Origin of the sequence: Castellaniella denitrificans (genome assembly GCF_027214045.1) — a bacterium.
GTDB lineage: Bacteria > Pseudomonadota > Gammaproteobacteria > Burkholderiales > Burkholderiaceae_B > Castellaniella > Castellaniella denitrificans_A.
The window spans coordinates 542946-656593 of record NZ_JAPWHE010000001.1 but is presented as its reverse complement, the minus strand read 5'-3'; the positions used below and the strand labels follow the sequence as shown (position 1 = coordinate 656593).

Here is a 113648-nt window from a genome sequence, read left to right as displayed (position 1 = left end):
GCGCTGGGCGGCATGACGCCCTATCCCGTGCTGTCCGCCCTGCGCCATTTCCCCGAAGACTTCGGTCTCGCCGCCGAACAGCCCCTGCACACCGCCTAAGGAGCCCGCCATGCTGGAAACCGTCCTCAAGCGCGACCGCGACCTGGGCACGCCCGAGTCCCCGTCCACCGAAACCGTCACCCTGACCATCGACGGCCAGGCTGTCACCGTCCCGGCCGGCACCTCGATCATGCGCGCCGCCGCCGAGACCGGCATCCAGATCCCCAGGCTCTGCGCCTCGGACAACCTCGAGGCCTTCGGCTCCTGCCGCCTGTGCCTGGTGGAAATCGAGGGCCGCCGGGGCCACCCGGCATCCTGTACCACGCCCGTCGAGGACGGCATGGTGGTCCGCACCGAAACCGGCAAGCTCCACGCACTGCGGCGCAACGTGATGGAACTCTACATCTCGGACCATCCGCTGGACTGCCTGACCTGTCCGGCCAACGGCGACTGCGAGCTGCAGGACATGGCCGGCGTGGTGGGGCTGCGCAACGTGCGCTACGGCCTCGAAGGCGCCAACCACCTCGACGACGCCATCGACGCGTCCAACCCCTATTTCACCTACGATCCGTCCAAGTGCATCGTGTGCAGCCGCTGCGTGCGGGCCTGCGACGACGTCCAGGGCACCTACGCCCTCACGGTCCAGGCGCGCGGTTTCGATTCGCGCATCATCGCCGGCCAGGACGACGGCTTTCTGGCGAGCGACTGCGTATCCTGCGGCGCCTGCGTCCAGACCTGTCCGACCTCGGCGCTGATCGAGAACACCGTGATCGACCAGGGTCAGGCCGATCACGCGGTCATCACCACCTGCGCCTACTGCGGCGTCGGTTGCGGTTTCAAGGCCGAGATGAAGGGCGATCAGGTGATCCGCATGACGCCCTGGAAGGACGGCAAGGCCAATCGCGGCCATTCCTGCGTCAAGGGCCGCTTCGCCTGGGGCTACGCCACCCATGCCGACCGCCTGACCAAGCCCATGATCCGCGCGAAGATCACCGACCCCTGGCGCGAGGTTTCCTGGGAAGAGGCGCTTGCCCACGCCGCGTCCGAACTGCGCAGGATCCAGGCACGGTATGGCGTGGACTCGATCGGCGGCATCACCTCGTCGCGCTGCACCAACGAGGAAACCTACCTCGTGCAGAAACTGGTGCGCGCGGCCATGGGCAACAACAACGTCGACACCTGCGGCCGGGTCTGCCATTCCCCCACCGGCTACGGGCTGAAGACCACCATCGGCGAATCGGCCGGCACCCAGACCTTCGACTCGGTCATGCACGTGGACGTGGCCGTGGTGCTGGGCGCCAACCCCAGCGCCGCCCATCCGGTCTTCGCCTCGCGCCTGAAACGCCGGCTGCGCCAGGGCGCGCGCCTGATCGTGATCGACCCGCGCCGCATCGAGCTGGTGGACGCGCCGCACGTGAAGGCCGACTACCATCTCCCGGTGCGCCCGGGCACCAACGTCGCCGTGCTCAACGCCATGGCCCACGTCATCGTCACCGAGGGCCTCGTCAACGACGATTTCGTCCGCGCCCGCTGCGAGGATCGGGCCTTCGATGAATGGATGCAATTCATCCGCCGTCCGGAACACGCGCCCGAAGCCACCGAATCGATCACCGGCGTGCCGGCGGCCGACCTGCGCGGCGCAGCCCGTCTATACGCCACCGGCGGCAACGCCGCCATCTATTACGGCCTGGGCGTCACCGAGCACAGCCAGGGCTCCACGGCCATCATGTGCATCGCCAACCTGGCCATGGTCACCGGCAACATCGGCCGCGAAGGCGTGGGCATCAACCCCCTGCGCGGCCAAAACAATGTCCAGGGCTCCTGCGACATGGGTTCGTTCCCGCACGAGTTCCCCGGCTACCGTCATGTGTCCGACGACAAGGTGCGCGCCGAGTTCGAGCGCGCCTGGGGCGTCCCGCTGCAATCCGAGCCGGGCCTGCGGCTGCCCAACATGTTCGACGCGGCCCATGGCGGCTCGTTCAAGGGCCTGTATTGCCAGGGCGAGGACATCGCCCAGTCCGACCCCAACACCCGCCATGTGGTGGCGGCCCTGGAAGCCATGGAATGCGTGATCGTCCAGGACATGTTCCTGAACGAGACCGCCAAATACGCGCATGTCTTCCTGCCGGGTTCGTCCTTCCTCGAAAAGGACGGCACCTTCACCAACGCCGAACGCCGGATCTCGCGGGTGCGCCAGGTCATGGCGCCCAAGGCCGGCCTGGCCGACTGGGAGGTCACCTGCGCCCTGTCCAACGCCATGGGCTACCCCATGCGCTACGCCCATCCCGGCGAGATCCTGGACGAGATCGCCCGGCTGACGCCGACCTTCGCCGGCGTGTCCTTCGGCCGCATCGCCGCCCTGGGCGGCAGCGTCCAGTGGCCCTGCAACGACGCGGCCCCCGAAGGCACGCCCATCATGCACGTGGACGAATTCGTGCGCGGCAAGGGCCGCTTCATGATCACGCAATACGTCCCGACCGACGAACGCTCCACGCGCCGCTTCCCGCTGCTGATGACCACGGGCCGGATCCTGTCGCAATACAACGCCGGGGTGCAGACCCGGCGCACCGCCAACAATACCTGGCACAGCGAGGACATCCTCGAGATCCACCCCCACGACGCGGAGGACCGGGGCATCGTCGAGGGCGACCGCGTCGCCATCGAAAGCCGGGCGGGGGAAACCGTGCTGCGCGCCACCGTCACCGACCGGATCCAGCCCGGCGTGGTGTACACCACCTTCCACTTCCCGGAGTGCGGATCGAACGTCCTGACCACCGACAACACCGACTGGGCCACGGACTGCCCCGAATACAAGGTGACGGCCGTCCAGGTGCGCAAAGTCACCGGGCCGTCGGCCTGGCAACGGGACTGGGAGACCTTCGAGCGGCGCCAGGACGAACTGCTGAACACCCGCCTGCCCCAGGCCGCGTCCACCGGCGCCTGAGGAGACCCGCATGCACCCCGCAGACTTCGATCCCCTGTCCGACTTCCCCGACCCATCCGCCGGCCTCGCGATGGGCGACATCGTGCGCGTCGGCGATCGCCGGGCCACGGCCACGCAGGACGCCATCGCCTGCGAACAGGCGGTCGCCCTGGAATACAACGGCATCGCGCACGCGGCCCTGCTGGCCTCGCCGCTGCACATCCCCGAGCTGGCCCTGGGTTTTTCCTACACCGAAGGCATCATCCGGTCCCCGGCCGACGTGCTGGACCTGGAGGTCGAGTCCGTCTCCGATGGCCTGGTGGTCCGCCTGAGTATCGTCAACGCCCGGCTGCACGCGCTCAAGCTGCGCCGGCGCAGCCTGGCGGGCAGCACCAGCTGCGGCCTGTGCGGCGTGCAGAGCCTGGCGCAGATCCGCCGCGACCTGCCGCCCCTGGACGCCCCGGAACACCCCTGGTCGGCCCGGGCCATCCAGTCCGCGCTGGAGCAGTTGCGCCAGCGCCAGCCGCTGCACAACCTGACCGGCGCCACCCACGCGGCCGCCTGGGCCGACGCCGAAGGCCGCCTGGCCTGGACCTATGAAGACGTCGGGCGGCACAACGCGCTCGACAAGCTCATCGGCCGCCTGCTGCGCGAACCGGTGGACCGCGGCCGGGGATTCGTCGTGATTTCCAGCCGGGCCAGCTTCGAGATGGTGCAGAAGGCCCATGCCGCCGGCATCCGGGCGCTGATCGCCGTCTCCGCCCCCACCACCCTGGCCGTGCGACTGGCCCAGGAAGCCCCCATGATGCTGGCCGGCTTCGCGCGCGACGGCCGCTGCACGATCTACAGCCGGCCCGATGACCTGAACATGGACCTGGACGGGAGCCGCACGTGACCAACATCGAACACCTGATCCGCCTGGCCAACCGCATCGGCTTGTTCTTCGAGGCCATGCCCGACCGTGCCGCCGGCATCGACAGCATCGCCGACCACATCCGGCGTTTCTGGGATCCGCGCATGCGGCGGGCGCTGCTGGACTATCTCGGCGCGCACCCGGACGGGCAATGGGGCAATACCGCCCTGTCGCCCATCTGTCTGGAAGCCATCGCCCGGCACCGTGAGCATCTCTATCCCAGGCAAGGCGCCAGCCCCGCCTGACATTCCGCAGCCCCCTGCTTTTTCCGACCTCGGCAGCACACACACACACCGGGCATTCGACCCAGGAGGAGACACCATGAGTACGGAAGCAACCCAGAACGGATTTTTCAGCAAGGAACGCATCACCGCTCCGCCCGGCTTCAATCGCTGGATGATCCCGCCCGCCGCCCTGGCGGTCCACCTGTGCATCGGCCAGGCCTACGCCTTCTCGGTGTTCAACGGTCCGATGACGAGACTCATCGGCATCCAGCAGCCCGCGCCGGACGACTGGGGCCTGCCCGCCCTGGGCTGGATCTTCAGTCTCGCCATCCTGTTCCTCGGCCTCTCGGCCGCCTTCGCCGGCAAATGGCTCGAAGAGGTCGGACCGCGCAAAGCCATGTTCGTGGCGGCCTGCTGTTTCGGCGGCGGGTTCATCGTGTCCTCGATCGGGATCTCGACCCATCAGCTGTGGCTGCTGTATCTGGGCTACGGCGTCCTGGGCGGCATCGGCCTGGGCATCGGCTACGTCTCGCCCGTCTCGACCCTGATCAAGTGGTTCCCGGACAAGCGCGGCATGGCCACCGGCATGGCCATCATGGGCTTCGGCGGCGGAGCCTTCATCGCCTCGCCGATGTCGGTGGCGCTGATGGAGCACTTCCGCACGCCGGACTCCATGGGCGTGGCCCCGACCTTCATGGTGATGGGCGTGCTGTACTTCATTTCCATGCTGATCGGCGCCTGCGCCATCCGCATCCCGGCGCCTGGCTGGAAGCCCGAGGGCTGGACACCGCCGGCCACACAGAAGGCCATGATCTCGCGCAACCACGTTCACATCGACCAGGCCCTGAAAACACCGCAGTTCTGGCTGCTGTGGTGGGCGCTGACCCTGAACGTGACGGCCGGCATCGGTGTGCTGGGCCAGGCCTCGGTGATGATCCAGGAAAGCTTCCGCGGCGCCATCACGCCGGCCGCGGCGGCCGGTTTCGTCGGCCTGCTGTCGCTGGCCAACATGCTGGGGCGCTTTTTCTGGTCCAGCACGTCGGACTACCTGGGACGCAAGACCACCTATGGCATCTTCTTCGTGCTGGGCGCCGTGCTTTATTTCCTGGTGCCCGGCATGGGCGCCTCGGGCAACGTCGCCCTGTTCGTGCTGTTCTACGCGATCATCATCTCGATGTACGGCGGCGGCTTCTCCACCGTCCCGGCCTACCTGGCCGACCTGTTCGGCACCCGCTACGTCGGCGGCATCCATGGCCGTCTGCTGACCGCCTGGGCGGCCGCCGGGGTGCTGGGCCCCGTGCTGGTGAACTACATCCGCCAGTACCAGGTCGACCACGGCGTCCCGCCGGGCCAGTCCTACACCGTCACGATGTACCTGATGGCCGGCCTGCTGGTCGTCGGCTTCATCTGCAACCTGCTGGTCCGTCCGGTCGCCGCGCACCACCACATGAGCGCCGAGAGCGACCACACGCCCCTGGGCGCCAGCCTGGCCCACCAGAAATAGGAGACCGCCATGTCCACGACGACGACCCGCTCCCCCTCGCCCGCCCTGATCATCCTGTTCTGGCTCTACGTCGGCGTCCCGCTGGCGCTGGGCATCTGGGAAACCCTGCTCAAGGCCAGCGCCTTGTTCCACTAGCCGGGAAACGCGGGAAGCCGGCGCTCTCCGGCGGTTTCCCGCGCCGGTCCACTACAGCCACTTGATCCGGCGGAATTTCCAGTACAACAGCCCGCAGACCGCGCCCGTCCCGGCCAGCATCGCCGGATAGCCGTAGGTCCAGCCCAGTTCCGGCATATCGTGGAAATTCATGCCGTAGATGCCCGCCACCGCCGTGGGCACGGCCAGGATGGCCGCCCAGGCGGCGAGCTTGCGGGTGATGTCGGTCTGTTGCATCTGGCTGATCATCATGCTGGCCTCGAAGGCGAAGGCCAGCGCCTCGCGCAGCCCGGCGATCGACTCGACGATGCGCTGGATCCGGTCCGCCACCTCGTTGAAATACCCCCGGCTGTCGGCGCCGATGTTGCGCATGTCCACGCGTGCCAGCCGGCGGCAGATTTCCACCAGGGGCGCGATCGCCGTCTGCATGCGCAGCAGGTCGCGACGCAGGCGGTACAGGCGGCGGATGTCCATTTCGCGGAACCCGCGCAGGAGGAACTGGTGCTCGACGCCCTCGACCTTCGCCTCCATATGGTCCAGCGCCTCGACGGCGCGGTCCGCCAGGAGGTCCAGCAGCGTGGAGGCGACATAATCGCTGCCCCGGCTCAGGAACTCCGGCGACTCGGCCAGTTGATCGCGCAAGGCCCGGTACGATCCTTCCGCGTGGCGCCGGATCGTCAGCAGATAACCCGGCCCGATCAGCAATTGGGTGTCCCCGAAGCCCGGCCGGTCCTGGACGATCTCGACCGTCACCACGACCACCAGCGTCAACTGGTCGTATTCAATGATTTTCGGGCGCCGGTGCGGCGCGATGATCTCCTCGATGGCGCGCCTGGGCAGGCCAAGCCGCCGGCCCACGTCGTTCACCAAGTCCTCGTCCGGGTCCTTGAGGCCGACCCAGAGCAGGCCAGATGCCGTCGCGGCCGGGCCCAGGTCCGCCAGACCGATGTCACGGCCTGGCTGCCCCGCCGCATACAAGACGGAAGCCACGGCGGACCGCCGGAAAGCCTCATCCAGGGACATATCGTCGGCGGACGTCATGATCTTTTCCCGTGCTCAATCCTGCCAGGCGCGCAGGAACGCCAGCAGCACCTGCGCGGCGTTGTCCGCCGCGATGTGCAGGAAGGCGTTCATCTCGTTTTCGCCCGGCCCGCCGCCCGCCAGGTCGCTGAGCGAGCGGAAGGCGATGAAGGGCACGCCCGCGCGCCAGGCGACCTGGGCGCAGGCCGCGCTTTCCATGTCCAGCACGTTGGCCTGGAACGTACGGAAAGCGTAGCGGCGGAAATCCGCATTGTCCACGAAGGCCTGGCCGGACACGCCATTGCCGCCGACCACCAGGCGGGGGCGCTCGTTCAGGCAGCGGTTCTGATGGTCGCAGCCGCGCAGCGGCACGGACTGGATGCCGCGCGCCACGGCCAGCATGCGCGGATCGGCCTCGAACCAGAATTTATCCTGGATGCCCTCCCCGTCGGCGGGCCGCACGCGCACTGCGCGCGGCTGCATCATGCCGTAGGGCGCAAACTCGAATGCGCCCTTGGCGGCCGGCGCGCGGTACCTTCCCGGCGCGATTTCCCGCATCATCACCACTTCGAGATACTGCCCCCAGCGCTCCGGGACGCTGACATCGCCGATGCGCAGCCCGGGGTTCACACCGCCCGCGATTCCGCTGAAGACGAGGTGTGTGACATGGAAGCGGTCGAACAGGAGCTGGGTGTTCATGGCGGCGTTGACCATGCTGATGCCGCTGAGCGCCAGCACGACGGGCCGGCCTTCCAGCAGCCCGGTGGTGAACTCGACCCCCTGGATGGTGAAGGCGCGCGGATCCCGCAAGCGGGCGCGCAACAGATCCAGTTCCGGCGCGAAGGCGGACAGGATGGCCATGCGCGGAGTTTCGTCCACCCGCCCGGCCGGCTGCCCAGCCACGGGCGCGGGTACCGCATCGGAGACCACCGGGCCGGACGCGGCCAGGACCGGCGCCGGCGTGCCCGTCCACACGCCGGTCCAGAGCAGCGCGGCGGAGGCCAGGATGGCGGCGATTCGCCGCGCGGAATGACAGGTCATGGATTCGGCTCCCGGGAGGAAACGGAGGGATCGTTCTCGGACTCGACGCCATCCAGCCGCCGGACTTCGAAATCCGCATGCAAGGGCTCAAGCGGCGGCAGCGGCCGGCCCGCCTTGGCCGACAGTTCGGCGAAGCGGCCGACCTTGCCGTACAGGCCCCGTTGCCCCGTCACGGCCGTGACGACGCTGTTGTAATGCGTGGCCGCCGCCCCCAGGACATGGCCCAGCTTGCGCAAGCGGTCGGCCACCACTTCGACCTGCCGGTACAAGCCGCCCGCCTGGTCGCTCAGCGCCCGGGCCTGTTCGTTGCCCCGCGCCAGCATCCACAGCGTCGCCACCGTGCGCAGGACCGGCATCAGCGTGGTGTGGGACACCAGGACGACGTTGTGGCGGTAGCCATGGTCGAACAGTTCCCGGTCGTGCCGCATGGCCTCGATGTAGGCCGGCTCGATCGGCATGTACATCAGCACGAAGCCGGGACTTTTCATGCCGATCAGGCCGCTGTAGTCCTTTCGGGCCAGGTCGTCGATGTGATGGCGCACGGCGCGCGCGTGCGCGGCCAGCGCGGCCTCGCGATCCTCGGGCGTGGCCGCCGCCACGGCCCGGTCATAGTCCACCAGCGAGACCTTGCTGTCGAGGATCAAGTGCTTGCCGTCCGGCAGACGGACGACGAAATCCGGTTGCCGCCGGTTGCCGGCCTCGTCGCGGAAGGGCGCCTGGGCCTGGTAGTGATCACCCGCGATCAGCCCCGCCAGTTGCAGGCTGCGTTCGAGGAGGACCTCGCCCCAGTTGCCGGTGGCTTTCTTGTCGCCCTTCAGGGCCGTGGCCAGGGACTGGGCCTCGTCGCTCATTTTCAGGCCGACGTCCAGCACGCGGCGGATCTCAGCGTCCAGCCGGGCCTGGCCGCGCACCGAGGCGTCGTGGATTTCATTGACGCGCCGCTGGAAACCTTCGATCTGTTCGCGGAAAGGCCGCAACAGGCCATCGAGCGTGTCCTGGCTGGCGCGGGAAAAACCCTGACTCTTTTCTTCCAGCACCTGGCTGGCCAGATGCTGGAATTCCGTCCGCATGGACGCCCGCGATTGCTCGTAGGCCTGGCGCAGATCATCGAGGGCGGCGAGCTTTTCCTGGTGGGCCGCCTGCAGCCGGGCCAGCTCCAGCCGGCCTTCCTGCGCCCGGGCACGCCAGTCTTCCAATGCCTGCGCACTGGCGGCCGCATCCCGGTCAAGCTGCGCGATCCGGTCCTGGAGCTGGTCGGCGCGTTCCGTCTGGCGGGCCGTCTCGGCCGCCTGGGCCAGCAGGCGCCGCCTCGCGGGCCAGGCGCCGGCCACGGCCCCGACCAACAGGGCCAGCGCCAGCGCCGCCAGGATTTCCGGAGAAAACGGGATCACGATGCCGTCCTATGCCGCATGAAGAATAGCCGCCATCATCGCACAGGCGCGGGTGCGCCGACGGGCTTCAGGCCGAGCGCAGCACCTCGGTCTTGCGGGACACGCCCTGGCGCAGACCGCTGGGATCGGTGTCCACATAATGGGGAATGCTGCTCTGGACATGCAGATGCAGCCCCTGGATCAGGCGCAGGGCGCCCTCCGGCAATTCGTGCGTCGCCTGCGAAACGGCGCCGATCATGTAGGCGATATCGGTCTGGAGGGGCCGCAGCACGACGCCATCGAGCTGGGCGCCCCGGATCGAGAACGGATCGATGAGCGCCACGCCCAGCCCGAGCCGCACCATGGACAGGGCCGTCTGCTGGCTGCCGACTTCGACATGGCGCCGGTTTTCGTCCGCCGTGGCCTGCGCCAGGCTGCTGGTCAGGTGGTAGCGCATGCGATAGCGGTTGAGCAGCGTGATGACATCGGTGTTGCGGATGTCATCGAACTGGATCACATCCCGGGACACCAGTGGATGCGAGGCGGGCAGCGCCAGCAGGCAGGGCGCCTGGCCGCACCAGTGCACACGCACGGCCTCGACGTCGATCGGCAGGCTGAGGAGCGCGAAATCGGCACGTCCCTCGGAAAGGGCGCTGGCCGGCGCCTCGTGGACGACTTCCTCGATGATGAGCTTCTGGCGGAACACGGGACTGAAGCGGTCCATCCGGGCCAGGGCCTCGGGCAGCAGGCCGCGGGCAAGATCGACGGACGCCAGGATCCGCAAGGGACGGACCTGGCCGCTGCGCATGCCCTGCACCCGCGATTCCAGCTGGTGCAGATCGGCCAGGATGCCGCGCACTTCCTGGTAGAACTCGCCACCCTGTTCGGTCAGCGTGATGGCGGGCCGGGTGCGGGCGAACAGCATGAAGCCCAGCTCGGACTCCAGATCGCTGATCTGGCGGCTGACGACGGGCTGCGAGCGGCCCAGCATGCGGCCTGCGGCCGTGACGCTACCGCTGGTCACGATGGCGTTCAGGGCCTCGAGTTGGCGTATTTCCATGGCATCCGATGCGGATGGTCCTACCGCATCAAAGAGTCGCCTGGATCAGCCGGTCACGGCCCAGGCGAAATATCTAGCAAAAAAATGTTATACGAATATTACCGCCCGGACCGGACGCCAAAGCAATGAGCAAGCGTCGGAAAGGTCTCCTCCCGCACGGATTGGGCATAGTCCCGGGCCGCCTGCCGGATCACCTGCCCGGCATCGGCGAAACGCTGGGCGAATTTCGGAATCCGGTCGCCGCTCAGGCCCAGGATGTCCTCGGTCACCAGGATCTGGCCGTCGCACGCGGGCGAAGCCCCGATACCGATGGTGGGGACCGGCAGCGCCGCCGTGATTGCCCGCCCCAGGGGCTCGCTGATGCCCTCCAGCACCACACCGAACGCCCCGGCCTGCGCATGGGCCCGCGCGTCTTCCAGGATGCGGCGGGCGGCGGCATCGGTCATGCCCTGGGCCTTGAAACCGCCCATGGTGTTGACGTACTGGGGCATGAGCCCGACATGGGCCAGCACCGGAATGCCGCGCTCCACCAGGAACCGCGTCGTCTCTGCCAGGGGCTGGCCGCCCTCGAGCTTGACGCCGGACACGCCGCTGGCCGCCAGCAGGGACGCGGCATTGGCGAACGCCTGGGCCGGGGACTGCTGGTAGCTGCCGAACGGCATGTCCACGATCACGCAGGCGTGTTCCGTGGCCCGGACCACGGCGGCGGCGTGCGCGGCCATGGTCTCGACCGTGATCGACAACGTATCGGGCAGTGCGTAGCCGACCATGGCCGTGGAATCGCCCACCAGCAGCATGTCCACGGCTTCGTCCAGCAGACGGGCGATCGGCGCGATATAGGCGGTCAGCGCCGCGATCTTGCGCTCGCCCTTGAAAGAGACGAGCTGGGGCACCGTGACGCGTTGCGCCTGACTATGTACACTCATTCGACTGACTCCAAAGATTCGTTCATCGCCCGTGGCGGGCCGACCGTCGGCCAGCCGTGCGCCGCATTCACCGGAGACCCGCATGTCCACCAATCAACCATACATCACGCTTCATGATGGCCGCCGCGCGCCCCAACTGGGCCTGGGCACCTGGAAACTGACCGGCGACGCGGTCGTCCCGTCGATCCAGGCCGCCGTCGAGGCCGGCTACCGTTCCATCGACACCGCCGCCATCTACGGCAACGAGGCCGAGGTCGGACGAGGCATCGCCCGGTGCGGCATCCCGCGCGAGAACCTGTTCGTGGCCACCAAGGTCTGGAACGACCGGCATGGTCACGATAGTACCAAGACCGCGTTCCAGGAAAGTCTGGACCGGCTGGGGCTCGACTATGTCGATCTGTACCTCATCCACTGGCCGGTGCCCAGGGAAAAGCGTTATCTGGAAACCTGGGAGGCCCTGATCCAGTTGCGCGACGAGGGGCGCGCCCGCTCGATCGGCGTCTGCAACTTCCAGCCGGGCCATCTGCAAAGGCTGCTGGACAGCACCGGCGTGCTGCCGGTGGTCAACCAGATCGAACTGCATCCCCATTTCCAGCAAGCCGAGCTGCGCGCCTACCACGAGGATCACGACATCCGCACCGAAGCCTGGAGCCCGCTCGGCCAGGGCCAGGCGCTGCGGGATCCCGCGATCCTGGAGCTGGCCCATCAACTGCGGGCCACCCCCGCCCAGGTGATCCTGCGCTGGCACATCCAGATGGGACACATGGTGATTCCGAAATCCTCGCACCCGGAACGGCTCCAGGAAAACTTCAATTTATGGAACTTGCACCTGGATGAGGCCGCCATGGCGCGGATCGCCGCCCTGGACCGCGCCGACGGACGCCTCGGCCCCGATCCCGAGACGTTCCACCTGCTGAAGTAGGCCCCGGCGCGACGCGCGGGCCCGGAGACCCCGCTAGGCGCCGTCGCGTCCGGCCCGCCACCCCAGGCGGATCGCCAGGGCCGGCGCGAAGGCGAACACGCCGTACACCGCCCAGGCGGCCTGCCGCGCACCTTGCCCCCCCCCCGGATCCGTGAAACCCGCCGCATTGGCGACCACGCCCGCCAGGCCGGCGCCCAGGGCGATCGCATATAGCTGCAGGGTCGTGATCGCCGCCGAAGCGATGTTCTGCTGGTCCGGCGGCGCGGCCCGGAACACGCCGGTCAACAGGTGCGGCCAGCATAGGCCGACGCCGATCCCCACCCCCAGCAGCAACGCGGCCAGCAGCGCCGCAGGTGAGCCTGGATCGGGCATGAAGACATACAGCCCCGCCAGGGACGCGGCCGACAGGATCGGCCCCAGCGCCAGCATGCGGCCGACGCTGGCGGACCCGCGCCCGGAGCTGGCCAGGGTGCCCAGCGACCAGCCGGCCGACATCAGCGCCGACAGATAGCCCGCATGCAGCGGCGACTGCCCATGCAGGACCTGCAGAAAATAAGGGACGAAGACTTCCGTCGTCACGCCGATGCTCAGCAGACCGATCATGGCGTAGCGGCGTCCCAGCGGGTGGCCCAGAGACCAGGCGCCCGCGGGCAGGAAACGCTGGCGGGCCCGGCCGTCCATGCGCGCCAGCCAGAGGATCAGCAGCAGGCCACCCGTCACGCCGGCGAGCTGGACTGTCCAGGACGCGGACAGGCTGGCCGCCGACACCACCAGCACGGATGCGACCAGCAGCCCCATACGCAACAAGGGCGCTTCCAGCCGGCCGCGCCGGTCCCGGCCCGTCGGACCGAGTTGCGTGACCAGCAGCGCGCCCAGCAGGACACACACCGGCAACACGGCCCAGAACGCCCAGCGCCAGTGCCCGGATTCGGCGAACAGGCCGCCGATGGCGGGCCCCGACAGCGTGGCCACGCCCCACATCCCGGAAATCAGGGCCATGGCCCGCGCCCACAGGGTCTGATCGAACACCAAGGGCACAGTGGCATAGCTCAGGCTGAGCAACATGCCGCCGCCCAGGCCCTGTCCCACCCTGCCGCACAGCAGCCAGGGCATGCTGGGCGCCAGCCCGCAGACCACGGTCCCCCCCATGAACACCAGCAAGGCCAGCAGGAATGTACGCCGCAGGCCGTGCCAGCGGATGCCCAGGGGCGCGCACGAGGATCCCATGATCGAGGCCGCCACGAACAGCGTGGTGTTCCAGGCGTACCAGGGCAACCCGCCGATGTCCCGGACGACCGAGGGCAGGATGGTGGTGGCGATGAACATGTTGATCGCATGCACGGCCACGCCGCCCGCCAGGGCGAGGGACCGCAGGCCGTTGCGGCCCCTCAGCAGGGCGCCCCATGAGGCGGAAGAGGATGACGTCATCCGCCCATGATAACCGCCCGCCTCAATCCAGCAGTTGCCGCAGGGCGTACTGCAGGATGCCGCCATGGCGGTAATAGGCGGCTTCGGTCGGGGTGTCGATGCGCACCAGGGCGTCGAATTCGATGTCGCCCGCCCGGACGCGCACGGTCTTGGGCGTGACGCCGTCGTTGAAGGCCTCGACCCCGGTGATCTCGAAGGTTTCCTCGCCCCGGATCCCCAGGGAGGCCGCGTTGCTGCCCGCCGGGAACTGCAGCGGCAGTACACCCATGCCGATCAGGTTCGACCGGTGGATCCGTTCATACGATTCGGCGATCACCGCGCGCACGCCCAGCAACACCGTGCCCTTGGCGGCCCAGTCGCGCGAGGAACCGGAACCGTATTCCTTGCCGGCCAGGATCACCAGCGGCGTCCCCGCCTTCAGGTAGTTCCGGGAAGCCTCGAAGATCGTCGCGACCGGCGCGCCGTCACGGGTGAAATCGCGCGTCCAGCCACCTTCGGTGCCCGGGGCGATCTGGTTGCGCAGACGCACGTTGGCGAAAGTGCCGCGGATCATGACCTCGTGGTTGCCGCGCCGCGACCCCAGAGAATTGAAATCCTGGGGGTCGACACCTTGCGCGCGCAGGTACTGCCCGGCGGGCGTGTCCTTGCCGATGGAGCCGGCCGGACTGATGTGGTCGGTGGTGACCGAATCCCCCAGCAGCGCCAGCACCCGCGCACCGCGGATGTCGCCCACCGGCCGGGGCTGCCGGGGCATGCCCTGGAAATAGGGTGGATTGCGCACGTAGGTGGAATCGTCCTGCCAGTCGAACAGGCTGCCCTCCGGGGTGTCCAGACCGCGCCAGATGTCGCCGCCGTCGAACACGCCGGCATAGCCGCGCGTATACATGTCTGACGAGATGCAGGACCGGATCACGTCCTGGACCTCTTCGGAACTCGGCCAGATATCGCGCAATCGCACGTCCCGGCCCTCGGCATCCCGGCCCAGCGGATCGTTGAGCAGATCGATGTCCATGGTGCCGGCCAGCGCGTAGGCCACTACCAGCGGCGGGGACATCAGGTAGTTGAGCTTGACCTCGGCATGAATGCGGCCTTCGAAGTTGCGGTTGCCCGACAGCACCGAGACGACCGCCAGATCGTTGGCGCGCACGGCCTCGGAGACCTCGGGGATGAGGGGGCCCGAATTGCCGATGCAGGTGGTGCAGCCGTAGCCCACCAGGTTGAAGCCCAACTGGTCCAGATAAGTCGCCAGTCCGGCTTTTTCATAGTAGTCGGTGACCACGCGGGATCCCGGCGCGAGACTGGTCTTGACCCAGGGCTTGCGGCGCAGTCCGCGTTCCACCGCTTTCTTTGCCAGCAATCCGGCCGCCATCATGACGGCCGGATTGCTGGTGTTGGTGCACGAGGTGATGGCCGCGATGACCACGGCGCCATGGTCGATCACGCATTCGCCGGCGTCGGGCAGCCGCACGGTCGCCGGGTTGGGTTTCGGCGCGCCCGGCAGCGCGGCCAGGGACTTGGCCAGCGCGGGCTGGGCGGCGGTGAGCGCGATCCGGTCCTGGGGCCGCTTGGGGCCCGCGATCGACGGCACCACGGTGCCCAGGTCCAGCTCCAGTCGTTCGGAATAGCGCGGTTCGTGCGCAGGGTCGTGCCACAGGCCCTGGGCCTTGGCGTAGGCTTCGACCAGGGCGACCTGCTCGGCCGAGCGACCGGTGAAGCGCAGGTAGGCGAGGGTTTCCTCGTCGATCGGGAAGATGGAGATGGTGGAGCCGTACTCCGGGCTCATGTTGCCGATGGTGGCGCGGTTGGCCAGCGGCACGGCGGCCACGCCGGGGCCGTAGAATTCGACGAACTTGCCCACCACGCCATGCTTGCGCAGCATGTCGGTGATGGTCAGCACCAGATCGGTGGCGGTGGTGCCTTCGGGCAGGGCGCCGGACAGCTTGAAGCCGACCACGCGGGGGATCAGCATCGAGATGGGCTGACCCAGCATGGCGGCCTCGGCCTCGATCCCGCCGACCCCCCAGGCGACGACACCCAGGCCGTTGACCATGGGCGTGTGCGAATCCGTCCCCACACAGGTGTCGGGATAGGCCTCGGTCACGCCGTCGACCTGGCGCGTGAACACGCCGCGCGCCAGATGTTCGAGGTTGACCTGGTGGACGATGCCGGTGTCCGGCGGCACGACGCGGAAATTGTCGAAGGCCGTCTGGCCCCAGCGCAGGAATTTGTAGCGTTCGACGTTGCGCCGGTATTCGATTTCCTGGTTGCGGCGGAACGACTGGTTGTGGCCGAAGTCATCCACGATCACCGAGTGGTCGATGACCAGTTCCACCGGCGCCAGGGGATTGATGCGGTCGGGCTGGCCGCCCAGTGCCCGCATGGCGTCGCGCATGGCGGCCAGATCCACCAGCGCGGGCACCCCGGTGAAGTCCTGCAGCACGACCCGCGCCGGTGTGAAGGCGATTTCACGGCTGGGTTCGGCATCGGGATCCCAGCCGGCCAGGGCGCGGATCTCGTCGGCACGCACGGCGACACCGTCCTCGGTGCGCAGCAGGTTTTCCAGCAGGATCTTCAGGCCGTAGGGCAGGCGGCCCGGATCGAGCCCGTGGTCCTTCAGGGCGTCCAGCCGCCAGATGCGATAGGAATTGCCTCCCACATCCAGGGTTGCGCGCGCGCCGAAACTGTTGGGATGTGCCATGACGTGTCCTCCTGTCGGTTCGAGCCCGGGCCACCGGAGCGTCTGCGCCACGGGGCCGCTGATCCGGTCCATCTTACACCGCATCGCGCCCGCGCTCGCCGGCCATCCGCGTCGCGGCGCGGAACCGTGCGCCAACGACCGGACGCCGTCCAGGGTTAAGCCCGGTTTTCTCCGCAAGCCGGCCTACACTGGAACGAGTCCCGTTTCTCCGGAGCCCTTCCATGGCATTTCCCGCATTCTTCGCCCAGGCCCCCCGCATCGCGCTGCATGATCCGCTGGCCCGCCTGCTGGGCGCGTCCGATGACGGCCTGATCGAATACGGCTATGAAGACGCCGTGCGTCTGGCCGGCCATTCCTGCCCCACCGTGGCCGGCGCCTGGCTGATGACGGTGCGCGCGCTGCGTGCCCTTTACCCCGATACCCCGCCGCAACGCGGCGACATCGACGTCACCTTTGCAGACGATGCGACCAGCGGCGTCACCGGCGTCATCGCCAACGTGGTCGGACTGGTCACCGGCGCCACCACCGACACGGGCTTCAAGGGGCTGGCCGGCCAGCACGACCGGCGCGATCTGATGCATTTCCAGGGCGACATCCCGGGCGAGATCGTCTTCGCCCGCCGCGATACGGGCGAGCGGGTGGCGGTGTCCTTCAGCGCCCAGGGCGTGCCGGGCTCGCCAGCCGCCATGCCGATGCTGCAGAAGATCCTGACGGGCAGCGCCAGCGATGCGGAAAAACAGGAATTCGGGCATTTGTGGCAAGACCGTGTCCACCGCATCCTGGAAGCCATCGACCAGCCCGGCCTGGTGACGGTCAGCCCGCTGACGCGCGCCGCCTGATCGTTTCATCCGGAACCGCCTCAGCGGCGGCGTTCGTGGGTGCTGTAATAGTGCCGCTTGTCCGCGTAAAGCGACTGATCGGCGTCTTTCAGGGCCTGCTCCAGCGCGTCGGGATTGCGGCAGGTGACCTCACCGGCCGAGACGCTCAGCGGGATGCCGCCGTAATACTGGTTGTTCAGCTCGATCAGGGATTGAATGTTGTCCCGCACCAAGCGGGTCGCCGCCTCGTCGAGGCCGGGCAGCAACACCACGAACTCGTCGCCGCCGATGCGCGCCGCCTGGCCGGGGCGATCGACCGCCTTGTTCAGCACTTCGCCGAAGCGGCGCAGCAGATCGTCGCCCGCCGCGTGGCCGCCCTCGTCGTTGGCCTGCTTGAGATTGTTCAGGTCCAGGGCGATGAAGGACACCAGCGGCGTGCGTTTACGCTGCAGGCGGCCCAGCTCGTCGACGAAATAGGACCGGTTCTTCAACTGGGTCAGCACATCGTGCTTGCCCAGGTATTCCAGATAGGCCTCGGCTTTCTTGCGGGCGGTGATGTCGGTCAGGGATACCAGCACCAGGCCCCAGTCCTCTTCGTGCCCCTGGAACACCGACAGCTGCAAATGGATGTGCAGGGCGTCGCCCGCCAGCGTGTGATTCCGGACCTCTTTCTGGTGGAACAGGCGGCCATGCCACAGCTCGATCAGCTGCTCGGCGAAGGTATCGCGCGACTCCTCGCGAAAAACGTCGCTCATCCGCTCGATCAGTTGATCCCGGGAATCGGCCTTGAACAGTTCCAGGGTGTAATCATTCACATCAATGACGCGGATTTCCTGGAGGCAGCGGTCGATGAAGTCGGGATGCACGTCCAGGAAAGTGCGGAAGTCGCTGATGTCCTGACCGCGCAGTTCGTCGAACAGGCGCTTGATGGCGCTGAAGTCCTCGACCCACAGGGAAACCGGTGCCTGCTGGAAGAATTCGCGGGCATCGCGCGCGCTGGCCTGCGCCTGGCGCCGGGCCTCCTGGAGCGGCGTGACGTCTTCCATGGCCACCAGGATCCGGTCCCAGGGCTGCTTGTCGTCGGCCAGTGCCACAGCCTTGAGCGAAAGATCCAGACGGCGGCCGTCCAGCGTATAGTTCACCGTCTGGCTGTGAAAGCCCCCGTGGCCGCGCCAGAGCTGGTCGAGTTCTCCGGCCAGGCCCTCGAAGGTATCGTCGCGCAGGACGTCCGCCAGCCGATCCATCAGTTCGGACTGGGTCCGGGCGCCGAACAAGGACAGCGCCTGGCGGTTGACGCGCAAGATGCGGATCAGGCCGGCGCAATGCCGCAACCGGTCGCGATCCTGGAGCAGCCAGGATCTCAGGTCCGTGACGCCCTCGGCCCGCCAGCGATCGAACTGAGCGTACAGGGCGCTGTAGTCCTCCAGCCACAAAGCCATGGGGGTGGCCTCGAAGAAGTCCGGCATGCCGGACTCCGGTGCCCGCGATTCGGTCACCGCCGCCTGCCTCTCATCCATCCTGATGTCCTGCCTGGCTGATTCGGATTTTCATCGTCGGCGCCCGTGCCCGCATATGGAAAGCAGGGATTCTAAATGATATCCCCGGGAAAAAGACCCCATTCCCGTCATGGTCGAAGGTCATTGCCCAACCACCCCGGCCTGGCATCTAGAGAAAACACCAATGGACAAGAAATCAAATAAACACATGAAGATGAACAATATGAAAGGGCCGCGACCCGGAACCCGGACCCGAGGTTCACAATAAAGCCATCAACCCTCATGCCTGAATGCCCGCCCCGGCACCCGCCGGAGGCCGCGCCGCCGGATCCGCACGCCCCACGGCCCGCGCCACATCCGGTCCACGACGAACGACGAGGATGGAGACTGCCTTGAACACACCCGCCCGCACCGCGCCTCCGCGCCCCGAAGATGAAGCCCTGGGCCTGGCGGCGAACCTGATGTATGGATTCCAGCACGTCCTGACCATGTACGGCGGCATCATCGCCGTGCCACTGATCGTCGGCCAGGCGGCCGGCCTGGGCGGCGCGGAAATCGGCGTGCTGATCGCCTCCTGCCTGTTCATGGGCGGCCTGGCCACCCTGCTGCAGACGCTGGGCATCCCGTTCTTCGGCTGCCAGCTGCCGCTGGTCCAGGGCGTATCCTTCGCCAGCGTGGCCACCATCGTCGCCATCCTGACGTCCGGCGGCGGCCTGCCCTCGGTCTTCGGTGCCGTCATGGCGGCCGCCCTGATCGGTCTGCTGATCACCCCGGTCTTTTCCCGCGTCATCCGATTCTTTCCACCCCTGGTGACGGGCTCGGTGATCACCACCATCGGCCTGTCGCTGATGCCGGTGGCGGCCCACTGGTCCATGGGCGGCAACCCCAAGGCGGCCGATTTCGGCAGCATGGCCAACATCGGCCTGGCCGCCGCCACCCTGCTGATCGTGCTGCTGCTCAGCAAGCTCGGCAACGCGGCCATCTCGCGCCTGTCGATCCTGCTGGCCATGGTACTGGGCACACTCATCGCCTGGGCCGCCGGCATGACCGACTTTTCACGGGCGATCGACGGGCCGGCCTTCGCCTTGCCGACGCTGTTCCATTTCGGCTGGCCCGAATTCCATCCCGCCGCGATCGTGTCGATGTTCATCGTGATCCTGGTGGTACTGGTGGAAACATCGGCCGACATCCTGGCGGTCGGCGACATCATCGACACACGGATCGACTCGCACCGCCTGGGCGACGGACTGCGCGCCGACATGGTCTCCAGCATGGTGGCGCCCATCTTCGGTTCCTTCACGCAAAGCGCTTTCGCCCAGAACGTGGGCCTGGTCGCTGTCACCGGCGTGAAAAGCCGCTATGTGGTCGCCACCAGCGGCCTCATCCTGCTGGCGCTGGGCCTGCTGCCGGTCATCGGCCGCTTCATCGCGGCCGTCCCCACCGCCGTGCTGGGCGGCGCCGGCCTGGTGCTGTTCGGCACCGTGGCCGCCAGCGGCATCCGCACCCTGGCGCGGGTCGATTACGAAAACAACATGAACCTGATCATCGTGGCGACCTCCGTCGGCTTCGGCATGATCCCCATCGCGGCACCTCATTTCTACGCCCACTTCCCGGCCTGGGTGGCGACCATCTTCCACTCCGGCATCAGCTCGGCCGCCATCATGGCCATCACGCTGAACCTGATGTTCAACCACCTGACTGTCGGCAACTCCGACCGTCAATCCGTCTTCGTCGCCGGCACGGGCCATGCGTCCGGCGACCACTGAGCCCCGGACGGCGCCTCAGAGCGGACTGAGGACGCCGGCCGCCAGCAGCGCCAGCACCAGCGCGCCCAGCGCGACGCGGTAGAGCACGAACGGCAGGTAGCTGTGGGTGGAAATGAACCGCAGGAAGACGACGATGACGCCATACCCCACGCCGAAGGCGACCAGCGTGGCCCAGGCCGTCGGGCCGGCCGCGATCGGTCCGGCCTGCCCCCAGCTGCGGAAAAGCTGGTAGAAACCGGCGGCGAACACCGCCGGCAGCGCCAGCAGGAATGAGTAGCGCGCCGCAGCCTCGCGGGTATAGCCCAGCAGCAGCCCCGCCGTGATCGTTCCGCCCGAACGCGACACGCCCGGAATCAGCGCCAGCGCCTGCGCGAAGCCGAACAGCAGTCCATGGCCCCAGCCCAGTTCCTTCAGTTCTCGCCGCTTGCCGCCGATCCGGTCGGCCGCGCCCAGGATGAGCGCGAACAGCGCCAATACCGTCCCCGTGATGTACAGATTGCGCAAACCGCCCTCGATCGCGTCCTTGAACAACAGGCCCAGCACCGCGATGGGCAGCGTGCCAATGAGGATCAGCCAGCCCATGCGGGCGTCCGGGTCGGCGCGGCGCGCGGGCGTGACGAGCGCGGCCAGCCAGGCACGCAGAATACGCAGGATGTCGCGGCGGAAATACAGCAGCACGGCGGTCTCGGTGCCGATCTGGGTGATCGCCGTGAAAGCCGCCCCCGGATCTCCTCCCGAGGGCAGCAGCGGCCCCAGGATACGCAGGTGGGCGCTGGAGGAAATCGGCAGGAATTCGGTCAGTCCCTGGACCAGGCCCAGGATCGTGGCATCCAGCCACATGTTCGCGCTGTTCATGACAGGGTATCTTTCATGCAAGGGTGAGGAAGCGGTGTTATAGCAGCCCCGAGCCGCCGATCCGGGCCATGCGTCCCGCATCATCTCGATACGCTGGCCGGACCGGGCCGATGCTATGCTACCCGCCCGGCATGACACTATTGTTACCGTCCGCATGGAAGCCCTGAACGACACCCTGTTCCTGTGGATCAACGCCAGCGACCCTTCGGCCGCCGCCCTGCTGCTGGGTCGCGTCCTGTCCAACGGCCTGATCTATCTGTTTCCCCTCTACCTGGCACTGAGCTGGCTGCGGTCCGACGCCGCCGGGCGTGAAGCCCTGCTGCAGGCGACCGTCAGCGCGGCCATCGCCATGCTGCTGTCCTGGGCGATCTCCAAGGCCTGGTTCCACCCGCGCCCGTTCGTCGTCGGATTGGGGCACCAGTACATTCCCCACGCGCCGACCGCCTCGTTTCCCAGCAACCACCTGAGCTTCGCCTGGGCGGTCTGCGCCGGCCTGGCCCTGCATCCGGCCCGCCGCAAGGCCGCCTGGATCCTGGCGCTGGCCGCGCTGCCGATCGCCTGGGCGCGCATCTACATGGGCATCCATTTCCCGCTGGACATGGCCGGCGCCCTGCTGACGGGCCTGGTGGCCGCGGGGATCGGCCTGCCGCTGCGTGGCACGCTGATCCCGGTGTTGCGACGCGGCATCGAGCCCGCCTACCGCCTCGTCTTCGCCTGGCCGATCCGCCTGGGCTGGGCTCGCGCCTGAGACGACGCGCCCGCGCGGCCCGGGCCGCGCCTCCGTCCTCGTTCATCTTCGGTTCATGCGGCGCGGGCGATCATGTCGCCGTTGCAAATCGCCCCACGGAATCCGCGCCATGTCCGCACCCGCCCGCTACAACCGCCTGTCCATCAGCCTGCACTGGATCACCCTGCTCCTGATCATCGTGGTCTACGCCATGATGGAATTCAAGGACTTTTTCCCCAAGGACAGCCCCGAACGCGCCTTCATGAAAATGATGCACTTCTCGTTCGGCCTGACCATCCTGGCGCTGACCCTGGTCCGCCTGGCGACGCGCCTGTTCCAGCGCAGCCCCGCCATCACACCCGAGCCCGCCGCCTGGGAACGCATCGTCGCCCGGCTGACGCATGTGGCGCTGTATGCGATGCTGATCGCCCTGCCCCTGCTGGCCTGGTTCGGCATCAATGCCTACGGCGGCACGGTCCATGTCTGGGGCATCGCGCTGCCAGCCCTGACCGGGGTGGACAAGGCGCTGGGCGAGACCGTGCTCGACACCCACGAACTGATCGCCAACGCCGGCTATGCCTTGATCGGCCTGCATGCCCTGGCCGCGCTGAAGCATCACTACATCAGCCGGGACGACACCCTGCGCCGGATGCTGCCGTTGCGCACCTGAGGGTGCGGACCGCCGCCGGGGGCTAGCCCCCCAGCACCGAGGACACCCGCCGACCGGCCGCGCGCAGCGCCTCGGCGGCCGAGCCGTCGAGATCGGCCGGCAGGGAGGCGGCGTATCCCACCAGCGTCAGTGCCAGCAGCAGGTGGCCCTGCGCGTCGAACACCGGCACGCTGATCGCGTTGATGCCCGGCACATGTTCGCCTTCCACCATCGCCAGGCCGCGCGAGCGGATCCCGCGCCGCACAGCGGCGGGAAGCCGCCGCGACGGCGGATCCTGCCAGGCGGCGAAGACGCGCCCCGTGGCCGAAGACTCCAGATCGAAGAGAGCGCCTTCGGCCACGCCGACGGACACCCCCTGGCCAGGCTGGCAGACCCGGACGGCGGTCACCCCGCCCTGACCGCACAGCGCGACGAAGCAGGTTATCCCCAGCGCCTGCGCCAGCGCGCGCGCCTCTTCCCCCGCCAACCGCAGCGGATCCTGGCGTGACAGCCAGGACAGCGCCAGATCGCGCACGGCGGGACCGACGTCGTATTGGCCCGTGCGCGCGTCCTGGCTGACCCAGCCTGCGCGCGCCAGGCTGACCAGATAGCGGTAAGCCTTGGCCCGATGCATCCCCGCCCGCCGGGCCAGGTCCGACAAGCCGCACGGCGCGCCCCCGTCCACCAGTCGCCGAAACAAGTCCAGGCCCACCTCCACCGACTGGATGCCCTGGACCTCGCCGGGCCATCCGCCCGCGTCGGCAGAAGCCGGGCCGATCGATTCATGGGGAAAAACTGTTGGACGCATCATTCGTCAGGCCTTAGATTGACGTTGTTGTTTAAATAATAACATTGTTAACTAATTCATAACACTATCGGAGACCCTGATGAAGAACCCGATCACCTTCCCCAAGGCCGAAGGCATCCATACCCGCCAGGCCCACTGCGACATCCCCGACGGCCTGTACGAACGCGAACATGGCCGCAACGGCTTCTTCGGCCCGGCCAGCCACATCCTGCACACGCACAAGCCCACCGGCTGGACAAAATGGGAAGGCCCCCTGGAGCTCACCCTGCTGGACCTGAACCGCCTGGACGACAGCGCCCCATGCCCCTGGAAGGCGCGGCGCTTCATGCACAACGGCCAGACCCAGGTCTGTTTCTGGAAATTCGACGTCTCCATGCCGGACCTGGCGCGCAACGGCGACGGCGACATGATCCTGTTCTTCCACCGGGGCGCAGGCGAATTCTTCTGCGACTACGGCCACATGAGCTACCGGGAGGGCGACTACATCAACATCCCGCGCGGCACGACCTGGCGCCTGGAAACCTCGGTGCGCAACGAAGTCCTGACGATCGAGGCCACCGAGGACCTGTTCCAGTTGCCGGAACGCGGCATCACCGGCCGCCACGCGCAGTTCGACCTGGCCGTGCTGGACACGCCGAAGATCGACGAGGCCTACAAGGCCCAATACGGCGAACATGAAACCCGGGTGCGCGCCAAGCGCCGCCAGCAGGTCACGACGGTGACCTTCCCCTACAACTTCCTGGACACGGCCGGCTGGCACGGCGATTGCGTGCCGGTGAAGCTGAACTGGCGCGACATCCGCGAACTGCTGTCGGACCGCTATCACCTGCCGCCGACAGTGCATGCGACCTTCCTCTCGAACACCATCATCGTCTGCACGTTCGCCCCGCGCCCCATCGAAAGCGATCCGGGCGCGCTGAAGGTGCCCTTCTATCACAACAACGACGAGTTCGACGAATCGATCTTCTACCACCAGGGGAATTTCTTCAGCCGCGACAACATCAAGCCGGGCATGTTCACGCTGCACCCCTCGGGCTTCCACCACGGTCCGCACCCCAAGGCCTTCGCGGCCGCGGCGGCCAACAACAAGGGTGAGCGCAAATACACCGACGAGGTCGCGGTGATGATCGATTCGCGCTATCCGCTGGAACTGGATACGTTCCCCGAAGGCGTGAAGGTGCCGGGGTACCTGGATTCGTGGAAAGAGTGAGCCTGGGTTCGTAAGGGAGTCCCCCCTCCCGCTCCCGTCGCTCGAAATAGATCGAGGGAAGTCGAGTGGGGGGCGTGGCGCGACCGTATGAGGCGCCGGCGGCTTCCGAAGGGAGAGCGGGGAACAAGGCGGGCACTGTCTGAGGCCGCAGGCCGAGTTTGCCCGCCGCCCGCTCGGACGAGGAAGGGCCGGGCAGTCCGACCGCAGGGAGGACCGCCGAGTCGGGCGGCGTCATGCCCCCCATTCGGCTTCCCGTCTTAGGAACCCAAGCCTACCGCTTTGCCGGATCGAAGTGCTTCTTCAGCCCCTGCCAGCAGCGGTAGTATTCCCGCTGCCGCTGCGGCGATTCCAGGGCCTGGCGCGTGGCCTGGATCGCCACCGGCGTTTCGAACATGAACGCCATGGTGTCGGCGATATAGTCGGCCCGGGACGTGTCCGCCGCGCTGGCCTTGGCAAAGGTCTCGGCGTCCGGGCCATGGCCCGTCATGGTGTTGTGCAAGGACGCGCCGCCGGGCTGGAAGCCTTCGGCCTTGGCATCGTAGCGGCCATGCACCAGCCCCATGAACTCGCCCGCCAGGTTGCGGTGGAACCAGGGCGGCCGGAACGTGTCCCGCATCGCCAGGATGCGCGGGGCGAAGGCGACGAAATCGATGGTGTCCACGCCCGGCACGGCGCCGGGCGCGTGCAGCACCAGGAAGATCGACGGATCCGGATGGTCGTACGTGATCGAGCCGATCGCGTTGAAGCGGCGCAGGTCGTACTTGTACGGCGTGTCGTTGCCGTGCCAGGCCACCACATCCAGGGGTGAATGGTCCATCCGGGCGCGCCAGAAACGTCCCTGGAACTTCGCCAGCAATTCGAAGTCGCCCTCGAGGTCCTCGTAGGCGGCCACGGGCGCCAGGAAATCGCGCGGGTTGGCCAGTCCGTTCGAACCGATCACGCCCAGGTCGGGCAGCCGGAAATGCGCGCCGGGGTTCTCGCACACATACCCCCGCGCCGCGCCGTCGGGCAGGCGGACCTGGAAGCGCACACCGCGCGGGATGACCGCGATTTCCTGCGGTTCGATCCACAGCACGCCCAGTTCGGTCGCCAGTTCGAGGCGCCCCATCTGCGGCACGATCAGCAATTCGCCGTCGGCATTGTAGAAATACCGGTCCCGCATCGAGCGGTTGGCGGCGTACAGGTGGATGCCGCAGCCGGCGTTGCCGCCCATGGTCACCATGCCGTCCACGAAATCCGTGGCCGTGCCGTCTTCGGGCATGGGCAGGGGATCCCAGCGCAGCGGGTCCGGCGGCGTGGGGACCTCGTCGTAGCGGCTCAGCCAGCGCGCTCCCGCCGAGGACGGCTCGAACGGCCCGTGCGTGGCCGCCGGCCGGATGCGGTACAGCCAGGACCGCCGGTTGGCGTGGCGCGGCGCCGTGAACGCCGTGCCCGACAACTGTTCGGCATACAGGCCGTAGGGAGCCCGCTGGGGGGAATTGCGTCCCGCCGGCAACGCGCCGGGCAGGGCCTCGGTGGCGAACTCGTTGCCGAATCCGCTCTGATAGTCCAGGGTGGGTGTCGTGCTCATGATGATTTCCTGAAAAACACGGCCGGCCGCCTCACGCGCGCCGGGCCGGCGGGTCCGCGTCCCGCATCCGCGGGCGGCGTCCCGTCATTCGGCGTCCGGCTGCGCGTCCGGACGCGCGGCCTGGAAGGCCGGCAGCGATTCGCAATGCGCCGCGATCCGTTCGATGGTTGGAAAGGCCGACAGATCCACATCATAGCGGCGCGCGTTGTAGACCTGGGGCACCAGGCAGCAATCGGCCAGGCCCGGTGCGTCGCCATGGCAGCAGCGCCCCGTCGCGGGCGATTGCAACTGGGCCTCCAGCGAGCGAAAACCCAGTTCCACCCAATGCCGGTACCAGTCGTCGCGCGCGGAGGGCTCGACCTTCAGTTCGTGCGCCAACCAGCGCAGGACGCGCAGGTTGTTCAGCGGATGAATGTCGCAGGCGACATGCAGCGCCAGGGCGCGCACGCGGGCGCGGCCCGGCGCGTCGGCCGGCAGCAGGGTGGCGGGACCATGCGTTTCGTCCAGGTATTCCATGATCGCCAGGGACTGGGTCAGGATCCGGCCGTCCTCGTCCAGCGCCGGCACCAGGCCTTCAGGGTTGCGGCGCCGGTAGTCGTCACCCAGTTGCTCGCCGCCATGGCGCAGCAGATGCACGGGCACGATCCGGTAGTCCAGGCCTTTCAGGCACAGCGCGATGCGGACACGGTAGGCCGCCGAACTGCGGAAATAGGAATAGAGTTCCAGCATGGGTCCGGCTCCCTTCACGCGCCCGGTCGGCGCTCGACCGTCTGCTCGATGACGCCGAAGATGTCCTCGCCCCGGACGTCGCTCATGTGGATGCGCACGCGGTCACCGAAGCGCATGAAGGGCGTGGTCGGGGCGCCGCCCTCGATGGTCTCGTACATGCGGACCTCGGCGATGCAGCAATAGCCCACGCCGCCATTGCGGATGCTGGAACCGTGCAGTCCGCCCTGCTTGTTGGACACCGTTCCCGAACCGATGATCGTCCCGGCCGCCAGCCGCCGCGTGCGGGCGGCGTGCGCGATCAATTGCGGGAAGTCGAAGCTCATGTCCTGGCCGGCGTCCGGACAGCCGAAGGGCTCGTCGTTCAGCTCGACCCGCAGCGGCAGGTGGACCTTGCCGTCGCGCCAGGCCGGCCCCAGCTCGTCGGGCGTGACGGCGACCGGGGAAAACGCGCTGGCCGGCTTGGACTGGAAGAAACCGAAGCCCTTGGCCAGTTCACCCGGGATCAGGCCGCGCAGGGACACATCATTGACCAGCATCAACAGGCGGATCGCGCCGGCTGCGTCCGCCGGGCGCGCCCCCATGGGCACGTCGCCCGTGACGACGGCGACCTCGGCCTCCATGTCGATCCCCCAGTCCTCCGTGTCGGCGACGATGGGATCGCGCGGGCCGATGAAACTGTCCGAACCGCCCTGGTACATCAAGGGATCGGTGAAGAAGGATTCCGGCACCTGGCTGTTGCGGGCGCGGCGCACCAGCTCCACGTGGTTCAGATAGGCCGATCCGTCCGCCCACTGGTAGGCGCGCGGCAGCGGCGAATGGCAGGCCGCCTGATCGAAGGGGCGGGCCGCACCGTCCTGGCCCGAATTGAGCCGGTCGTAGGCGGCGCGCAGGCCCGGCAGGCAGGCATCCCATTCGTCCAGCGCCGCCTGCAGGGTGGGCGCGATCTCGGGCACGGCGACGCAGCGCGTCAGATCCCGGGAGACGACGACCAGGCGGCCGTCGCGCGACTCGTTTTTCAAGGTGGCAAGCTTCATGGGGACTCCACCGGCTTACTTCAGTTCGGCCTGGACCTGGTCGAACAGATCCTGGCCCACGCTGGGGATGAACATCTGCCACACCGGCTGGACGCGTTCACGCATGCGGTCGTGCTCGGCGTCGCTGACCTCGTTGATCTCCATGCCGTGCTTGGCCATGGTTTCCTTGGCCGACTGCGCCTGGGCGCGTGCCACCTGGCGCTGATAAGTCCGGGCCTCGACGGCGGAGTCCTTCAGGATCTTCTGCTGCTCGGGAGTCAGCTTGTCCCAGAAGACCTTGGACACCAGCGGGATGAACGCGCCATAGCTGTGACGCGTAATGGACAGGTATTTCTGCACTTCATAGAGCTTGAGCGCGGCGATCACGGCGTTGGGCGTGCCCTGGCCGTCGATGGTGCGGGTCTCCAGCGCGGTGTAGAGCTCGGGCACCGCCAGCGGCACCGGATTGGCGCCCAGGGCCTTGATGGTTTCCTGGGTGATCTTCGCCTGGATCGAACGGAACTTCAGACCCTCGAAGTCCTCGGCCTTGGCGATCGGATGCTTGCTGTTGGTGGCGTTGAAAAAACCGTTTTCCCAATAAGCCAGGCCCACCAGGCCGTGCGCGGGCAGGGTCTCCAGCAGTTTCTGCCCCACCGGGCCGTCCAGCACCTTTTCCGCCTGTTCGCTGTTCTTGAACAGGAAGGGGAAATCCAGGATCTCGTAGGCCTTGACCATGCCGGTCAGGGTGGTGGTCTGGGGCACGGTGAACTCGATCGTGCCGCCCTGCAGGGCGGAGGTCACCTGCACGTCGTTGCCCAACGCGCCACTGTAATAGGGCTTGATGTCGATCTCGCCGTGGCTCTTGGCCTTGACCAGTTCGACGAACTTGGCCACGCCCTGACCCTGATGGGATTTCTCCGGCAAGGTCACGGCGAATTTCGCGGTGACGGCCGCCCAGGCGGAACCGGACAGCGTCGCGGCCAGCAGGCCGACGAGCAAGGGGGTGCGGATTTTCATGGAGTGTCTCCTTGGGGGGAATCGGATGGGGCGCCGGCCGCTATCGCCACCATTGGGCGGGCACGGTCACCAGTTCGGGGAACAGGATCAGGGCGATCAGCAACGAAACCAGCGCCAACAGGAACGGCGCAATGCCGCGCGTGGCCTGGGCCATGGACACTTTGCCCACGGTCCCGACGACGTTCAGCACCACGCCCACGGGCGGGGTGATCATGCCGATCGAGCAGTTCATGATGAAGATCACGCCGAAATACACGGGATCGATGTCGGCCGCCTGCACGATCGGCAGGAAGACCGGCGTGAAGATCAGCACGATGGGAATGAAGTCCAGCACCATGCCGGCGAAGAACACCACCACCATCATGGCGGCCACCAGGACAGTCGGATGATCCGACAAGCCCTGCAGCCAGACGCCCACCTGGCCGGAGATGTCGGTGATGGTGATCATGTAGGACGCGACCATCGCCAGCGCGGCCAGCAGCAGCACGACCGAAGTCGTCTGCGCCGTGGACAGCAGGCATTCGTAGATCTTGCGCCGGTCGAGCTCCCGATACACCACCAGGCCGACGAACAGCGCGTAGGCGGCCGCCACCACGGCGGACTCGGTCGGCGTGAAGATCCCGAACCGCAGGCCGCCGATGATGATGACCGGCAACATCAGCGCCCAGCCGCCCCGCCCCAGCAGCCGCAGCCGCTGCCGCCAGGGCACCCGGGGCGTCAGGGACGCCTTTTGCCGCCGGGCGACGAACCACCAGGCGGTAGTCAGGAAAAGCCCCATCAGGACGCCGGGCACGATGCCGGCCAGGAACAGGCGTGTGATCGACACGTTGGCCACCACGCCGAAGATCAGGAAACCGATCGAGGGCGGGATGACCGGCGCAATGATGCCGCTGGCGGCCATCAGGCCGCAGGCACGCGCGGGATCGTAGCCGGCCTGGCGCATCATGGGCACCAGGATCGCCGCCAGCGCCGCCGTATCCGCCACGGCGGACCCCGACAGGCTGGCGAGCAGGATGCCGGCGCAGATCGCCACATAGCCCAGACCGCCGCGCAAATGCCCGACAAACGCGCTGGCCATGTCGACGATGCGCCTGGACAGCCCGCCCGCGTTCATGAGTTCGCCCGCCAGGATGAAGAACGGCACGGCCATCAGCACGAAATTGTCGGCCCCGGAGATGGCGTTCTGCACCACGATCTGGGCGTCGAACTGCCCGGTCAGCAGCATCAGCGCCACACCGGCGAACATCAGGGCGAAAGCGATCGGCAGTCCCAGCGCGATCAGGCTCAGCAACGAGCCGAGGAAGACCAAAGCGCTCATTTGATCTCCTTCGTGGATCCGTCGCGGCCCGCAGTGACTGCGCGAGGTCCGGACTCATCCTCGATCCGACCGGCCAGTCCTTCGATCCGGTCGGCCAGGTCCTCCGTCAGCCCATCGTCGATGCCGCGCAGCGCCCGGTGGATGTTGTTGCAGACCGGGAAGACGAGCGCCACGCCGAACACCAGCGCCGCCCCGTAGAGCCAGGCATAGGAAATGCCCAGGACCGGGTAGGTGTTGCCCAGGTTGATCAGGGTCTGGCGCCAGCCGCCGACGATGAAGATCCCGCAGCCGGCCAGGATCAGCGCGCCGGTGAAGACCACCAACGCACGGCGCGCGCGGGGACCGACGGCCCGCTGCAGCGTGTCGAAACCGATATGGATGCGCCGCGCCGAGGCCAGGACCGCACCCATGAAGATCAGCCAGACGAACAGCAGGCGCGCCAGTTCTTCGGAAATGGCGATGCCCGAGTTGAAGGCATAGCGCAGCACCACATTGCCGAAGACCAGGATGCCCATGATCGCCAGGCAGGCGACGATCAGGATCTCGAATCCCCGGACGATCAGGCGGGAAGCATGATGGATCATCGGCGCTCACCGCGCGAGGGAATGGACATGGCCTTGTCTCCGGTCCGGATGCGGGTGCCGGCGCGGCGTCGCCGGCGCATCCTTATGATTGATGTCCCATTAGACGCAGTTTCCAGCTATCATTCAAACAGTTTTTATTCATCGATTCATAGGCTGATCCGATGGAAGTCACACTGCGCCAGTTACGCGCCTTCACGGCGCTGGCCCGCACCGGGGGCTTCACCCGGGCGGCGGAATCCCTGCACATCACCCAGTCGGCCCTGAGCGGCCTGATCAAGGAACTGGAATCCCAGTTGGGCGTGCGTCTGGTGGACCGCAACACCCGGCGCATCCAGCTGTCCGAGGTCGGGCGCGAATTCCATTCCGTCGCCACCCGCATCCTGCGCGACCTGGACGGCGCGCTGGAAAACATCGACAACCTCAAGCGCCTGCGGCGCGGCATCGTGCGCATCGCCGCCCCCCAATTGATGGCCAGCACCCTGATCCCGGAAGTCATCGCCAGTTTCCGCCGGGAACACCCCGACATCCAGGTGCATCTGCTGGACTGCGCCGTGGAAAATGCCATCACCCAGGCCGTGCGCGGCGAAGTGGACATCAGCATCGGCCCTCACCGCGAAGGACTGACCGAACTGTCGGCCGACCCGCTGTTCGACCTGCCCTTCATGGCCGTGTTCCCGCCCGGCCATCCGCTGGAGTCGCTCAAGCGCATCCACTGGACCGACCTGGTGCGCTACCCTTTGATCGCCCTGCAAGGCCAGTTCACCGACCGGCTGGCGCTGGACCTGTACCGGATGGCCGACATTCCCGCCATCCACCCCAGCCACGAGGTCGCCTTCATGAGCACCGCCTTGAGCATGGTCAGCGCGGGGCTGGGCGTGACGGCCGGGCTGCCCTATGCGCGGACCCTGGTGGACCTGTACGGCCTGCGCATGCGCCCGCTGCTGGACCCGGTGATCCGCCGCCAGTTCTTCATCTACAGCCGCCTGCACGCCAGCCCGCCTCCGGCCACCCAGGCTTTCGTGCGGCATCTGCACGAGCACGTGGGCGAGCGGGACTGGGGAACGCCTGGATGAGCCGCGGTTTCTTCCGCGAAACCACAGGATCGGAGTTGCCGGACGTCCTATAATCAAATCTCGGTCGATCGGCATGACCGGAAACGCCGATGAAAAAACTGCTCCGTTCCTTCCGCGCGCGCGTCTGCCTGTTCTTGTTCCTGGGATCGGCCGGCCTCTCCCCGCACGCCTCCCGGGCGGTCACACTGACGATCGGCATCAGCGACATGGGCCCGCTGTTGTCGGCCGCCCCCAACGGGCAGCCGGCCGGCGTCCTGGGCAACATCCTGACCGAGATCGCACGCCAGGAAAAATGGACGCTGAAGACCGAGCTCTGTGAATGGCGGGACTGCATGCGCAAGCTCCGCAACGGCGACATCGACCTGCTGCCCGCCACTTCACTGACGCCCGAACGCACGACTTTCCTGGACTATCACCAGACTCCCGCGCTGCAAACCTGGACCCAGGTCTACGTCCGCCCGGACGAACGCATCCGGACCATCGAAGACCTGGACGGTCGGCGGCTGGTCACACTGGCCGGTTCGATCGAATACAACTATCTCGAAACCCTGCTGCCCGGCCTCGGCGTACGGACCCGCCTGATTCCAGCGGATACGCTGGTCCAGGGCTTCCAGCAGGTGCAGGCGGGCCAGGCCGACGCCGTCGCCGCCGACTTTTTCTTCGGCAACATCACGGCGCCGCAATACGGCCTGACGGGCACGCCCGTCATCCTCCTGCCCTCCGGACTCTATTACGCCACGCCGAAAGGTCGCCACGCCGCCGTCCTGCGGGCGATCGATCGCCACCTGGGCGCCTGGAAGGCCGATCCGGACTCCGTCTATTACCGTATCCTGACCCAATGGGACAATCCCAGGATGCGTCCGGCCGATCCGCCCCGGACACTCGAATACGAACCGGCGGCCCTGGCGGCGGCCTTCCTGGCGACACTGATCGCGCTGGCCTGCGCCGGATACGCGCGACATCAGACACGGCGCCTGCGAACGGTCGAGCACCGCCTGACCACCGTGCTCGACCATCTCGACGATCTGATCTGCATCGAAGATGACGACGGCCGCCGCCGCTACGCCAACCGGCCGTTTCGCGAACTCTTCGATCCGCCCGGGCCGGAGGCGGATCGCGCACTCATCGACGCCCATGACATCCCGGCCGCCGGCCTCCCGGCCCCGAAGCGGGGCGAATGCGTCATCACCCAGGAGCAACGGCCGTCCCCGCGCACGGGCCGCGTCCACACGTTCCAGTCTCTCAAGCTGCCGCTGCGCGAACCGGACGGCTCAGCCGGGATGTTCTGCACCATCCTGACTGACATCACCGCCCGCGTGCAGGCCGAGGATCTGGCCCGCCACAACGCTTTCCACGATCCGCTGACCGGCCTGCCCAACCGCATCCTGCTGCTGGACCGTCTGGAACAGACGCTGCCCGGCGGGCGGCTGGAAGCGGGCTGCGCCGCCGTGCTGATCCTGGACCTGGACGACTTCAAAAAACTCAACGACAGCCGCAGCCACACCATCGGCGACCAGGTGCTGCGGGAGGTGGCGCGCCGGCTGCGGGAACACACGCTCGACCGGGACATGGTTTCGCGCGCCAGCGGCGACGAATTCATGGTACTGCTCACGCAATTGGGACCGGATCCGGAGACCGGCGCCCAACGGGCGCTGAAGATCGCGGAAAGGCTCCGGCTCGTCCTGGCCTCGACGCCGCTGGAACTTGGCGAGCAGGCCTGCGTGTTCACCGCCAGCATCGGCCTGACTCTGCTGCATGCCGGCAGCACCACGGCCAGCGACGCCATCCGCGAGGCCGACCTGGCCATGCAGCGCGCCAAGCGGCTGGGCGGCAACCGGACCGTCTTCTACGACCACACGCTGCAGACAGAATTCGAGCAACGCCTGTGGATGGAAAAGGATCTGACCCTGGCGCTGAACACCAGCCAGCTGGCCATGCACATCCAGCCTCAATATGCGCGGGACGGCCGGATCACGGGCGCGGAACTGCTGGCGCGTTGGACGCATCCCGACCAGGGCCCGGTCTCGCCCGCCCTGTTCGTGCCCCTGGCCGAGGAAACCAGCCTCATCAACCACCTGACCTACTGGTCACTGGGCGTAGCCTGCCAAGCCTTGCTGGATCTTCAGGGGCTGGACGAAACCTACCCGATTTCAGTCAACATCAGCCCCAAAGTCCTGATGGACCCAGGATTCGGCGAGGCCGTGCGCGGTTTGCTGAAACGCAGCGGCGCGCCCGGCAACCGGCTGATCTTCGAGATCACCGAAGGCGTCTGGATCCAGGACGTCGAGGCCACGGCGCGGCGCATGCGCGAACTCAACCGCCTGGGCATCCGCTTTTCCATCGACGACTTCGGCACCGGCTATTCCAACCTGTCGAGCCTGATGCGCCTGCCGATCTTCGAGCTCAAGATCGACCAGAGCCTCATCCGCAACCTGCCCGGCGATCCCGACAGCATCGCCATCGCACGGCTGATCCTGGCCATGGCCGGACAATTGGATTTCTGGGTGGTCGCCGAGGGCGTGGAGGATGAACCGCAAGCCGACTTCCTGGCCCGGCATGGCTGCGATGCGATGCAGGGATATCTGTTCGCGCGCCCCATGCCGATCGACGACTGGCTGGGCTCCGTGCGTCAGCGACGGGGACCGTCCGGCCACTGAGCCGTCATCGGCATGCGCGGCGCGCGCGGACGGGACACGGTCCCGCCGCCGTTCACTCGACCGTCACGCTCTTGGCCAGGTTGCGCGGCTTGTCCACGTCCGTGCCCCGCGCGCAGGCGGTGTGATAAGCCAGCAATTGCAGCGGCACGGTGTGCAGGATGGGCGAGAGCTTGCCGTAGTGTTCCGGCATGCGGATGACATGCATGCCCTCGGCGCTGGCGATCTGGGAATCCGCGTCGGCGAAGACATACAGTTCGCCGCCGCGCGCGCGCACTTCCTGCATGTTGGACTTCAGCTTTTCCAGCAGTTCGTCATGCGGCGCGATGGTGATGACGGGCATGGCGTCGGTCACCAGGGCCAGCGGGCCATGTTTGAGTTCCCCGGCGGGATAGGCCTCGGCATGGATGTAGCTGATTTCCTTCAGTTTCAGCGCGCCTTCGAGGGCGATCGGGTAGTGCATGCCGCGCCCCAGGAACAAGGCGTTTTCCTTGCTGGCGAACCGTTCTGCCCAGGCGATGATCTGCGGTTCCAGCGCCAGAACGGCGGACACGGCGACCGGCAGGTGGCGCAGCGATTTCACGGCCTGTTCCTCGGCGGCGGCGTCCAGGCGTCCGCGCGTCTGGGCCAGCGCCAGCGTCAGCAGATACAGGGCGGTCAGCTGGGTGGTGAAGGCCTTGGTCGAGGCCACGCCGATCTCCACACCCGCGCGCGTGATGAAGGCCAGCTTGCATTCGCGCACCATGGCGCTGGTGGCCACGTTGCAGATAGTCAGGGTCTGGTCCATGCCCAGGCCGCGCGCGTGCTTGAGCGCCGCCAGGGTATCGGCCGTCTCGCCGGACTGGGAGATGGTGACGACCAGGGTGCGCGGATCGGGCACGCTGGTGCGATAGCGGTATTCGCTGGCGATCTCTACGTTCACGGGGATGCCCGCCACGGACTCGATCCAGTAGCGCGCCGTCAGGCCGGCGTAATAACTGGTGCCGCAGGCCAGGATCAGCACCCCGTCGATCGCCTGGAACACGGCGTGCGCGCCATCGCCGAACAGTTCCGGCATGATGGCGTCGATGTCCTGCAAGGTGTCGCCCACGGCGCGCGGCTGCTCGAAGATTTCCTTTTGCATGAAATGCCGGTAGGGGCCAAGCTCGGCCTCGCCGGTATGGACCTGGACGGTGTGGATGGCACGCTCCACGGCATCGCCCTGGGCGTCCGTCACCCAGACCCGCGCCAGTTGCAGGTCCACCACGTCGCCGTCCTCCAGATACATGATCTGGTCGGTGGTACCGGCCAGCGCCAGCGCATCGGACGCGAGATAGTTGCCATCGGCGCCCCGCCCGACGACCAGCGGCGAGCCCTGGCGCGCCCCGACCACGCGGTGCGGCTCCTCGGCGCAGAACACGGCGATGGCGTAGGCGCCTTCCAGGCGGCGCACGGCCTGCTGCACGGCGGCATACAGGTCGCCGTCGTACAGGTGGTCCACCAGATGGGCGATGACCTCGGTGTCGGTCTGGCTCTGGAACGCATAACCGGCGGCCTGCAGTTCCGCGCGCAGGTCGTCGTGGTTCTCGATGATGCCGTTGTGCACCAGCGCGATGCGTGGCGCGCTCTGGTCAGGACCGGAGAAATGGGGATGCGCGTTGTGCGTCAGTGGCGCGCCGTGCGTGGCCCAGCGGGTGTGGGCGATGCCGGTCAGGCCCTGGACGCCATCCTGCGCGGCCTGCGCCGCGAGTTCGGCGACCCGCTGGGTGCTGCGCACCCGCTGCAACCCGGTGCCCGTGTGCACAGCCACGCCGCAGGAGTCATAGCCACGGTATTCCAGCCGGCGCAGGCCTTCGAGCAGGACGGGAACGATGTTGTGCTGCGCCACGGCGCCGACGATGCCACACATGGGGAATGCTCCTGGTTCGGAATGAGGGGCCGGGTACCGGCCTGGTGTTGCGCTATTTTGGACCGAGACAATAGAAATCGGATTTCTATTTTCCAGGTTTTGTGGAATAAAATTTCATCATTCACAATGAATGAAATTTAATTTCATAAAATATCAGCATACACATCGATCACAAACAAAACAGGGCGCTGTCGTTTGCCCGCTCTCATACTTCTTGCGCCTCGAAACATGACCATGCCCACGACCGGACTCGATGACCTGGACCGCCGCATTCTGGACATCCTGCAGCGGGACGGCGCCCTCAGCAACCAGGACCTGGCCGCGCGCGTGCATGCCTCGCCACCGACCTGCCTGCGGCGGGTGCGTCGCCTGACGCAGGCAGGGATCATCCAGCGCCGGGTGGCGATCCTGGATCCCGCCCTCATGGGAGCGACGCTGACGGTCCTGATCGAGGTCACACTGGACGCCCAGGCGGCCGCGCAAGCCGATGCCTTCGAAGCCCAACTGCTGACCGAGCCGGCCATCCAGCAATGTTACCGGGTCAGCAGTGGCCCGGATTTCGTGCTGGTCGCCCTGGTCGCGGACATGGCGGCCTACCAGGCCCTGGCGCTGCGCTGCCTGACGGGCGATCCGCGTGTGCGCAACGTGCGCAGCTTCTTCGCCACGCGGCGCAGCAAGTTCGACACCCGGATTCCGCTGGTCCCCTGACTCAGCGGACCCGACACGATCCAGCGAACAAGACCGCCTGTCGATCGGCTCATTGACTTAGGGGAATCCCTATGTCATACTGACTGATTGCTTGTTTTCTGACCTTCTGACCTCGGTTTCACGCCTGTCGTGCCGTTTGGGTTGATTCGGTCGGCACATGCGACTGATCTTGTCCGGCAGACATCCGCGACAACAACCCGGCGGGGACATCCATCCGATCCCCGCAGCACGCCGCCCGCCCTCGCGGGCGCAAGGAAACCTATGTCCTTCGACTCCCTGGGGCTCGGCCCCCAGCTCGTGGCCGCCCTGCGCGACCTCGGCATCGACACGCCCACCTCCGTCCAGTCCGCCGCCATTCCGCAGGCGCTGGCAGGTCATGACCTGATGGTGTCTTCGCAGACCGGCAGCGGAAAGACCGCCGCCTTCATGCTGCCCGCCCTGCAACGCCTGAGCCACCGCGCCGGCGCGGGCGGACGCGGCGTCCAGATCCTGGTGCTGGCGCCCACGCGCGAGCTCGCCATGCAGGTCGCCGACGCCGCGCGCGCTTATGGCAAACAGATCGACGGCCTGCGGGTCGCCACCGTGGTCGGCGGCATGCCCTATGGCGCACAGATCAAGTCCCTGTCGCGCCGCGTCGATGTGCTGGTCGCCACGCCGGGCCGCCTGATCGACCACCTGCAGGCGCGCCGCGTGAACCTGTCCACCGTTCAGACCCTGGTGCTGGACGAGGCCGACCGGATGCTGGACATGGGCTTCATCGAAGACATCGAGACCATCGTCCGCAGCACGCCGGACGACCGCCAGACGCTGCTCTTCTCGGCCACGCTGGACGGCACCGTCGCCCACCTGGCGGCAAATCTGATGCACGATCCCAAGCGCGTCGAGATCACCACCCATCGCCAGAAGCACACGAACATCACCCAGCATCTGCTGTACGCGGACGACAAGGCCCACAAGCTGCGCCTGCTGGACCACCTGCTGCGCGACGCCAGCCTGGACCAGGCCATCGTCTTCACCGCCACCAAACGCGGCGCGGACGACCTGGCCGACCACCTGTCGGAAGAGGGCTTCGCCGCCGCCGCCCTGCACGGCGACATGAACCAGCGCCAGCGCACCCGCACCCTGGGCCTGATGCAAAAAGGCCAGGTTCGCGTCCTGGTCGCCACCGACGTGGCCGCGCGCGGCATCGACGTGCAGACCATCAGCCATGCCGTGAACTACGATCTGCCCCTGCAGGCCGAGGACTACGTGCATCGCATCGGCCGTACCGGACGCGCCGGACGCGACGGCCAGGCCATCACCCTGGCCGTGCACGCCGAGCGCCACAAGGTCCGCCGCATCGAACACTTCATCGGCCAGGCCATCCCCATGGAAACCATCCCCGGCCTGGAACCGCAGCGGTCCGTGCGTCCCACCTACAAGGACAAGCCCGCCCGCGGCGCCCGGCCGCAAGGCGGCAAGCCCCACGGCAAACCGTGGCACAAGGACGGCCCCGCCAGCGGCGCCGCGCCGCGCGCGCGCAAGCCCTGGCAGCAGGACGCCCGGGCGGGCGACGACACACGCCCGGCGCGCGCCTCCAAGCCTTCCTGGCAACAGGACACCCACACCGCCGACGGCGCCCGTCCGGCGCGCGCACGCAAGCCCTGGGAACAGGACAAACCGGCGTTCACGCGTCCCGAGCGTGGCGAGGGCCGTCCCGCCTACCACCCCAAGGCCGACCGCGCGCCGCGCCAGGCCCGCGACGGCGATGCGCCGCGCACCGCCCGGCCCGCCGCCGGCAAGACCGGCGCCAAACCGTCCTTCAAACGGCAGGATCGCCAGGATCAGCCCCGCGCGCAGCGTCCCCGCTTCGCCTGATTTTTTTGGTCCGCTGACCCGCAGCCCTGGCCTCGTGCCAGGGCTTTTGTTTTACAGTCGTCGTTACCCCTACACGTCGCCGCTTGCACGCGGCTCCGACCCGTCTGGCATAGGACAGTCCGTAGGGGACTGTCCTATGCCTCGTCTCGTCTTCGGCCATGATCGAACTACCCACCGTCCACACGCCCTCCGGCCTGCCGGAACCCGACGCCGACGCGCGCGCCCACGGCGCGCGCGTCCAGGCCATGCTCGCGGAACGCATCCGTGACGCCGGAGGCTGGCTGCCGTTCGAGCGTTGGATGGAAGCCGCCCTGTACGCGCCCGGCCTGGGCTACTACAGCGCCGGCAGCGCCAAATTCCACCGCGAGGGCGACTTCACCACCGCCCCGGAAACCAGCCCCCTGTTCGGCCGGGCGCTCGCGCGCCAGGTCGCACAGGTGCTCGAGGCCAGCGGATCCAACCGCATCCTGGAGTTCGGCGCAGGCTCGGGCGCCCTGGCCGCCGCGCTGATCCCGGCGCTTGAGGATCAGGGCATGGAGGTCGAATACGAGATCCTGGAACTGTCCGCCGACCTGCGTGCCCGCCAGCAGGACCGCCTGTCGGCCTGGGCCGGCCGGGTACGCTGGCTGGACGCGCTGCCGTCTGCCTTCAACGGCTGCGTCGTTGCCAATGAAGTCCTGGACGCCATGCCCGCCGTCCTGTTCCGCTGGAACGCCGCGGGCGTGCCGGAACTGCTGGGCGTCGCCCTGGACGCACGGCCCGAGGCCGCCGCGCCCTTCCGCTGGGCGACGCGCGAGGCGCCGCCGCCCACAGCGGCCACGCTGGCCGCCCGCATGCCGCCCCTGGCAGGCTATCAGTCCGAAATGAATCCGCAGGCCGAGGCCTGGGTCCGGGACCTGGGCCGCTGGCTGCAGCGAGGCGCCGCCCTGCTGATCGACTACGGTTTCCCCAGGGCCGAGTACTACCACCCCCAGCGTCTGCGCGGCACGCTGATGTGCCATTTCCGTCACCATGCCCACGACCAGGCGCTGATCCTGGCGGGCCTGCAGGACATCACCGCCCACGTGGACTTCACCGCCATGGCGGACGCCGCGCTGGACGGCGGCCTGGATGTGCTGGGCTATACATCGCAGGCGCGCTTCCTGATGAATGCGGGCCTGACCGATCTGATCCAGGCGCCCGGCGAAGATCCGGCCCAGCGCGCGCGCCAGCTGACCGCCCTGAACACGCTGCTGTCCGAGGCCGAGATGGGCGAACTGTTCAAGGTGCTGGCCGTCGGCCGGGGCCTGGAGGCGCCCCTGATGGGCTTCGCGCGCGGGGATCGGCGCGACCGGCTGTAGGGCGCTACGCCACCTTCAACCCGAAACTGTTCATCAGCCGCCGCGTGGCGAAATCCGGTCGGCCGCCGGTGAACAGCGCCGTGTCGTCCTCCGCCGGATGCAGGGCGTCGGCATGCCGTGGCAGCAGGCTGCGGGCGCGCCGCGCGATGGCCTCGGCCGGGTCCAGCCAGTCCACGGGCCAGGGCGCCAGCCGCCGAAACACATTGGCCATGAAGGGATAATGCGTGCAGGCCAGCACCACGATGTCGGTGCGAGAGCCCCCGCTCTCCACAAAACAGGGGCCGATCTCGGCGGCCACCGCCTCGTCGCCCACCGGCAGGCCGCGGACGTAGGCTTCCGCCATGCGCGCCAGCCGGGGCGACCCCACCAGGGTCACATGGCATTGCGAGGCGAAAGACTGGATCAGATCGCGCGTGTAGTCGCGCCGCACCGTGCCCGGGGTCGCCAGCACCGACACCCGCCCGGAGCGCGTGCGTTCGGCGGCCGGCTTGATGGCGGGGACGGTGCCGACGAAGGTCACCTCCGGATAGGCCGCGCGCAATGCGGCGCCCGCCACGGTGAAGGCGGTATTGCAGGCGACGATGCACAACGCCGGATCATGATCGTTCAACAGGTCGGCGAACAGGCGCACGATGCGGTCCCGCAAGGCGTCCTCGGCCCACCCCCCATAGGGAAAGCCGGCATCGTCGGCCACGTAGACGAAACGCCGCTCGGGCATCAGCACGCGGGCCTCGCGCAACACGGTCAGGCCGCCGATGCCGGAATCGAAGACGAGGACAGGCTGGTCCGGATCGGCGTTCAGTTCGAGCATGAGAGATTCTGGGCGGAAAAAAGAGAATTGTCCTCTTTTTTGACGCCAGCGGGATGCCGGTGCAGCGCCGCCAGCGCTCAGAATGCGTGATTCACCTGGACATGCAGGCCGTGATCCCGCACCCCGCCGCCCAGGCGGCCGGCATAGCCGATATCCACGCGCGTCGCCCGCGTGCGGGCCAGGCTCGCGCGCGCTTCCAGCGCGAGGCTATTGCGAGGGGCCGGCACACCCGAGACCTCGAATCCAGGTCCGCCGGCATACCCCAGCCGGGCGCTCGGGGACAGGCCGCCCCAGACATGGACCCACCCCGCGCCCGCCACCAGATCCAGGTCCCCGGCACGGGTCTCCACGGACCATCGCGCCCGTGCGCCCAATGTCGTTTCGGTGCTCGAGGACCGGCCGGCATGGCCCGACAGCGCCGCGTCGCCGTCCTCGGCAAAGCCGCGCACACGCTGCCAGGACCGCGCCGCCTCCGCATAGGGCTCGACTTCCACCGGACCCGGCGCCAGCACATATCCGAACTGTGCGAACACCTGCGTCGTCCAGGCGCCATAGCGCGCCGTCTGCCGTCCCAGACCCGCCACGGCTATCTCGCGGCGCGTGTCAGCCACATGCCAGGATTGCCCGATCCCGCCACGCAGGCGCCAGGGGCCGGAAGCCAGGCCGCCGTAGGCCAGTGCGTGGTAACCGTCGAGTTGCGCCTCGTTGCGGGCCTCGGCGCGCACGCGCGAACGCGTGTAACCGAACGCCACGCCGGCCCGCGCGCCGGACGCCCACGACACATCGCGGCCGATCATCAGGCCGCTCGCCCGGCGATCCGCATCCTGTGACACGCCGGCGCCATCATGCCGGCTCCAGGCGGCCATCGTCCGACCCCACAGGCCGTTGCCACCCCGCGCGGCCGATGTGTCCGCCGCACCGGCGGCCGGTCCGACCGCCATCGTCAGGCGCCCCATGACCTCTTCGCGCGCCAGACGCGCATCCTCGAACATCATCGCGCGCACGGTCGCATGCAGTTCACCCGACAGCTGGTCGTACAGGTCCGGCGCCCGGCCGGCGTCGCGCAGGTCGATCAGGGCCTCGTAGGGCACGGACCCCGCCCCCATGGACTCGATCGCCGCCGCCGCGCCGCGCTGGTTGCTCGTACGCCCCAACGAGGCGAACGACGTGGCATTGCGGGCCACGGTCAGATCGAACCGCCCCAACGCCGGCTGGCGCAGGCCCAGATCGGCGAACACGTAGTCATTGCGCAGCGCCAGGCCCGGCCCCGCCACGGCCCCCGCGACCGTCATGAAGGTCATCGTGCGTCCCAACGATCCGCCTCGCAGCCCCAGCACCAGGACCTCGCCGCCCTGCAGATCGGCATCGCCCTGGATGTCCAGCCGATCGGCATGGCCCGCGCCATCGATTTCGATCTCCAGGACCGAGCCGGGCGCCTGGACGTAATTGCCCGCCACCGTCAGCGTACCGATCGAATTGCCCGGCGCCACCCGCCCGAACACCTCGGTCCGGCCCACCGTACCGGTTCCTCCCAATGTCCCGCCGGAACGCACTGTCAACGCGGATGCGCGTATATCGCCATTGACGGCCAGGCGCCCGCCTTCGACGATCGTATCGCCCGTGTAAGTGTTGGCGCCGGCCAGGATCAACGTGCCCGCACCGACCTTGACCAACCCGCCATCGCCTTCGATGTCGTTGCCGAACCAGGAGTCGTGGCCTTTCGTGTCGACCCGGAACATCGGGGCGAAACCGTCCGCACCGAACTCGCCCGGCCCCCGGATCGCCCGCCCCAGATCCAGCAGGCCACGACCGTAGATATCGTGATCCGCATAGATGCCGCCATCCTTCGTGGTCGTGAGGATGACCTCGATGATCTGGCGCGCACTCATGTAGGGGAAAGCCTGGCGCAGCACGGCGGCGGCGCCCGCCACCACCGGAGCGGCCATCGACGTGCCTTGCATCGTGTCGTAATAACCCTTGGCGGGATCGGGGTGCGTAGACCAGATCGGCGCCTCCGGCCCGGAGACGGAGGCATGATCCCCGCCCGGCGCGGCCAGGCACCACATCGCCGCCTGGCCGCAACGATTGCTGTAAGAGGCGATTTCGCCCGTCGGTCCCACGGCCACCACCGACAACATGCTGCCGCCCAGGTCGGAAAAATCCAGGCCGCTGACGCGTGGGTCGGCAAAATCCAGGACCGTGTAAGTCGCGGGATCCTTGGGGTCGGTGCCAGGCGCGCGCTCATCCCAGAAACGGAACATGGGGTCGATGCCGTCCGGCCTGTCGAGGAAGAACGCCGGTGTGATCAGGTGGTACATGCCGTAGCCAAGGACATGGGATGCCTGCTCGGGGTATCCCGCATAATCATTGCCGGCCGCGAAAACCATCAGGACGTCGGCCGCCGCGGCACGCCGCAGGGCCGCGACCTGGGTCCGCAGATCGCCGAGCGGCACTTTCTGATATCGCAGCAGCGGTCCGCCGATATTGTCCTGATAGCCGGGGTTGGGACTGCCGTCCTCGAGGGTCATGGGGGGCGTGCCATCCGGCCCGTAGCTGCCATTCAGCACCCGGGCGCCCTGCCGGATGGCGTAGTCGATACCCAGCCAATCCAGGTCCGTGTCAAGCCGCACCGCCAGCAAGCGACTGCCGTAGGCCACGCCCTGCATCTTCGCGCCGTCCCGCGCCGCGCCGATGATGCCCGCCACATGCGTGCCGTGCCCATTGAGCCGGCCGTCGGGTTCGAGCTCCGTATCGGAGAAATCCCAGGCCGGCTGATCCGTCTGGAAATTCCATCCGCCAGCGACACGCCCGGCGAATTCGGGATGCCGGGCGTACAGTCCCGAATCCAGCACGGCCACCAGAACGCCCTGGCCCGTGTGACCGCGCGCATAGGCATACTGGGCGCCGATCATTTCAAGCGCGCCGCTGGCGCGGAATTCCGCATCCATGAATCCGTCCGGGTCGAAAAGGAAATCGCCGGGCGCAGCCGGCGCGGCGGCGGACATCCCAAGCCCTGTCAACAGGGCGGCCAGGCGTCTGCGCAGCCGGAACGGTCGTCGCCGGGGAACCGGCCGAAGGGGGCGGGGCGCCATTGCCGTACGGCAGTCGGATCGCGGAAGTGGCGTCATGGTCAGGTCCGTGATGGGCTGCCAGCCCGTGGGCGGCATTGGAGCCAACATTCTTGCAAAAAAGAATGTCACTCCCCACCCGAGAAAACCCGCGACCGCGCCATGGATACATGGCCCGGACCGTGACGCGCCATCGCGTCCGATGCCCCGTCAGATGTCCGCTTGCAACGCCCGCAATCGCGCCGCGCGCACCTCGTCGCGGATGCGCCCCGGATCGCCTCCCGCCGCGCGGGCGACCGCCCCCGCGTCCACCGTGCGCGCCGCCGCCAGCCGCCGCATCCAGGCGGCCGGATCGACGTCGCCACGCACGCAATCGGCCGCCGCCAGCAAAGCCTCGAAGCGCTCCGGACGACGCAACGCATCGCAGGATTCCAGCAGCGCCAGCCAGGCCGCGGGACCGTCCACGGGTGTCGGTGCCGACGCGTCCCGCGCAGCCGCGCCGGCGGCGGCCAGTCGGGCCAGCAGGCCCGGCAACAAACGCGCCAGGTCGCGGCAGGCGGAAGGCGCGCGCAGCCGGTCCTGCAGCCCGGACGCGGAGCCGCGGCAGAGCAGCGCATGGCGCTGCGCCAGGTCCAGCCCCCGGGCGGCGCCCTGCGCCAACCCGGCCGCCACATCCTCATTCCACACCAGGCCCGGCGCCACGCGGTCCAACGCACCGCACGCGACCAGCACGTCGAACATGCGGCCTGGATGATCCGTCATCAGCCCCTTGGCGAATTCCTGCCAGACGCGTTCCGGCACCAGGGCATCGACCTCGCCATCGCGCACCAATGCGCGGCACAGGCTCAGGGTTTCAGGCGCAATGGAAAAATCGTGGAAACGCGCGGCGAATCGCGCCAGGCGCAGCAGGCGCACGGGATCCTCGACGAAGGCCGGCCCCACGTGACGCAGCACGCGGGCGCGCGCATCGGCGGCGCCGCCCAGAGGATCGATCAGCGCCCCGCCTGGCGCCCGCGCGATGGCGTTGACCGTGAGATCGCGTCGACGCAGATCGTCTTCCAGGCTGACGTCAGGCCCCGCATGAAAGACGAAGCCCCGGTAGCCTCGGCCGGACTTGCGCTCGGTGCGCGCCAGGGCGTATTCCTCATGTGTGCGCGGATGCAGGAAGACGGGGAAATCCCCGCCCACCGGCGTGAAGCCGCGCGCCGCCATGATTTCGGGACTGGCGCCCACCACCACCCAGTCCCGGTCTCCCGCCGCCAGTCCCAGCAGATCGTCGCGCACCGCGCCGCCGACGATATAGACCTCCAGACCCTCGACGGCCGGGTCGCCCCACCCGGTCACGGCCGCGCCGTCCGCGTCCCGTCCATGGGATTGACCATGCCCAGCCGCGCCTTCAGCGAATCGGGCCGGCCGGAAAACAGCATGGCGTAATACACGGCGTTGGACAGGACGTTCTTCACGTACAGCCGGGTCTCGGTGAAGGGAATGGTCTCGGCGAAGATGGCGCCCTCGACCGGCGCCGGAAGTTGGGCGCGCCAGCGTTTCGGCCGCCCCGGCCCGGCGTTGTAACCCGCCGTGGCGAGCAGCTCGGACCCGTTCAGATCCTGCAGCACCATGTTCAGGTAGTTGGTGCCCAGGATCGTGTTGGTATCGAAATCATTGACCTGACTGGGTTTGAAACCCTTCATGCCGAGCTTGCGCGCCACGTGCCGGGCGGTGGCCGGCATCAACTGCATCAGTCCCGACGCCCCCACGTGGGAACGGGCATCGGTGATGAACCGCGATTCCTGGCGGATCAGGCCATAGACCCAGGCCGGATCGAGGTCGATCAGACGCGCCTTGGCGGCCACCTGCCCCTCGAAGGGAGCAATGAAGCGTTGGTTGAAATCGGCCACTTCCCGGGTCAGCAGCGAGGTATTCACCACCCGGTCGTAGATATGCTGCTCGCGGGCGAATTCGGCCGCGCCGCGCAACTGGGGATCGCTCATGCCGCGCAAGGCGAAATTCCATGCGGGCACGGCTTCCTTGCGCCAGCCCAGATCGAACAGCGCCACGGCGCGCCGCAGTCCCGGGTTGGCCCGCGCCTGTGCGATCCATGCCGGGTCCAGGGGACCGGGCTGTGCGGGCAAGGCCGGCGTGCGGCCCAGTTCCTCGGCGGCCAGCAGGCCGTAGAACCCCTGCTCCGCAGCGATGGATTCATAGTATTGGCGCGCGGCTTCGGCATTGCCCTGCGCCGCCAGGGCGCGGCCATACCAGTAGCGCCAGACGGGCTCGTCGGCCTGCCGCGCACTCATCTTGCGGATGGCCTCCGCCACCCGCCCCCAGTCCAGCGGGGCGGCCCGCAACTCGGCGCGGACTTCCCAGGCATGGTTGTAGTCCGTCATCGGCACGAAGCCCGATTGCCGGTACCAGCGCGCGGCGTCGGGATCGACGTTCAGGGCGGCCACCAGGCCGAACTGACCCCAGACCCATTGCATGTCGGCCTTCGGCAGCCACCCGGCCCAGCGTGCCTGGATGGTTCGGGCGGCCTCGACCCGGTCGTCCTCGCGCGCCAGGCGCGACAGGGCGATGGCGACCAGTTCGAAATCGGTGGTCGAACGCGGCTGGCTGCGGGATTCCAGCCACTTGCGCGGATTTTTCATCAAGGCGGCGTACTGGACCACGGCCGCGTCGTCGAACACCACGCCCGCCATGCGGTCAGCGTTGCCCTGCTTGCCGGTTTCCAGGATATCGCGCAGCAGGCCGTTCAGTTCCTTGCGGCTGAGCACATGGTCGGCCGCCACCTGGTCCAGCATGTCCCAGCAGTCGGCGTTGGGCTGGAACACGTCCAGCACCTCGGAGGCACGGGCGCGCTTGCCGGTCTGATGGCGGGCCAGCAGCAAGGCGCAGCGCACCGGGGCCGGCGGATCGGCCAGCGCCGGCACCGCCAGGGCCTGGGCATAGTCGCCGGACCGCACGGTCGCCAGGATCCAGTCGGCGCGGATGCGCTCGTCCGGATAGGTGCCGGCCGCATCGGCCAGGAACTGCCGCACCTCGGTGTCGGGAACGGGCCGGGCACGGTCCTGCAGCCGGTTGCGCAAGGCCCAGTAACGCGGATACAGGCCCAGCACCGGATCAGCGGCAGCCAACGGCGCCAGGCGGTCGACATCGGTCCAGCGCCGTTTCTGGACGGCGTCATAGGCATCCAGCACGGCTTGGCGGGCGGCGGGGGGCACCACCATCGGCGCGGACGAGGAGGGCGGCGGCGTGCCGGGCGCGGCGGGCTCGGGGGCAACGGTGGCCGGCGCGGCCAGGACGACGCGCGGCGCCTCGCCCGCCTGCTGTTCGGCCATCGTGGGCGCCTGCGCGCCCGCGCAGCCCGCCAGCCCCAGCAAGACCAACAGGCCCCAGGCCGAGGCCCCGCGGCGCGGTCGTGACGCGGCGCGCCCTGCATCCCCGAAGAATCCCGGATATCCTATAACGCTTCGCCCCATAGCCAGAAACCCCGCGAGCCAGTCACCACATGAATCAGAACACACAGGATAACGCAGCCGCCCTGCGGGCGCGACTCAAGCAGCGCCGCGCCGAGATCCCACCCCAGGATCGCGACCGGGGCGCGCTGCTGATCCGCGGCCGCCTGTACACCTGGCTGGCGACCAACCGCACCCGCTTGCGGGAATCGGACCGCCCCGACGTCCGACGCATCGCCGCGTTCTGGTCCATGGCCGACGAGCCCGCCTTGCAGGCCCTGCTGGGCCAATGGGCGCAGGACGAGACCCTGGAGGTCTCGCTGCCGGTCGTCGCCTCGGCAGGCGAACCGTTGCGTTTCCACGCCTGGACCCCGGACACCCCGATGCGTCCCGGGGCCTACGGCATCCTGGAACCCGAAGGTCCGGAAGCGCCGCCCCCCGACATCGTGCTGGTGCCCACGCTGGGCTATACGCGCCAGGGCGACCGCCTGGGTTACGGCGGCGGCTACTACGACCGCACCCTGGCCGCGCTGAAGGCATCCGGCCACGCATTCACGGCGGTCGGCATCGCCTGGGCCTGCGGCGACCTCAGCGGCGAGCCCTACGCCCCCGCCGCGCACGATGTCCGGCTGGACACGATCCTGACCGACAAGGGCTGGGCCGTGCCTGCGCCGGAACTCTAGGCAACCGCCCGGCGTTCAGGCGTCGAGCCCCAGATTGGCGCAGATCTGCGCCACCGCGTCGGCGTTGTTCAAGGTGTAGAAATGCGCACCCGGCGCGCCCTGCTCCAGCAGGCGCGCGGTCAGCCGCGTGACCACATCGATGCCGAACGCGCGGATGGATGCCTTGTCGTCGCCGAAATCCTGCAGCCGCAGCCGCATCCAGCGCGGGATTTCCGCCCCGCACATGGACGAGAAGCGCGCCAGCTGGATGTAGTTGGTCACCGGCATGATGCCCGGCGTGATCGGGATGTCCACCCCTTGCGCCCGCGCCCGGTCGACGAAATCGAAATAGGCGTCGGGATTGAAGAAATACTGGGTGATCGCCCCGTCGGCGCCGGCCCGGACTTTGTCCACGAAATGCCGCAGGTCGGACGTCGCGCTTTCGGCCTGGGGGTGCATTTCGGGATAAGCGGCGACCTCGATCAGGAAATGATCGCCGTAGTGCTCGCGCACGAAGCGCACCAGATCGACAGCGTGATGCAGTTCGCCCGTGTCGCCGCCCATGCCCGAGGGCAGATCGCCGCGCAACGCGACCAGGCGGCGGATACCGCGCGCCCGGTAATCATCCAGGATGGCGCGCAGGTCGGCGCGCGTGGCGCCGATGCAGGACAGGTGCGGCGCCACATCGACGCCCAGGTTCTGCAGCATCCCCACGGTGTCGGCCGTGCCCGTGCGGGTGGAGCCGCCCGCGCCGAAGGTCACGCTGACGTAGGCCGGCCGCAAAGCGGCCAGCCGCTTGGCCGACCGCACCAGGCGTTCCTGGGCGGCGATGTCGCGCGGCGGAAAGAATTCCAGGCTGATGGTGGGTGTGGCGGCGATCATGAAGCCAGCAACCCCGCCAAGGCCGTGGACACGAGGCTGTAGACGATCGCGCCGATCACCGCCCACCAGAAGCCGTCCACCTGGAAGCCCTTCAGGATCGATCCCGCGAACCAGAATACCAGGGCGTTGAGCACCAGCAGGAACAGGCCCAGGGTGACGATGGTCAGCGGCAACGTCAGCAGAATCAACAGCGGCTTGATCACCGTATTGAGCAGCCCCAGCACGAGCGCGGCGATCAGGGCCGAGCCGAACGAAGCCACGGTGATGCCGGGCAGGATGTAGGCCACGACCAGCAGGGCCACGGCGTTCAGGATCCAGACAAGCAGCAGCATGATGGGATGCTCCTCAATAACGGTAGTGATCCGGCTTGAACGGGCCCGCAGCCGGCACGCCGATGTAGTCGGCCTGCTTCTGCGACAGCGTCGTCAGGCGCACGCCGAGCTTCTTCAGGTGCAGACGGGCGACCTTTTCGTCCAGGTGCTTGGGCAGCACGTAGACCTGGCCGGTCTTGTACTGATCGCCGCGCGTGAACAGTTCGATCTGGGCGATGGTCTGGTTGGTGAAGGACGCCGACATCACGAAGGACGGATGGCCCGTGGCGCAGCCCAGGTTCACCAGACGGCCCTTGGCCAGCAGGATGACGCGCTTGCCGTCCGGGAAAATGATGTGATCGACCTGGGGCTTGATTTCCTCCCATTGCAGGTCTTCCACGGCGGCGACGTTGATTTCGCTGTCGAAGTGGCCGATGTTGCAGACGATGGCCTGGTCCTTCATGCGGTACAGGTGGTCGCGGTCGATGACGTGGTAATTGCCGGTGGCGGTGACGAAGATGTCCGCCTGCTCGACCACGTCCGCGTCGCTCAGGTCCACCACGCGATAGCCTTCCATCGAGGCCTGCAGGGCGCAGATCGGATCCACTTCCGTGACCCAGACCTGGGCGCGCAGGGCGGCCAGCGCCTGGGCGCAGCCCTTGCCCACATCGCCGAAACCGCACACGATGGCGATCTTGCCGGCGACCATCACGTCGGTGGCGCGCTTGATGCCATCCACCAGGGATTCGCGGCAGCCGTACAGATTGTCGAACTTGGACTTGGTGACCGAGTCATTGACGTTGATGGCGGGGATCTTCAATTCGCCGCGCTGGGACATCTGGTACAGGCGGTGCACGCCGGTGGTGGTTTCCTCGGTCACGCCCTTGATCTGCGCCAGGCGGGTCGAATACCACTTCGGATCACGGGCCAGCTGCGCCTTGATGGCGGCGAACAGCACGCGCTCTTCTTCGTTGGTCGGGCTGGCGATCACGGAGGCGTCTTTCTCGGCTGTGGCGCCCAGGTGCAGCAGCAGCGTGGCATCGCCGCCGTCGTCCAGGATCATGTTGGCCTGCTCGCCCTGCCAGTCGAAGATGCGGTGCGTGTACTGCCAGTAATCCTCCAGGGATTCGCCCTTGACGGCGAACACCGGGGTGCCGCTCGCTGCGATGGCGGCGGCGGCGTGATCCTGGGTGGAGAAGATGTTGCACGAAGCCCAGCGGACTTCCGCGCCCAGAGCAGTCAGGGTTTCGATCAGCACCGCCGTCTGGATGGTCATGTGCAGGCTGCCGGCGATGCGCGCGCCTTTGAGGGGTTGCGAGGCGGCGAATTCTTCCCGGGTGGCCATCAGGCCGGGCATTTCGGTTTCGGCGATGGCGATTTCGCGACGGCCCCAGTCGGCCAGGGCGATATCGGCGATGACGTAGTCGTGTGCAGTGCTCATGGTGGTCCTGTAAGAGCCTGCGCGCGGGGGCGGAAACGATTGCGCCCACCCCCGCCCGCGCAGGGCAAAGATGGGCGCCGTTCATGAAGAAGGTTCCTGAGCCTGGCGATCCGCATGCGCGCCCGGGGCGGGCGGCGGGACCGGTGCAGCGCCCCTCAGGAAAAGGGTGACATTATACCGTGGACCGGCGCCGGCCTACGCGGCCTCCGGCGCGCCCAGGGCGTGAAACAGACGCGCGGCATCCAGCAGCCGCTGTGCGCGCACATCCAGAGCGTCCAGCGCCGTCAGGTCGGCCTGACGATCGGCCGCCCGGGCCGCCGCCGGCGGCACCGCGCCCAGAGCGGCGCGCCGCGCGGCATCGGCGGCCGCCGCCCGGGCCGCGCTGGCGGCGGCCTCTCCGGCGGCTTGCGCCGCGCCGCCCTGTTCCAGCGAGGCCAACGCGTCGGCCACTTCTCGGAAAGCGGCCAGCACCGTGCTCCGGTAATCGTCCTGCGCCGCTGCATGAGCCTGCAGGCTGGCGCGATGCCGGGCCTGCAGCGCGCCGCCGTGGAACAGCGGCGCCGTCAGGCCGCCCGCCAGGCTCCACAAGGCGCCTGCGGGCGACAGTGCCGACGGCCAGTCGTAACCCCCGCGCCCCATGGCCGCCGTCAGGGTCAGGCTCGGCAAACGGTCTGCGCTGGCCGCTCCCGCATCGTGGGCGGCCGCGCGCAGGGCGGCCGCAGCCGCCTGGACGTCGGGCCGCGCCGCCAGCAGCGCGGCCGGCACCAGGACGGGAATCTGCGCGGGCAGGGTCAGGCGCTCGAACGCGATCGCCTCGGGCGCCTGGTCGGGCGTGCGGCCCAACAGCACGGCCAGCGCATGCCGGATCGACAACGCCTGGGCCTGCAGGCCGGGAATCTGCGCCGCCACGGCTTCGGCCTGGCGGCGCGCGTCCAGGACGGCGGCGCGCGGCGCGGCGCCCAGGGCTTGCCGGCGGACGGCCTCGACCTCGTCGCGCCGCAATCCGGCCGCCACGGAAGCCAGGATATCCAGTCGGGCCTGCAGCGCGGACAGGGTCAGCGCGCCAGACACCACGTTCGCCGCCAGCGCTTCCCGGGCGGCGCGCCACTGGGCCGATTGCTGCTCTACCCGATCGGCCAGGGCGCGATTGCGCTCGCGGATCGAACCGAACAGGTCGAAGGTATAGCGGGCCTGGGCCTGGCCGACGAAGGTATCGTAAGTCGAAGTGCGGGGCAGCTCGGGAAAAGGCGGCGGCAGCGTCAACGGCAGGCCCAGCGCGCGCTGACGCGCCGCCTGGGCGCCCAGGTCGATCGAAGGCAGCGTTGTCGCTCCGGTCTGCGCCCGCAGTACTTCACGGGCCGCCTCCAGGCGCTGCCGGGCGGCGGCCAGATCGGGATTGGCCGCCCAGGCTTCCGTCACCAGCGCATCCAGTTCGGGCACGCCGAACCGGATCCACCAGGCCGCCGCCGGCACATGCGCCACCACCAGTTCCGGGCCCGTCGCCGATGCACCGCCGTCCGGCGGCGGGCTGGCGGCGTACCGTGCAGGCTCGGGCATGGCCGGCGCCTGGCCGGAAGGCCCCAGCGCGCAGCCCGCCAGGCCCAGACCCAGAACAGCCGCCCCGGTGATCCGCCATCCGTTCATCGCATTTCCTCCGGCATGGAGTCCCTCTCCGCACCCGGCGGTTCACCCTCGTCCCGGACGCGGAACATCAGCGCATACAAGGGCGGCAGCACGAAAACCGTCAAAACGGTGGCGCTGGTGATGCCCCCCATCAGGGCGGTCGCCATCGGCCCGAAGAAATCACTGCGCAGCAACGGGATCAATGCCAGTACGGCCGCCGCCGCCGTCAACACGATGGGGCGGAAACGCCGCACGGTCGCGTCCACGATGGCGTCGATGCGGCGGTGCCCGGCGGCGATGTCCTGCTCGATCTGGTCCACCAGGATGACCGAGTTGCGCATGATGATGCCGAACATGGCGATCACGCCCAGCAAGGCGACGAACCCGAAAGGCTTGCCAAAGAGCAGCAGCGCCAGGACAACGCCGATCAAACCCAGCGGGGCGGTCAGGATGACCAGCACCACCCGCGAAAAGCGCTGCAGCTGGATCATCAGCAGCGTCAGCACCGTCACGATCAGGATCGGCACCTCGGCGCCGATCGACGCCTGCGCCTTGGTGCTGTTTTCCACCGCGCCCCCCACCTCGATGCGGTAGCCCACCGGCAGGCCGGCGCGGATGTCCGCAAGCCGCGCATCCACGGCCCGGGTCAGGTCGATCCCTTCCACGCCCGGCGCCACCTCGGCCCTCACCGTGATCGTGGGCTGCCGGTCGCGCTCCCAGATGATGGCGTGCTCCAGCCCGTCCCGCATCCCGCCCAGCGCCTCCAGGGGCACGGGGCCCCGGGGTGACGGCAAGGACAGCTGCGCCAGCGCTTCGGGGCCGCCGCGCTCGGATTCGGGGGCGCGCAGGTCGATACGGATCAGGCGGTCGCCTTCCCGGTATTGGGACACGGGCCGGCCCGACAAGGTCATGGCGAGGAAATCCGCAATATCGCGCGAGCTGATGCCCAGCCGCTGCGCGGCCTGCTGATCGACCTCGAAACGCGACGCGCGAGCCGAGGGCTCGTCCCAGTCGAACTGCGTGTTGCGCGCGCGGGGATCGGCGCGCAGCACCGCAGCCACGGCTTCCGCCGCCTGGCGCACACGCGGCACGTCGTCGCCGCTGACGCGGAATTGGACCGGATAGCCGACCGGAGGCCCCGATTCCAGACGCGACACCCGCCCCCGCACGGCCGGGAAAGCCGCCGCCAGCGTCGACTCCAGCCAACTCTTGAGCACTTCCCGGTCTTCGATGGATTTGGCCGTCACGACATACTGGGTGAAATTCGGCGAGGGCAACTGCTGGTCCAGCGGCAGATAGAAGCGCGGCGCGCCGGTGCCGACGAAGCCGGCCACGCGCGCCACCTCGGGGCGGTCCTTCAACAAGGCCTCCAGGCGCTTCGCCTGCGCCAACGTCGCCTCGAACGAGGCGCTTTCACGCAGACGCATATCCACCAGCAGTTCCGGGCGGGCGGAATCGGGGAAGAACTGCTGCGGCACCAGCCGGAAACCTGCCAGTGCGACGACGAACAGCACCAGCGTCGTCACAACGACGACGGCACGGCGGCGCACGCAGGCATGCAGCCAGCGCCGCAGCCGGCGGTAGAAGGACGAATCATAAAGATCCCGTACCGGACCGTCCGTCGGCGTGGGATGCGCATGCGGACGCAACAAGGCGTGGCCCAGCAGCGGAATCAGGATCACGGCGGCCAGCCAGGACACCAGCAGCGAGATCGCCGACACCTGGAAGATCGAACGCGTGTATTCCCCCGTGTTGGAGCGCGCCAGGGCGATTGGCAGGAAACCCGCGACCGTCACCAGCGTGCCCGTCAGCATGGGAAAGGCCGTGCTGGTGTAGGCAAAAGCGGCAGCACTGAGTCGATCCCAGCCCTGTTCGAGCTTTACGGCCATCATCTCGACGGCGATGATGGCATCGTCCACCAGCAGACCCAGCGACAGAATCAGGGTCCCCAGGGACACCTTGTGCAGTCCGATCCCCATCCAGCCCATGAGCAGCGCCGTCAGCGCCAGCACCACCGGAATCGAGATGACGACCACCAGGCCGGTGCGCAACCCCAGCGACACCAGGCTGACCAGCAGCACGATGGCCACGGCTTCGCCCACGGCGCGCAGAAACTCATCGACCGAGGCCGTCACGGCATCGGGCATGCTGGCGACTTCCTCCAGCGCAAGGCCCGTCGGCAGCCGCGCTTGCAGGCCGTTCACCGCATCCCGCAGCGCCCGCCCCAGATCCACCACATCGTGCCCTTCGGCGGCGGTCACACCAATGCCCAGCACTGGCTGGCCGCCACGCCGCATCTGCGTGGACGGCGGCTGCGCCGCACCGCGCCGGATCTCGGCGATGTCTCCCAGGCGCACCAGCCGGTCGTCGACGGGGATCAGTGTGTCGGCCAGGTCGTCCAGGCTGTGGAATTGCCCCGTGGGGCGCACGTACAACCGATCGGACGCGGTCGAGGCCACGCCGGGATCGGCCACGGCGTTGCGCGCGGCGATCGCCTGCCCGATCCGCGCAGGCGTCAGCCCTGATCGGGCCATCACGGCATTGGGGATACGGACCTCGATGCGCTCCTCCTGGTCGCCGAAATAGTCGACCTTGGCCACCCCCGGCACTCGCAAAAGCACCGTGCGGAGGATGTCGGCCTGCTCGCGCAGTTGCGCCGGCGTATAGCCATCGCCCGCCAGCGCATAGATGTTGGTGTAGACGTCGCCGAATTCATCGTTGAAGAAAGGTCCGACCACCCCGGCCGGCAACTCGGCGGCCATATCGCCGACCTTCTTGCGCACCTGGTACCACTCCTCGGGCACCTGGTCGGCCGCGGCGGCCTCGCTCATGAAATAGAAGATGGTCGACTGCCCCGGCCGCGAATAGCTGGTGGTGTAGTCGCGGTGCGGCATTTCCTGGAGCTTGCGCTCGATCCGGTCGGTGACCTGCGCGCGCACCTGCTCCGCCGTGGCACCGGGCCACAGGGTCTGGACCACCATGACGCGGAAAGTGAAAGGCGGGTCTTCGGACTGCGCCAGGCGCAGGCCGGCAATCGCACCAGCCACCACCATGACGGCGATCAGGTAGATCACCAGGGAACGATGCAGGATCGCCCAGCGCGAAAGGTTGAACCCCCCGGCCTCTACCCTGGATCCAGGCAGCCCGCTCACCGGCCGTCCCCGCCCGGCGCAGCGGCACGCGGCTGGTAGGGCACGGCTTCGACCCGTTGGCCTTCGGACACGGTGTGCACACCCTGGGCGAGCACGATTTGCCCGGGCGCGATGCCGGCTGCAAGCGTCACGGTATCGGTGCCGTAGGCGGCGACTTCGACCGCCCGCAAGGTCAGCGCACCCTGGGCATCCAGCACCCAGACCGCCGGCCGATCCCCCTGGTGGAACAACACCGTGGCGGGCAGAGTGTAGCGGGCCTCGGCTACTGCGGGGGCATGGAAACGGACCGTGGCCGTCATGCCGAGGCGCAACGCCGGGTCGGGGGCGTCGAGACGCAGTTTCACACGGAAGCCGAGGCTCGCCGGATCGGCGGCACGGGCAATTTCCCGCACGCGGGCGGTCAGGCGCACGTCCGGCCGCGCCACCGGTTCGACCTCGGCCGCCTGGCCCGGTTCGATCCCCGCCACCCGCCGCTCGGGCAGATCGACGACCACCTCCAGGCCGTCGCCCCAGGCCAGTGTGTAGACGGGCTGGCCGGCCGCGACGTTCTGGCCCGCCGCCGCCTGCTCGGCGACGATCACGCCATCATGCCCGGCCATCAGTCGCGTGTATGCCATCTGGTCGCGCGCGTGCGCCAGAGCCTGGCTGGCCTGCTCGAACTCGGCGCGCGCCTGGGCCCATTGCCCGCGCGTCTGCTCGGCCTGGGCCTGTGCGATCAATCCTTCGCTGCCCTGCGCCCGATCCCGCCGCCATTGCCGTTCCGCCACGTCCCGTACCACACGCGCGGCCTCGTACCGGGCCTGGGCCGAGGCCAGGTTCTGGTGCCAGGGCGCCGGATCCAGTTCCGCCAGCACCTGCCCGGCGCGCACAGCCTCGCCCAACCCCGCATGGCGCCGCACGATCAGGCCGGCCTGGCGAAACGACACCGGCGTGGATTCGGGCGCGGCAATCACGCCAGGCGCGGTCCAGGCGACGGCGTGCGCATCGGGCTGGATTTCCACCGTCGGCGCCGGGCGCGGCGGCGGCTCGGCCGGCTCGCGGGCGCCGCAGGCGGCCAGCGCAACGCAGGCGGCCATCAGGGCGGCCGACCGGAGCGAACGATACGACGGGCGGACAAGCGTGTCTTTCATGGGCGTCCCAGCGAGCGGCAGACGAAAGGCCAGGCCCCGTCCCGCGAGGGTGATGGCCTGTGTGTCGGGGAGGAGTTTATTTCAATGCATAGATGGATTCAAATACATTTATGAATCTTTATGAACGGCGCACCGCCGAGCCACGCATGCACGCGCTGCCCGGTTTGTTCCTACAATTTGGACATCATGAAGACAAGAATCCGCCTGACCCGCGAGCAGAGTCGAGAGCAGACCCGCCAGCGATTGCTGGACGCCACGCACGCTCTGTTCGCCACCCAAGGCTTCTCCGCCACCAGCGTCGAGCAAATCGCCCTGGAGGCCGGCTATACCCGGGGCGCCTTTTATTCCAATTTCCAGGACAAGGCGGATATTTTCCTCGCGCTGCTGCGGCGCGAGCATGAGCGCATCATGGGGGAATTCCAGGCCTTGCTGGACGAGCCGGCGTCCGAGGCAGAGGGCCCGCCGCCGCAGGACTTGCTGGAGGCCCGGCTGCTGGCGCACTACGCCCGGATGCACCAGGATTCCCAATTGCTGGCACTCATGCTGGAAGCCCGGCTGCATGCCGCACGAGACGCCGACTTCGCCCCCCATTTCCGCCGTTTCCGGGAAGACCTGCTGGATGCGGTGGGGCGCTACGCCCAGGCCTTCTCCCAACGCGCCGGACTGACGCTCTCCATGAGCCCGGAAGATCTCGCGTTCGGGTTCGTGGCCTTGTGCGACGGTTGCGCCCTGCACCGGCTGGCCGACAGCCGGCCGGGCGACGAGGATACCGAACGGGTCCTGCGCGCCTTCATGAAGCGCATGGTGTTCGAGCCCTGAGTCCGGTGCAATACCGAACTCAGGCCGCGGCCTTCAGGGCCTGGACCTTGTCGGTGGCTTCCCAGCTGAATTCCGGCTCGCTGCGGCCGAAATGGCCGTAGGCGGCGGACTTGGAATAGATGGGACGCAGCAGGTCCAGCATGTTGATGATGCCCTTGGGACGCAGGTCGAAGTGTTCACGCACCAGGCGCGCGATCTGATCGTCGGGGATCACGCCCGTGCCTTCGGTGTAGACCGTGATGTTGATCGGCTCGGCCACGCCGATCGCATAGCTGACCTGCACCTGGCACTGGCGGGCCAGGCCGGCGGCGACGATGTTCTTGGCCACGTAGCGCGCGGCGTAGGCGGCGGAGCGATCGACCTTGGACGGATCCTTGCCGGAGAACGCGCCGCCGCCATGCGGGCAGGCGCCGCCATAGGTGTCGACGATGATCTTGCGGCCCGTCAGGCCGCAATCGCCCTGCGGGCCGCCGATGACGAATTTCCCGGTGGGATTGATGAGGAACCGGGTCTTGTCCGTCAGCAGGCCATCGGCGAAGACCGGGCGGATGATGTGCTCGATGGCGGCATCGCGGATGTCGGCCTGCGAGATGTCGGGATGGTGCTGGGTGGACAGCACCACGGTGTCGACCTCGGCCGGCTTGCCATCGACGTAGCGGAAGGTGACCTGGGATTTCGCGTCCGGACGCAGCCAGGGCAGGCGGCCGTCCTTGCGCAATTCGGCCTGGCGCTGCACGATGCGGTGCGAATACCAGATCGGCGCGGGCATCAGGTCGGGGGTTTCGTCGCAGGCGTAGCCGAACATCAGGCCCTGGTCGCCCGCGCCCTGGTTGAGGATTTCCTCCGGCGTGCGGTCCACGCCCTGGGCAATGTCGGGAGATTGCTTGTCGTAGGCGACCAGCACCGCACAACCCTTGTAGTCGATGCCGTAATCGGTGTTGTCGTAGCCGATGCGGCGGATCGTGTCGCGGGCGACCTGGATGTAGTCGACGTTGGCGCGCGAGGTGATTTCACCCGCCAGCACGACCAGACCGGTGTTGCAGAGGGTTTCGGCGGCGACGCGGGAATTCGGGTCCTGCTCGAGCAGGGCGTCGAGGATGGCGTCGGAGATCTGGTCGGCGACCTTGTCGGGGTGGCCTTCGGAGACGGATTCGGAAGTAAAGAGAAAATCGTTGTTTGCCACAGCGATGCGTCCTGTAGAAACGCCGGGTCCGCCGGCGCGAGGTTGAACGAAACGCGTTGCACCTCTTCAGGATATCGGGGCGCGACGCTTTAGCGGAAATAGGCCCGGACGGATCGGACCGCCGGGTGATCGCTCCGCAAGTTGTCGGTTAACTCAGCGATCCCGTTCATTTTAAGCGAAAATGGCGGTTGTCCCAAAGAAAGCTTATGCCCCAGTGTGGCGTTTGCACGATGCGCGCATCCGCGCGGACCGCGCGCCGCGCCGGGGGCCGACCGCCCGCCCGATCCTCCATGCCGCTGTTCATCGTCCGTCTGCTGGCCGCGCTGCCCCTGTCCTGGCTTCAGGCCGCAGGCCGGTTGTTCGGCACGGCCATCTACCTGTTCCCGGGCCGCTACCGCCGCCGCCTGCGGGCCAACGCCGCGCAGGCCGGCTATGCGGACCCGGCCTTCGCGCGCCGCGCGGCAGCCGAATCCGGCGCCATGATCCTGGAGATTCCCAAAGTCTGGTGGCGCACCCCGCAGTGCCTGGCGCGCACGCACAGCGACCAGGAATCCGTGGTGCGCGAGGCCCTGGCCGAGGGCCGGGGTGTGCTGTATCTGACGCCCCACCTGGGCTGCTTCGAGATCACCGCCCGCCACCTGACGCAATACGGGCCGCTGACGGTGATGTTCCGCCCTTCGCGCAGCCCGCTGCTGGACCCCATCGTCGAATCCGCGCGCGACATGCGCAACCTGCGCGCCGTGCCGGCCAACCGCCACGGGGTGCGCGAATTCGTGCGCGCCCTCAAGCGCGGCGAGGCCGTGGGCATGCTGCCCGACCAGGTGCCGCGCGAGGGCGACGGCGTGTGGCTGCCTTTCTTCGGCCGCCATGCCCTGACCATGACCCTGGCCGCGCGCCTGGCCCTGCAGACAGGCGTCGCCGTGATCCTGACCGCCGGCGAACGCCTGCCGGGCGGGCGCGGCTGGCGCATCCATTACCTGCGTCTGCCCGAGCCGCTGCCCGGCACACCGGAAGCTCTGGCCGCCGCCATCAACCAGGCGATGGAAACCCTGATCCGGCGTTTCCCGGAACAATATCTGTGGAGCTACAACCGCTACAAGGAACCGGGCGACGCTCCGCCCCCGCCCCGTCCCGACGAGCCGGCGCCGGCGCCCCATGAACCGAACTGAACGCACGGGCGCCGCCCCCTTTTCCCGATTTCCCGACCATGGCCTTCGATAAGAAACCCCTGCTGCGCGCCGTCCTGGGCCATTTCGGCCGCTGCTCCACCCGCGTGCGGCTGCGCTGGGGGCGTGTCCTGGGGTGGCTAACGCCGCGTCTGCTGCGCTCGCGCGCCCACATCGTCAGGGTGAACCTGGAACGTTGCTTTCCCGATCTGCCCCCGGCCGACCGGGACGCCCTGGCGCGCCGCCATTTCCGCCTGTTGGCCCAGTCCTTCGTGGACCGGGGCCTGTGCTGGTTCGGCACGCCCGAACGCATCACGGACACGGTGGAACTGCGCGGCGAACACCATCTGCAGGCGCTGCTGGACCAGGGCCGCCGCATCCTGATGTTCGCGCCGCACTTCATCGCCCTGGACGCCGCCGCCACGCGCCTGACCCTGTTCCTGAAAGAATCGGCCACGCTGTATACGCGCCAGAGCGATGCCGATGTGGACGAGATCGTGCGGCTGGGGCGCGGGCGCTTCAACCAGGTCCATCTGGTCAGCCGCCATGACGGCGTGCGCGGCCTGATCAGGCATCTGCGCAAGGGCATCCCCGTGTACTACCTGCCGGACATGGATTTCGGCCGCCAGGGCAGCGCCTTCGTCCCCTTCTTCGGTGTGCCCGCCGCCACCCTGCTGTCGGCCGCGCAGATCGCCGCATCCTGGGACGCCGTGGTGGTGCCGGTCATCAGCCGCCTGGACCCGGACACGGGCCGCTACCGGGTGGACATCGGCCCGCCCGTGGAAAACTTCCCCGGCGACGATGGCCCCGAGGCCGCCACCGCCCGCCTGAACGCCCTGATCGAGGCCGAGGTCCGCCGTGACCCGGCCCAATACTACTGGGTGCACCGGCGCTTCAAGACAAGACCGGAGGGGGAGCCCGGATTCTACTGAAGCTGAGCGCGCGGAGATGGAGCACGCGCAAGCATGGCCTGAGCACTCGAACGCCGCTTTTGCGGGATAATGCACCGATGATCTGGAATTTCACCAAAATGCACGGCGCGGGCAACGATTTCGTCGTTCTGGACGGCGTGCGCCAGTCCATCGACCTGACGCCCGCCCGCGCCCGGGCCCTGGCCGACCGCCATTTCGGCATCGGTGCCGATCAGATCCTGCTGGTCGAAGAACCCCTGCACCCGGACGCGGACTTCCGCTACCGGATCTTCAACGCCGATGGCGGCGAGGTCGAGCACTGCGGCAACGGCGCGCGTTGCTTCGTGCGCTTCGTGCACGAACAGGGCCTGTCGCGGCGCAACCCGCTGCGCGCCGAAATCGCCACCGGACTGATCGTGCTGCACGAGGCCGACGATGGCCGGGTCAGCGTGGACATGGGCCGCACCGCCTTCACGCCCGAGGCCGTCGCATTCGACCCCGCCGGCCTGGACACCCGCGCCTGCGGCCAGGACACGCTTTACCGGCTGGACATCCCGCCGGAAACCGGCGAGGCCTGGTGCTCGCTGGTAGCGATCTCCAACCCGCACGCCGTCATCCAGGTCGATGACGTCAACACCCATCCCGTCGGCCGCATCGGACCGGCGATCGAATCCCATCGCCGCTTCGCCCATCGCGTCAACGCCGGCTTCATGCAGGTGATCGACCGCCACCACATCCGGCTGCGGGTCTACGAGCGCGGGGCCGGCGAGACCCTGGCATGCGGGACCGGCGCCTGCGCCGCCGCCGTCGCCGGCATCCGGCGCGGCCTGCTCGACAGCCCGGTGCGTGTCGATACGCGCGGCGGCATGCTGCGGATCGAATGGGACGGCGAAACCCTGCGCATGCAGGGTCCGGCGACCACGGTTTTTCATGGCAGGATCGACATCGACGCCCTGACCGCGCCCCTTGACTGACGGAAAGCCCACATGACGCAGGATGCCTTCACCGCCCGGGATGTGGCGGACTATCTCAGCCGCAACCCCGATTTCTTCGAGGCGCACGCCGACGTCTTCGCCTCGCTGAACGTGCCCCATCCCCACCAGGCCCGCGCGATCTCTCTGGGGGAGCGACAGATCCTGACGCTGCGCGCGCGCGTCAAGGAACACGAACATCGGCTGATGCAACTGCTGCACACCGCCGGCGGCAACGAACGCATCAACCAGGCGCTCATGCAATGGTGCGCGCGCATGCTGGCCGAGCCCGACGCCGGGCGTATTCCGGCCCACATCATCCGCAGCCTGTCGGACCAGTTCGATCTGAGCGCCATCGCGCTGCGGGTCTGGGACCTGCCCGCGCTGGAGGACAGCGAATTCGCCCAGGACGTCGACGCCGGCATCCGCGCCTACGCCGACAGCCTGGCGCAGCCCTATTGCGGCCCTCGCAAGGACCAGGAACCCGCCCGCTGGCTGGCGTCCGAACCCGCTTCGCTGGCGATCCTGCCCCTGCGCACGCTGAACGGCGCCACGGCGGTCGGGCTGTTGGTCCTGGGATCGGATGATGCCGGGCGGTTCACGCCGGACATGGGCACGGCCTTCCTGTCGCTGATCGCCTCCCTGGCGGGCGCGGCCCTGGGGCGGCTGGCCCGACCGGCGCCCGAAGCGGCCTGAGGCCGTCCGCGCGGACCAGGCCATGAACGCGCGACCCGGAACCCGGCGTCCGCACCCGGCGGCGCAGCCTTCGGATGCGCCGGCCGGCGACGGCGCGCCGGACGACGCCCTCGCCGAGGCCTGGCTGTCGGAGCTCGGCGCGCAGCAACGCTATTCCGGCCATACGATCGCCGCCTACCGCCGCGACCTGCGGGCGCTGCGGCGATGCTTTCCCGGCCAGCCACTGGACACGCTGGGCGAAGTCCAGATCCGCCAGGCCCTGGGGCGGCTGCACGCGGCCGGACTGCAGCCCCGCAGCCTGGCGCGCGCCCTGGCCGCCTGGCGCGGGTATTACGAATGGCGCGCCCCCGCCGCCGGACTGACGCGCAACCCCGCCCACGGCGTGCGCGCGCCCCGGATCCCGCACAGCCTGCCCAAGGCCCTGTCCGTCGACCAGGCCCAGGCCCTGCTGGACCGCAGCCACCTGCCGCCCGCCGAAACACCCGTCGAACGACGGGACATGGCCATGTTCGAGATCCTGTATTCCGGCGGCCTGCGGCTGTCGGAACTGGTCGGCCTGGACTGGCGCCCGATACGCTCGCCAGGCCACGTTTCGCACAGCTGGATCCAGGCCGACGAGGGCGAGGCGGTCGTCCGGGGCAAGGGCGGCAAGACCCGCATCGTGCCGTTGGGCCGCCAGGCGCTCGCCGCCCTGGAAGCCTGGCTGGAAGTCCGCGACGGGCTGCTGAGCCCCCGGTCCGACGAAGACGCCCGGGCCGCGCTGTTTCTGGGTGAGCGCGGCCAGCGCATCGGCCCGCGCGTCGTTCAGTTGCGTCTGCAGGCCCTGGCGCAGCGCGTCGGCCTGCCGCTGCACGTGCATCCTCACAGCCTGCGGCACAGCTTTGCCAGCCACCTGCTGCAATCCGCCCAGGACTTGCGGGCCGTCCAGGAACTGCTGGGACACGCCAATATCTCCACGACGCAGATCTACACCCGGCTGGATTTCCAGCACCTGGCCGCCAGCTACGACCAGGCCCATCCCCGGGCGCGGCGCAAGACCGGGGACTGATCCGCGCGGGTTCGCGCTATTGCGCCTCGAAAGCCTGCAGCAATTGCGTCGTGTTCCAGCGGAACATGCCCAGGTAGGTCGAGGCCTCGTGCCCCGGCAGGTCCAGCGTGTCCGCGTACAGGACGCCGCCCGGCCGCACGCCGGTCTCGGCCGCGACTTGCCGCAGGGCGCGCGTGTTGCCGCCCTGCTCCAGAAAGATCGCGCGGACGTGGTGAGAACGGATCCGCGCCACCAGGTCCGCCATGGCGCGCGCCGAAGGCTCCGCCTCGCTGGACAGGCCGACCACCGACAGCACCTCGATCCCGTAGGCCGCGCCGAAATAGCCGAAGGCATCGTGCGAAGTCGCCAGCACACGCCGGTCGGCGGGGATGGCATCCAGCTTCCGGCGCCATTGGGCATCGGCTTGGCGCAACTTGCGCACGTAGGCTTCCGCCCGCGCCTGGTAGGCGGAAGCATGGGCCGGGTCGGCGTCGGACAGCCCGCGGGCGATATTGCGCGCATAAATCACGCCATTGGCCAGATCCTGCCAAGCATGGGGATCGACGCCGCCATGGTCGTGATCGTGGCCCGCGTGGTCATGCCCGTGGTCATCATGCCCGTCGTGCGCATGCGCGTGCGCCCCCCCGTGCGCCTCGTCCCCGTCGCCCAGGCGCCGGGGCTTCACGCCCCGCGAGGCCTCGATCGTGCGCCCCTTGAAACCGGCCGCCTCGACCAGGCGATGCATCCAGGACTCGAACCCCAGGCCGTTGACCACCAGCACCCGGGCTCCGCCCAGGGCGCGTGCATCCTTTGGCGTCGGTTCGAAGGTATGGGCGTCGCGCATCGGCCCGACGAGCACGTCCAGCCGGACATCGTCCCCGCCCACCTCGCGCACGATGTCGCCCAGGATCGAGAACGAGGCCACCACGGGCAGGCGCGGATCGTTCGCCGCGCCTCCGTCCCGGACCGCCTGCGCACCCGCCGCCACGCTCAGCAGGGCGCATGCGGCCCCCGCCAGCCAGGCGCCAAATCGATGGTGTTTCATGAGTTTCCTTCCTTCATGGATTGCAATAACCGGGCGCGGCGCGCCCGTGCTTCGCGCCGGGCCAGCAGGATGCCGCCATGCGGCCCGAGTGCGACCGACACGAAATGGATGACGCCAGCCGCCAGGATGATGGCCGGCGAGGCCGGCACGTCCGCGTAATAGGACACCAGCAGGCCCGCATAGGACGCCAGGGCGCCCAACGCGGCGGCCAGCACCATCTGGGCGCCCACCGGGCGCGCCCAGAACCGGGCGGCCGTCGCGGGCAGCATCATGATGCCCACCACCATCAGGGTCCCCAGCACCTGGAAACCCGCCACCAGGTTCAGCACCAGCAGCAGCAGGAAACCGATGTGCGCCCAGGCGCCCGCGCGGCCCTCGGCGCGCAGGAAGCCCGGGTCCAGGCACTCCACCGCCAGCACGCGCAGCAAGGCCGCCAGGGACAGCAGCGTCGCGCTGCTGACGATCGTGACCAGGATCAGGGCCGCATCGCTCAAGCCCAGGACCGTGCCGAACAGCACGTGGATCAGATCCATGTTGGTGCCCCTCAGGGACACCAGCAGCACCCCCAGGCCCAGGGAAACCAGGTAGAAAGCCGCGAAACTGGCATCCTCGCGCAGGGGCGTCATCCGCGACACCAGACCGGCCAGCACGGCCACCGCCACGCCAGTGGCCAATCCGCCGAGCGTCATGGCCGTCATGGACAGGCCCGCCGTCAGGAAGCCGACCGCCACCCCCGGCAGGATGGCATGGGCCATGGCGTCGCCCATCAGGCTGAGGCGGCGCAGCACCAGGAACACCCCCAGCGGCCCGGCGGCGAAAGCCAGCGCCAGGGCGCCCGCCAGGGCGCGGCGCATGAAGCCGTACTCGATGAAGGGCTGCGCCAGCAGGCTCCAGAGATCCATCAGACGCCCCCCCCGGCGCACAGATGGCGGGCCAGATGCAGATTGGACGCACACAGCACCTGGCCGCTGTCGCCCCAGCCCACGACCTGTCCCGCCAGCAGCAGGGTCTGCGGAAAATAGGCGCGCACCATGTCCAGATCATGCAGCACGGCGATCAAGGTGCGCCCTTCGCCATGCCAACGATGCAGCAAGGCCAGCAGATCCTCGGTCGTGGCCCGGTCCACGGCGGCGAAAGGTTCGTCCAGCAGGATCACCCGCGCGTCGCGCAACATCAGCCGCGCGAACAGCGCACGCTGCCGCTGTCCGCCGGACAGCGTGTCCACGGGCTGGCGGCCCAGACCGGCCAGACCCACGGCGCGCAAGGCGGCCTCGACGGCGTCCCGTCCCGCATCGTCCAGGCCGCGCCAGGCGCCCAGCCGATGCCAGGCGCCCATGGCCACCAGATCGAACGTACTGATGGGAAAACCAAGATCCAGCTCGGCGGACTGCGGCAGGCAGGCGAGGTCGTCCGCGAACTCCGGGTCGATGCGGATGCGTCCCCGGATGGGGCTCAGGCGGCCCGCCATGGCCTTGATCAAGGTGGACTTCCCGGCGCCATTGGGCCCGACCACCGCCGTCATCGATCCCCGAGGGAACACGCCGCTGGCGTCCCGCACCGCGACCCGGTCACGCCAGCCCAGCCAGACCTGCTGCAGCTCGATGGCGGGTGCCGGACTCACCACCATTGGAGCGCCCACCCTGTCAGCAACCAAAGGAACGCCACGGCCAGCGCGGCGCGGCGCATGCGCCGGCCGGCCGACAGCAACAGGGAAGAGCCGCGATAGCGGCCCGGTCTGGAAAAAGGAGAAGGAAAGGACATGATGATCCGCGATCTGCATCGCCTGTAATTGTTATGTTATAACATAACCATCATGCCCACGAAGGTTCATTCCCACTCGCATGCCGAAATCGCCGCTCGCCTGGACACGGCGGACCGGCTCTGCGCCCGGCGCGGCTCGCGGCTGACGCCCCTGCGGCGTCTGGTGCTGGAAACATTGCTGCGTCATCATGGCAGTCTCAAGGCCTACGAATTGCTCGACGCCTTGCGCGCCGCCCAGCCCGGCGCCGCGCCCCCCACGGTCTACCGGGCGCTGGATTTCCTGACGGAACAGGGCCTGATCCATCGGCTGGATGCCATCAACGCCTGGAGCGCCTGTACCGACGCGGGCGGCCAGCCCCACGATGTGCTGGTCGTCTGCACCCGCTGCGGCAGCGTGGCCGAACTCAGCGACCCCGATCTGGGCCGCCGCCTGGCGGCCTGCGTCGCGCAGGCCGGCTTCGCCCTGAACGGCCAGGAAACCGAACTGCGGGCGCTTTGTTCCCGCTGCCGGCAGGACTGAACATGCAGGACGCCCCCTTCCATGCGGGCCGGACCGGCCCGGGTCGCATGGTTTGCCCTAAATCCGGGCCTATGATGTAATCGCATGCTGATCGCCGCATCCTCAGCCCGCCGCCGGGACGGTTACGCCTTATCCCCGCGCCGTGCGAAGGACAAGGGCGGGGACGGCGCGTCGCATCCGAGGCCATCATGAACACTGCTCCATCCGCCGATTCCCTGATCCCCGTGACCGTACTCACCGGTTTCCTGGGGGCTGGCAAGACCACCCTGCTGCGCCGCATCCTGACGGAATTCCACGGCCAGCGCATCGCCGTCATCGAAAACGAATTCGGCGAGGAGAACATCGACAACGACCTGCTGGTCCAGGACAGCGAAGAACAGGTCGTGGAACTCAGCAACGGCTGTGTCTGCTGCACCGTGCGCGGCGACCTGATCCGCACGCTGGGCGACCTGGCCGCCCGGCGCGCCGCCGGCGGCGTGCGCTTCGACCGCGTGATCATCGAGACCACCGGCATGGCCAACCCCGGCCCGGTCTGCCAGACCTTCTTCATGGATGACGACATCGCCGCCACCTACCGTCTCGACGCCGTGATCACGGTCGTGGACGCCAGGCACGGCATGGCCACCCTGGACCGCCAGGAAGAGGCCCAGCGCCAGGTCGGGTTCGCCGACCGCATCCTGATCTCGAAAAAAGACCTGGTCAACGAGGCCGACTACCAGGCCCTGCGCGCCCGCCTGGTACGGATCAACCCGCGCGCCTCCATCATGTCCGCGCATTTCGGCGAGACCGACCTGAACGCCCTGCTGGACGTCAGCGGCTTCGACCTGGACGCCATCCTGGACATCGACCCGGAATTCCTCGCCGAAGAAGCCGCCGGACACCATCGCCACCATCACCACGATCACCACGACCACGCGCACGACGACGAGGACGGCCACCACGACTGCGGCCCCGCCTGCGGTCACGATCATCACCACGCCCACCACGACGACGAGATCGGCGCCTTCGTGTTCCGATCCAACCGCGCCTTCGACCCGGAACGCCTCGAGGACTTCCTCAGCGGCATCGTCCAGGTCTACGGCCCCGACCTGCTGCGCTACAAAGGCATCCTGTACATCAAGGGCATCAACCGTCGCATGTTGTTCCAGGGCGTGCACATGATGTTCGGCGCCGAGCCGGGCAAACCCTGGCCAGCCAGTGAAAAACCGAATACCCGTATGGTCTTCATCGGCCGTAAACTGCCTCAGGACATCTTCACCCAGGGGCTCGAACAATGCCTGGCCTGAACACTGCGACATCGCTGCCCCGCCATCCTTTCCAGGTGCGGCAGACAGGACCCGACACATAAAAAAGAGGACATGACATGGCTACCAAATCCAGCACCAGGGCCCCGGGCAAGCCGCTCACCGAAAAAGAGCTGCTGGCGATGCCCGAAAAGGATTACATGAACGACGCCCAGCTGGCGTTCTTCCGCGAACGCCTGCACCAGCTCGAACATGAAATCCTGACCAACGCCGGCGCCACGACCGAAAATCTGCGCGAAACCCAGTATGTGCCCGATCCGGCCGACCGCGCGACGATCGAGGAAGAACACGCGCTGGAACTGCGGACCCGCGACCGTGAACGCAAGCTGCTGAAAAAGGTCCAGCAGTCCATCGCCCGCATCGACGCCGGCGAATACGGCTGGTGCGAGGAAACCGGCGAACCCATCGGTATTCCCCGCCTGCTGGCCCGCCCCACGGCCACCTTGTCGCTGGAAGCGCAGGAACGCCGCGAAATGCGCCAGAAGCTCTACGGGGATTGAGTCCGGCGCCTGGGCCGGCACGCCCGGGCATCCGGATGGCAACGCGAGCTTGAATTTCCGGCGCCCGTCCCCATGTGATCCTCTCCACCCGAGAGGACCGCATGGAACAATTTCACGCCACCACCATCGTCTGCGTCCGGCGCGGCAATGACGTCGCCCTGGGAGGCGACGGCCAGGTCACCCTGGGCAATATCGTCATCAAGGGCACGGCCCGCAAGATCCGGCGGCTCTACCATGACAAGGTCCTGGCAGGATTCGCCGGCGCCACGGCCGACGCCTTCACCCTGCAGGAACGTTTCGAGGCCAAGCTGGAAAAACACCAGGGCCACCTGATGCGCGCCGCCGTGGAACTGACCCGCGACTGGCGTACCGACCGCGTGCTGCGCCGCCTGGAAGCCATGCTGATCGTGGCCGACCGCGAACACACCCTGATCCTCACCGGCAACGGCGACGTCCTGGAACCCGAACATGGCATCGCCGCCATCGGCTCGGGCGGCGCCTACGCCCAGTCGGCGGCGCGCGCCCTGCTGGATGCCACCGACATGTCCCCCGCCGACGTCGTCAAGAAGTCCCTGGAGATCGCAGGGGAAGTCTGCATCTACACCAACCAGAACCACATCGTCGAAACGCTCTAGGCCCATTCCCCATGTCTGATGCCACCCCCATGACCCCCAAGGAAATCGTCTCGGAACTGGACAAGCACATCGTCGGCCAGCACAAGGCCAAGCGGTCGGTGGCCGTGGCGCTGCGCAACCGCTGGCGCCGCCAGCAGGTGCCCGAGCCCCTGCGACACGAAATCGTCCCCAAGAACATCCTGATGATCGGCCCCACCGGCGTGGGCAAGACCGAGATCGCCCGCCGCCTGGCCCGCCTGGCCAACGCGCCCTTCGTCAAGATCGAGGCCACCAAGTTCACCGAGGTCGGCTATGTGGGCCGCGACGTGGACACCATCGTGCGCGACCTGGTCGAGGTCGCCATCAAGCAGACGCGCGAGACCGAAATGCGCCGTGTGCGCACCCAGGCCGAGGACGCCGCCGAGGACCGCATCCTGGACGCGCTGCTGCCGCCGCCGCGCAACACCCACGGCGAGCCGGAGCGCGAGGAAAACAACACCCGCCAGATCTTCCGCAAGCGCCTGCGCGAGGGCAAGCTGGACGACACGCAGATCGACATCGAGATCGCCCAGACGCCGCCACACATGGAAATCATGGCGCCTCCCGGCATGGAGGAAATGACCGAGCAGTTGCGCGGCATGTTCGCGGGCCTGTCCCAGGGCAAGACCAAATCGCGCAAGCTGACCGTCAAGGAAGCCTTCCGCCTGCTGGTCGAGGAAGAGGCCGCGCGCCGCATCAACGAAGAAGAGCTGCGCACTCACGCCGTAGCCCTGGCCGAACAGCACGGCATCGTCTTCCTGGACGAGATCGACAAGATCGCCGCGCGCCAGGAACAGGGCGGCGCCGACGTCTCGCGCCAGGGCGTGCAGCGCGACCTGCTGCCGCTGGTCGAAGGCACCACCGTCAATACCAAGTACGGCATGGTGCGCACCGATCACATCCTGTTCATCGCTTCCGGCGCTTTTCACCTGTCCCGTCCGTCGGACCTGATCCCGGAACTGCAGGGCCGCTTCCCGATCCGCGTGGAGCTGGATTCGCTGTCGGCCGAGGACTTCGTGCGCATCCTGTGCGAGACCGACGCCTCGCTGACCAAGCAGTACAGCGCCCTGCTGGCCACCGAGGACGTCACGCTCGATTTCACCGAAGACGGCGTCCGGCGCCTGGCCGAGCTGGCCTTCGAGGTCAACGAGCGCACGGAAAACATCGGCGCCCGGCGCCTGTACACGGTCATGGAAAAGCTGCTGGAGGACTTGTCCTTCGAGGCCGCCAGTCCGGGCGAGGAAACCGTGGTGATCGACACCGCCTACGTGGACGGCAAGCTGTCCGAGGTGGCCGGCAGCCAGGACCTGGCGCGCTACGTGCTGTAGGGCGCGGGGTCGCCGGCAGGCGGCGTCGCGCCGATTCGTATCATGGCTTCCGGCTTCTTCCCGATGCCACACAGTCTCGACCGAGCCCGAATCATGCACGCCTCCCTGGAATCACTCGACGCCCTGCTCGCGCGCCAACGCGCCGCCTTCCTCGCGGACCCCTACCCCGAACCGGCCGCGCGCCGGGACCGGCTGGAACGCCTGCTGCGGCTCGCCGACCGTCACGAAACGACGTTCATCCAGGCGATCGACGCCGATTTCGGCGGCCGCAGCGCCCATGAGACCCGCCTGGCCGAGTTGCTGGTCGTGCGCTCGGGCATCCGTTACGCGCTGCGGCACTTGAACCGCTGGATGCGGGTGCGGCGGATACCCACCGCACCGTATTTCCGGCCCGGCCGCAACCGCCTGCTGCCGCAGCCCCTGGGCGTGGCAGGCATCATCGCCCCCTGGAACTACCCCTTCCAGCTCTCCATCGGCCCGGCGGTTGCCGCCCTGGCCGCCGGCAACCGCGTCCTCGTCAAGCCCTCGGAACTGGCGCCCCGTTTCGCCGAGGCGCTCCAGGAAGCCGTCGCGACGCATTTCGCGCCGGATGAACTCGCCGTGGTCCAGGGTGGCGCCGAGCTCGCCGATGCCTTCGCCCGCCTGCCGCTGGATCACCTGTTCTTCACCGGTTCGCCCACCGTGGGACGCCTGGTGGCCCAGGCCGCCGCGGAGCGGCTGACGCCACTCACGCTGGAGCTGGGTGGCAAATCTCCCGCCATCCTGGCGCCGGACTGCGACCTGGCCGACGCCGCGCGGCGGATCGCCTTCGGCAAGCTGCTGAACGCGGGCCAGACCTGCGTCGCCCCGGACTATCTGCTGGTCCCCGCAGGCCGGGCCGACGCAGTCGCCGACGCGCTGGCCGCCGCCATCGGTCGCCTTTACCCCGGACTCCCCGCCACGCCGGACTACTCCGCCATCATCGACGAACGCCACCACGCGCGGCTGGCGGCACTGGTAGAGGACGCCCGGGCGCAAGGCGCCCGCATCCTGCGGCCCGGGTGGCCGGAGCAGGCGGACGACGCCGCTCCCCGCAAGTTCCCGCCGACCCTGGCCCTGAACGTCCCGCCCCAGGCCCGTCTGATGCGCGAGGAAATCTTCGGCCCCATCCTGCCGATTATCGAATACCGCGATCCGCAGGAGGCGATCGACCGCGTCAACGCCGGCGAACGGCCGCTCGCCCTCTACTGGTTCGGCCGCGACCCGGCGTTGCGCGACCACGCATTGCGCTCGACCCACGCCGGCGGCGTCTGCGTCAACGACTGCCTGTGGCAACTGGCCCAGGAAGCGCAGCCCTTCGGCGGCGTGGGCATGAGCGGTTTCGGGGCCTACCACGGCCGCTGGGGATTCGACCGGTTCAGCCACCTGAAGCCGGTTTTCCTCCAGAGCCGCCTGGGCGGCGCCCCCTTGCTACACCCTCCTTATGGCCGGGTGTTCGACGCGCTGCTGGCCCTGCTCAGGAAAATCGCCTGACCCCGCCGGGATACACCCTGGAGGCATTCGACGCCCTCGTCCTCGACGACGTCAACCCCAAGGCCCCGACCCTCGTGATCGCGGAAAGGGCGGTCGACCCGATCCGCGCCTGATCTATTTCCTCAGTTCGACGATCCGGTACTGGCCACCGACGCGTTCGGCCGTGAACTCGACCCGGTCGCCCACCGAAACCCCCGCCAGCAACGCCGGATCGACGTGGTAGACCAGGGTCATGGCGGGCAGGTCCAGCTTGTCGATGGCGCCGTGGCGGATGGTGATCTTGCCGGCGGCGGGATTCACCCGCACGACCTCGCCGCTGGCCTGCGCCTGGACGGGCGCCGCCGCCGACACGATCCCCGGCACCGCCAGGGCGGCGGCCAGAACACCGGACCGCAAGGCACGAAAACGCATGGGCTACACTCCTGTCTGTTCCCCCGGGGAAGCTCCATCGGGGCATCCCCAGCATACCGCGAAACAGAGAAAATCCCTTGCCTACCCCCGCTCCCGTCCCCGGCTACGACCTGCGGCCCGCCACCGAATCCGACATCCCGGCCATCCACGCCCTGATGCTCGAAATGGCGGAATTCGAAAAACTGACCGATATCTTCCAGGCCACGCACGACAGCCTGAGAAACAGTTTCTTCAGCCCGGAACCGGCCGCACGCTGTCTGGTCATCACCGCCACGGAAGACCCGGCCACGGCCATCGCCTACATCATGTGGTTCCACAACTATTCCAGCTTCCTGGACCGGCGCGGCCTGTACCTGGAGGACGTGTACATCACCCCCGCCCACCGGGGTCGCGGACTGGGCGGCTGGGTGCTCAGGCACCTGGCGGCGCTGGCCGTGGAACTGGGCTGCGGCCGCTTCGAATGGGTGGTGCTGGACTGGAACGAGAACGCCATCGAGTTCTACAAGCACCACGGCGCCGAAATCCTGGACGAATGGCGGGTCGTGCGCGTCACGGGCGAGGCCCTGCGCAACCTGGCCGCGCAGGACTGACCACCCTTTCCTCATCCACCCCGGGAGCCCTCCATGTCGATCCGCGTCTCCATCGTATCCACCCGCACCGGCGATGACGGCACCACCGGCCTGGGCGACAAGACCCGCGTGACCAAGGACGCTCCGCGCATTGCCGCACTGGGCGACGTGGACGAACTGAACAGCGCCATCGGGCTGTGGCGCTCGGCGGCCCCGCCGGCCGAGGTCGATGCGCTGCTGGATCGCATCCAGCACGATCTGTTCGACCTGGGCGGAGAACTCTGCATCCCGGGCTGGACGGCGATGCGGGACGAGCACGTGCTGCGCCTGGACGAGGCCCTGGCGCACTACAACGCCGACTTGGGCCCGTTGCGGGAATTCATCCTGCCCGGCGGCTGTCCGGCCGCCGCCCACGCCCACATGGCCCGTACCATCGCCCGCCGGGCGGAACGGTCCGTGGTGGCGCTGTCGCGCCAGGAAACGGTGAATCCCCCCGTGCTGCACTACCTGAACCGCCTGTCGGACCTGTGCTTCGTGCTGGCCCGCTTCCTGAATCGTGCGGCCGGGGTGCGGGACACATTATGGCAACGCGACGATCAGCGCTGATCGTCCGAGTGCACCTGCAACGCCTCCAGAAAGCGCGACACCATGTTGTAGGCCGCGATGGTGGCCGTCAGTTCGACCAGTTCCCGGTCCTGGAAATACGGCCGCACGGCCTGAAACACCGCATCCGGCACCTGCACGGACCGCGTCATCGCGTCCGCGTAGGCCAGCACGGCCCGTTCGCGCGCATCGAACCGATCATCCGGAATCGCGTCCAGGGCCAGCACATCGAGCTGGTCCTGTCGCAACCCTTCGCGCAGGGCGATGGGCGCGTGCTGATCGGCCTCGTAGGGCGCGCGGTTCAGGTGCGCGATGCGCATGATGACCAGTTCGCGGATCGCACCGTCCAGGCCGCAGCGGTGACGAATGGCGGTCAGATAGGTCAGCCAGCCTTCGGCCGCCGGCGGGCTGTGCAGCAACATCTGGTACAGGTGCAACACGCTGCCGCGCTCGGCGACGATCCGGTCGGCAAGCGCCGCCGCCTCGCCCCGGCTCAGGTCGGCGTAGTCGATTCGGGCCATGGAAGTCTCCGTCACGGTCCCGGCCCGAAGGCCGGGGAATGAAAAAAAGGCCCGGCAATCAGGCAGGCAGGATCTGGCGCACAGTACGGTCCAGCAGTGCGGCAATCTCGTCGATGTCCGCCGCCGTGCAGATGAAGGGCGGCGCCAGCAGCACGTGATCGCCGCGCACCCCGTCGACGGTGCCGCCCATGGGGTACACCATCAGGCCATTTTCCATGGCCTGACGCTTCAGGCGCGCGTGCGTCTTCATGGCCGGGTCCAGGACGGACTTGTCGGCCCGGTCGCGCACGAATTCCACACCGACGAACAGGCCGCGGCCGCGCACATCGCCCACATTGGGATGGTCGGCGAAGACTTCGCGCAAGCGTGTCCGCAGTTGCTCGCCGCGCGCCAGGACATTGGCCAGCAGATTGTCGCGCCCGATCACGCGCTGCACGGCCAGCGCGGCGGCGCAGGCCGTGGCATGGCCCATGTAGGTGTGGCCGTGCTGAAAGAAGCCGCTGCCGTTCACGAGGGTGTCATAGATGCGGCGGCTGGCCAGCATGGCGCCGATAGGCTGGTAGCCCGCCCCCAGTCCCTTGGCGATCGCCAGGATATCCGGGGCGACGCCGTCCTCGGCGCAGGCATACAGGTGGCCCGTGCGGCCCATGCCGGACATGACCTCGTCCAGGATCAGCAACACGCCATGCCGGTCGCAGACCTCGCGGATGCGGCGCAGATAGGTACGCACCGGCGGCAGCGCGCCCGCCGTGGCGCCGACCACGGTTTCCGCCACGAAGGCCGCCACCCGGTCCGGGCCGATTTCCAGGATCTTTTGTTCCAGTTCGTCGGCCAGACGGGCGGCATACTGTTCCTCGGTCTCGCCGGGCCGCTGGTCGCGATAGGCGTAGCAGGGCGAGACGTGATGCGCGGGCGCCAGCAGCGGCAGGAAGGGCTGGCGCCGCCAGGCGTTGCCGCCGATGGCCAGCGCGCCCAGCGTGTTGCCGTGATAGCTCTGGCGGCGGGCGATGAACTGGCTGCGTTCCGTTTCCCCGCGCTCGACGAAATACTGGCGGGCGAGTTTCAGCGCCGCCTCGATCGCCTCGGACCCGCCGGAGACGAAGTACACGTGATCCAGATCGCCCGGCGCCGCGCCGGCCAGGCAATCGGCCAGGTCCTCGCAGGCCTGGGTCGTGAAGAAGGACGAATGGGCATAGGCCACCTGGTCGAGCTGCGTCTTGATGGCGGCGATCACGTCCGGATGCCCATGGCCCAGACAGGAGACGGCCGCGCCGCCCGAGGCGTCCAGGTACTGGCGGCCGTCCTGGTCGAACAGGGATATCCCCTGGCCGCGCACGGCGCGGTTCAGCGTATGCTGGGGATTGCGATGAAAGACATGGGTCATGGCACGATCCAACAAATGTTTCGTGTATCATAGACCATGAAACATATAATTCAACACCGGGACAGATTTTTTTCATACAGGCGTTATGTCGGCACCACACTCGCTGGATGAGCTCACCCGTTTGATCCAGGCCCGATACCCGGACCTCAGCCCCCAGTTCCAGGCGGGGGCACGCTACCTGATCGACCACCCGACCCAGGTATCGACCCTGTCGGCGCGCAAGCTGGCCGCCCTGGCCGGCGTGCAACCGGCCACGCTGGTGCGGCTGGCCCAGCATCTGGGATACGCCGGCTGGGATGCGCTGAAAGCCGTATTCACCCAGGAACTCCATGGTCCGGGCAGCTATGCGGCGCGCGCGTTGTCCCTGGTCCACCGGCCCGAAACCGATCAGGACGTCTGGCAGGCCGCCATTCACCACCAGATCCTCAACCTGCAGGCGCTGGAGCCCGCCAACCAGGCCGCCATGGCCCGGGCGGTGGCGCTGCTGGCGGACGCCGGCCGCATCGTGATTGCCGGATTCCGGTCCTGCTACCCCGCCGCCTTCAGCCTGCGTTACCTGTTCAGCCTGTTCCGCCCGGACGCGCACCTGCTGCACAACACCGGCGGCACCCTGAGCCTGGACACACACCGTCTCCAGCGCGAGGACACCGCGGTCCTGATCGGCTATGCGCCCTATTCCCGCGAGATCATCGAACTGGCCGAGGCGTTGCGTCCCCAGGGTTGCCGCGTGCTGGCCCTGTGCGACAGCCAGCTCGCGCCGATGGCGCTGCATGCCGACTGTGTGCTGACCTTCTCAACCCAGGGGCATTCTTTTTTCCCGAGTACCGTGGCCATCCAGGCGCTGGTGGAAATGCTGGCCCGGCAACTGCTGGTCCATCACGGCGAGCCCGCCCTGGCCGAACTGAGTCGCACCGAGGCCCTTCTTCACGCCACCGGCGCCTACCGATGAAAGACACCCCCGCTTCCCGCACGCTCGAACTGGCCCGGTTCGAGATCCACGGCCCCCACCACGACTTCGGTCGCGCCCTGGGGCGCTGGGGGGCCGAGGCCTGCCACCGCCACCTGGTGCGCTCGGACGCCTGGGCTTCGATCATGGCCTGCCGCGACCTGCCGGAAATCCCCGCCATGCGGGCGCTTCTGCACCAGGTCTTTCCCTGGATCGAGGACGAACTGGCCGGCCTGGCCGAAGGTCTGGAACTGCCTCCCGACGAGGTTTTCCTCTGGAACTGCCGGGGCGACCTGTGGTCGCTCGCGCCCGACGGCTGCACCACGGTGCTGGCGCCGCGCCGCCTGAGCCACAACGAGGACGGCGACCCAGGCTTCGCGGGGGCCTGCGGCCTGATCGACGCGCATCCCGATGACGCGCCCGCCTTCGTGTCCTTCGCCTATCCCGGCTCGCTGCCCGGCCACACCTTCGCCGTCAACGACGCGGGCCTGGCGATGACGGTCAACAACATCCGCGCCCGCCGGACCGGGGCGGGCATGCCGCGCATGATCCTGACCCGCGCGCTGCTGGCCGCGGGATCGGTACCCGAAGCCGTATCGATCCTGCGGGCGAATCCGCGCATGGGGGCCTTTCACCTGGGCCTGGGGCAGACTGGGGAATCGCAGACCTGGAGCGTGGAGTTCAGCCGCGCGGCCGTCTCCGTGCGCCCCGTGAGCCACACGCCGATGATGCACGCCAACCATGCCCTGCACGGCGCCCAGGCGGACCTGCCCCAGGTGATCACCGACTCGTCGGCGCGCCGCCAGGCGCGCGGCGAGGCACTGCTGGCGCAAGGCGCGGAGGCGCTGGCGATCCTGGCCGACACGGGCGACGCCGCCGAACCGATCCTGCGACGATCCCCGGACGACACCGACCAGGAGAACACGCTGGCCACCGCCGACATCGACCTTTCGGGGACTTCGGTCCGCTGGGCGGTGTACGCGCCGGGAGCGGACACCCCGCACCACCGCTTCGAGGGCCTGCGCCGCCTGTAAGCGCGCCGCATTCCGCGCGGGGGCCGGCCCCGCACGCCAGCCGACGGCGGAACCTTGCGCGCGCCCTGGTCACTCATATGTATCGTGCACAACGCTCACGGCATAAGGAATCGGGGACATGCAAGAACATGACGACATATTGTCCAGACTGGGAGACCGGCTGGGCTTGAGTCTTTCTTTTGGCGAGAACGGCAAGTGCTGCCTGCTGCTGGACCAGACCTTGATCATCTCGATCGAGAGCAAATCGTCGGGCTGGGTGTTTTATGGACTGCTGCAAAGCAGTGCGGGCTGGCAGGAAAAGGATTTCTGGCGGGATTTGCTGGCGCTCAACCTGTCACTGGCCGAGCAGCAGGCCGGCGCGATCGCCTACGAACCCACATCGGATGCCTTGCTGTATACGCATCGGCTCCCCGCCTCCCAACTCGATGTCGATGACGCCTACGAATTCCTGGGAGAGTTCGCCGATCAGCTCGAAAAAGTCCGAGCGAATCTGCTGTCCCAATAAAAGAACCAACGCATATTTCCCTTCTCCGGGAAAGGAAAAACCATGATCCAATTGGAAAAATTCTCCGATCTGGCCAGCCAGGGCCACAGCATCGCGGTCCGGGACAATGATCAAGGCGTGCCGGTGCTGCAAGCCGCCCCGCAAAGCTTCAAAGGAAGGATCCTGTCGGCGCTCAGCCACGTGCCTATCCTCAGAAACCTGCATGCCGTCGAGCAATACCGCCAGCAGGTCAAGACCGACAATGCCCAGGCGCTGGGGCTGTTCATGTACTCCCTCTCGCATAAATTCGGCGGCGCGGCCACAGAGATGGCCCTGATGAAGAACAACGTGGACCTGACGGGCGGCACCCCGCTCAAGGGGCGGATCGTTGCGCAGATCATCCATGACGCCAAAGACATGGCTGCCCAGCCTCAATCCACCAAGGGCGCCGAGACCCCGAAAATTTGCGGATTCAGGAACCTCGGGAATACTTGCTACGCCAACTCCACGCTGAAATTCTTGCTGAGCTCCCTGGGCCCGGACCGTCTGATCAGTCATCTTGAAAACTTCGGCAAGACCACCACGGATGCCGGCAAGCGTGACGCCGCGGACAAGCTCGCTCACGTCATCAAGGCGTCTTTCGCCATGGACAAGCCGCTTGAAAAAGAACTGCGAGCGCTTTTTTCAAGCCTCCAGAAGCTGGATGTGTTCAATAAGCAAGAGGAAGACGGCCAATTTTCATTCAATATCGTCGGCACGCAGAATGATGCGCAGGAATTCCTGGCGAAATTGACGGAAGCGTTCAATCTATCCGAGATCGAAGGCTGCGCCATGACCTGCAAGGAATCGCTGGTCAACGGAAAGATGCACCGCCCCTTGCCCAGCGAGCCGGCTTATTGCCATGACATCACCGCGACAAATCCGAAGGCCACGCTGCAAGACATCCTGGACGACACCCACCGGTCGGAAACGATCGAATTGAAATGGAACCACGACGACCCCAAGGCAACGGAGGCCACCAAGGTCAAGCAATGGACGGTTCCGGACCTGTCCACACTCCATCGGTTCAACCTGCATCTCAACACCTTGGAGTTCGACCTCGATACATTCCAGTTGCGCAAGGCGACCCTGGCGAAAGCGAATTTCACCGATGAGGTCACGCTCAACGTCCTGGACGAAAAAACAGGCAAGCAGTGGATGGTCACCTTCGAGCCGAAAGAGATTGTCATCCAGCAAGGAGGCGCCACCTCCGGCCACTATTACATGTATTCGAAACAGGGCGAAAACGACTGGGTGAGGCACGACGACAGCGCGGTGCACAAGTGCACGGGCATCGGCCCCAAGGAGCAGGCCAAACTGATCGGATTCGCCGTCAAGCAGAAGGTCCTGCTGGAACCCGAGGGGAACTGACGCCCCGAGGGCACGGGCTCAATGCCCGCGCGGCAGGACGCCTGAATCCGCAGCCGCGGCCTGCCGACGGATCGGGACGGCGCGCGGACGGGCGTGGCGGGCCATTTGCTTTACTGCGCGCGGCTGACCATGTATTCCACGGCGGCGCGCAGCGTGGCGTCGTCGGCCTTGGTGCCGCCGCGCGCCGGCATGGCGCCCTTGCCGTGCAGCGCCACGTTCATCATTTCATCCATGCCCTTGGCAATCAGCGGAGCCCACGCCTGCTTGTTGCCGAGCTTGGGCGCGTTGGCCGCGCCAGTGCTGTGACACGCGATGCACGCGCTCTTGTAGAGTTTTTCCCCGGTCTTCAGGGTACCGGCATCGCTCGCCATCGACAGGGCCGGCAGCAGGGCCAGGGACAGGGCGGTCACACTCACGATCTTCAACATTTGTCACTCTCCTAATTCGGGACAGCCGCCAGGGCCGCCCCGGATGCTATGGTTTATTTCTTGATGGGACTGGGGGCCACGACCTGCTTCATCAGATCGTCGTTCCACTTGCCTTCGACCTTCACATGGCCGGCGGCGCCCAGCTCGAACGCCTCGATCAGGTTGTGGTTGACGTAGGCATAGACGCCGGGCTGTTTGAAGGTATAGAGCGCCGCGCCGGCCGTACCGCCCGGAATGAACCAGGTCTCCAGATTGCGTTCGGGCTTGTTGATGAACTTGCCCGTGGGCCAGACGTAGTCGCCGTGGCCGCCGATCAGGTGGGGACGGGTATCGCGGTTGGCCGTGGAATGGATGAACAGCACGCGTTCGCCCACCTTGGCGGTCAGGGCGCCCGCGCCGGTCAGCGCGCCCTTCTTGCCATTGAACACAATGTGCGACGGAATCAGGCCGCGCATCACTTCGGTGGTGTCGCCGTAGCTTTCCAGCGCGGTGTCGTATTGCTTGTAGTTGCCGTTCTCATCCTTCGGGATGTACAGGTCGAACTCGCCGATGGTGTAGACCTTGTCGTAATGCAGCGGCTTGCCGTCCTGATCCTTCAGGCCGTCGCGCGGCAGCACCATCAGGGTACCGCTCATGCCCGACACCACATGCCAGGGCACCATGCCTTCGGGCGCGCAATGGTAGATGAAGGTGCCGGTGCGGTCCGCCTTGAAGCGCAGCACGGTCTGCTCGCCCGGCTTGATCTTGGTCAGCGCGCCGCCGCCCAGGGCGCCGGTGGCCGCGTGGAAATCGATGTTGTGCTCCAGCGCATTGGTGGCCGGGTTGATCAGGGTGAGCTGGACATAGTCGCCCTCGTGCACCACCATGGTCGGACCGGGCATGGAGCCGTTGAAGGTCATGGCCTGCAGCGTCGTGCCGTTCTCTTCGTCGATGACGACCTTCTTTTCTTCGATGGTCATCGTGAATTCGACCACGCGCGGCTTGGCCTTGGTCGCCTGCTCGTGCGCCATCACGTTGGGCGGGGCAACCAGCACAGGCTTGATGTGCTCCAGCTTGTCGGCGGGATCCGCCAGCGCGACGCCTCCAGCCAGCAAGGACGCCAAAGCGGTGGCGGCCATACACAGACGAAATACCTTCATGTTCAACTCCCTGATTTGATGTGTCGTCTTGTTTCGACGATGTCATCTTGTCACGGCGTGGGTTAACCCTTATTGCGCTGGATCAACCCGGTTCAGGCGACGTTCAGACTTCATGGAAAGTATTGATGTGCCGCAAATCTTTCGGTCCCTCTCCACGTCGCGCCTTGCAAGGCGCTCCGATTCGTCCGGCACTGGTCATTTCCAAATTGCGGCATCTCTCCACGTCGCGCCTTGCAAGGCGCTCCGATTCGTCCGGCACTGATCAGTCCGCAGGGACTGATCAGTGTCCGGACTCATCCCTCACCAGGCGGAAGCCCAGGTTGGCCGGCGGCAGACCGATGGAGCAGGCGCCGTTGCGCGGGTCGCGGATGAAGTCGGGCATGGCGGCGATATGCGCGCCCGCCAGAATGCGCACACCGCAGTTTTCGCGCGGCGCCAACGGCAACACCCCCACGCTGTGGCTGGCGAAACAAGTGTCGGTCCATTCCCAGACGTTGCCGCCCATGTCGCTCACGCCCAAGGTATTGACGCCGAAGTGCCCGAATGGCTGGGCGGGCTTGATGCGGCCCTGGCTGCGGGCGATTTCGCGGTCATATTCGGCCAGCCAGCGCACGGCGGGGTCGGCGGGGTCCGAAGGCAGCGCGCCTTCCTCGCGGTAGCGGTCGGCGGCGGCGCGCACCCATTCGGCGTAGACGGGCAGCCGCCAGCGCTGGCCGGTTTCACGCGACAGCCACGCCGCATAGGCGGTGGCGTCGGCCCAGCTGACCCCCACGGCCGGCAGGTCGGGCGCATCCAGGTCGCGGAAGCCCTTGTCCAGCCGCTTGCAGGCGCCCGCCCGCACGCACCGGGCGTATTCGGCCTGGCTGACCTGGCGGCGCATGATGGCGCGGCCGGCCTCGACCCGGCCCTGGACCCGGGGCGCGTCCACGGGCCGCCCGTGATCCAGGAACTCGCCGGCCGCCTGGTAGGTGAATGCACCGGCCGGAATGGCGACGACCTCGACGGGATCGATGGCCACGGCCCCGGCCAAGGGCGCCATCATGCACGCACCGAACGCCAGCAGCGCGGGCAGCAGTCGAACGCGCACCGTGCGGGCCGGAAAAACAGCGTGGGACGAGCGGTACAGCGGCATGAGGAGGCTCCGTTCAGGATGACCTCTTCATTGGAATGCAGGATCGGGTCCGCACGCCTTGTGGTGCGTCAATAAGAGCGCCGATCGGGGGTTCAGCGGCCCCGCCACTGTGGCGGGCGCTTCTGCATGAACGCGTCGATGCCCTCGCCCACGTCCTCGGCCAGCATATTTTCCGCCATGACGCCGGCCGCGTAATCGTAGGCCTGATCCAGAGGCAATCCCAACTGCCGATAGACCATGGCCTTGCCAGTGCGCACCGCCACCGGGCTCTTGGCCAGAATGGCGTCGACCAGTCCTTGCACCGCCTCGTCCAGTTCGGCGTCGGGCACGGCGTGATTGACCAGCCCGCGTTCCGCGGCCTGGCGGGCGCTGATGAACCGGCCCGTCACCAGCATTTCAAAGGCGTTCTTCATGGACACGTTGCGCGTCAGCGCCACGGCCGGCGTGGCGCAGAACAGGCCGACATTGATGCCCGAGACGGCCAGCCGCGCGCTTTCGGCGGCCACCGCCAGATCGCAACTGGCCACCAGCTGGCAACCGGCGGCGGTCGCCGTGCCGTGGATCCGCGCAATGACCGGCACGGGGCAGCGCGCGATGGACAGCATCAGCCGACCGCAGCGGCCGAACAGGTCGCGGTAATAATCCCCATCGCCCGCATGACCTCGCATCTGCTTCAGATCGTGGCCGGCGCAGAAAGCGCGGCCATTGGCGGCCAGCACCACGACCCTCAGGTCCGGGTCGTCCCGGCAGGCGTCGAAACGCGCCTGCAACGCCGCCAGCATCTCCTCGGACAGCGCATTGAACTGATCGGGCCGGTTCAGCGTCAGCGTCAGGACACCGTCACGATATTCATGCAGCACGGGCTCCATCGGGGTTTGCATCATGCGAGTCTCCTTGGTTTCCGGCGGCCATCCAGGCCGCAGAGAAAAGCGCTGCCAGACGGTTGCCGGTCGGGATCAGATCGGCCTCGATGCCGCACGCCCGCAGATCGACCGTCTGCAGACCCTCGTAACCGCACGGATTGATACCCAGGAACGGGTCGAGATCCATGGCCACGTTCAGCGCCACGCCATGATAGGCGCGGCCGTTGCGGATCTTGACGCCCAGCGCGGCGATCTTGGCCAGGGCATCGCCCCTGGGTTGCCGCAGCGCCGACTGGGGCACGTAGATGCCGGGGGCGCCGGGTTTGCGGCAGGCGCCCGGCACACCCAGTTCGGCCAGCAGGTCCAGCACGGCCTGCTCGAGCAGGGTGACGAATTCCCGGACGAAGATGCCCCGGCGCCGCAGATCCACCAGGGTGTAGAGCACGACCTGGCCCGGACCGTGATACGTGACCTGCCCACCCCGGTTGCAATGCACCACCGGAATGCCGTGAGGATTCAGAATGTGTTCCGGCTTGCCGGCCTGGCCCAGCGTGTAGACCGGAGCATGCTCCACCAGCCAGAGCGCGTCGGGCGTATCGTCCGCGCGCGATTCGGTGAAATCGCGCATGGCCTGCCAGACAGGCAGGTAGGGAGCGGGGCGGTCCAGCCAGCGCGCCTGCATGCCCATGGCCGGCCAGCGCCTAGAGCACCACGGACACCATCTCGTGTCCGTGAAGGGCGCGGTACAGATCGTCCAGCTGTTCGCGCGAGGTGACGCGCACCGTCAGGGTCAGTCCCAGGTAATTGCCGCTGGAGCTGGGGCGGATTTCGATGGTGGCGGGGTCGAACTCGGGATCGAAACCGATTGCCACCTCGGCCATGGCGGGCGCGAAATCGTCATGCGCGCGCCCCATGACCTTGATCGGAAAGTCGCAGGGATAGGTGATCAGGGAGTCTTCGGGGCGGATCGGCTTCATGTCGACATTATTCGAACAGCAAGCGGATCTTGTCCAGCAGCCTGCCGAAAAAACCGGCTTCTTCCACCGACTGCAGCACCACCAGCGGCCGCTGGTCCAGTTCCTTGCCGTCCAGGCTGACCAGCAGGGTGCCGGCACGGGCGCCCTCGGCCAGGGGCGCCATCAGCGGCTGGGTGTAGCGGGCTTCGGTCTTGATGTCGTCGGCGCGGCCGCGCGGCACCGTCACCCACAGCGCATTGGACAGACCGAGCCCCGCGGTTTCGGTGGCGCCTTCCCAGACCCGCGCGGACACGGCCGGCTTGTCCTTGTCCAGCAGCTTGACGGTGTCGAAGTTCTGGAAGCTCCAGTTCAGCAGCTTCAGGCTGCTTTCGGTGCGGGCCGCGTCGCTGGCCGCGCCCACCAGCACCGACACCACGCGCCGGCCGTCGCGCAGCGCCGTGGCCACCAGGCAATAGCCGGCCGACTGGGTGTGCCCGGTCTTCAGGCCGTCGACGGTGGGGTCGGCCCACAGCAGGCGGTTGCGGTTGCTCTGCTTGATGTTGTTGTAGGTGAATTCCTTCTGGCTGTCGTAGTGCCGGTATTGCGGAAAGCGCCGGACCAGCGCCCGCGCCAGGATCGCCAGATCCTCGACCGTGGTCATGTGGTCGGGATCGGGCAGGCCGGAGGCATTCATGAAATGCGTGTGTTTCATGCCCAGGGCCTTGGCCTGCTGGTTCATGAGCGCGGCGAATGCCGATTCGCTGCCGGCGACGGCCTCGGCCAGCGCCACGGTCGCATCGTTGCCCGACTGCACCAGCATGCCCTGCAAGAGCTCGTCCACCGACACCTCCGTGTTCGGATCGATGAACATGCGGGAGCCTTCGGTCTTCCAGGCCTTTTCGGAAACGTGGACTTTCTGGTCGAGCTTCAGCCGGCCACTTTCCAGCGCATCGAAGATCACATAGGCGGACATCAGCTTGGTCAGGGACGCGGGCTCGACGGTTTGCTGGGGATTCTGGGCCGCGATGACCTGGCCGCTGTTGGCATCCAGCGTCAGCCATGCCTTGGCGCCCAGAGTCGGCGCCGGAATGTTGGACAGGCTGCTGACCATCTCGAACCCGGCCGGAGCCTGAGCGGCCGCGGCGGCCGGCACGGGCTTCTCCTGCGACCAGACCGCGCCGGACATCAGCAGCGAGCAGGCCAGCGTCAGGTGAGCCAGGCGGGAGCGACGGAAAAGCGACGGGGAGACATTCATGGGCATGGACAACGGAAAATGGGTAAGGAATGGCAAACGCTCATTATAGGCAGCGTAAAAAACCGTCACGACCGCGCGGACCGGGCAATTCGAGACAAAAAGCAAGCAACTGAAACGACATGCCCTCCGCCGGACGCACGCTCAGAGGCCCCCCAGACCGGACAGGACGATCTGGCGCAGGATCAGCAGCTTGCCATGGAAGAAATGGCCGGCATCCGGCACGACAGTCATGGGCAACTGGTGCGTCCTGGCAAAATCCATGCCTTCGGACAGGGGCACGACCTCGTCGTGCTCACCGTGGATCATGAGCGTGTCGGGCGGCATGGACAGGGGCCGGTGGCGGAACCGTTCGACCGCGCAACCGATCAACATCAGGCGGGCCGGCAAGGGCAGGCCTCGATCCGCCAGGTCGGCGTAGAGCTGGGCGGCCACCGCCGAGCCGAACGAAAAACCCGCCAGCACCCAGGGCCCCGCAGCCGCCTGGGGCCAGGCCTGAAAGACATGCTCGACGACGGCCGCCATGTCGGCCGTTTCACCGACCGCCCGGTCGAACTCGCCGGCCGAGGCGCCGACTCCCCGGAAATTGGGGCGAATGGCCAGCAGGCCGCGCTGCACGCAGGCGCGCGACACGGTGGTGACGACCTTGTTGTCGCGGGTGCCGCCGTACAGCGGGTGGGGATGCAGCACCAGCGCCCAGCCCGACGGCGTGTCTTCAGGGTGATCGACGGTGTACTCGATCAGGCCGGCAAGACCCTGGCATGTGGCCTGTTCTGTGCGTAAACTCATGGCTGCGCGGATTCCCCTGTCTGCTCCAGACCTCATTCTACCCATATGACCGGCCCACCCCACGACCCCGCCCGCGTCCTGCCGACCCCCGCGGCCCTGGCCGGCGCCCTGCGCGATGCCCTGCCGCAATTCCGCCAGGTGGACTGGGTCGAACAGACCGGTTCGACCAACGCCGATCTGCTGGCGCGCGCGCGCCAGCCCGGCGGGCCGCCGGACCGCCCCTGGCTGCTGGGCACGCACCTGCAGTCCCAGGGGCGCGGACGAGCCGGACGCACCTGGCAGAACCGCGTCGGCGCCAACCTGATGTTCTCCTGCGCCTTCGACGTCTTCCTGCCGGCCCGCCAATTGCGGACGCTGGCGCCCCTGATCGGCATGGCGACCTGCCAGGCGCTGCGCGCGCGGCTCGATCCCCGCCACCGCCCGCGCCTGACCATGAAGTGGCCCAACGACCTGCTCTGGGATCAGGCCAAGCTGGCCGGCATCCTGATCGAGTCGACCCGCTCGGGCACCGCACGGGCCGCCGATCACCATCTCATCATCATCGGCATGGGTCTGAACCTGGAGGACGCCCGCGCCCTGTCGCAGTCGCTGGATCGCCGCATCGCGGACTGGACGGAGGTCGCGTCCGACGATCCCGGCGCCGCGCGCCTCACGGCCGCCGACCTGGCCGCCAGTGCCGCCCGGTCCTGGTACGACGCGCTGAATCAAGCCACCGCCCGGGGCTTCTCCGACCTGCCCGCCCGCTACGCGGAAGTCGACGGCCTGGTGGGCCGCATGCTGGACGTGCTCGACGACGGCCGCCTCCGGCATACGGGCGCGGCCTGCGGCATCGACACCGAGGGCCGCCTGCTGCTGCGCAACGCCGATGGCGTCCAGGCCATCTCGGTCGGTGAAATCTCCGTACGGCTGCAACGATGATCCTGCTGATCGACGCCGGCAACACCCGCGTCAAAGTCGCCTGGCTGAAGCCGGGAGACACCCGGCGCAGCGCGCCCCCCCTGAGTCTGGCGCACGAGGAACTGCCCGGCCTGGCCGCGCGCCTGGACTTCGCGCCAAGGCGCATCCTGGCCTCCAACGTCGCCGGCAAGGGGGTGCGCAGCGCCCTGGAACACGCCAGCCGGATCGCCTGGGACCTGCCCATACACTGGCACGATGCCCGCGACGGACAGGATCTATTGCTGAACGGCTACCGCGAACCGGCCCGGCTGGGCGCCGACCGCTGGCTGGGTCTGCTGGGTCTGCTGCGCCACGTACGCGACGAGCCCGCCTGGCAGGCGGGCTCACCCTGCATCCTGGCCAGTTTCGGCACCGCCACGACGATCGATACCCTGGCCTGGCGGACCCAGGGCGACGGCACGCGCCGCGCCGCCTTCATCGGCGGCCTGATCCTGCCCGGGGCGGCCCTGATGGCCCGCAGCCTGGCCCGGGGCACGGCCGACCTGCCCCTGGCCCAGGGCGAACCCGCGGATTTCCCGACCGACACCGACACCGCCATCGCCAGCGGCATCGCGGCCGCCCAGGCCGGCGCGCTGCTGCGCCAGTGGCGGCTGGCCGCCGACGCCTGCCCGGGCATGCCGCCGCTGATGTTCGTCAGCGGCGGCGACTGGCCGCGCATCCAGCCAGAACTGCGGGCGGCGCTGATGCGCGTGGCCCCCGGGCGCACGGACCCGCCACGCTGGCTGGACGGCCCCGTCCTGGACGGTCTGGCCAGTCTGGCGGATCAGGCCCCATTCCCAGCCTCCAGACCCGGCACCCGCCCCGGAACCCGCTGATATACTGGCGGACATCCCTTTTTCCCATCCGGGCCGCCGCATGCGTTTCCTGCTGACACTCGCCGTCATCGCCAACCTGGCGCTGCTGGCCTACGGACAGGGCTTCTTCGGCCTGCCGCCGGCCGAACAGGGGCGCACACCCCGGCCGCTGTCGCAACGCAACCAGCAGGTCCTGATCCTGGGCGCGCCCATCCCCCCCGCCGCCAATCCCTGATGAAACCGATCCGCAAAGCCGTCTTTCCCGTCGCCGGACTGGGCACCCGTTTTCTGCCGGCCACCAAGGCCATGCCCAAGGAAATGCTGCCGATCATCGACAAGCCCCTGATCCAGTATGCCGTCGAGGAAGCACTGGCTGCGGGCATCACGGAACTGATCTTCGTCACGGGCCGCCACAAGCGGGCCATCGAGGACCATTTCGACCGCATGCCCGAACTCGAGGCCGAACTGGAATCCAAAGGCAAGCGGCATCTGCTCGACATGGTCAGCACGATCCTGCCGCCGCATGTCCACTGCATCTACACCCGTCAGGCCCAGCCGCTGGGTCTGGGCCACGCCGTGCTGTGCGCCGAGCCCATCGTCGGCAACGAGCCCTTCGCCGTGCTGCTGGCCGACGACCTGCTGGACGCCGACATCTCCGTCACGCGCCAATTGGTGGACGCCGCCCACCAGCATGATGGCAGCGTGCTCGCCATCCAGACCATCGACCCGGCCGATTCCCGCAAATACGGCATGATCGCCGGCACGGCCATCGACCCGCGCAACACGCGGGTCGAGCAGATCGTGGAAAAGCCCGAACCGCAGGACGCGCCTTCGAACCAGGCTGTCGTGGGCCGGTACGTCCTGGAGCCCGAAATCTTCGATCATCTGCGCCGCACCCGGGCCGGTGTCGGAAGTGAAATCCAGCTCACGGACGCCATCGCCGACCTGCTCAGGCAGCGCCGTGTGCTGGCTCACCGCTACGAGGGCATCCGTTACGACTGCGGCAGCAAAGAAGGATTCTTCCAGGCGACGCTCGCGCTGGGCAAGAAATACCACGGCCTGGAACCGGCCTGATCCAGGGCGCGATTCCGCTTCGGGCGTCAGGACCCGGGCGGGCGCGGCGGCGCCCGCGTCAGCAAGGCCTCGATGCCATCCACCACGCGCGCCACGGCCCCCGCATGCTGCCGGACCCAGTCGCCAGCGGCCTCTCCCATGCCGCGCAGGCGGGCCGGATCGTCCAGCCACCGCAGGGCTTGGCGCACGGCCTGGTCCGGATCGGCCGCGCGTGCGATGGCGCCAGCGGCCAGGGCGTCGCCGACCGCCTGTTCGAAGTGGGCGGTATGCGGCCCCACCAGCACGGGCCGGCCCTGGGCACTGGCCTCGATGAAGTTCTGCCCCCCCAGCGGCGCGAAACTGCCGCCCACGATCGCCACCTGGGCACACGCGTAGTACCAGGCCATCTCGCCCAGCGTATCGCCCAGAACCACATCGGCGTCCCGGCACGCCTCGACGGCCGTCGTGCTGTCGTCGCCCAGCGCAAGCAGGCGGCTGCGCCGCACAAAGGATATGCCGGCCGCTCTCAGCAAGCCGGCCGCGGTCTCGAAACGCTGCGGATGACGCGGCACCAGGATGAACAGCGGCGGCCGGTCGGCGGCCGCGCCACGCGCGTGCCGCGGCCCGAGCTGCTGACGGATGGCCTCGATGAAAAGGGCGTCCTCGCCTTCGCGCGTACTGGCGATCACCACGACCCGCCGGTCCAGCCGGGCGGCAAAGCTTGCGCCACGGGCCATCCGCTCGCGGTCCGGCTGCAGATCAAACTTGAAATTGCCCGACACCGCGACCTGCCGCGCGCCCGCGCGCTCCAGCCGCCGGGCGTCCGGCAGCGACTGGGCGTAGGTACGCGCCAGCGCGCCGTAGGCTGGCCGCAGCAACGCGCCCAGCCGCAGCGTCATGCGCAACGAGGATTCCGACATGCGGGCGCTGGCCAGCACCAAGGGCACCCCGGCGTCCACTGCGGCATGCACCAGATTGGGCCAGAGTTCACGTTCGATCAGGACGCCCACGGCTGGACGATGGTGGCGCATGAAGCGGCGCGTCGCACCCGGAAAATCATACGGCAGCCAGTCTTGGCACAACCGGCCGTCGGCCAGTTCCGCCGCATACGCGCGTTCGCCCTCGGCCCGGCCCGTGGCCGTCAGATGCGTCAGCAGCACCCGGTGTCCGCGATCCATCAAAGCCCTGATCAAAGGTTGGGCGGCCCGGGTCTCGCCCAGGCTGACCGCATGGACCCAGACGGCGCCAGGGCCACGCCCGGTCCGCCCGTAGCGGCCGAAGCGCGCCGCCCCCAGCACCGACCACCGGCCACCGGCGCGGCGCGCGCGCAGGGCCATCCAGCCCAGCAGCACGGGGGACAGGATACGCAACAGCAGGGAATACAGGCCGCGCATCACCCGCACCCGCGCGCCTCGTCCATGGCCTCGGCGATGGCGGCCCGTACGCGGCCGGCGTCAGGCGCCTGGCCGCGCTCGCCCAGACTGGCGGTGTAGGCCGGTCCTTGAAGGGGTGTGCGCACAGGCGTCGAAGCCTTGTAGATGCCGATGGTGGGGCGGCCCAGACCGGCGCTCAAGTGTGTCAGGCCGCTGTCCAGGCCGACCATGATCCGCGCCCGGGCGAGCTGGTCCGCCACCTGGCGCAGGCCCATGCGAGGCAGGACGATCGCGTCCGCCCGCCCCCGGATCAGTTCCCTCGCACGCGCCTGCTCGGCCTCGTTGCCGGCCAATAGCCGCAATGCCAGACCGCGCCCCTGCAGATCGTCGAAGACCTGCCGCCAATCGGCATCCGGCCAGAGTTTGTCGTCCCGGCTGGCCGAGGGCATGATCAGGGCGGCCGGCTCGATCTCCACCCCGTCGGTCAGCGCCCGCAAGCCGAAATCCGGCGGGCCTTCGACCGTGTAGCCGAAGACGGCGGCCGCCAGGCTCCGCTGGCGGACGATGGCCGGCTGCCAGAACTCCACCCGGTGGCGCACGTCGTAGAACAGCGAGGCCAGCGGTTCCCGTGCGGACTTCCAGTCCAGGCCGTGGCGCACGCCGCGCGCCTGGCGGACCAGCCAGATCGACTTCATCAGGGCCTGCATGTCGAGGACGACGTCGTAGCGGCGCGCGCCCAGGGTGGCGCGCAGGGCGGCCCGTTCGCGCCGGGTGTCGGCCGCCCACCAATGCTTGCGCCAGCGCCGGTGCGCGACCGGGATGACCTCGCGCACGGCCGGATGCCAGGACGGGATCTCCGCGAAGGCTTCCTCGGCCAGCCAGTCGATCGACGCGTCCGGCACATGCCGGGCGATATCGCTGATGGCGGGCAGCATGTGCACCAGATCCCCGAGCGAGGATGTGCGTACGATGAGGATGCGTGTCGTCATGGCGGGATTATAGGGCCGCCCATCTCGCCCGGAAGGGCGTGCTACCATCGAGCGACACCCCGCCGCCCGCGCCGGCCCGGCCGTCCAGGACGGCAAGGCCGGCGTGTCGCGCGGCTTGTCCGGAGACCGCCCGATGACCTGTTACGCCCTGGGGGACCTGACCCCGCACATCGATCCGTCCGCCTTCGTGGCGGCCGAGGCCACCCTGATCGGCGCCGTGACGCTGCGGGCCGGCGCCAGCGTCTGGCCCGGCGCCGTGATCCGCGCCGACAACGAGCCCATCGTCGTCGGCGAAAACAGCAGCATCCAGGAAGGCGCCGTGCTGCACGTGGACGCGGGCAAGCCGCTGCGCATCGGCCGCGGCGTCACGGTGGGCCACCAGGCCATGCTGCACGGCTGCACGGTGGAAGACGGCGCGCTGATCGGCATCCAGGCCGTCGTCCTGAACGGCGCCGTGATCGGCCGACACAGCCTGGTCGGGGCGGGCGCGCTGGTCACCGAAGGCAAGACGTTTCCGGAACGCTCGTTGATCCTGGGCTCGCCGGCCAAGGCGGTGCGCACCCTCAGCGACGAAGAGATCGCCGCCATGGACGCCGGCGCGCACCACTACGTGGAGCGCGGGCGGCAATACCGCGAAACCCTGCGCCCGCTGTAAAAGCCTAAGCCCGCCGCAGCCCGCGATACAGGCTTTCGTAACGCGCCACCATCGCCGGCACGGCATATTCACGCGCCACCATCGCCCGTGCCCGTTCACCCATGGCACGAGCGGCTTCCGGATGATCCAGCGCCCAGGCGACACGACGCGCCAGGGTGCCGGCATCGCCAACGGGCGCCAGCAGGCCGCGATCCGGCGCCAGGATCTCCCGATGTCCGCCCACGTCCGTGGCGACCACCGGCAAACCGGCCAGGCAGGCGTCCAGCACGCTGGTGCCCAGGGCCTCGAAACGCGAACTGCTGACGTAGACATCGGCCAGCGAAAGCGCGTCGGCCACGCGGGACTGGAAACCCGCGAACCGGTAATGATCGCCCAGACCCAGCTCGGCGACGCGTGCGCGCGCCGCGCCGGCCGCGGCGCCGTCCGCGCCGCAATGCAGGCACAGCACGTCAGGATGGTCGCGACGCAGGATCGAGACCGCCTCGATCAGGGTGAGCGGGTCTTTTTCGGGGCTGAGCGCCGCCGCCGTGACCAGCACGCGCCGGTCGTCCAGGCCGAATCGCGCCCGCAAGTCCGCCACCCCTTCGGGATCGGCCGGCGAGGCCTCGACCGCGCTGGGGATGACGGTGACGGGCAAGCCCAGCGCCCGGGGCGCGGCGGCGGCGGCCTCGCTGATCGCCACCAGGGCATCCGCGCGCGCCCATTTCCAGCGGTGGCGTGCCGTCGCGCCAGGGGCGTCGAAGGCCGTGCGGCGCGTGAACACCAGCGCGGCACGCAACACCGGCCGCAAAATCGCCAGCAGACTCATGGCCTGTGCCGTCTGCGCATGCAGCACATCGTAGCGCCAGCCCGACATCAGCAGGACGCGCGCCAGGCCCGGGACGCCGCCGCAGGCGAGCACCGGAATGCCTTCTGCGGCGGCGCGCTCGGCCAGGGGACCGCGAGTCCGCGCGGCCAGGGCGACCTCGTGGCCGCCCGCGCGCAAACCACGCAAGGTCAGCAGGGTCTGGCGTTCACCGCCCCGCCAGCCTTTTTCCAGATTCAGATGCAGGATGCGCACGACGCCCCCGGCATCGTCACGATTTGCGCGTCGGCCGCTTCCAGCCCGGAACGGACTGCTGCCGCGTCCGCGACAGGGTCAGCTCGCCTGCGGGCGCATCCCGCGTCAATGTCGTGCCCGCGCCCAGCGTGGCGCCCCTGCCGACCCGCACGGGCGCGACCAGCTGGGTGTCCGAGCCGATGAAGGCGTCGTCCTCGATCACCGTCTGGAATTTATTGACGCCATCGTAGTTGCAGGTGATCGTGCCCGCGCCGACGTTGACGCGCTCGCCGATCTCGGCGTCGCCCAGATAGGCCAGGTGGTTGGCCTTGGAGCCCCGGCCCAGGCGGGTCTTCTTCAGTTCGACGAAATTGCCCACGTGCGCGTCCGGTCCGATGTCGGCCCCCGGCCGCAGACGGGCATAGGGCCCGATCCGGGCCGCCTCGGCCACCCGGGCACCTTCGACATGGGTATAGGCGTCCAGCACGGTGCCCGCGCCGATGCGCGCGTCGCGGATCACGCAATGCGGCCCGATGCGCACGCCGTCGGCCAGATGGACCTCGCCCTCGAACACGCAGCCCACATCGATGAAGACATCGCGACCGCAAGCCAGGGCGCCGCGCAGGTCGAAGCGCGCCGGATCGGCCAGGGTAACGCCCTGTTCGAGCAGCACGCGTGCCTGCTCGCCCTGCCAGACACGTTCAAGCTGGGCCTGCTGGACGCGGCTGTTGACCCCCAGGGTTTCCCAACCGGCGGAAGGCTGTGCGTGCGACACGGACACCCCGTCGGCGACGGCCAGACCGACAATGTCGGTCAGATAGTATTCGCCCTGGGCGTTGCAATTGTCGACCCGGCCCAGCCAATCGCGCAGCGCCGCCGTGGGCGCGGCCAGGATGCCTGTGTTGACCTCGTGGATGGCAAGCTCGTCGGGACCGGCATCCTTGTGCTCGACGATGCGGCGGATGCGGCCCTGGTCATCGCGCACGATGCGGCCGTAGCCGGCGGGATTCGCCAGCGTCTCGGTCAACAGCGCCAGCCCTTGACCGCGCGCCTGGAGCAGCGCCCGCAGGGTGTCCGAGCGCACCAGCGGCACGTCGCCATACAGCACCAGACTGACATCGTCCGCATCGCCCTCCAGCAACAGGGGCAAGGCCTGCATCACGGCGTGGCCCGTGCCCAGTTGGGGCTGCTGCAGGGCGAAGCTCAGATCCTGCCCCGCGAAGGTCGCCTGGACCCGTTCGGCGCCATGGCCAGTGACGACCACGATCCGGTCCGGCGACAGGGCGCGCGCGGAATCCAGGACATGAGCCAGCATGGGCTTGCCGGCGATCGGATGCAGGACCTTGGGCAGGTCGGACTGCATGCGTTTGCCCAGTCCGGCGGCCAGAATGATGATGTTCAGCATGAGGGGAAGCGTGGGTGTGGAATCGAAGGGTCCGGCCGCGCGGACCGGACCCGGGAATCAAATCGGCGCAACAGACCTAGGCGCGGGACCGCCCGGATGCCTTCTTGGCGGGGGCTTTGCCAGTCGTCGATTTGCGCGCCGAGGCCGGTTTCTTGCGAGCCGGGGAGGTCCTGGCCTTGGCCGGAGCCGCCGCCTGCTCGGCGGATTCGGCCATCCCCTGCAAGCCGGCGGCGGTCGCGGTCGCCAACTGTTCGAACTGTTGCTGCACCAGGTTCCACCAGTCGCCCGCCGCGCGGGCATAGTCGGAGCCGGCCGCGTCGGCCGCGCCGGCGGGGCTGGCGGCTTCAGGCGCCGCACCCGGGAAAGCGCCGCCGGCGAAGGACTTCAGGGTGCTCAGGGTGCTGCGCTGGATTTCCATGCCCTGGATGGTGTTGGCCAACATCGTGGCGTTCAACTGCAGCCAGTTCTGCACCGTCTGCAGTTCACGGATGCGCCGGTCGAGATCCTCCAGGGACATGGGCGTCAACTGCGCGGCGTCCAGACCGCCGGCGCCCGCCATGTTCTGCCACGCCTGGCGCATCATGTCCAGGCCGGCGAACAGCGGGTTGCGGGCGGCATCGCCCTGCTGGCCGAAACCGGGCAGCACGAAAGGATTGGTGGTGGAGTCTTGCGCCATGATGGATTGCCTCCGCCGGCACCATGCCGGGATGATTGAGTCAGGGCTTGTTCGCGTTCACGCAACGTCGGCACGCAGGCGATGCCGCAGCGAATCCAGGATGGCCAGTTCGGCTTCCAGCGTGAAGGCGCCATGGGTGATCATATCCCACAGATCCGCCATTGCCAGGCAGCGGAATTCGAGCACCTCGCCATCCAGGTTGCGGGGCACGGCACCCGCGTCCAGCACGCAATCGCTGAGCAGCACGTTCTCGACCTGGTAGCCGTCTTCCAGGCGGCGGTGCATGCGCAGCACCGTGCGCAGCGGGCCATGCGCGGCCAGCGCCACGGCCGGCAGCCCGGCCTCTTCGAGGGTTTCGCGCAGCAACGCGGATTCCGGGTCCTCGCCCGCGGCGACCAGCCCGCCCGCCAGGGTGTCCCACAAGCCGGGATCGGTGGTTTTGTTCAGGGCGCGGCGCGCCACCCAGAGGCGCCCGTCCGGAGACCAGCCATTCAGGTGGACGGCCTGCGTGAGCAGGCCCAGGGGACGCACGGCGCCGCGCTCGATGCGGCCCAGCGGCCGGCCTTCGGCCATGACGTCCAGCAGTTCGTCGCGCCAGGCGCGGATGCAGCCGGCATCCCGCAAGGCCAGCGCCACCCCGTGCAGCACGGCATCCAGACCCAGCCGTGCGGCGGGCGCGGCAGTGAAATGCACGGCCTCGGGTTCGATGTGGACACCCGGCAGGCCGGCGACGGCCGCGAGCGCGGCGGGGCCGATCCAGCCGCCGACCCGGCCCGAGACGGTGGCCGGCCGGGCACCCGCGGGCGGCAACTGCTGGGCGCGGCGCACCAGGCGCGCATTGCGCGCCAGGATGTCGTCCAAGACAAAGGCCGCTGAAAAAGATTCCATCGCAGGATTGTAGTGGATGAGATCGGACACGCGACAGTCCCCTGCGGACTGTCGCGTGCCGATCGAATCGGAGCGCCTTGCAAGGCGCGACGTGGAGAGATGCCCCGGCTGGAGACGCCGCGTGCCGATCGAATCGGAGCGCCCTGCAAGGCGCGACGTGGAGAGATGCCCCGGCTGGAGACGCCGCGTGCCGATCGAATCGGAGCGCCTTGCAAGGCGCGACGTGGAGAGATGTCCCGGCTGGAGACGTCGCGTGTCCGACGAATCCTTGAAATACGGGCGGCGGGGATTGGTGGAAACCCGGAAAAGCCGATGAACAGGCCGCGGGCACGCCTGTACAAGCCCCGGTCAGTGGCTATAATCCCTTCAGGTTTATAAGGGTACCCCGGGCTGCAGCTTCCGCGATTCATTTTACGGCCTGGCGATCCAACCATGTGTGCGGTGGCCGATTGTTCTTGAACGCTTCTTTGACGAAGGTCAATCGACCCTGAAAAAATACACGCCAACCAAAGGGACAACATGAAGATGGTCAGAGGGACGTTGGGCATGATCGCGCTGTCGTGGGCGACAGCCGCCGGGGCGCAGGTTCAGGACATGCCGGGAGGTCCGGGGGTCAACCAGCTGAATCTGCACACCGGGGTCACCCCCATCGCAAGGGAAATCTATTCCCTGCACTGGATGATGCTGATCATCTGTACGCTGATCTTCATCGGCGTGTTCGGCGTGATGCTGTATTCCATCATCCGCCACCGCAAGGACAAAGGCCACAAGGCCGCCAAGTTCGAAGAGCATCTCGGCCTGGAACTCACCTGGACGGTGATTCCCTTTCTGATCATCGTCGGCATGGCCATCCCGGCCACACGCACCGTGGTCGCCATGAAGGACACCAGCAGCGCGGACCTGACTGTCAAAGTCACCGGCTACCAATGGAAATGGGGCTACGAATACCTTGACGGACCGGCGGCGGGGGTGCAATTCCTGTCGAACCTGTCCACGCCGCAGGACCAGATCGACGGCAAGGCGCCCATCGGCAACACCTACCTGATGGAAGTCGACCAGCCCATGGTGGTGCCTGTCGGCCAGAAGGTCCGCGTGGTGCTGACGGCCGCCGACGTGATCCACGCCTGGATGGTGCCCGAGCTGGGCGTCAAGCAGGACGCCATCCCCGGCTTCCTGCGCGACACCTGGTTCCGCGCCGACAAGCCCGGCATCTACCGCGGCCAGTGCGCCGAACTCTGTGGCAAGAACCACGCCTACATGCCGATCGTGGTCGAAGTGAAGTCCCAGGAAGACTACGCCGCCTGGGCCGCCAAGCAAAAATCGGCCATGGCCGCCGCCTCCGAGGATCCGAACAAGACCTGGACCAAGGACGAACTGATCGCCAAGGGCAAGCAGGTCTTCTCCACCACCTGCGTCGCCTGTCACCAGGCCAACGGCCAGGGCATCCCGGGCACCTTCCCGGCCCTGAACGGCAGCACCAAATTCGTGCTGGCGCCCATGAAAGGCCAGATCGATACGGTCCTGAACGGGCATCCGGGCACGGCGATGGCCGCCTTCCGCGACCAGCTCAGCGACACCCAGATCGCCGCGGTCATCACCTATACGCGCAACGCGTGGGACAATGCCGGAAAGGGTCCCGACCCCGTCGTCCAGCCCTCGGACGTCAAGGCCCTGCGCTGATCCGGACCGCAACCCACACGGCGAATTCACACGATATTTCCTCGCGCCGCCCGGAAGGCGACGCGCCCCAGGAAGGAGACATTCAATGAGCAGCGTCACGGTCGACCACATTCCGCCCCACGCCGGGCATGACGAACACGCCCACCACGTCCCGCACGGTTGGCGGCGCTGGGTGTTCGCCACGAATCACAAGGACATCGGCACGATGTACCTGATCTTCTCGTTCTGCATGTTGCTGGAGGGCGGCACGCTCGCCCTGTTGCTGCGCACGGAACTGTTCGAACCCGGCATCCAGTTCTTCCAGCCCGAACTCTTCAACCAGTTCACTACCATGCACGGGCTGATCATGATCTTCGGCGCGATCATGCCCGCCTTCGTGGGCTTCGCCAACTGGATGATCCCGCTGCAGATCGGCGCGTCCGACATGGCGTTCGCGCGGATGAACAACTTCAGCTTCTGGCTGCTGCCGGTGGGCGCGATCCTGCTGACGGCGTCGTTCTTCGTGCCGGGCGGGGCCAACGCCTCGGGATGGACCATGTACGCGCCGCTGTCGCTGCAGATGGGTCCCGGCATGGACTTCGCGATCTTCGCCGTGCACATCCTGGGCGCGTCCTCGATCATGGGCGCGATCAACATCATCGTCACCATCCTGAACATGCGCGCCCCCGGCATGACCCTGATGAAGATGCCGCTGTTCTGCTGGTCCTGGCTGGTCACGGCCTACCTGCTGCTGGCCGTGATGCCGGTGCTGGCCGCCGCCGTCACGATGCTGCTCACCGATCGCCATTTCGGCACGCATTTCTTCAACGCCGCCGGCGGCGGCGATCCGGTGCTGTACCAGCACGTGTTCTGGTTCTTCGGCCATCCCGAGGTCTACATCATGATCCTGCCGGCCTTCGGGATGGTGTCGCAGATCGTGCCGACCTTCGCGCGCAAGCGGCTGTTCGGCTACGCATCGATGGTGTACGCCATCTGCGCCATCGCCATCCTGTCGTTCCTGGTGTGGGCGCACCACATGTTCACCACGGGCATGCCGGTCACCGCCCAGCTGTTCTTCATGTACGGCACGATGCTGATTTCCATTCCCACGGGGGTCAAGGTCTTCAACTGGACGGCCACCATGTGGCGCGGCGCCATGACCTTCGAAACCCCGATGCTGTTCGCCATCGGCTTCATCTTCGTGTTCACCATCGGCGGCTTCACCGGCCTGGTGCTGGCGGTCGCCCCGATCGACATCCAGGTCCAGGACACCTACTACGTGGTGGCGCACTTCCACTACGTGCTGGTGGCCGGATCACTCTTCGCCCTGTTCGGCGCCACCTATTACTGGTTGCCGAAATGGTGCGGCCGCATGTACGACGAACGCCTGGGCAAGTGGCACTTCTGGATGACGATGATCTCGTTCAACATCACCTTCTTCCCGATGCACTTCCTGGGTCTGGCCGGCATGCCGCGCCGCTACGCGGACTACGCCGCGCAGTTCACCGACTTCCACCAGATCGCCACGATCGGCGCTTACTGGTTCGGCCTGTCGCAGTTGCTGCTGGCCTATATCGTGATCAAGGCGGTCCGCGGCCACGGCGCGCCGGCGGCGGCCAACCCCTGGGAAGGCGCCGAGGGCCTGGAATGGACGGTGCCCTCGCCCGCGCCCTACCATACCTTCGTGACGCCGCCCCAATATGAAGCCAGCCACTGAGATGCTCGACATGACCCCTGAACAACGCCGCCGCAATCGCCGCACGGGATGGGTCCTGGCCCTGTTCGCCGTGGCCATCCTGGTGTGGACCTTCGTGCGCGCGAACCTGTACGGGGTCGTGGGATGACGGAATCACGCAACACCTTTCTGCGCTCGATGCGCACGGTCGCCTGGGCGTTCCTGGGGCTGCGCAAGCGCTCCGGCCACGACGATGACCTGTCGCATCTGCGCCCGTCGCACCTGATCGCGGCGGGCCTGATCGGCGGAGCGGTGTTCGTATTGCTGCTGATACTGGCCGTGCGTCTGGCGACGGCCTAGAAGACGGAAGACCCAGAGGAGAGACAACAATGACAAGCGCCCAGATGGCCCACACCGGCGAGCCCCCTTACTACTACGTCCCACCGGATTCAGTCCACCCGATCCGGGCCAGCCTGAGCATGCTGGCCACCCTGATCGGCGCTGCCCTGTGGGTCAACAGTTACGCGATCGGCCCCTGGCTCTGCCTGGCCGGCATCCTGTGCATGTTCGTCGTGCTCTACGGCTGGTTCGGCGACGCCATACGCGAGTCCGAAGGCGGCATGAACAGCCAGCGCATCGACCACTCCTACCGCTGGAGCATGGCCTGGTTCATCTTCTCCGAGGTGATGTTCTTCTCCGCCTTCTTCGGCTCGCTGTGGTACACCCGCGAAGTCACCACGCCATGGCTGAGCAGCCTGGACACCCAGACCCTGCTGTGGCCCGGCTTCAGCGGCACCTGGCCGAACCAGGGCCCGGCGGGCACCATCGCATCCTTCCAGACCGTCGGCCCGTTCTGGCTGCCCACCATCAACACCGCGCTGCTGCTGTCCTCGGGCGTCACGCTGACCATCGCCCACCATGCGCTGCGCGCGGCGCACCGATCCAAGGCGATCTTCTGGCTGGGCCTGACGGTGGTCCTGGGCTTCACCTTCGTGGCCTGCCAGGCCTACGAATACCATCATGCCTACACCGAACTGAACCTGCGCTTCACCTCGGGCGCCTACGGCGCGCTGTTCTACATGCTGACCGGCTTCCATGGCTTCCACGTGATCCTGGGCGCCACCATACTGTCCGTGATCTGGCTGCGGCTGGTGCGCGGGCACTTCACCGCCGAACATCATTTCGGCTTCGAGGGCGCCGCCTGGTACTGGCACTTCGTGGATGTGGTCTGGCTGGGCCTGTACATCTTCGTCTACTGGCTGTAAGCAGCCAGCGGGGGGCTATCTCCAGCCTAGGGATCCCTCCGCCCCGCGGCTTGCAAGCCGCCCGGATGCGACGGGCATGGGACAGTCCGCAGGGGCGTTCCCATGCCCGGCCTCATGTCATGTTCGGATTTATCCAGCCCAGCGCGTGCGCCAGCAACAGGAACAGGAACAGCAGGATCGACAACCCCACCCGCCATGTCAGCGCCCAGGCCATCCGGTCGGTGCGGCCCCGGTCCTGCATGAGATACTTCATGGCGGAGCCCAGGCTGACGAGCACCCCCAGGAACAGCACGACGATCAGAATTTTCATGGGTATTCCCCGCAACACCAGGATGTAAGCATCGTATGACCCCGCCGCAACCCGCATCCCGCAAGAAGGCCGTCCTGGCCTTGGTCCTGCTGGCGTTGCTGGGCGCGGCCTGCGTTGGCGCCGGTCAATGGCAACTGCGACGCGCCCATGAACGCGAAACGCTGCTGGCCGCCATCGAGGCGGGCCGGCGGGCGCCGGCCCGGACGCTGGATGCGCGGCACCGCGACGGCCCCGACTGGCATCCGGCCAGCGCCCAGGGGCACTGGCTGAATCCTTTTACTGTACTCCTTGACAATCGCAACCTCAAAGGCCGGCCCGGCCTATGGGTGGCAACCCCGCTCGAACTCGAGGACAGCCCCGGCACCGCCGTCCTGGTGCTGCGCGGCTGGATCGCCCGCCCATTGCCGCCCGCCACGCTGCCGGACGTGGACGCGGCGCCGGGCCCCGTCCAGGTCCAGGGCACGCTGCTGCACCGGGTGCCTCGCCTGTTCGACCTGGGCAGCCTCACCGGCCGACCGGACACGTCCCTGCCCACCCCCTTCCCCGCCACCGACGGCCGCCCCCCCCGCATGCAGAACCTGCCGCTGGATGCCCTGGCGACAGCCACCGGCCTGGATCTGCTGCCGGTCGTCATGCTGCAGTCCCCCGCGCCTGACGCGGATCTTGTCCAGGACTGGCCCGGCCCCTCGACGAACGCCGGCCAGAACTACAACTACGCCCTGCAATGGTTCAGCTTCGCCGCGATCGCGCTGATCGCGGCCTGCATCACGGCCTGGCGCACCCTGCGCCGCCCCTCACCTTCTCCGCACGCATGACGACGACGACCTCACCCGCCCGCACCCGATCCATCCGCCCGCTCATCGCCATCCTGCTGGTCTGTCTGGCGCCGGTGGCGTTCGCCCTGCTGGCCTACTACGTGCCGGCCCTGGGCCTGCGCCCCGAATCGCGCACCCACTACGGCCAACTGATCGAGCCGCAGCGCCCCATCCCCGGCGACCTTGCCCTGCGGGACGAACAGGGCCGGCCCTACGACCTGAACCAGCTCAAGGGCCAGTGGCTGTTGATCAGTTCAGGGCCCGGCGCCTGCCCGGAGTCCTGCGTGCGCGGGCTGTTCGTGCTGCGCAATTCCCACGCCAGCCAGGGCAAGGAAGTCGACCGGCTGGAACGCGTCTGGTTCATCACCGACGACGCGCCCGCGGCCCCTGTGGTCGACGAAGCCTACACCGGCACACACATCCTGCGCGCCGATCCCGCCCGGCTGGCGGCCTGGCTGGCGCCCGATGCGACCGACCCCGCCGCCGAACTGGCGCGCGGACTGTGGATCGTCGACCCACTGGGTCACCTGATGATGCGCTTCCCCGATGCGCAGCAGCCCGAAGCCGTGCGTGACGACATCCGCACCCTGCTGAAGAACTCCCGGATCGGTTGATGAGCCGCATCGCAAGCGCCGCCGTCGAAACACCCGCCGCCGCTCCGGATGCGCCCGCACCGGACCGGACGCCCGGACTGCTCGCACGCTATCGCAAACTGGTGTTCCTGGCCTGGTTCCTGACGCTGGACCTGATCATGTTCGGCGCCTTCGTGCGCCTGACCGATTCCGGCCTGGGCTGCCCCGACTGGCCGGGCTGCTACGGTCATTTCAGCCCCCTGGGCGCCGGCGAGCACATCCGCGCCGCACTGGAGGCCATGCCCTACGGCCCGGTCAGCGCCTTCAAGGCCTGGATCGAGATGATCCACCGCTACGCGGGCGCCTTTCTGGGGCTGATGATCATCGCCATCGCCCTGTGCGCCTGGCGCCTGCGCCGCCTGCCGGGCCGCAGCCCGGCGCTGGCCGGCTGCGTGCTGGTCATGGTATGCGTCCAGGGCGCCTTCGGCGCCTGGACCGTCACCCACCGGCTGATGCCGCTGGTGGTGACCACGCACCTGGTGCTGGGAATGGGCCTGCTGGCCCTGATGACCTGGCTGGCCGCACGGGAAAAGGCCCACGCCCCGGTCCCCGCCGACCCGGGCGCCGGCCGCGCCTGGATGATCCTGGCTCTGGCCGTGCTGTTCCTGCAGGTGGCGCTGGGCGGCTGGGTCAGCACCAACTATGCGGCCCTGGCCTGCATGGATTTCCCCACCTGCCACGGCGCCTGGCTGCCGCCCATGGACTTCCGCGAGGGCTACGCCCTGCTGCGCGGCCTGGGACAACTCTCGTCCGGGGAACTCATCTCCCAGGACGCGCTCACCGCCATCCACTGGACTCACCGCAACTTCGCCTTCCTGGTCATCGCCCTCCTGGGCGCCCTGGGCTGGCGCTGGCGCCGCACACCCGGCCTGGCCGGCCCCGCGCGTCTGCTGCTGGCCCTGCTGGCCCTGCAACTGCTGACAGGGCTGACCACCATCTTCTTCCAATGGCCGCTGCTGATCGCCGTGATACACAACGGCGGCGCCGCCGGCCTGGTCCTGGTGGGCGTCACGCTGCTGTGGCGCCTGTCCAGGGCCGGAAAACCCGCCATCCCGGGCAGGGAAACCCATGAGCCGCCGCGCGACCGGAAATCCCTGGAAGCGCCTAGAATGCCGATATGACCATCGCCGCCGCCCACCATCGATCCCCATCACTGCTGCGCCAATACCTGGCGCTCACCAAGCCGCGCGTCACGCAACTGGCCGTGTTCTGCGCCGTGATCGGCATGTTCCTGGCCACGCCGGGCCTGCCCGACCCGTGGCGGGCGTTGAACGCCACGGTGGGGATCTGGCTGTTGTCGGCGGCCGCCTTCTCCATCAATTGCCTGGTCGAACGCGAAACCGACGCGCGCATGCTGCGCACGGCACGGCGCGGCACGGCCTCGGGACAGATCGCCGGCCACCAGGTCCTGTTGATGGCCGGCGCGCTCGGCGGCGCCGGCATGTGGATCCTGTACACGCAGGTCAACGCGCTGACCATGTGGCTGACCTTCGCCAGTTTCGTCGGCTACGCCCTGATCTACACCGCCATCCTCAAGCCCCTCACGCCACAGAACATCGTCATCGGCGGCCTGTCGGGCGCGATGCCCCCGGCCCTGGGCTGGGCCGCCATGGCCGACGCCGTGCCGGCCGAGGCCTGGCTGCTGGTGCTGATCATCTTCATCTGGACGCCGCCCCACTTCTGGGCGCTGGCCTTGTACCGCCACCACGACTACGAGCAATCCGGTCTGCCGATGCTGCCGGTCACGCACGGCCAGAACTTCACCCAACTGCACATCCTGCTCTACAGCATCGCGCTGTTCGCGGCGTCCGTGATGCCCTACGTCGTGCGCATGAGCGGCCCCGCCTACCTGGCCGCCGCGTGCCTGCTCAGCGGCCGCTTCGTGTGGCAATCCCTTGCGCTATATCGAAACTACACGGACGCCAGGGCGCGTAAACTGTTTCACTATTCGATCCTTTACCTGGCGCTGCTGTTCGCCGCGCTGCTGCTGGATCACTGGGTTGGCCTGGTTCTGGTGAACATCCCGGCCTGACCCGACGGAACCCCGACCCGGGCGCGCGCTGTCGCGGCCCTGGCCGACTCACCGACCTGGATGATGGACATGCCGTTCTCGATTCCGCGCCGCCGGCTCCTGGCCGGCGCGCTCGCCGCCCTTCCCCTGACCCTGGCGCTGCCGGGCTGCTCCTCGAAAGCCGAACCCCTGCCCTTCGAAGGCAACGACATCACCGGATCCCATCTGGGTCGCGACCTGGACATGGTCGACTCCACGGGCCAGCGGCGCACGCTGGCGGACTTCCGGGGCAAGATCCTGCTGGTGTTCTTCGGCTACACGCAATGCCCGGACGTCTGCCCCACCGCCATGGCGCAAGCCGCCCAGACCATGCAGTTGCTGGGCGACCGGGCCCGCGACGTGCGCGTCATCATGGTTTCCGTGGACCCCGCGCGCGACACGCCCGACATCCTGGGTGCCTATGTGCGGGCCTTCGACGCGTCCTTCATCGGCCTGACGGGCACGCCCGAACAGCTGGACAAGACCGCGCGCTCCTTCAAGGCCTTCTACGCCAAGGAACCCGGCCCGACGCCGGAACGCTACGCCATGAACCACTCGTCGGCCTTCTACTTGATGGACCGCGAGGGCGAGGCCCGCGCCCTCCTCGGGCCGTCGTTGACCCCCGAAGACATGGCGCACGACATCGAACTGCTGCTATAAACGGCGTACCGGCCGATCTCAGGGGCACGATACATCTCGACACGCCAGCACACACTGGAACCTTACTGACTGAGTTTGTTACTGATCTAGGTCCATTCGGCGATGATTTCACAATCGCCGCATGGTGTGTTCGACTTGTCGCTACCGGAGAAAACCGTCATGAGTCTACAGTCCTTGAGCAACACGGTGGGGGCCCTCAAAGCCGAATCGATCGCCACCGAAAACCTGATCCAGCCCAAGAAAAGCGGCCTGGACATTTTTCTGAGCGTGGTCACTCTCGGCCTGTATGCCGTCTACAAAAACAGCGCGGAAGAAAAGACGCGCAACGAACTGCTGGATCTGGGGAAAGCATTCCTCCAATGGGATCCTGATCGTTCCGATATCCCCTTAACCATCCAGGTTCGGGGCAAGACATACGAAATGTCCGACACCGCATCGAACAGCGTGCGGGTTCTCGACACGAAAACCGGCCGCACCCAGGAGATCGACAACCTGAGCTTGAAGGATATCCGCACGACGATCTTCTCCGATCTGATGCACCATCAGGATTTCTTTGAAGCGATGGAGCAACGTGTCCTACGCGATTCGTCCGTTCGTGTGGATCTGCAAGGCATACTCCAGGAACGCGCAAACGCATGCGGCGATGCCAGCACCAGCATGATCCTGAAATACCATGGTCGGGATTACTCGCCGGCCACGAACTCCCGCCCCCTCCTCGAGGGCCTCTATAAAGAAGAGGTGCTCGGGACCTTGCACAAACAACAGCTTCGCTCAGAAGAGGTACAACCGCGGCACCCACAGTCCTATTCGTGCGACGATATTTACAAGGGTCTTAACAAGAACGGTCCGCTTCTCTGCAATCTCGTCGGCCACTTCGTCGTGGTCCACGGAGTCAATCAGGCGCAAAACAGGGTCGACATCTTCTGTCCACTGCTGGGCAACCGCTGCTGCAGCATCCAGGATCTCAACGCACACCTCGACTGGGACGACGATACGCAACCTCTGATCGGATTCCAGCCGTCCACGACCGGTACGAACCAGTCCACGCCCGGCACCAATCAAGATCCCGAGTTTCGTCCAAGCATCATTGACCAGCTCGGTGTCCAGGTGCTCAAGGCCGGCTATGGCATCGGCAATGGTTGGCTCAAAACACCGGAAGCATTCGACAAAACCCTGTGAGACCGTGCGATCCGGTCCGCATACAGGACAGGCACGGAGGGATCGGCCGGATTCACGGATGCACTGACGGAGCCGCTTCCTCCGGCGCGCGGCCGAGATCCGGCAGCGGCTCGTGCTGGCGCTCGCCGGATTCGAACTGCCGCCAGACCTCCATCGCCCGCTGACGCTGGCGCACGATCAGGTCGATCTTCTCGCGCAGCATCGGATATTGTTGCTGCAGGCGTTTGAAGTCACGTTCCTGGAGCATCAACAAGCGGCTGTAGCCCAGCGACCGGGCGCGCGCCTGGAAATCATCCCCCATGGCCAGCGCCATTTCCCCGAAAATCTGGCCGCTGCCCAGTTCCGCCGTGGTGCCGTCCGGCAGATCCAGGACCACGGCGCCCGAAGCCACGAAATACATCGCGCGACCGCGGCCGAATCGCATCTGGATTTCCTGGCCCGGCAGCACCAGCCGGGGTTTGAGCACGCGGCGGATGGCCGACATGGTGCGCTCGTCCATGCCCTCGAACATGGGCACCCGCTGCACCAGTGACGCCGCGCTCATGGTGATGTCCAGCACGCCGCTGTTTTCCAGCGCGCCCCAGCGCGCATCCGTCTGCTGGATCAGGTCGGAATACGTTTCCCCGCTGATCAGATTGTGCGCCAGCATGTCGCGGTAGCGCATGCGTTCCATGGCGCGCGCCATGCGCGCCAGATAGGCTTCCTGGAGGTACTGGGCGTAGTTGGGATATTGCAGCGCCAGGGCCTGGAGCGCGCCTTCGAGCAACGTCAGGCGGCGCTGATGCGCCGCCACGATGATGTCCGTGACCTCCGTCCCCAACAGCGGCTGCACGTCGGTGCGGGCGAACTGGATCAGGCGGCGCGCCACGGACCATTTGCACATCAGGTTCGTGAACCGCTGGGCCAGTTCGCGCACCAGCCAGCCCTGCCAGCCGGTCTGGTGTTGCAGGCGCAGCGCCATTCGGAACGCATGGGAATAGCGCAGATCGCCATCGATTGCCGACTCGAAGCCGCGCAGGCCACCCGAACGCACCGCATCGCCCAGCCGCTCGGCGCGCGCCAGCAGGGATTCGGCCGTACGCCAGTCCACCACCTGGGCCTTGAGGGTCTCAAAGAACATTTCCTCCTCGCGGCCGGCCAGCATGCCCATGCCGACGGCGACTTTCTGGTCCAGGGTCAACTGGCGCACCTGCGACCCGTCCATGCCGGCCTGGCTGGCGTCGAATACCGCATGCAGGCGTTCCAGGACCTCGCCCCCGACATGCTCATTGTGGGCGATGTCGTCGATCTTCAGGCGCAGGGCCTCGAGCTCCACGATCTGTGCCTGATCGCGCAAGGTCCGGTCCACAGGCGACAACTGGTTCAATCCCAGCCTGTGGATCAACGGCCGCAGCGTCAGACCGTTGATGAACAAAGTCATGAGCACGAAACCGGTCGTGGCCACGGCGATGAACTGCCGCGCCTCGTGGGGCACCGCCGGCTGCTCGGTGACGGCCAGGGCCAGGGCCAGTGATACGGCCCCGCGCAGACCGCCCAGCAGCATCACCGCCCGATAAGAAGGGCTGACACCGGTGCTGAGACGCAGCCGGCCCAAAAGGGGCAGCAGCCCGTAGACGATGACCGCGCGCGCCGCCAGAGTGACGATGAACACGACCAGGATCAGCAGGACTTCCATCCAGGTGATTTCAGCCATCATGCGCGGAATCAGCATGGCGGCGAACAGGAAAATCAGGGAATTGGCCCAAAAGCCGAACTGGGCCCAGGCGCCTTCGAGTTGCTCGAAGGTCGTGGGCGACATGCGCGTACGGCCGCTGGAGCCCACCACCAGGCCGGCGATCACGGTGGCCACCACACCCGACACCCCCAGGTAGTGTTCGCCGACGAAGAACGTCAGATAGGCCAGCGCCACCGTCAGAGTGATCTCGGCCGTGGGCCAGCCGCGCAGCCACCTGAACAATTCGATGGCCGCCCGCCCCATGACCAGGCCAGCCAGGCCGCCTCCCAGGAAATTGACCACGAAACTGCGGAAGATTTCCACCACGGAGGGCGTCGTGCCGCCGAACAGGACGCTGAGCAGTACCGAGTACAGGGCGATCGAGGCGGCATCATTGAACAGGGCCTCGCCCTCGACCAGATTGGTGAGGCGACGCGGCGCGCCGACCTCGCGGAAAATGCCCACGACCGCCACCGGATCGGTGGTGGCGACGATGGCGCCCAGCATCAGGCAGACCACCAGCCCGTAGGGGGAGATGGCCGCCAGGGAGAAGCCGACCGCCACGGTGCAGACCACGACGGCCACGATCGCCATGACCAGGATCGGACTGATGTCGTCCAGCAGGCGTCGCAGATTCGTGGCCAGCGCCGTCTCGAACAGCAGCACGGGCAGGAAAACGAACAGGAAGGTCTCGGAGGAGATCTCGAAATGCTGCAGCGTATCCAGGAAATCGGCGACGACGCCCGGCGCCCAGCCATGCACATGGATGATGACGCCCAGGATGAAGCCGACGATGGCCAGCAGCACGGAATACGGCAGGCGCAGGCGCCCCGCCAGAGGGGGCATGAAGGACACCAGGGCCAGCAGGCCCGCCAGTCCGAATACCAAGAGGCCGATTTTCATGTCGGGAAAATACGCTCAGATCACCCGGGTGATATGTTACAGGCCCGGAGGGCCGGCACTCTGGAAAACAGATAAAAAAAGGGATGCCTGACGGCATCCCGTGAACATCCGCTTCGATAGGGAGGGGAAGAGGAGAAGCAGAAGCGGACGACAGAACGCGAGGCCGGCGTGGCCGGCGCGCGCTCATGAAGAATTGGTCCGCCCCCGGCGCCAAAAGTTCACGGCCTGCCGCGAGAAAAAATGCAAGAGAGTATGACCGGCCGCCGAAGGGCTCAGGCGGCCTCGAAATCCGCCTGCCGCTCGCTCAGGGCAACGCGCAATTTCTTCAGGGCGGCCGATTCGATCTGGCGGACCCGTTCGGCGGAGATGCCATATTCCGCAGCCAGTTCGTGCAGCGTGGCGCCGCCATCGTCGGCCAGCCAGCGGGCGCGCACGATATGCTGGGATCGCGCGTCAAGGGAAGACAAGGCGTGTTCCAGGCCCTCGCCCTGCAGCGCGTCCATGCCGCGACGCGCCAGCACCCGGGCGGGCTCCTGGGCCTCGTCGGCCAGCCAGTCGGACGGCGCGTAGCGGTCCTCGTCGTCGGACGGCGCGTCCAGCGCGCAATCGCCGCCCGACAGGCGGACCTCCATTTCGGCGACGTCTTCCGGCCGCACGTCGAGTTCGCGGGCGATGTCGGCGACCTGGTCCGGCGCCAGGCTGTGACCGTCGGGCCGCATGCGGCGCAGGTTGAAGAACAGCTTGCGCTGCGCCTTGGTGGTGGCGATCTTGACCAGGCGCCAGTTGCGCACCACGTATTCGTGGATCTCGGCGCGGATCCAGTGCACGGCGAAGGACACCAGGCGCACCCCGCGGTCGGGGTCGAAACGGCGCACGGCCTTCATCAGGCCGATATTGCCTTCCTGGATCAGGTCCGCGTGCGCCAGGCCGTAGCCCAGGTACTGGCGGGCGATGGAAACCACCAGCCGCAGATGCGACAGGATCAGGTCGCGCGCGGCGTCCAGATCGTTATGATCGCGCAGACGCCGTCCCAGGTCGGCCTCCCGTTCGGCGGTCAGCATCGGCAACCGGTTCACGGCGCCGATGTAGGCATCGATGGTGCCGAGCGCGCCGGGATTGGCGATCGCCAGCGCGATCTGGGACGGCGCAAGCGACAGGGCGGACGAAGAGGGGGTCATGGTGACAGGGTCCTCGTACTGAATGAAGTGATGTTAGCACTCCATGGCAAAGAGTGCTAATTTCAAGGTAACAAGAGTTAGGCGGCCGGACTGTGTAAAAGTTCCGCCCCGGATCAGGGAAGCTCCAGTTCCGCCACCAGCGGCGCGTGATCCGAGAGCTTCTTCCAGGGCGAACCATGCAGCACCCGCGCGCGGCGCACGGCGAAACCACGCTGGTAGATCCGGTCCAGCCGCAGCCAGGGGAACACCGATGGAAAGGTCCGGGGCGGCGGCGTCAGGCGCGCGTTCCCGTTCATGGCCAGTTCGGGCGCACGGCGCAGCGCCTGTCCGGGCAGCCAGGTCAGGCGCTCGCGCAGGCGCGACACAGTGCGGCGCAGCCGATAGATCTCGTCCGGTCCACGCGGCGCGGCGGCAAAGACCTCGACCAGCCCCAACTGCTCGACGAACAGCGGCGCCAGGCGATTGCTCCAGTCATTGAAATCACCGGCAATCAGCAAGGGCTCATGCGCGGGCACCAGGCGGCTGATGCGGTCCACCAGCGCCTGCACCTGGCGCGATCGCCCGCCCGCCAGCAGGCCCAGGTGCACCACCAGGCAATGCACAGGGACGTCCCCGACCCCGACCACGCAGTGCAGCAGCCCGCGCTGCTCCAGACGGTGGTCGGAAACGTCCTGATTCTCGTAATAAAGAATGGGGTAGCGCGACAGCAGCGCGTTGCCGTGATCCGTCGATTGGCGCACGGCGTTGCAGCCGTAGGCGACCTGCATGTGCAAGGCCGCCGCCAGGGATTCGTGCTGGGCGTCCAGGCTGCCGCGCACCTGGTTGCGGCCCTGGACTTCCTGCAGGAACACCAGGTCGGGCCGCAAGCCGTACAGGCCCAGGCGCAGGTCGGCCAGCGATTCCCGCCCACCCGTGGCCGAACGGCCCTTGTGGATGTTGTAGCTGACGACCCGCAGGACGGGCATGGCCGGCCTCCCCGCCTACTTGGGTTCCGTCTGGCGCAGGCGGATGTGCAGTTCGCGCAACTGCTTCTCGTCCACGGCCGACGGCGCCTGCGTCAGCAGGCATTGGGCGCGCTGCGTCTTGGGGAAGGCGATCACATCGCGGATGGATTCGGCGCCCGCCATCAGCGTCACCAGACGGTCCAGGCCGAAGGCCAGGCCGCCGTGCGGCGGCGCGCCGTACTGCAAGGCGTCGAGCAGGAAACCGAATTTCAGGCGGGCTTCTTCCTCGTCGATCTTCAGCGCCTTGAAGACCTTGCGCTGCACGTCGGCCCGGTGGATACGCTCGGAACCGCCGCCGACTTCCCAACCGTTCATGACCATGTCATAGGCACGCGCCAGGGCCTTGCCCGGATCGGTCTCCAGCAGATCCTCGTGACCCGGCTTGGGGCAGGTGAAGGGGTGATGCGCGGCCGTGTAGCGGCCCTCGCCCTCGTCGTATTCGAACATCGGGAAATCCACCACCCACAGCGGCTTCCAGCCCGGTTCGAACAGCCCGTTGGCCCGGCCGAATTCACTCTGGCCGATCTTCACGCGCAGGGCGCCGATGGCGTCAGAGACGACCTTGGCACGGTCGGCGCCGAAGAAGATCAGGTCGCCGTCCCGCGCGCCGGTGCGTTCGATCAGGGCGCGCAGCGCGTCGGCATGGATGTTCTTGACGATGGGGGACTGCAGGCCCTCGGGAATCGAGGCGGCGTCGTTGACCTTGATGTAGGCCAGGCCGCGCGCGCCGTAGATGCCGACGAACTGGGTGTAGGCGTCGATCTCGCTGCGCGGCATGCTGGCGCCGCCCGGCACGCGCAGGGCGACCACGCGGCTGGCCGGATCGTTGGCCGGGCCCGAGAAGACCTTGAAGTCCACGTCGCGCATCAGATCGGCCACATCGGTGAATTCGAGCTTCACGCGCAGGTCGGGCTTGTCCGAGCCGAAGCGGCGCATGGCTTCTTCCCAGCCCATGACGGGGAATTCGGGCAGCGCCACGTCCAGCACCTGGCGGTAGATCTCGCGCACCATGCCTTCGAAGATTTCGCGGATCTGGACTTCGTCCAGGAAGGAAGTCTCGCAATCGATCTGGGTGAATTCCGGCTGGCGGTCGGCGCGCAGATCCTCGTCGCGGAAGCACTTGGTGATCTGGTAGTAGCGGTCGAAGCCCGACACCATCAGCATCTGCTTGAACAACTGCGGCGACTGCGGCAGCGCGAAGAATTCGCCCGGGTTCACGCGCGAAGGCACCAGGTAGTCGCGCGCGCCCTCCGGGGTGCTGCGGGTCAGCATCGGGGTCTCGATGTCGATGAAACCCAGGGCGTCCAGGTAGTTGCGCGCCACCATGGACACGCGATAACGCAGCATCAGGTTGCGCTGCATCTGCGGACGGCGCAGGTCCAGCACCCGGTGCGTCAGGCGCGTGGTCTCGGACAGGTTGTCGTCGTCCAGCTGGAACGGCGGCGTGACCGAGGCGTTGAGGATCTCGATCTCGCGGCAGAGGATTTCGATCTCGCCCGAGAGCAGGTCGGGGTTGGTGGTCCCGGCGGGACGCAGGCGCACCAGGCCGGTGATCCTCAGGCAGTATTCGTTGCGGATCCGCTCGGCGGTCTCGAACGCGGCCTTGTTGTCCGGGTCCACCACCACCTGGGCCAGGCCCGCGCGGTCGCGCAGGTCGATGAAGATCACGCCGCCATGGTCGCGACGGCGATGGACCCAGCCGAACAGGGTCACGGTCTGGTCGAGGTGGGCTTTGGACACCTCGCCGGTGTAGCAAGTGCGGTTCAAGAATGGCTCCGTCTGAGGAAATGTTCGGGTTTCAATGGGGCCGCCCGCCGGGGGATTCCACGGCGGGCAGATCCATCTGTGTCTGGGGCGGCAGGCCGGGCGGCGCCACCACGCCCATGGACACGATGTATTTCAGTGCCGTTTCCACCGACATGTCGAGCACCTGGACATCGGCGCGCGGCATCATCAGGAAAAAACCCGACGTCGGGTTCGGCGTCGTGGGCACGTAGACGCTGACGAAATCGCCTTCCAGCAGCGCGGCGATTTCGGTACAGGGGGTACCGGTCAGGAAACCGATGGTCCAGGCGCCCTGGCGCGGATACTGCACCAGCACGGCTTCCCGGAAGGCCTGGCCGTTGGGCGCGAACACAGTGTCGCTGACCTGCTTGACCGAATTATAAATGGAGCGCACCAGGGGGATGCGCCCCAGCAGGGATTCCCAACGCGACAGAATGGCGCGGCCGATGAAATTGGCGCAGAAAAGCCCCGTGAGCAGGATCACGGCCAGGACCAGGATCAGCTCGAAACCCGGGATCGACACCCCGAACAGGGCCTGCGGCGTCAGAAACGAAGGCACCAGGGACATGAGGGTGCCGACCAGGATGGTCAGCACCCAGACCGTGGCGACCAGCGGCAGCCAGATCAGCAGCCCGGTGATGAAGTAGCGTTTGAGAAAGCGCATGGGTTCCGGGCGTCAGCCCGACGATGTCGAGGCGGGCGCGGCCCCGCCGGCGGCGGGCGCCGCGGCCGGGGGCCCCCCCGGGGGGGGGGGGGGGCCCGGCGGGGGGGGGCCCCCCCCCCCCACGACCCGCATCGAGGCCGATCTGAAGGACGCCAGCCTGAAGGCGCCGCGCGACG

107 protein-coding genes and 1 riboswitch (1 of these 108 only partly in view) are annotated in these 113648 nt (G+C 67.8%); of the genes, 52 read left to right on the top strand and 55 right to left on the bottom strand.

All coding sequences use genetic code 11. The features are described 5' to 3' along the window. The 6 genes from O4H32_RS03155 to O4H32_RS03130 all read left to right on the top strand — a co-directional run. A protein-coding gene (locus O4H32_RS03155; protein WP_269356605.1) for a formate dehydrogenase beta subunit crosses the window boundary here: on the top strand, positions 1 to 99 show its 3' end. 1461 nt of this gene lie to the left of the window's left edge; only the last 99 of its 1560 coding nucleotides appear in the window; the start codon falls outside the window, past its left edge; its stop codon occupies positions 97 to 99. Between the two features lie 10 nt (positions 100 to 109). Then, positions 110 to 2983 (top strand): formate dehydrogenase subunit alpha, encoded by a 2874-nt coding sequence (gene fdhF, locus O4H32_RS03150; protein WP_269356603.1) that lies wholly within the window; start codon positions 110 to 112, stop codon positions 2981 to 2983. A gap of 10 nt (positions 2984 to 2993) precedes the next feature. Continuing rightward, positions 2994 to 3857, top strand: a complete 864-nt coding sequence (gene fdhD / locus O4H32_RS03145) for a formate dehydrogenase accessory sulfurtransferase FdhD (RefSeq protein WP_269356601.1) — start codon at positions 2994 to 2996, stop codon at positions 3855 to 3857. Next, positions 3854 to 4120: a formate dehydrogenase subunit delta gene (locus O4H32_RS03140; RefSeq protein ID WP_269356599.1), complete on the top strand. Its 267-nt coding sequence runs from the start codon at positions 3854 to 3856 to the stop codon at positions 4118 to 4120. Before fdhD ends, O4H32_RS03140 begins: the two co-directional genes overlap by 4 nt. A gap of 76 nt (positions 4121 to 4196) precedes the next feature. Next, entirely contained in the window at positions 4197 to 5603 is a 1407-nt protein-coding gene (locus O4H32_RS03135) for an L-lactate MFS transporter (RefSeq protein WP_269356598.1), read from the top strand. A gap of 9 nt (positions 5604 to 5612) precedes the next feature. After that, positions 5613 to 5738 (top strand): MFS transporter small subunit, encoded by a 126-nt coding sequence (locus O4H32_RS03130; protein ID WP_269356596.1) that lies wholly within the window; start codon positions 5613 to 5615, stop codon positions 5736 to 5738. 51 nt (positions 5739 to 5789) lie between these two features. Here O4H32_RS03130 and O4H32_RS03125 read toward each other — a convergent pair whose 3' ends face one another. The 5 genes from O4H32_RS03125 to panB form a co-directional block, all read right to left on the bottom strand. Then, positions 5790 to 6797 (bottom strand): magnesium and cobalt transport protein CorA, encoded by a 1008-nt coding sequence (locus O4H32_RS03125; protein WP_269356594.1) that lies wholly within the window; start codon positions 6795 to 6797, stop codon positions 5790 to 5792. Positions 6798 to 6812: 15 nt separating this feature from the next. Next, on the bottom strand, positions 6813 to 7817 hold the full coding sequence (locus O4H32_RS03120) for a 5'-methylthioadenosine/S-adenosylhomocysteine nucleosidase (RefSeq protein WP_269356592.1): 1005 nt from the start codon (positions 7815 to 7817) through the stop codon (positions 6813 to 6815). Then, positions 7814 to 9208, bottom strand: a complete 1395-nt coding sequence (locus tag O4H32_RS03115) for a DNA recombination protein RmuC (protein WP_269356590.1) — start codon at positions 9206 to 9208, stop codon at positions 7814 to 7816. Before O4H32_RS03115 ends, O4H32_RS03120 begins: the two co-directional genes overlap by 4 nt. Before the next feature lie 67 nt (positions 9209 to 9275). Then, positions 9276 to 10247: a LysR family transcriptional regulator gene (locus O4H32_RS03110; protein WP_269356588.1), complete on the bottom strand. Its 972-nt coding sequence runs from the start codon at positions 10245 to 10247 to the stop codon at positions 9276 to 9278. A 98-nt stretch (positions 10248 to 10345) separates the two neighbouring features. Next, positions 10346 to 11173: a 3-methyl-2-oxobutanoate hydroxymethyltransferase gene (gene panB / locus O4H32_RS03105; protein ID WP_269356586.1), complete on the bottom strand. Its 828-nt coding sequence runs from the start codon at positions 11171 to 11173 to the stop codon at positions 10346 to 10348. Positions 11174 to 11255: 82 nt separating this feature from the next. Here panB and O4H32_RS03100 point away from each other — a divergent pair, with 82 nt between their 5' ends. Then, positions 11256 to 12095, top strand: a complete 840-nt coding sequence (locus O4H32_RS03100; RefSeq protein ID WP_269356585.1) for an aldo/keto reductase — start codon at positions 11256 to 11258, stop codon at positions 12093 to 12095. 33 nt (positions 12096 to 12128) lie between these two features. Here O4H32_RS03100 and O4H32_RS03095 read toward each other — a convergent pair whose 3' ends face one another. Next, positions 12129 to 13523, bottom strand: coding sequence for an MFS transporter (locus O4H32_RS03095; protein ID WP_269356583.1), 1395 nt, complete (start codon positions 13521 to 13523; stop codon positions 12129 to 12131). Positions 13524 to 13545: 22 nt separating this feature from the next. Then, a complete protein-coding gene (gene acnA, locus O4H32_RS03090; RefSeq protein ID WP_269356582.1) occupies positions 13546 to 16221 on the bottom strand; it encodes an aconitate hydratase AcnA in 2676 nt (891 codons plus the stop codon). Positions 16222 to 16442: 221 nt separating this feature from the next. Here acnA and O4H32_RS03085 point away from each other — a divergent pair, with 221 nt between their 5' ends. After that, positions 16443 to 17060 (top strand): FmdE family protein, encoded by a 618-nt coding sequence (locus O4H32_RS03085; RefSeq protein WP_269356580.1) that lies wholly within the window; start codon positions 16443 to 16445, stop codon positions 17058 to 17060. 20 nt (positions 17061 to 17080) lie between these two features. On the opposite strand, the gene O4H32_RS03080 is transcribed toward O4H32_RS03085, so the two are convergent. Further along, entirely contained in the window at positions 17081 to 18556 is a 1476-nt protein-coding gene (locus tag O4H32_RS03080; protein ID WP_269356579.1) for a sensor domain-containing diguanylate cyclase, read from the bottom strand. 371 nt (positions 18557 to 18927) lie between these two features. Between O4H32_RS03080 and O4H32_RS03075 the strand changes: the two genes are divergently transcribed. Continuing rightward, positions 18928 to 20301 carry a nucleobase:cation symporter-2 family protein gene (locus O4H32_RS03075; protein ID WP_269356577.1) on the top strand — a complete coding sequence of 458 codons (1374 nt, stop codon included), beginning with the start codon at positions 18928 to 18930 and terminating at the stop codon, positions 20299 to 20301. Between the two features lie 15 nt (positions 20302 to 20316). Here O4H32_RS03075 and O4H32_RS03070 read toward each other — a convergent pair whose 3' ends face one another. Continuing rightward, the gene (locus O4H32_RS03070; RefSeq protein WP_269356575.1) at positions 20317 to 21156 is read right to left on the bottom strand and encodes an undecaprenyl-diphosphate phosphatase; all 840 of its coding nucleotides are present in this window, start codon (positions 21154 to 21156) and stop codon (positions 20317 to 20319) included. Between the two features lie 154 nt (positions 21157 to 21310). Between O4H32_RS03070 and O4H32_RS03065 the strand changes: the two genes are divergently transcribed. Together O4H32_RS03065 and O4H32_RS03060 are read left to right on the top strand one after the other, a co-directional pair. Further along, positions 21311 to 21904, top strand: a complete 594-nt coding sequence (locus tag O4H32_RS03065; protein ID WP_269356573.1) for a phosphatase PAP2 family protein — start codon at positions 21311 to 21313, stop codon at positions 21902 to 21904. Positions 21905 to 22013: 109 nt separating this feature from the next. Then, entirely contained in the window at positions 22014 to 22553 is a 540-nt protein-coding gene (locus tag O4H32_RS03060) for a cytochrome b (RefSeq protein WP_269356571.1), read from the top strand. A 22-nt stretch (positions 22554 to 22575) separates the two neighbouring features. Here O4H32_RS03060 and O4H32_RS03055 read toward each other — a convergent pair whose 3' ends face one another. After that, the gene (locus O4H32_RS03055; protein WP_269356569.1) at positions 22576 to 23343 is read right to left on the bottom strand and encodes an IclR family transcriptional regulator; all 768 of its coding nucleotides are present in this window, start codon (positions 23341 to 23343) and stop codon (positions 22576 to 22578) included. 76 nt (positions 23344 to 23419) lie between these two features. Here O4H32_RS03055 and O4H32_RS03050 point away from each other — a divergent pair, with 76 nt between their 5' ends. After that, on the top strand, positions 23420 to 24550 hold the full coding sequence (locus O4H32_RS03050; RefSeq protein ID WP_269356567.1) for a homogentisate 1,2-dioxygenase: 1131 nt from the start codon (positions 23420 to 23422) through the stop codon (positions 24548 to 24550). Between the two features lie 271 nt (positions 24551 to 24821). Here the strand turns inward: O4H32_RS03050 and hmgA are convergent, their stop codons facing one another. The 6 genes from hmgA to O4H32_RS03020 form a co-directional block, all read right to left on the bottom strand. Then, a complete protein-coding gene (gene hmgA, locus O4H32_RS03045) occupies positions 24822 to 26120 on the bottom strand; it encodes a homogentisate 1,2-dioxygenase (protein WP_269356565.1) in 1299 nt (432 codons plus the stop codon). Between the two features lie 84 nt (positions 26121 to 26204). Continuing rightward, positions 26205 to 26846 carry a maleylacetoacetate isomerase gene (gene maiA / locus O4H32_RS03040; protein WP_269356963.1) on the bottom strand — a complete coding sequence of 214 codons (642 nt, stop codon included), beginning with the start codon at positions 26844 to 26846 and terminating at the stop codon, positions 26205 to 26207. Positions 26847 to 26863: 17 nt separating this feature from the next. Beyond that, positions 26864 to 27883, bottom strand: a complete 1020-nt coding sequence (locus O4H32_RS03035; protein ID WP_269356564.1) for a fumarylacetoacetate hydrolase family protein — start codon at positions 27881 to 27883, stop codon at positions 26864 to 26866. Positions 27884 to 27898: 15 nt separating this feature from the next. Beyond that, the gene (locus O4H32_RS03030; protein ID WP_269356562.1) at positions 27899 to 28879 is read right to left on the bottom strand and encodes a TRAP transporter substrate-binding protein; all 981 of its coding nucleotides are present in this window, start codon (positions 28877 to 28879) and stop codon (positions 27899 to 27901) included. Between the two features lie 40 nt (positions 28880 to 28919). Beyond that, on the bottom strand, positions 28920 to 30197 hold the full coding sequence (locus O4H32_RS03025; RefSeq protein ID WP_269356560.1) for a TRAP transporter large permease: 1278 nt from the start codon (positions 30195 to 30197) through the stop codon (positions 28920 to 28922). Then, the gene (locus O4H32_RS03020; protein ID WP_269356558.1) at positions 30194 to 30781 is read right to left on the bottom strand and encodes a TRAP transporter small permease; all 588 of its coding nucleotides are present in this window, start codon (positions 30779 to 30781) and stop codon (positions 30194 to 30196) included. Before O4H32_RS03020 ends, O4H32_RS03025 begins: the two co-directional genes overlap by 4 nt. A gap of 161 nt (positions 30782 to 30942) precedes the next feature. On the opposite strand from O4H32_RS03020, the gene O4H32_RS03015 reads away from it, so the two are divergent. Both O4H32_RS03015 and O4H32_RS03010 read left to right on the top strand, forming a co-directional pair. Beyond that, a complete protein-coding gene (locus O4H32_RS03015) occupies positions 30943 to 31854 on the top strand; it encodes a LysR family transcriptional regulator (RefSeq protein WP_269356556.1) in 912 nt (303 codons plus the stop codon). 89 nt (positions 31855 to 31943) lie between these two features. Further along, positions 31944 to 34511, top strand: coding sequence for an EAL domain-containing protein (locus O4H32_RS03010; protein ID WP_269356555.1), 2568 nt, complete (start codon positions 31944 to 31946; stop codon positions 34509 to 34511). Between the two features lie 52 nt (positions 34512 to 34563). Here the strand turns inward: O4H32_RS03010 and glmS are convergent, their stop codons facing one another. After that, positions 34564 to 36396 carry a glutamine--fructose-6-phosphate transaminase (isomerizing) gene (glmS, locus tag O4H32_RS03005; RefSeq protein ID WP_269356554.1) on the bottom strand — a complete coding sequence of 611 codons (1833 nt, stop codon included), beginning with the start codon at positions 36394 to 36396 and terminating at the stop codon, positions 34564 to 34566. 234 nt (positions 36397 to 36630) lie between these two features. Between glmS and O4H32_RS03000 the strand changes: the two genes are divergently transcribed. The 3 genes from O4H32_RS03000 to O4H32_RS02990 all read left to right on the top strand — a co-directional run bounded on the left by O4H32_RS03000 (position 36631) and on the right by O4H32_RS02990 (position 40301). Beyond that, a complete protein-coding gene (locus O4H32_RS03000; protein WP_269356552.1) occupies positions 36631 to 37104 on the top strand; it encodes an Lrp/AsnC family transcriptional regulator in 474 nt (157 codons plus the stop codon). 261 nt (positions 37105 to 37365) lie between these two features. Next, the gene (locus O4H32_RS02995) at positions 37366 to 38961 is read left to right on the top strand and encodes a DEAD/DEAH box helicase (protein WP_269356551.1); all 1596 of its coding nucleotides are present in this window, start codon (positions 37366 to 37368) and stop codon (positions 38959 to 38961) included. A 158-nt stretch (positions 38962 to 39119) separates the two neighbouring features. Then, a complete protein-coding gene (locus O4H32_RS02990; protein WP_269356549.1) occupies positions 39120 to 40301 on the top strand; it encodes a class I SAM-dependent methyltransferase in 1182 nt (393 codons plus the stop codon). A gap of 4 nt (positions 40302 to 40305) precedes the next feature. Here O4H32_RS02990 and murI read toward each other — a convergent pair whose 3' ends face one another. The 4 genes from murI to O4H32_RS02970 form a co-directional block, all read right to left on the bottom strand. Then, a complete protein-coding gene (murI, locus tag O4H32_RS02985; protein ID WP_269356548.1) occupies positions 40306 to 41112 on the bottom strand; it encodes a glutamate racemase in 807 nt (268 codons plus the stop codon). Positions 41113 to 41189: 77 nt separating this feature from the next. Next, positions 41190 to 44060: a S8 family serine peptidase gene (locus O4H32_RS02980; protein ID WP_269356546.1), complete on the bottom strand. Its 2871-nt coding sequence runs from the start codon at positions 44058 to 44060 to the stop codon at positions 41190 to 41192. Between the two features lie 330 nt (positions 44061 to 44390). After that, positions 44391 to 45524, bottom strand: a complete 1134-nt coding sequence (locus tag O4H32_RS02975; protein ID WP_269356544.1) for a tRNA nucleotidyltransferase/poly(A) polymerase-related protein — start codon at positions 45522 to 45524, stop codon at positions 44391 to 44393. Continuing rightward, on the bottom strand, positions 45521 to 47515 hold the full coding sequence (locus tag O4H32_RS02970) for a lytic transglycosylase domain-containing protein (RefSeq protein ID WP_269356542.1): 1995 nt from the start codon (positions 47513 to 47515) through the stop codon (positions 45521 to 45523). The genes O4H32_RS02975 and O4H32_RS02970 overlap by 4 nt, the downstream gene beginning before the upstream one ends. Before the next feature lie 170 nt (positions 47516 to 47685). On the opposite strand from O4H32_RS02970, the gene O4H32_RS02965 reads away from it, so the two are divergent. After that, positions 47686 to 48315 (top strand): 5-formyltetrahydrofolate cyclo-ligase, encoded by a 630-nt coding sequence (locus tag O4H32_RS02965; RefSeq protein WP_269356540.1) that lies wholly within the window; start codon positions 47686 to 47688, stop codon positions 48313 to 48315. A gap of 15 nt (positions 48316 to 48330) precedes the next feature. On the opposite strand, the gene metF is transcribed toward O4H32_RS02965, so the two are convergent. The 6 genes from metF to O4H32_RS02935 form a co-directional block, all read right to left on the bottom strand. Continuing rightward, complete coding sequence (metF, locus tag O4H32_RS02960; RefSeq protein WP_269356538.1) at positions 48331 to 49176, bottom strand: methylenetetrahydrofolate reductase [NAD(P)H]; 846 nt, start codon at positions 49174 to 49176, stop codon at positions 48331 to 48333. Then, on the bottom strand, positions 49173 to 49511 hold the full coding sequence (locus O4H32_RS02955) for a phage holin family protein (protein ID WP_269356961.1): 339 nt from the start codon (positions 49509 to 49511) through the stop codon (positions 49173 to 49175). The genes metF and O4H32_RS02955 overlap by 4 nt, the downstream gene beginning before the upstream one ends. Before the next feature lie 10 nt (positions 49512 to 49521). Continuing rightward, positions 49522 to 50928, bottom strand: a complete 1407-nt coding sequence (ahcY, locus tag O4H32_RS02950) for an adenosylhomocysteinase (protein WP_269356536.1) — start codon at positions 50926 to 50928, stop codon at positions 49522 to 49524. Positions 50929 to 50993: 65 nt separating this feature from the next. Beyond that, positions 50994 to 51091, bottom strand: a riboswitch (S-adenosyl-L-homocysteine riboswitch). Between the two features lie 32 nt (positions 51092 to 51123). Beyond that, on the bottom strand, positions 51124 to 52572 hold the full coding sequence (locus O4H32_RS02945; RefSeq protein ID WP_269356534.1) for an efflux transporter outer membrane subunit: 1449 nt from the start codon (positions 52570 to 52572) through the stop codon (positions 51124 to 51126). After that, positions 52569 to 55703: an efflux RND transporter permease subunit gene (locus tag O4H32_RS02940; protein WP_269356532.1), complete on the bottom strand. Its 3135-nt coding sequence runs from the start codon at positions 55701 to 55703 to the stop codon at positions 52569 to 52571. The genes O4H32_RS02945 and O4H32_RS02940 overlap by 4 nt, the downstream gene beginning before the upstream one ends. After that, positions 55700 to 56833, bottom strand: coding sequence for an efflux RND transporter periplasmic adaptor subunit (locus O4H32_RS02935; RefSeq protein WP_269356530.1), 1134 nt, complete (start codon positions 56831 to 56833; stop codon positions 55700 to 55702). The genes O4H32_RS02940 and O4H32_RS02935 overlap by 4 nt, the downstream gene beginning before the upstream one ends. Positions 56834 to 57019: 186 nt before the next feature. On the opposite strand from O4H32_RS02935, the gene O4H32_RS02930 reads away from it, so the two are divergent. Continuing rightward, positions 57020 to 57652: a TetR/AcrR family transcriptional regulator gene (locus tag O4H32_RS02930; protein WP_269356528.1), complete on the top strand. Its 633-nt coding sequence runs from the start codon at positions 57020 to 57022 to the stop codon at positions 57650 to 57652. A gap of 19 nt (positions 57653 to 57671) precedes the next feature. Here O4H32_RS02930 and metK read toward each other — a convergent pair whose 3' ends face one another. Continuing rightward, positions 57672 to 58835: a methionine adenosyltransferase gene (gene metK, locus O4H32_RS02925; RefSeq protein WP_269356527.1), complete on the bottom strand. Its 1164-nt coding sequence runs from the start codon at positions 58833 to 58835 to the stop codon at positions 57672 to 57674. A gap of 290 nt (positions 58836 to 59125) precedes the next feature. On the opposite strand from metK, the gene O4H32_RS02920 reads away from it, so the two are divergent. From O4H32_RS02920 to O4H32_RS02900, 5 genes are read left to right on the top strand one after another with little or no spacing between them, the layout of a single operon-like run. Next, complete coding sequence (locus O4H32_RS02920; RefSeq protein WP_269356525.1) at positions 59126 to 60004, top strand: lysophospholipid acyltransferase family protein; 879 nt, start codon at positions 59126 to 59128, stop codon at positions 60002 to 60004. 38 nt (positions 60005 to 60042) lie between these two features. Next, on the top strand, positions 60043 to 60933 hold the full coding sequence (locus O4H32_RS02915) for a lysophospholipid acyltransferase family protein (RefSeq protein ID WP_269356523.1): 891 nt from the start codon (positions 60043 to 60045) through the stop codon (positions 60931 to 60933). Between the two features lie 59 nt (positions 60934 to 60992). Beyond that, the gene (gene dapF / locus O4H32_RS02910; RefSeq protein WP_269356521.1) at positions 60993 to 61886 is read left to right on the top strand and encodes a diaminopimelate epimerase; all 894 of its coding nucleotides are present in this window, start codon (positions 60993 to 60995) and stop codon (positions 61884 to 61886) included. 12 nt (positions 61887 to 61898) lie between these two features. Next, on the top strand, positions 61899 to 62579 hold the full coding sequence (locus O4H32_RS02905) for a DUF484 family protein (protein ID WP_269356519.1): 681 nt from the start codon (positions 61899 to 61901) through the stop codon (positions 62577 to 62579). 22 nt (positions 62580 to 62601) lie between these two features. Next, positions 62602 to 63627: a tyrosine recombinase XerC gene (locus tag O4H32_RS02900; protein WP_269356517.1), complete on the top strand. Its 1026-nt coding sequence runs from the start codon at positions 62602 to 62604 to the stop codon at positions 63625 to 63627. A 16-nt stretch (positions 63628 to 63643) separates the two neighbouring features. On the opposite strand, the gene O4H32_RS02895 is transcribed toward O4H32_RS02900, so the two are convergent. The 4 genes from O4H32_RS02895 to O4H32_RS02880 are packed head-to-tail and all read right to left on the bottom strand — an operon-like array spanning position 63644 to position 66412. Next, positions 63644 to 64651, bottom strand: a complete 1008-nt coding sequence (locus O4H32_RS02895) for a metal ABC transporter solute-binding protein, Zn/Mn family (protein ID WP_269356515.1) — start codon at positions 64649 to 64651, stop codon at positions 63644 to 63646. Then, positions 64648 to 65553, bottom strand: coding sequence for a metal ABC transporter permease (locus tag O4H32_RS02890; protein WP_269356512.1), 906 nt, complete (start codon positions 65551 to 65553; stop codon positions 64648 to 64650). The genes O4H32_RS02895 and O4H32_RS02890 overlap by 4 nt, the downstream gene beginning before the upstream one ends. Further along, the gene (locus O4H32_RS02885; protein ID WP_269356510.1) at positions 65553 to 66278 is read right to left on the bottom strand and encodes a metal ABC transporter ATP-binding protein; all 726 of its coding nucleotides are present in this window, start codon (positions 66276 to 66278) and stop codon (positions 65553 to 65555) included. Before O4H32_RS02885 ends, O4H32_RS02890 begins: the two co-directional genes overlap by 1 nt. Next, positions 66269 to 66412, bottom strand: coding sequence for a hypothetical protein (locus O4H32_RS02880; protein WP_269356508.1), 144 nt, complete (start codon positions 66410 to 66412; stop codon positions 66269 to 66271). Before O4H32_RS02880 ends, O4H32_RS02885 begins: the two co-directional genes overlap by 10 nt. A 52-nt stretch (positions 66413 to 66464) precedes the next feature. Here O4H32_RS02880 and O4H32_RS02875 point away from each other — a divergent pair, with 52 nt between their 5' ends. The 6 genes from O4H32_RS02875 (at position 66465) to O4H32_RS02850 (ending at position 72229) form a co-directional block, all read left to right on the top strand. After that, positions 66465 to 66932, top strand: a complete 468-nt coding sequence (locus tag O4H32_RS02875) for a Fur family transcriptional regulator (RefSeq protein ID WP_269356506.1) — start codon at positions 66465 to 66467, stop codon at positions 66930 to 66932. 188 nt (positions 66933 to 67120) lie between these two features. Then, the gene (locus O4H32_RS02870; protein ID WP_269356504.1) at positions 67121 to 68218 is read left to right on the top strand and encodes a CobW family GTP-binding protein; all 1098 of its coding nucleotides are present in this window, start codon (positions 67121 to 67123) and stop codon (positions 68216 to 68218) included. 77 nt (positions 68219 to 68295) lie between these two features. Beyond that, positions 68296 to 68736, top strand: a complete 441-nt coding sequence (dksA, locus tag O4H32_RS02865) for an RNA polymerase-binding protein DksA (protein ID WP_269356502.1) — start codon at positions 68296 to 68298, stop codon at positions 68734 to 68736. 101 nt (positions 68737 to 68837) lie between these two features. Then, complete coding sequence (gene hslV, locus O4H32_RS02860) at positions 68838 to 69371, top strand: ATP-dependent protease subunit HslV (protein ID WP_269356500.1); 534 nt, start codon at positions 68838 to 68840, stop codon at positions 69369 to 69371. 29 nt (positions 69372 to 69400) lie between these two features. Next, entirely contained in the window at positions 69401 to 70717 is a 1317-nt protein-coding gene (gene hslU / locus O4H32_RS02855) for an ATP-dependent protease ATPase subunit HslU (RefSeq protein WP_407932607.1), read from the top strand. A 93-nt stretch (positions 70718 to 70810) separates the two neighbouring features. Beyond that, positions 70811 to 72229, top strand: coding sequence for a coniferyl aldehyde dehydrogenase (locus tag O4H32_RS02850; RefSeq protein ID WP_269356497.1), 1419 nt, complete (start codon positions 70811 to 70813; stop codon positions 72227 to 72229). Between the two features lie 114 nt (positions 72230 to 72343). On the opposite strand, the gene O4H32_RS02845 is transcribed toward O4H32_RS02850, so the two are convergent. After that, positions 72344 to 72640 carry a copper-binding protein gene (locus tag O4H32_RS02845; RefSeq protein ID WP_269356495.1) on the bottom strand — a complete coding sequence of 99 codons (297 nt, stop codon included), beginning with the start codon at positions 72638 to 72640 and terminating at the stop codon, positions 72344 to 72346. Positions 72641 to 72795: 155 nt separating this feature from the next. On the opposite strand from O4H32_RS02845, the gene O4H32_RS02840 reads away from it, so the two are divergent. Then, on the top strand, positions 72796 to 73230 hold the full coding sequence (locus O4H32_RS02840; RefSeq protein ID WP_269356959.1) for a GNAT family N-acetyltransferase: 435 nt from the start codon (positions 72796 to 72798) through the stop codon (positions 73228 to 73230). Positions 73231 to 73263: 33 nt separating this feature from the next. Further along, positions 73264 to 73815 carry a cob(I)yrinic acid a,c-diamide adenosyltransferase gene (locus O4H32_RS02835; RefSeq protein WP_269356493.1) on the top strand — a complete coding sequence of 184 codons (552 nt, stop codon included), beginning with the start codon at positions 73264 to 73266 and terminating at the stop codon, positions 73813 to 73815. On the opposite strand, the gene O4H32_RS02830 is transcribed toward O4H32_RS02835, so the two are convergent. After that, a complete protein-coding gene (locus tag O4H32_RS02830; RefSeq protein WP_269356491.1) occupies positions 73806 to 74333 on the bottom strand; it encodes a carboxymuconolactone decarboxylase family protein in 528 nt (175 codons plus the stop codon). The two genes, O4H32_RS02835 and O4H32_RS02830, sit on opposite strands and share 10 nt — an antisense overlap. A gap of 58 nt (positions 74334 to 74391) precedes the next feature. Then, positions 74392 to 75717 (bottom strand): aspartate aminotransferase family protein, encoded by a 1326-nt coding sequence (locus O4H32_RS02825; RefSeq protein ID WP_269356489.1) that lies wholly within the window; start codon positions 75715 to 75717, stop codon positions 74392 to 74394. An 85-nt stretch (positions 75718 to 75802) separates the two neighbouring features. Between O4H32_RS02825 and O4H32_RS02820 the strand changes: the two genes are divergently transcribed. From O4H32_RS02820 to O4H32_RS02805, 4 genes are all read left to right on the top strand, one after another. Then, positions 75803 to 76666: a MurR/RpiR family transcriptional regulator gene (locus tag O4H32_RS02820; RefSeq protein ID WP_269356488.1), complete on the top strand. Its 864-nt coding sequence runs from the start codon at positions 75803 to 75805 to the stop codon at positions 76664 to 76666. Continuing rightward, complete coding sequence (locus O4H32_RS02815; RefSeq protein ID WP_269356486.1) at positions 76663 to 77697, top strand: C45 family autoproteolytic acyltransferase/hydrolase; 1035 nt, start codon at positions 76663 to 76665, stop codon at positions 77695 to 77697. The genes O4H32_RS02820 and O4H32_RS02815 overlap by 4 nt, the downstream gene beginning before the upstream one ends. 118 nt (positions 77698 to 77815) lie before the next feature. After that, positions 77816 to 78202, top strand: a complete 387-nt coding sequence (gene sicP / locus O4H32_RS02810; protein ID WP_269356485.1) for a chaperone SicP — start codon at positions 77816 to 77818, stop codon at positions 78200 to 78202. Between the two features lie 51 nt (positions 78203 to 78253). After that, positions 78254 to 79591, top strand: a complete 1338-nt coding sequence (locus O4H32_RS02805; protein ID WP_269356484.1) for a type III secretion system effector BopA family protein — start codon at positions 78254 to 78256, stop codon at positions 79589 to 79591. Positions 79592 to 79701: 110 nt separating this feature from the next. Here the strand turns inward: O4H32_RS02805 and O4H32_RS02800 are convergent, their stop codons facing one another. From O4H32_RS02800 to O4H32_RS02765, 8 genes are all read right to left on the bottom strand, one after another. Then, a complete protein-coding gene (locus tag O4H32_RS02800; RefSeq protein WP_269356483.1) occupies positions 79702 to 80019 on the bottom strand; it encodes a c-type cytochrome in 318 nt (105 codons plus the stop codon). A gap of 53 nt (positions 80020 to 80072) precedes the next feature. After that, complete coding sequence (gene nirK, locus O4H32_RS02795) at positions 80073 to 81158, bottom strand: copper-containing nitrite reductase (protein WP_269356482.1); 1086 nt, start codon at positions 81156 to 81158, stop codon at positions 80073 to 80075. Between the two features lie 280 nt (positions 81159 to 81438). Next, positions 81439 to 82290 carry a formylglycine-generating enzyme family protein gene (locus tag O4H32_RS02790; protein WP_269356480.1) on the bottom strand — a complete coding sequence of 284 codons (852 nt, stop codon included), beginning with the start codon at positions 82288 to 82290 and terminating at the stop codon, positions 81439 to 81441. Positions 82291 to 82382: 92 nt separating this feature from the next. After that, a complete protein-coding gene (locus O4H32_RS02785; protein ID WP_407932606.1) occupies positions 82383 to 83171 on the bottom strand; it encodes an enoyl-CoA hydratase in 789 nt (262 codons plus the stop codon). Continuing rightward, a complete protein-coding gene (lipB, locus tag O4H32_RS02780; protein WP_407932594.1) occupies positions 83140 to 83841 on the bottom strand; it encodes a lipoyl(octanoyl) transferase LipB in 702 nt (233 codons plus the stop codon). Before lipB ends, O4H32_RS02785 begins: the two co-directional genes overlap by 32 nt. Positions 83842 to 83854: 13 nt before the next feature. Next, positions 83855 to 84130 (bottom strand): DUF493 family protein, encoded by a 276-nt coding sequence (locus tag O4H32_RS02775; protein WP_269356476.1) that lies wholly within the window; start codon positions 84128 to 84130, stop codon positions 83855 to 83857. A gap of 7 nt (positions 84131 to 84137) precedes the next feature. Further along, on the bottom strand, positions 84138 to 85364 hold the full coding sequence (locus O4H32_RS02770) for a D-alanyl-D-alanine carboxypeptidase family protein (RefSeq protein ID WP_407932593.1): 1227 nt from the start codon (positions 85362 to 85364) through the stop codon (positions 84138 to 84140). Positions 85365 to 85505: 141 nt separating this feature from the next. Continuing rightward, complete coding sequence (locus tag O4H32_RS02765; RefSeq protein WP_269356474.1) at positions 85506 to 86150, bottom strand: alpha/beta hydrolase; 645 nt, start codon at positions 86148 to 86150, stop codon at positions 85506 to 85508. Positions 86151 to 86195: 45 nt separating this feature from the next. Between O4H32_RS02765 and O4H32_RS02760 the strand changes: the two genes are divergently transcribed. Genes O4H32_RS02760 through galU form a run of 4 tightly spaced genes read left to right on the top strand, consistent with a single transcriptional unit; the run spans position 86196 to position 88975 of the window. After that, positions 86196 to 87068 (top strand): biotin--[acetyl-CoA-carboxylase] ligase, encoded by an 873-nt coding sequence (locus O4H32_RS02760; RefSeq protein WP_269356472.1) that lies wholly within the window; start codon positions 86196 to 86198, stop codon positions 87066 to 87068. Then, positions 87065 to 87922 carry a type III pantothenate kinase gene (locus tag O4H32_RS02755; RefSeq protein WP_269356470.1) on the top strand — a complete coding sequence of 286 codons (858 nt, stop codon included), beginning with the start codon at positions 87065 to 87067 and terminating at the stop codon, positions 87920 to 87922. The genes O4H32_RS02760 and O4H32_RS02755 overlap by 4 nt, the downstream gene beginning before the upstream one ends. Before the next feature lie 40 nt (positions 87923 to 87962). Further along, entirely contained in the window at positions 87963 to 88136 is a 174-nt protein-coding gene (locus O4H32_RS02750) for a hypothetical protein (protein ID WP_269356467.1), read from the top strand. Further along, the gene (gene galU, locus O4H32_RS02745) at positions 88136 to 88975 is read left to right on the top strand and encodes a UTP--glucose-1-phosphate uridylyltransferase GalU (RefSeq protein WP_269356465.1); all 840 of its coding nucleotides are present in this window, start codon (positions 88136 to 88138) and stop codon (positions 88973 to 88975) included. The genes O4H32_RS02750 and galU overlap by 1 nt, the downstream gene beginning before the upstream one ends. A gap of 26 nt (positions 88976 to 89001) precedes the next feature. Here the strand turns inward: galU and O4H32_RS02740 are convergent, their stop codons facing one another. Both O4H32_RS02740 and waaC read right to left on the bottom strand, forming a co-directional pair. Then, positions 89002 to 90348 (bottom strand): 3-deoxy-D-manno-octulosonic acid transferase, encoded by a 1347-nt coding sequence (locus tag O4H32_RS02740; RefSeq protein WP_407932592.1) that lies wholly within the window; start codon positions 90346 to 90348, stop codon positions 89002 to 89004. Then, on the bottom strand, positions 90348 to 91316 hold the full coding sequence (gene waaC, locus O4H32_RS02735; protein WP_269356463.1) for a lipopolysaccharide heptosyltransferase I: 969 nt from the start codon (positions 91314 to 91316) through the stop codon (positions 90348 to 90350). Before waaC ends, O4H32_RS02740 begins: the two co-directional genes overlap by 1 nt. A gap of 133 nt (positions 91317 to 91449) precedes the next feature. Between waaC and O4H32_RS02730 the strand changes: the two genes are divergently transcribed. Further along, positions 91450 to 91971, top strand: a complete 522-nt coding sequence (locus tag O4H32_RS02730; protein ID WP_269356461.1) for a gamma carbonic anhydrase family protein — start codon at positions 91450 to 91452, stop codon at positions 91969 to 91971. 4 nt (positions 91972 to 91975) lie between these two features. On the opposite strand, the gene O4H32_RS02725 is transcribed toward O4H32_RS02730, so the two are convergent. From O4H32_RS02725 to O4H32_RS02710, 4 genes are all read right to left on the bottom strand, one after another. Beyond that, positions 91976 to 93031, bottom strand: coding sequence for a glycosyltransferase (locus tag O4H32_RS02725; protein ID WP_269356459.1), 1056 nt, complete (start codon positions 93029 to 93031; stop codon positions 91976 to 91978). A gap of 16 nt (positions 93032 to 93047) precedes the next feature. Next, positions 93048 to 94415 carry a bifunctional UDP-N-acetylglucosamine diphosphorylase/glucosamine-1-phosphate N-acetyltransferase GlmU gene (glmU, locus tag O4H32_RS02720; protein ID WP_269356457.1) on the bottom strand — a complete coding sequence of 456 codons (1368 nt, stop codon included), beginning with the start codon at positions 94413 to 94415 and terminating at the stop codon, positions 93048 to 93050. Between the two features lie 76 nt (positions 94416 to 94491). After that, entirely contained in the window at positions 94492 to 95091 is a 600-nt protein-coding gene (locus tag O4H32_RS02715) for a PhaM family polyhydroxyalkanoate granule multifunctional regulatory protein (protein WP_269356455.1), read from the bottom strand. 57 nt (positions 95092 to 95148) lie between these two features. Next, positions 95149 to 95952, bottom strand: a complete 804-nt coding sequence (locus tag O4H32_RS02710; protein ID WP_269356453.1) for an NUDIX hydrolase — start codon at positions 95950 to 95952, stop codon at positions 95149 to 95151. Between the two features lie 546 nt (positions 95953 to 96498). On the opposite strand from O4H32_RS02710, the gene coxB reads away from it, so the two are divergent. The 5 genes from coxB to O4H32_RS02685 all read left to right on the top strand — a co-directional run bounded on the left by coxB (position 96499) and on the right by O4H32_RS02685 (position 100578). Continuing rightward, positions 96499 to 97659 carry a cytochrome c oxidase subunit II gene (gene coxB, locus O4H32_RS02705; protein WP_269356451.1) on the top strand — a complete coding sequence of 387 codons (1161 nt, stop codon included), beginning with the start codon at positions 96499 to 96501 and terminating at the stop codon, positions 97657 to 97659. An 85-nt stretch (positions 97660 to 97744) separates the two neighbouring features. Then, a complete protein-coding gene (gene ctaD, locus O4H32_RS02700; RefSeq protein ID WP_269356449.1) occupies positions 97745 to 99355 on the top strand; it encodes a cytochrome c oxidase subunit I in 1611 nt (536 codons plus the stop codon). A gap of 10 nt (positions 99356 to 99365) precedes the next feature. Continuing rightward, the gene (locus tag O4H32_RS02695; protein WP_269356447.1) at positions 99366 to 99482 is read left to right on the top strand and encodes a cytochrome oxidase small assembly protein; all 117 of its coding nucleotides are present in this window, start codon (positions 99366 to 99368) and stop codon (positions 99480 to 99482) included. Beyond that, positions 99479 to 99673, top strand: coding sequence for a DUF2970 domain-containing protein (locus O4H32_RS02690; RefSeq protein ID WP_269356445.1), 195 nt, complete (start codon positions 99479 to 99481; stop codon positions 99671 to 99673). The genes O4H32_RS02695 and O4H32_RS02690 overlap by 4 nt, the downstream gene beginning before the upstream one ends. Positions 99674 to 99702: 29 nt before the next feature. Next, positions 99703 to 100578, top strand: a complete 876-nt coding sequence (locus O4H32_RS02685) for a cytochrome c oxidase subunit 3 (RefSeq protein ID WP_269356443.1) — start codon at positions 99703 to 99705, stop codon at positions 100576 to 100578. A 112-nt stretch (positions 100579 to 100690) separates the two neighbouring features. Here O4H32_RS02685 and O4H32_RS02680 read toward each other — a convergent pair whose 3' ends face one another. Further along, the gene (locus O4H32_RS02680) at positions 100691 to 100888 is read right to left on the bottom strand and encodes a twin transmembrane helix small protein (RefSeq protein WP_269356442.1); all 198 of its coding nucleotides are present in this window, start codon (positions 100886 to 100888) and stop codon (positions 100691 to 100693) included. A gap of 35 nt (positions 100889 to 100923) precedes the next feature. Here O4H32_RS02680 and O4H32_RS02675 point away from each other — a divergent pair, with 35 nt between their 5' ends. The 6 genes from O4H32_RS02675 (at position 100924) to O4H32_RS02650 (ending at position 106224) form a co-directional block, all read left to right on the top strand. After that, positions 100924 to 101703 (top strand): SURF1 family protein, encoded by a 780-nt coding sequence (locus tag O4H32_RS02675; protein ID WP_269356440.1) that lies wholly within the window; start codon positions 100924 to 100926, stop codon positions 101701 to 101703. Continuing rightward, a complete protein-coding gene (locus O4H32_RS02670; protein ID WP_269356438.1) occupies positions 101700 to 102317 on the top strand; it encodes an SCO family protein in 618 nt (205 codons plus the stop codon). The genes O4H32_RS02675 and O4H32_RS02670 overlap by 4 nt, the downstream gene beginning before the upstream one ends. Beyond that, entirely contained in the window at positions 102317 to 103456 is a 1140-nt protein-coding gene (locus O4H32_RS02665) for a COX15/CtaA family protein (RefSeq protein ID WP_269356437.1), read from the top strand. Before O4H32_RS02670 ends, O4H32_RS02665 begins: the two co-directional genes overlap by 1 nt. Further along, positions 103453 to 104367 (top strand): heme o synthase, encoded by a 915-nt coding sequence (cyoE, locus tag O4H32_RS02660; RefSeq protein ID WP_269356435.1) that lies wholly within the window; start codon positions 103453 to 103455, stop codon positions 104365 to 104367. Before O4H32_RS02665 ends, cyoE begins: the two co-directional genes overlap by 4 nt. Before the next feature lie 63 nt (positions 104368 to 104430). After that, on the top strand, positions 104431 to 105045 hold the full coding sequence (locus O4H32_RS02655) for an SCO family protein (RefSeq protein ID WP_269356952.1): 615 nt from the start codon (positions 104431 to 104433) through the stop codon (positions 105043 to 105045). A gap of 174 nt (positions 105046 to 105219) precedes the next feature. After that, the gene (locus O4H32_RS02650; RefSeq protein WP_269356433.1) at positions 105220 to 106224 is read left to right on the top strand and encodes a papain-like cysteine protease family protein; all 1005 of its coding nucleotides are present in this window, start codon (positions 105220 to 105222) and stop codon (positions 106222 to 106224) included. Between the two features lie 52 nt (positions 106225 to 106276). Here the strand turns inward: O4H32_RS02650 and O4H32_RS02645 are convergent, their stop codons facing one another. The 5 genes from O4H32_RS02645 to O4H32_RS02625 all read right to left on the bottom strand — a co-directional run bounded on the left by O4H32_RS02645 (position 106277) and on the right by O4H32_RS02625 (position 113472). Beyond that, positions 106277 to 108841: a cation:proton antiporter gene (locus O4H32_RS02645; protein WP_269356432.1), complete on the bottom strand. Its 2565-nt coding sequence runs from the start codon at positions 108839 to 108841 to the stop codon at positions 106277 to 106279. 272 nt (positions 108842 to 109113) lie between these two features. Next, the gene (gene rpoH / locus O4H32_RS02640; protein ID WP_269356430.1) at positions 109114 to 110019 is read right to left on the bottom strand and encodes an RNA polymerase sigma factor RpoH; all 906 of its coding nucleotides are present in this window, start codon (positions 110017 to 110019) and stop codon (positions 109114 to 109116) included. 113 nt (positions 110020 to 110132) lie between these two features. Next, positions 110133 to 110984, bottom strand: a complete 852-nt coding sequence (locus O4H32_RS02635) for an endonuclease/exonuclease/phosphatase family protein (protein ID WP_269356428.1) — start codon at positions 110982 to 110984, stop codon at positions 110133 to 110135. 15 nt (positions 110985 to 110999) lie between these two features. Continuing rightward, positions 111000 to 112790, bottom strand: coding sequence for an aspartate--tRNA ligase (gene aspS / locus O4H32_RS02630; RefSeq protein WP_269356426.1), 1791 nt, complete (start codon positions 112788 to 112790; stop codon positions 111000 to 111002). A gap of 31 nt (positions 112791 to 112821) precedes the next feature. Then, a complete protein-coding gene (locus O4H32_RS02625; protein WP_269356424.1) occupies positions 112822 to 113472 on the bottom strand; it encodes a DUF502 domain-containing protein in 651 nt (216 codons plus the stop codon). Between the last annotated feature and the right edge of the window lie 176 nt (positions 113473 to 113648).

Bases quoted from the DNA above. Each gene is read 5' to 3' on its own strand.
- fdhF (WP_269356603.1), top strand. From the start codon at position 110: ATGCTGGAAACCGTCCTCAAGCGCGACCGCGACCTGGGCACGCCCGAG.
- fdhD (WP_269356601.1), top strand. From the start codon at position 2,994: ATGCACCCCGCAGACTTCGATCCCCTGTCCGACTTCCCCGACCCATCC.
- O4H32_RS03135 (WP_269356598.1), top strand. From the start codon at position 4,197: ATGAGTACGGAAGCAACCCAGAACGGATTTTTCAGCAAGGAACGCATC.
- O4H32_RS03130 (WP_269356596.1), top strand. From the start codon at position 5,613: ATGTCCACGACGACGACCCGCTCCCCCTCGCCCGCCCTGATCATCCTG.
- O4H32_RS03125 (WP_269356594.1), bottom strand. From the start codon at position 6,797: ATGACGTCCGCCGACGATATGTCCCTGGATGAGGCTTTCCGGCGGTCC.
- O4H32_RS03120 (WP_269356592.1), bottom strand. From the start codon at position 7,817: ATGACCTGTCATTCCGCGCGGCGAATCGCCGCCATCCTGGCCTCCGCC.
- O4H32_RS03110 (WP_269356588.1), bottom strand. From the start codon at position 10,247: ATGGAAATACGCCAACTCGAGGCCCTGAACGCCATCGTGACCAGCGGT.
- panB (WP_269356586.1), bottom strand. From the start codon at position 11,173: ATGAGTGTACATAGTCAGGCGCAACGCGTCACGGTGCCCCAGCTCGTC.
- O4H32_RS03100 (WP_269356585.1), top strand. From the start codon at position 11,256: ATGTCCACCAATCAACCATACATCACGCTTCATGATGGCCGCCGCGCG.
- O4H32_RS03095 (WP_269356583.1), bottom strand. From the start codon at position 13,523: ATGACGTCATCCTCTTCCGCCTCATGGGGCGCCCTGCTGAGGGGCCGC.
- acnA (WP_269356582.1), bottom strand. From the start codon at position 16,221: ATGGCACATCCCAACAGTTTCGGCGCGCGCGCAACCCTGGATGTGGGA.
- O4H32_RS03085 (WP_269356580.1), top strand. From the start codon at position 16,443: ATGGCATTTCCCGCATTCTTCGCCCAGGCCCCCCGCATCGCGCTGCAT.
- O4H32_RS03080 (WP_269356579.1), bottom strand. From the start codon at position 18,556: ATGGATGAGAGGCAGGCGGCGGTGACCGAATCGCGGGCACCGGAGTCC.
- O4H32_RS03070 (WP_269356575.1), bottom strand. From the start codon at position 21,156: ATGAACAGCGCGAACATGTGGCTGGATGCCACGATCCTGGGCCTGGTC.
- O4H32_RS03065 (WP_269356573.1), top strand. From the start codon at position 21,311: ATGGAAGCCCTGAACGACACCCTGTTCCTGTGGATCAACGCCAGCGAC.
- O4H32_RS03060 (WP_269356571.1), top strand. From the start codon at position 22,014: ATGTCCGCACCCGCCCGCTACAACCGCCTGTCCATCAGCCTGCACTGG.
- O4H32_RS03055 (WP_269356569.1), bottom strand. From the start codon at position 23,343: ATGATGCGTCCAACAGTTTTTCCCCATGAATCGATCGGCCCGGCTTCT.
- O4H32_RS03050 (WP_269356567.1), top strand. From the start codon at position 23,420: ATGAAGAACCCGATCACCTTCCCCAAGGCCGAAGGCATCCATACCCGC.
- hmgA (WP_269356565.1), bottom strand. From the start codon at position 26,120: ATGAGCACGACACCCACCCTGGACTATCAGAGCGGATTCGGCAACGAG.
- O4H32_RS03035 (WP_269356564.1), bottom strand. From the start codon at position 27,883: ATGAAGCTTGCCACCTTGAAAAACGAGTCGCGCGACGGCCGCCTGGTC.
- O4H32_RS03030 (WP_269356562.1), bottom strand. From the start codon at position 28,879: ATGAAAATCCGCACCCCCTTGCTCGTCGGCCTGCTGGCCGCGACGCTG.
- O4H32_RS03025 (WP_269356560.1), bottom strand. From the start codon at position 30,197: ATGAGCGCTTTGGTCTTCCTCGGCTCGTTGCTGAGCCTGATCGCGCTG.
- O4H32_RS03020 (WP_269356558.1), bottom strand. From the start codon at position 30,781: ATGATCCATCATGCTTCCCGCCTGATCGTCCGGGGATTCGAGATCCTG.
- O4H32_RS03015 (WP_269356556.1), top strand. From the start codon at position 30,943: ATGGAAGTCACACTGCGCCAGTTACGCGCCTTCACGGCGCTGGCCCGC.
- O4H32_RS03010 (WP_269356555.1), top strand. From the start codon at position 31,944: ATGAAAAAACTGCTCCGTTCCTTCCGCGCGCGCGTCTGCCTGTTCTTG.
- glmS (WP_269356554.1), bottom strand. From the start codon at position 36,396: ATGTGTGGCATCGTCGGCGCCGTGGCGCAGCACAACATCGTTCCCGTC.
- O4H32_RS03000 (WP_269356552.1), top strand. From the start codon at position 36,631: ATGCCCACGACCGGACTCGATGACCTGGACCGCCGCATTCTGGACATC.
- O4H32_RS02995 (WP_269356551.1), top strand. From the start codon at position 37,366: ATGTCCTTCGACTCCCTGGGGCTCGGCCCCCAGCTCGTGGCCGCCCTG.
- O4H32_RS02990 (WP_269356549.1), top strand. From the start codon at position 39,120: ATGATCGAACTACCCACCGTCCACACGCCCTCCGGCCTGCCGGAACCC.
- murI (WP_269356548.1), bottom strand. From the start codon at position 41,112: ATGCTCGAACTGAACGCCGATCCGGACCAGCCTGTCCTCGTCTTCGAT.
- O4H32_RS02980 (WP_269356546.1), bottom strand. From the start codon at position 44,060: ATGGATGCGGAATTCCGCGCCAGCGGCGCGCTTGAAATGATCGGCGCC.
- O4H32_RS02970 (WP_269356542.1), bottom strand. From the start codon at position 47,515: ATGGCCGAACAGCAGGCGGGCGAGGCGCCGCGCGTCGTCCTGGCCGCG.
- O4H32_RS02965 (WP_269356540.1), top strand. From the start codon at position 47,686: ATGAATCAGAACACACAGGATAACGCAGCCGCCCTGCGGGCGCGACTC.
- metF (WP_269356538.1), bottom strand. From the start codon at position 49,176: ATGATCGCCGCCACACCCACCATCAGCCTGGAATTCTTTCCGCCGCGC.
- ahcY (WP_269356536.1), bottom strand. From the start codon at position 50,928: ATGAGCACTGCACACGACTACGTCATCGCCGATATCGCCCTGGCCGAC.
- O4H32_RS02945 (WP_269356534.1), bottom strand. From the start codon at position 52,572: ATGAACGGATGGCGGATCACCGGGGCGGCTGTTCTGGGTCTGGGCCTG.
- O4H32_RS02935 (WP_269356530.1), bottom strand. From the start codon at position 56,833: ATGAAAGACACGCTTGTCCGCCCGTCGTATCGTTCGCTCCGGTCGGCC.
- O4H32_RS02930 (WP_269356528.1), top strand. From the start codon at position 57,020: ATGAAGACAAGAATCCGCCTGACCCGCGAGCAGAGTCGAGAGCAGACC.
- O4H32_RS02920 (WP_269356525.1), top strand. From the start codon at position 59,126: ATGCCGCTGTTCATCGTCCGTCTGCTGGCCGCGCTGCCCCTGTCCTGG.
- O4H32_RS02915 (WP_269356523.1), top strand. From the start codon at position 60,043: ATGGCCTTCGATAAGAAACCCCTGCTGCGCGCCGTCCTGGGCCATTTC.
- O4H32_RS02905 (WP_269356519.1), top strand. From the start codon at position 61,899: ATGACGCAGGATGCCTTCACCGCCCGGGATGTGGCGGACTATCTCAGC.
- O4H32_RS02900 (WP_269356517.1), top strand. From the start codon at position 62,602: ATGAACGCGCGACCCGGAACCCGGCGTCCGCACCCGGCGGCGCAGCCT.
- O4H32_RS02895 (WP_269356515.1), bottom strand. From the start codon at position 64,651: ATGAAACACCATCGATTTGGCGCCTGGCTGGCGGGGGCCGCATGCGCC.
- O4H32_RS02890 (WP_269356512.1), bottom strand. From the start codon at position 65,553: ATGGATCTCTGGAGCCTGCTGGCGCAGCCCTTCATCGAGTACGGCTTC.
- O4H32_RS02885 (WP_269356510.1), bottom strand. From the start codon at position 66,278: ATGGTGGTGAGTCCGGCACCCGCCATCGAGCTGCAGCAGGTCTGGCTG.
- O4H32_RS02880 (WP_269356508.1), bottom strand. From the start codon at position 66,412: ATGTCCTTTCCTTCTCCTTTTTCCAGACCGGGCCGCTATCGCGGCTCT.
- O4H32_RS02875 (WP_269356506.1), top strand. From the start codon at position 66,465: ATGCCCACGAAGGTTCATTCCCACTCGCATGCCGAAATCGCCGCTCGC.
- O4H32_RS02870 (WP_269356504.1), top strand. From the start codon at position 67,121: ATGAACACTGCTCCATCCGCCGATTCCCTGATCCCCGTGACCGTACTC.
- dksA (WP_269356502.1), top strand. From the start codon at position 68,296: ATGGCTACCAAATCCAGCACCAGGGCCCCGGGCAAGCCGCTCACCGAA.
- hslV (WP_269356500.1), top strand. From the start codon at position 68,838: ATGGAACAATTTCACGCCACCACCATCGTCTGCGTCCGGCGCGGCAAT.
- hslU (WP_407932607.1), top strand. From the start codon at position 69,401: ATGACCCCCAAGGAAATCGTCTCGGAACTGGACAAGCACATCGTCGGC.
- O4H32_RS02850 (WP_269356497.1), top strand. From the start codon at position 70,811: ATGCACGCCTCCCTGGAATCACTCGACGCCCTGCTCGCGCGCCAACGC.
- O4H32_RS02845 (WP_269356495.1), bottom strand. From the start codon at position 72,640: ATGCGTTTTCGTGCCTTGCGGTCCGGTGTTCTGGCCGCCGCCCTGGCG.
- O4H32_RS02840 (WP_269356959.1), top strand. From the start codon at position 72,796: ATGCTCGAAATGGCGGAATTCGAAAAACTGACCGATATCTTCCAGGCC.
- O4H32_RS02835 (WP_269356493.1), top strand. From the start codon at position 73,264: ATGTCGATCCGCGTCTCCATCGTATCCACCCGCACCGGCGATGACGGC.
- O4H32_RS02830 (WP_269356491.1), bottom strand. From the start codon at position 74,333: ATGGCCCGAATCGACTACGCCGACCTGAGCCGGGGCGAGGCGGCGGCG.
- O4H32_RS02825 (WP_269356489.1), bottom strand. From the start codon at position 75,717: ATGACCCATGTCTTTCATCGCAATCCCCAGCATACGCTGAACCGCGCC.
- O4H32_RS02820 (WP_269356488.1), top strand. From the start codon at position 75,803: ATGTCGGCACCACACTCGCTGGATGAGCTCACCCGTTTGATCCAGGCC.
- O4H32_RS02815 (WP_269356486.1), top strand. From the start codon at position 76,663: ATGAAAGACACCCCCGCTTCCCGCACGCTCGAACTGGCCCGGTTCGAG.
- sicP (WP_269356485.1), top strand. From the start codon at position 77,816: ATGCAAGAACATGACGACATATTGTCCAGACTGGGAGACCGGCTGGGC.
- O4H32_RS02800 (WP_269356483.1), bottom strand. From the start codon at position 80,019: ATGTTGAAGATCGTGAGTGTGACCGCCCTGTCCCTGGCCCTGCTGCCG.
- nirK (WP_269356482.1), bottom strand. From the start codon at position 81,158: ATGAAGGTATTTCGTCTGTGTATGGCCGCCACCGCTTTGGCGTCCTTG.
- O4H32_RS02790 (WP_269356480.1), bottom strand. From the start codon at position 82,290: ATGCCGCTGTACCGCTCGTCCCACGCTGTTTTTCCGGCCCGCACGGTG.
- O4H32_RS02785 (WP_407932606.1), bottom strand. From the start codon at position 83,171: ATGCAAACCCCGATGGAGCCCGTGCTGCATGAATATCGTGACGGTGTC.
- lipB (WP_407932594.1), bottom strand. From the start codon at position 83,841: ATGGGCATGCAGGCGCGCTGGCTGGACCGCCCCGCTCCCTACCTGCCT.
- O4H32_RS02775 (WP_269356476.1), bottom strand. From the start codon at position 84,130: ATGAAGCCGATCCGCCCCGAAGACTCCCTGATCACCTATCCCTGCGAC.
- O4H32_RS02770 (WP_407932593.1), bottom strand. From the start codon at position 85,364: ATGAATGTCTCCCCGTCGCTTTTCCGTCGCTCCCGCCTGGCTCACCTG.
- O4H32_RS02765 (WP_269356474.1), bottom strand. From the start codon at position 86,150: ATGAGTTTACGCACAGAACAGGCCACATGCCAGGGTCTTGCCGGCCTG.
- O4H32_RS02760 (WP_269356472.1), top strand. From the start codon at position 86,196: ATGACCGGCCCACCCCACGACCCCGCCCGCGTCCTGCCGACCCCCGCG.
- O4H32_RS02755 (WP_269356470.1), top strand. From the start codon at position 87,065: ATGATCCTGCTGATCGACGCCGGCAACACCCGCGTCAAAGTCGCCTGG.
- O4H32_RS02750 (WP_269356467.1), top strand. From the start codon at position 87,963: ATGCGTTTCCTGCTGACACTCGCCGTCATCGCCAACCTGGCGCTGCTG.
- galU (WP_269356465.1), top strand. From the start codon at position 88,136: ATGAAACCGATCCGCAAAGCCGTCTTTCCCGTCGCCGGACTGGGCACC.
- O4H32_RS02740 (WP_407932592.1), bottom strand. From the start codon at position 90,348: ATGCGCGGCCTGTATTCCCTGCTGTTGCGTATCCTGTCCCCCGTGCTG.
- waaC (WP_269356463.1), bottom strand. From the start codon at position 91,316: ATGACGACACGCATCCTCATCGTACGCACATCCTCGCTCGGGGATCTG.
- O4H32_RS02730 (WP_269356461.1), top strand. From the start codon at position 91,450: ATGACCTGTTACGCCCTGGGGGACCTGACCCCGCACATCGATCCGTCC.
- glmU (WP_269356457.1), bottom strand. From the start codon at position 94,415: ATGCTGAACATCATCATTCTGGCCGCCGGACTGGGCAAACGCATGCAG.
- O4H32_RS02715 (WP_269356455.1), bottom strand. From the start codon at position 95,091: ATGGCGCAAGACTCCACCACCAATCCTTTCGTGCTGCCCGGTTTCGGC.
- coxB (WP_269356451.1), top strand. From the start codon at position 96,499: ATGAAGATGGTCAGAGGGACGTTGGGCATGATCGCGCTGTCGTGGGCG.
- ctaD (WP_269356449.1), top strand. From the start codon at position 97,745: ATGAGCAGCGTCACGGTCGACCACATTCCGCCCCACGCCGGGCATGAC.
- O4H32_RS02695 (WP_269356447.1), top strand. From the start codon at position 99,366: ATGACCCCTGAACAACGCCGCCGCAATCGCCGCACGGGATGGGTCCTG.
- O4H32_RS02690 (WP_269356445.1), top strand. From the start codon at position 99,479: ATGACGGAATCACGCAACACCTTTCTGCGCTCGATGCGCACGGTCGCC.
- O4H32_RS02685 (WP_269356443.1), top strand. From the start codon at position 99,703: ATGACAAGCGCCCAGATGGCCCACACCGGCGAGCCCCCTTACTACTAC.
- O4H32_RS02680 (WP_269356442.1), bottom strand. From the start codon at position 100,888: ATGAAAATTCTGATCGTCGTGCTGTTCCTGGGGGTGCTCGTCAGCCTG.
- O4H32_RS02675 (WP_269356440.1), top strand. From the start codon at position 100,924: ATGACCCCGCCGCAACCCGCATCCCGCAAGAAGGCCGTCCTGGCCTTG.
- O4H32_RS02670 (WP_269356438.1), top strand. From the start codon at position 101,700: ATGACGACGACGACCTCACCCGCCCGCACCCGATCCATCCGCCCGCTC.
- O4H32_RS02665 (WP_269356437.1), top strand. From the start codon at position 102,317: ATGAGCCGCATCGCAAGCGCCGCCGTCGAAACACCCGCCGCCGCTCCG.
- cyoE (WP_269356435.1), top strand. From the start codon at position 103,453: ATGACCATCGCCGCCGCCCACCATCGATCCCCATCACTGCTGCGCCAA.
- O4H32_RS02655 (WP_269356952.1), top strand. From the start codon at position 104,431: ATGGACATGCCGTTCTCGATTCCGCGCCGCCGGCTCCTGGCCGGCGCG.
- O4H32_RS02645 (WP_269356432.1), bottom strand. From the start codon at position 108,841: ATGAAAATCGGCCTCTTGGTATTCGGACTGGCGGGCCTGCTGGCCCTG.
- rpoH (WP_269356430.1), bottom strand. From the start codon at position 110,019: ATGACCCCCTCTTCGTCCGCCCTGTCGCTTGCGCCGTCCCAGATCGCG.
- O4H32_RS02635 (WP_269356428.1), bottom strand. From the start codon at position 110,984: ATGCCCGTCCTGCGGGTCGTCAGCTACAACATCCACAAGGGCCGTTCG.
- O4H32_RS02625 (WP_269356424.1), bottom strand. From the start codon at position 113,472: ATGCGCTTTCTCAAACGCTACTTCATCACCGGGCTGCTGATCTGGCTG.